79 protein-coding genes are annotated in these 91,480 nt (G+C 72.4%); 38 read left to right on the top strand and 41 right to left on the bottom strand.

The genetic code is table 11. The features are described 5' to 3' along the window. Positions 1–1,070: substrate-binding domain-containing protein (locus V1258_RS09695; protein WP_329749452.1), on the bottom strand; the 1,070-nt coding region annotated here is incomplete at its 3' end. Between the two features lie 366 nt (positions 1,071–1,436). Here V1258_RS09695 and V1258_RS09690 point away from each other — a divergent pair. From V1258_RS09690 to V1258_RS09665, 6 genes are read left to right on the top strand one after another with little or no spacing between them, the layout of a single operon-like run. After that, positions 1,437–2,759, top strand: a complete 1,323-nt coding sequence (locus tag V1258_RS09690; RefSeq protein ID WP_329749451.1) for an extracellular solute-binding protein — start codon at positions 1,437–1,439, stop codon at positions 2,757–2,759. 2 nt (positions 2,760–2,761) lie between these two features. Next, positions 2,762–3,745, top strand: a complete 984-nt coding sequence (locus V1258_RS09685) for a carbohydrate ABC transporter permease (RefSeq protein ID WP_329749450.1) — start codon at positions 2,762–2,764, stop codon at positions 3,743–3,745. Position 3,746: 1 nt separating this feature from the next. Then, the gene (locus V1258_RS09680) at positions 3,747–4,559 is read left to right on the top strand and encodes a carbohydrate ABC transporter permease (RefSeq protein WP_329749449.1); all 813 of its coding nucleotides are present in this window, start codon (positions 3,747–3,749) and stop codon (positions 4,557–4,559) included. 28 nt (positions 4,560–4,587) lie between these two features. Continuing rightward, the gene (locus V1258_RS09675; protein WP_329749448.1) at positions 4,588–5,805 is read left to right on the top strand and encodes a Gfo/Idh/MocA family protein; all 1,218 of its coding nucleotides are present in this window, start codon (positions 4,588–4,590) and stop codon (positions 5,803–5,805) included. Further along, positions 5,802–6,572, top strand: a complete 771-nt coding sequence (locus tag V1258_RS09670) for a ThuA domain-containing protein (protein ID WP_329749447.1) — start codon at positions 5,802–5,804, stop codon at positions 6,570–6,572. The genes V1258_RS09675 and V1258_RS09670 overlap by 4 nt, the downstream gene beginning before the upstream one ends. Next, the gene (locus V1258_RS09665) at positions 6,569–7,645 is read left to right on the top strand and encodes a Gfo/Idh/MocA family protein (protein ID WP_329749446.1); all 1,077 of its coding nucleotides are present in this window, start codon (positions 6,569–6,571) and stop codon (positions 7,643–7,645) included. The genes V1258_RS09670 and V1258_RS09665 overlap by 4 nt, the downstream gene beginning before the upstream one ends. Before the next feature lie 39 nt (positions 7,646–7,684). Here the strand turns inward: V1258_RS09665 and V1258_RS09660 are convergent, their stop codons facing one another. Beyond that, positions 7,685–8,410 (bottom strand): maleylpyruvate isomerase N-terminal domain-containing protein, encoded by a 726-nt coding sequence (locus V1258_RS09660; RefSeq protein ID WP_329749445.1) that lies wholly within the window; start codon positions 8,408–8,410, stop codon positions 7,685–7,687. A gap of 67 nt (positions 8,411–8,477) precedes the next feature. On the opposite strand from V1258_RS09660, the gene V1258_RS09655 reads away from it, so the two are divergent. Both V1258_RS09655 and V1258_RS09650 read left to right on the top strand, forming a co-directional pair. Continuing rightward, positions 8,478–9,548, top strand: a complete 1,071-nt coding sequence (locus V1258_RS09655; RefSeq protein ID WP_329749444.1) for a hypothetical protein — start codon at positions 8,478–8,480, stop codon at positions 9,546–9,548. Between the two features lie 271 nt (positions 9,549–9,819). Further along, positions 9,820–10,902 carry a Gfo/Idh/MocA family protein gene (locus tag V1258_RS09650; RefSeq protein WP_329749443.1) on the top strand — a complete coding sequence of 361 codons (1,083 nt, stop codon included), beginning with the start codon at positions 9,820–9,822 and terminating at the stop codon, positions 10,900–10,902. Positions 10,903–10,984: 82 nt separating this feature from the next. On the opposite strand, the gene V1258_RS09645 is transcribed toward V1258_RS09650, so the two are convergent. Both V1258_RS09645 and V1258_RS09640 read right to left on the bottom strand, forming a co-directional pair. Then, positions 10,985–12,208, bottom strand: a complete 1,224-nt coding sequence (locus V1258_RS09645) for an HNH endonuclease signature motif containing protein (protein WP_329749442.1) — start codon at positions 12,206–12,208, stop codon at positions 10,985–10,987. Positions 12,209–12,226: 18 nt separating this feature from the next. Further along, positions 12,227–12,415 carry a hypothetical protein gene (locus V1258_RS09640; protein ID WP_329749441.1) on the bottom strand — a complete coding sequence of 63 codons (189 nt, stop codon included), beginning with the start codon at positions 12,413–12,415 and terminating at the stop codon, positions 12,227–12,229. Positions 12,416–12,744: 329 nt separating this feature from the next. Between V1258_RS09640 and V1258_RS09635 the strand changes: the two genes are divergently transcribed. Continuing rightward, entirely contained in the window at positions 12,745–13,221 is a 477-nt protein-coding gene (locus V1258_RS09635) for a MarR family winged helix-turn-helix transcriptional regulator (protein WP_329749440.1), read from the top strand. Between the two features lie 52 nt (positions 13,222–13,273). Then, a complete protein-coding gene (locus tag V1258_RS09630; protein WP_329749439.1) occupies positions 13,274–14,575 on the top strand; it encodes an MFS transporter in 1,302 nt (433 codons plus the stop codon). 30 nt (positions 14,576–14,605) lie between these two features. Here V1258_RS09630 and V1258_RS09625 read toward each other — a convergent pair whose 3' ends face one another. The 4 genes from V1258_RS09625 to V1258_RS09610 form a co-directional block, all read right to left on the bottom strand. Further along, positions 14,606–15,235, bottom strand: a complete 630-nt coding sequence (locus V1258_RS09625) for a DinB family protein (protein ID WP_329749438.1) — start codon at positions 15,233–15,235, stop codon at positions 14,606–14,608. 56 nt (positions 15,236–15,291) lie between these two features. Continuing rightward, a complete protein-coding gene (locus V1258_RS09620) occupies positions 15,292–15,888 on the bottom strand; it encodes a mycothiol transferase (RefSeq protein ID WP_329749437.1) in 597 nt (198 codons plus the stop codon). 135 nt (positions 15,889–16,023) lie between these two features. Continuing rightward, complete coding sequence (locus tag V1258_RS09615) at positions 16,024–16,599, bottom strand: SRPBCC domain-containing protein (RefSeq protein WP_329749436.1); 576 nt, start codon at positions 16,597–16,599, stop codon at positions 16,024–16,026. Between the two features lie 9 nt (positions 16,600–16,608). Continuing rightward, on the bottom strand, positions 16,609–17,256 hold the full coding sequence (locus V1258_RS09610) for a hypothetical protein (RefSeq protein ID WP_329749435.1): 648 nt from the start codon (positions 17,254–17,256) through the stop codon (positions 16,609–16,611). 79 nt (positions 17,257–17,335) lie between these two features. Here V1258_RS09610 and V1258_RS09605 point away from each other — a divergent pair, with 79 nt between their 5' ends. Continuing rightward, entirely contained in the window at positions 17,336–18,310 is a 975-nt protein-coding gene (locus tag V1258_RS09605; protein WP_329749434.1) for a helix-turn-helix transcriptional regulator, read from the top strand. On the opposite strand, the gene V1258_RS09600 is transcribed toward V1258_RS09605, so the two are convergent. After that, positions 18,273–19,076 carry a sulfite exporter TauE/SafE family protein gene (locus tag V1258_RS09600; protein WP_329749433.1) on the bottom strand — a complete coding sequence of 268 codons (804 nt, stop codon included), beginning with the start codon at positions 19,074–19,076 and terminating at the stop codon, positions 18,273–18,275. The genes V1258_RS09605 and V1258_RS09600 overlap by 38 nt on opposite strands. 138 nt (positions 19,077–19,214) lie before the next feature. On the opposite strand from V1258_RS09600, the gene V1258_RS09595 reads away from it, so the two are divergent. The 6 genes from V1258_RS09595 (at position 19,215) to V1258_RS09570 (ending at position 24,105) form a co-directional block, all read left to right on the top strand. Then, positions 19,215–19,814 (top strand): hypothetical protein, encoded by a 600-nt coding sequence (locus V1258_RS09595; protein WP_329749432.1) that lies wholly within the window; start codon positions 19,215–19,217, stop codon positions 19,812–19,814. Positions 19,815–19,961: 147 nt separating this feature from the next. Further along, positions 19,962–20,417, top strand: coding sequence for a DUF3592 domain-containing protein (locus V1258_RS09590; protein ID WP_329749431.1), 456 nt, complete (start codon positions 19,962–19,964; stop codon positions 20,415–20,417). 9 nt (positions 20,418–20,426) lie between these two features. Beyond that, on the top strand, positions 20,427–20,927 hold the full coding sequence (locus tag V1258_RS09585; protein WP_329749430.1) for a DUF3592 domain-containing protein: 501 nt from the start codon (positions 20,427–20,429) through the stop codon (positions 20,925–20,927). Between the two features lie 184 nt (positions 20,928–21,111). Next, a complete protein-coding gene (locus tag V1258_RS09580) occupies positions 21,112–21,927 on the top strand; it encodes a ThuA domain-containing protein (protein WP_329749429.1) in 816 nt (271 codons plus the stop codon). Beyond that, positions 21,924–23,087, top strand: a complete 1,164-nt coding sequence (locus V1258_RS09575; RefSeq protein WP_329749428.1) for a Gfo/Idh/MocA family protein — start codon at positions 21,924–21,926, stop codon at positions 23,085–23,087. Before V1258_RS09580 ends, V1258_RS09575 begins: the two co-directional genes overlap by 4 nt. 40 nt (positions 23,088–23,127) lie before the next feature. Continuing rightward, on the top strand, positions 23,128–24,105 hold the full coding sequence (locus tag V1258_RS09570) for a LacI family DNA-binding transcriptional regulator (protein WP_329749427.1): 978 nt from the start codon (positions 23,128–23,130) through the stop codon (positions 24,103–24,105). Between the two features lie 76 nt (positions 24,106–24,181). Here V1258_RS09570 and V1258_RS09565 read toward each other — a convergent pair whose 3' ends face one another. After that, positions 24,182–26,614 (bottom strand): helix-turn-helix transcriptional regulator, encoded by a 2,433-nt coding sequence (locus V1258_RS09565; RefSeq protein WP_329749426.1) that lies wholly within the window; start codon positions 26,612–26,614, stop codon positions 24,182–24,184. 217 nt (positions 26,615–26,831) lie between these two features. Here V1258_RS09565 and V1258_RS09560 point away from each other — a divergent pair, with 217 nt between their 5' ends. Then, positions 26,832–27,482, top strand: a complete 651-nt coding sequence (locus V1258_RS09560; RefSeq protein ID WP_329749425.1) for a VOC family protein — start codon at positions 26,832–26,834, stop codon at positions 27,480–27,482. A gap of 63 nt (positions 27,483–27,545) precedes the next feature. On the opposite strand, the gene V1258_RS09555 is transcribed toward V1258_RS09560, so the two are convergent. The 5 genes from V1258_RS09555 to V1258_RS09535 all read right to left on the bottom strand — a co-directional run bounded on the left by V1258_RS09555 (position 27,546) and on the right by V1258_RS09535 (position 33,748). Next, a complete protein-coding gene (locus V1258_RS09555; RefSeq protein WP_329749424.1) occupies positions 27,546–28,205 on the bottom strand; it encodes a DAK2 domain-containing protein in 660 nt (219 codons plus the stop codon). Positions 28,206–28,216: 11 nt separating this feature from the next. Then, entirely contained in the window at positions 28,217–29,215 is a 999-nt protein-coding gene (locus tag V1258_RS09550; RefSeq protein ID WP_329749423.1) for a dihydroxyacetone kinase subunit DhaK, read from the bottom strand. 59 nt (positions 29,216–29,274) lie between these two features. Next, positions 29,275–31,500 carry a hypothetical protein gene (locus V1258_RS09545; RefSeq protein ID WP_329749422.1) on the bottom strand — a complete coding sequence of 742 codons (2,226 nt, stop codon included), beginning with the start codon at positions 31,498–31,500 and terminating at the stop codon, positions 29,275–29,277. After that, positions 31,497–33,359 (bottom strand): HSP90 family protein, encoded by a 1,863-nt coding sequence (locus V1258_RS09540; RefSeq protein ID WP_329749421.1) that lies wholly within the window; start codon positions 33,357–33,359, stop codon positions 31,497–31,499. Before V1258_RS09540 ends, V1258_RS09545 begins: the two co-directional genes overlap by 4 nt. 140 nt (positions 33,360–33,499) lie before the next feature. Further along, entirely contained in the window at positions 33,500–33,748 is a 249-nt protein-coding gene (locus V1258_RS09535; RefSeq protein WP_329749420.1) for a hypothetical protein, read from the bottom strand. A gap of 238 nt (positions 33,749–33,986) precedes the next feature. On the opposite strand from V1258_RS09535, the gene V1258_RS09530 reads away from it, so the two are divergent. Continuing rightward, positions 33,987–34,418, top strand: a complete 432-nt coding sequence (locus V1258_RS09530; protein ID WP_329749419.1) for a (deoxy)nucleoside triphosphate pyrophosphohydrolase — start codon at positions 33,987–33,989, stop codon at positions 34,416–34,418. After that, positions 34,418–37,558: a DUF3427 domain-containing protein gene (locus tag V1258_RS09525; RefSeq protein ID WP_329749418.1), complete on the top strand. Its 3,141-nt coding sequence runs from the start codon at positions 34,418–34,420 to the stop codon at positions 37,556–37,558. Before V1258_RS09530 ends, V1258_RS09525 begins: the two co-directional genes overlap by 1 nt. A gap of 9 nt (positions 37,559–37,567) precedes the next feature. Here V1258_RS09525 and V1258_RS09520 read toward each other — a convergent pair whose 3' ends face one another. Beyond that, positions 37,568–38,887, bottom strand: coding sequence for an acyltransferase family protein (locus V1258_RS09520; protein WP_329749417.1), 1,320 nt, complete (start codon positions 38,885–38,887; stop codon positions 37,568–37,570). A gap of 152 nt (positions 38,888–39,039) precedes the next feature. Here V1258_RS09520 and V1258_RS09515 point away from each other — a divergent pair, with 152 nt between their 5' ends. Continuing rightward, positions 39,040–39,711: a class I SAM-dependent methyltransferase gene (locus V1258_RS09515; RefSeq protein ID WP_329749416.1), complete on the top strand. Its 672-nt coding sequence runs from the start codon at positions 39,040–39,042 to the stop codon at positions 39,709–39,711. 13 nt (positions 39,712–39,724) lie between these two features. Here V1258_RS09515 and V1258_RS09510 read toward each other — a convergent pair whose 3' ends face one another. After that, on the bottom strand, positions 39,725–40,525 hold the full coding sequence (locus tag V1258_RS09510; protein ID WP_442878607.1) for an SDR family NAD(P)-dependent oxidoreductase: 801 nt from the start codon (positions 40,523–40,525) through the stop codon (positions 39,725–39,727). Between the two features lie 283 nt (positions 40,526–40,808). On the opposite strand from V1258_RS09510, the gene V1258_RS09505 reads away from it, so the two are divergent. Next, the gene (locus V1258_RS09505; protein WP_329749415.1) at positions 40,809–41,693 is read left to right on the top strand and encodes an aldo/keto reductase; all 885 of its coding nucleotides are present in this window, start codon (positions 40,809–40,811) and stop codon (positions 41,691–41,693) included. Positions 41,694–41,870: 177 nt separating this feature from the next. Here the strand turns inward: V1258_RS09505 and V1258_RS09500 are convergent, their stop codons facing one another. Beyond that, the gene (locus tag V1258_RS09500) at positions 41,871–42,095 is read right to left on the bottom strand and encodes a hypothetical protein (protein ID WP_329749414.1); all 225 of its coding nucleotides are present in this window, start codon (positions 42,093–42,095) and stop codon (positions 41,871–41,873) included. Between the two features lie 645 nt (positions 42,096–42,740). Between V1258_RS09500 and V1258_RS09495 the strand changes: the two genes are divergently transcribed. From V1258_RS09495 to V1258_RS09485, 3 genes are read left to right on the top strand one after another with little or no spacing between them, the layout of a single operon-like run. Beyond that, positions 42,741–43,298 (top strand): dihydrofolate reductase family protein, encoded by a 558-nt coding sequence (locus tag V1258_RS09495; RefSeq protein ID WP_329749413.1) that lies wholly within the window; start codon positions 42,741–42,743, stop codon positions 43,296–43,298. Then, positions 43,295–44,062, top strand: coding sequence for a DUF899 domain-containing protein (locus V1258_RS09490; RefSeq protein WP_329749412.1), 768 nt, complete (start codon positions 43,295–43,297; stop codon positions 44,060–44,062). The genes V1258_RS09495 and V1258_RS09490 overlap by 4 nt, the downstream gene beginning before the upstream one ends. Beyond that, complete coding sequence (locus V1258_RS09485) at positions 44,059–44,577, top strand: SRPBCC family protein (protein ID WP_329749411.1); 519 nt, start codon at positions 44,059–44,061, stop codon at positions 44,575–44,577. The genes V1258_RS09490 and V1258_RS09485 overlap by 4 nt, the downstream gene beginning before the upstream one ends. Before the next feature lie 203 nt (positions 44,578–44,780). Here the strand turns inward: V1258_RS09485 and V1258_RS09480 are convergent, their stop codons facing one another. Beyond that, entirely contained in the window at positions 44,781–46,193 is a 1,413-nt protein-coding gene (locus tag V1258_RS09480; RefSeq protein ID WP_329749410.1) for an alpha-L-fucosidase, read from the bottom strand. Between the two features lie 151 nt (positions 46,194–46,344). Between V1258_RS09480 and V1258_RS09475 the strand changes: the two genes are divergently transcribed. Both V1258_RS09475 and V1258_RS09470 read left to right on the top strand, forming a co-directional pair. Then, positions 46,345–47,916 (top strand): M81 family metallopeptidase, encoded by a 1,572-nt coding sequence (locus tag V1258_RS09475; RefSeq protein WP_329749409.1) that lies wholly within the window; start codon positions 46,345–46,347, stop codon positions 47,914–47,916. A gap of 240 nt (positions 47,917–48,156) precedes the next feature. Next, the gene (locus V1258_RS09470; protein ID WP_329749408.1) at positions 48,157–49,158 is read left to right on the top strand and encodes a hypothetical protein; all 1,002 of its coding nucleotides are present in this window, start codon (positions 48,157–48,159) and stop codon (positions 49,156–49,158) included. A 65-nt stretch (positions 49,159–49,223) separates the two neighbouring features. Here the strand turns inward: V1258_RS09470 and V1258_RS09465 are convergent, their stop codons facing one another. Then, the gene (locus tag V1258_RS09465) at positions 49,224–49,688 is read right to left on the bottom strand and encodes a VOC family protein (protein ID WP_329749407.1); all 465 of its coding nucleotides are present in this window, start codon (positions 49,686–49,688) and stop codon (positions 49,224–49,226) included. A gap of 383 nt (positions 49,689–50,071) precedes the next feature. Between V1258_RS09465 and V1258_RS09460 the strand changes: the two genes are divergently transcribed. The 3 genes from V1258_RS09460 to V1258_RS09450 are packed head-to-tail and all read left to right on the top strand — an operon-like array spanning position 50,072 to position 53,662. Further along, entirely contained in the window at positions 50,072–50,842 is a 771-nt protein-coding gene (locus V1258_RS09460; RefSeq protein ID WP_329749406.1) for an SDR family NAD(P)-dependent oxidoreductase, read from the top strand. Then, a complete protein-coding gene (locus V1258_RS09455) occupies positions 50,839–52,590 on the top strand; it encodes a hypothetical protein (RefSeq protein ID WP_329749405.1) in 1,752 nt (583 codons plus the stop codon). Before V1258_RS09460 ends, V1258_RS09455 begins: the two co-directional genes overlap by 4 nt. Before the next feature lie 40 nt (positions 52,591–52,630). Continuing rightward, positions 52,631–53,662, top strand: a complete 1,032-nt coding sequence (locus tag V1258_RS09450) for a nucleoside hydrolase (RefSeq protein ID WP_329749404.1) — start codon at positions 52,631–52,633, stop codon at positions 53,660–53,662. A 119-nt stretch (positions 53,663–53,781) separates the two neighbouring features. On the opposite strand, the gene V1258_RS09445 is transcribed toward V1258_RS09450, so the two are convergent. The 5 genes from V1258_RS09445 to iolC all read right to left on the bottom strand — a co-directional run bounded on the left by V1258_RS09445 (position 53,782) and on the right by iolC (position 58,680). After that, positions 53,782–54,630 (bottom strand): GntR family transcriptional regulator, encoded by an 849-nt coding sequence (locus V1258_RS09445; protein ID WP_329749403.1) that lies wholly within the window; start codon positions 54,628–54,630, stop codon positions 53,782–53,784. 74 nt (positions 54,631–54,704) lie between these two features. Continuing rightward, positions 54,705–55,784, bottom strand: a complete 1,080-nt coding sequence (locus V1258_RS09440) for a Gfo/Idh/MocA family protein (protein ID WP_329749402.1) — start codon at positions 55,782–55,784, stop codon at positions 54,705–54,707. Further along, on the bottom strand, positions 55,781–56,662 hold the full coding sequence (gene iolB / locus V1258_RS09435) for a 5-deoxy-glucuronate isomerase (protein WP_329749401.1): 882 nt from the start codon (positions 56,660–56,662) through the stop codon (positions 55,781–55,783). The genes V1258_RS09440 and iolB overlap by 4 nt, the downstream gene beginning before the upstream one ends. Before the next feature lie 39 nt (positions 56,663–56,701). After that, positions 56,702–57,619, bottom strand: a complete 918-nt coding sequence (locus V1258_RS09430; RefSeq protein ID WP_329749400.1) for a Cgl0159 family (beta/alpha)8-fold protein — start codon at positions 57,617–57,619, stop codon at positions 56,702–56,704. Beyond that, positions 57,616–58,680: a 5-dehydro-2-deoxygluconokinase gene (iolC, locus tag V1258_RS09425; RefSeq protein ID WP_329745818.1), complete on the bottom strand. Its 1,065-nt coding sequence runs from the start codon at positions 58,678–58,680 to the stop codon at positions 57,616–57,618. The genes V1258_RS09430 and iolC overlap by 4 nt, the downstream gene beginning before the upstream one ends. 614 nt (positions 58,681–59,294) lie before the next feature. On the opposite strand from iolC, the gene iolD reads away from it, so the two are divergent. The 3 genes from iolD to V1258_RS09410 all read left to right on the top strand — a co-directional run bounded on the left by iolD (position 59,295) and on the right by V1258_RS09410 (position 63,890). Continuing rightward, positions 59,295–61,280, top strand: coding sequence for a 3D-(3,5/4)-trihydroxycyclohexane-1,2-dione acylhydrolase (decyclizing) (gene iolD / locus V1258_RS09420; protein ID WP_329749399.1), 1,986 nt, complete (start codon positions 59,295–59,297; stop codon positions 61,278–61,280). A gap of 128 nt (positions 61,281–61,408) precedes the next feature. Further along, positions 61,409–62,905 (top strand): CoA-acylating methylmalonate-semialdehyde dehydrogenase, encoded by a 1,497-nt coding sequence (locus tag V1258_RS09415; protein WP_329749398.1) that lies wholly within the window; start codon positions 61,409–61,411, stop codon positions 62,903–62,905. Between the two features lie 34 nt (positions 62,906–62,939). Further along, positions 62,940–63,890, top strand: coding sequence for a TIM barrel protein (locus tag V1258_RS09410; protein WP_329749397.1), 951 nt, complete (start codon positions 62,940–62,942; stop codon positions 63,888–63,890). Positions 63,891–64,088: 198 nt separating this feature from the next. On the opposite strand, the gene V1258_RS09405 is transcribed toward V1258_RS09410, so the two are convergent. The 6 genes from V1258_RS09405 to V1258_RS09380 form a co-directional block, all read right to left on the bottom strand. Further along, on the bottom strand, positions 64,089–64,970 hold the full coding sequence (locus V1258_RS09405) for an NAD(P)-dependent oxidoreductase (protein ID WP_329749396.1): 882 nt from the start codon (positions 64,968–64,970) through the stop codon (positions 64,089–64,091). Continuing rightward, positions 64,970–66,376, bottom strand: coding sequence for a four-carbon acid sugar kinase family protein (locus V1258_RS09400; protein WP_329749395.1), 1,407 nt, complete (start codon positions 66,374–66,376; stop codon positions 64,970–64,972). The genes V1258_RS09405 and V1258_RS09400 overlap by 1 nt, the downstream gene beginning before the upstream one ends. A 28-nt stretch (positions 66,377–66,404) precedes the next feature. Beyond that, positions 66,405–67,805, bottom strand: a complete 1,401-nt coding sequence (locus tag V1258_RS09395; RefSeq protein WP_329749394.1) for a GntP family permease — start codon at positions 67,803–67,805, stop codon at positions 66,405–66,407. A gap of 377 nt (positions 67,806–68,182) precedes the next feature. Beyond that, positions 68,183–69,154: a 3-hydroxyacyl-CoA dehydrogenase family protein gene (locus V1258_RS09390; RefSeq protein WP_329749393.1), complete on the bottom strand. Its 972-nt coding sequence runs from the start codon at positions 69,152–69,154 to the stop codon at positions 68,183–68,185. 226 nt (positions 69,155–69,380) lie between these two features. Next, the gene (locus V1258_RS09385; protein WP_329749392.1) at positions 69,381–70,232 is read right to left on the bottom strand and encodes a fumarylacetoacetate hydrolase family protein; all 852 of its coding nucleotides are present in this window, start codon (positions 70,230–70,232) and stop codon (positions 69,381–69,383) included. Between the two features lie 146 nt (positions 70,233–70,378). Further along, positions 70,379–71,485 (bottom strand): zinc-dependent alcohol dehydrogenase, encoded by a 1,107-nt coding sequence (locus tag V1258_RS09380; protein ID WP_329749391.1) that lies wholly within the window; start codon positions 71,483–71,485, stop codon positions 70,379–70,381. A gap of 387 nt (positions 71,486–71,872) precedes the next feature. Between V1258_RS09380 and V1258_RS09375 the strand changes: the two genes are divergently transcribed. Next, the gene (locus V1258_RS09375) at positions 71,873–72,634 is read left to right on the top strand and encodes an SDR family NAD(P)-dependent oxidoreductase (RefSeq protein WP_329745832.1); all 762 of its coding nucleotides are present in this window, start codon (positions 71,873–71,875) and stop codon (positions 72,632–72,634) included. Between the two features lie 115 nt (positions 72,635–72,749). On the opposite strand, the gene V1258_RS09370 is transcribed toward V1258_RS09375, so the two are convergent. From V1258_RS09370 to V1258_RS09360, 3 genes are all read right to left on the bottom strand, one after another. Further along, positions 72,750–73,043: an alpha-hydroxy-acid oxidizing protein gene (locus V1258_RS09370; protein ID WP_329749455.1), complete on the bottom strand. Its 294-nt coding sequence runs from the start codon at positions 73,041–73,043 to the stop codon at positions 72,750–72,752. A 198-nt stretch (positions 73,044–73,241) separates the two neighbouring features. Next, positions 73,242–74,045 (bottom strand): SDR family NAD(P)-dependent oxidoreductase, encoded by an 804-nt coding sequence (locus V1258_RS09365; RefSeq protein ID WP_329749390.1) that lies wholly within the window; start codon positions 74,043–74,045, stop codon positions 73,242–73,244. A gap of 75 nt (positions 74,046–74,120) precedes the next feature. Continuing rightward, entirely contained in the window at positions 74,121–75,059 is a 939-nt protein-coding gene (locus V1258_RS09360) for a sugar phosphate isomerase/epimerase family protein (RefSeq protein WP_329749389.1), read from the bottom strand. A gap of 518 nt (positions 75,060–75,577) precedes the next feature. Here V1258_RS09360 and V1258_RS09355 point away from each other — a divergent pair. From V1258_RS09355 to V1258_RS09345, 3 genes are all read left to right on the top strand, one after another. After that, positions 75,578–76,333 (top strand): hypothetical protein, encoded by a 756-nt coding sequence (locus V1258_RS09355; protein ID WP_329749388.1) that lies wholly within the window; start codon positions 75,578–75,580, stop codon positions 76,331–76,333. Positions 76,334–76,353: 20 nt separating this feature from the next. Next, the gene (locus V1258_RS09350) at positions 76,354–77,580 is read left to right on the top strand and encodes a toxic anion resistance protein (protein ID WP_329749387.1); all 1,227 of its coding nucleotides are present in this window, start codon (positions 76,354–76,356) and stop codon (positions 77,578–77,580) included. A 159-nt stretch (positions 77,581–77,739) separates the two neighbouring features. Further along, a complete protein-coding gene (locus V1258_RS09345; protein WP_329749386.1) occupies positions 77,740–78,558 on the top strand; it encodes a FadR/GntR family transcriptional regulator in 819 nt (272 codons plus the stop codon). Positions 78,559–79,018: 460 nt separating this feature from the next. Here V1258_RS09345 and V1258_RS09340 read toward each other — a convergent pair whose 3' ends face one another. Then, positions 79,019–80,578, bottom strand: coding sequence for a carboxylesterase/lipase family protein (locus V1258_RS09340; RefSeq protein WP_329749385.1), 1,560 nt, complete (start codon positions 80,576–80,578; stop codon positions 79,019–79,021). 21 nt (positions 80,579–80,599) lie between these two features. Further along, positions 80,600–82,456 (bottom strand): glycoside hydrolase family 3 protein, encoded by a 1,857-nt coding sequence (locus V1258_RS09335; RefSeq protein WP_329749384.1) that lies wholly within the window; start codon positions 82,454–82,456, stop codon positions 80,600–80,602. Positions 82,457–82,704: 248 nt separating this feature from the next. On the opposite strand from V1258_RS09335, the gene V1258_RS09330 reads away from it, so the two are divergent. Then, positions 82,705–83,727: a LacI family DNA-binding transcriptional regulator gene (locus tag V1258_RS09330; protein ID WP_329749383.1), complete on the top strand. Its 1,023-nt coding sequence runs from the start codon at positions 82,705–82,707 to the stop codon at positions 83,725–83,727. A 34-nt stretch (positions 83,728–83,761) separates the two neighbouring features. On the opposite strand, the gene V1258_RS09325 is transcribed toward V1258_RS09330, so the two are convergent. The 5 genes from V1258_RS09325 to V1258_RS09305 are packed head-to-tail and all read right to left on the bottom strand — an operon-like array spanning position 83,762 to position 90,756. Further along, positions 83,762–85,516 carry a DUF5605 domain-containing protein gene (locus tag V1258_RS09325; RefSeq protein WP_329749382.1) on the bottom strand — a complete coding sequence of 585 codons (1,755 nt, stop codon included), beginning with the start codon at positions 85,514–85,516 and terminating at the stop codon, positions 83,762–83,764. Between the two features lie 30 nt (positions 85,517–85,546). Then, on the bottom strand, positions 85,547–86,434 hold the full coding sequence (locus V1258_RS09320; protein WP_329749381.1) for an ATP-binding cassette domain-containing protein: 888 nt from the start codon (positions 86,432–86,434) through the stop codon (positions 85,547–85,549). Next, positions 86,431–88,242, bottom strand: a complete 1,812-nt coding sequence (locus V1258_RS09315) for a dipeptide/oligopeptide/nickel ABC transporter permease/ATP-binding protein (protein ID WP_329749380.1) — start codon at positions 88,240–88,242, stop codon at positions 86,431–86,433. The genes V1258_RS09320 and V1258_RS09315 overlap by 4 nt, the downstream gene beginning before the upstream one ends. Continuing rightward, complete coding sequence (locus V1258_RS09310) at positions 88,239–89,180, bottom strand: ABC transporter permease (protein ID WP_329745860.1); 942 nt, start codon at positions 89,178–89,180, stop codon at positions 88,239–88,241. The genes V1258_RS09315 and V1258_RS09310 overlap by 4 nt, the downstream gene beginning before the upstream one ends. 34 nt (positions 89,181–89,214) lie before the next feature. Continuing rightward, a complete protein-coding gene (locus V1258_RS09305; protein ID WP_329749379.1) occupies positions 89,215–90,756 on the bottom strand; it encodes an ABC transporter substrate-binding protein in 1,542 nt (513 codons plus the stop codon). Positions 90,757–91,480: the final 724 nt, after the last annotated feature.

Raw genomic sequence — 91,480 nt, 5'->3', positions numbered from 1 at the left:
TGGCGAAGACACCAGTCTGGCCCCCTGTGGGCCAAACCGTCTGCCCCCTTTCCCCCCGCCGCTGTCGACCCCCGTTCGACGAGCCGGGTCTCGAGCTGGAACGGATGCGCGAAGGCCTGCGGATCCGCCGCCAGGGCCAGCAGGCGCTCCACCGCGACCTGCCCCAGGGAGAACAGGGGCTGACTGACCGCGCTCAGCGGGGGCGTGGTCCAGCGGGTCATCATCGTGTCGTCGAAGCCGATCACGCTGAGCTGCTCCGGCACCCGGACGCCGCGCGCCTCCGCGGCACGGAGCGCCCCGAGGGCGAGCGGATCGGCCGCTGCGAAGATCGCCGTCGGAGGATCCGTGAGGTCGAGGAGCCGCCGCGCCCCCTCCTCGCCCGCCTCGGCGGTGAAGGCCCGGGAGTCCACCAGCTCCTCGTCGACCTCCAGGCCCGCCCTCGCCATCGCACTGCGATAGCCCTCGACCCGCTGCCGCCCCGGCACCGAGCCGGGAGGACCGGCGAGGAGTCCGATCCGGGTGTGCCCGAGGCTGAGCAGATGCCGCACCGCGGCGGATCCGCCTTCCCAGTTGGTGGCCCCCACCGTCAGGAGCCCCTCCAGCTCCGGCTCCGCCAGGACGGGGTCGATGGCGATGAGGGGGAGCGAGAGGCTGCGGCTCCAGCGGAGGTGCTCGGGGCCGATGGTGGTCACCACGGCGATGACCCCCTCCGCCTGCTGCGAGGCGATCTCCGCCATCCACTCGCGGGTAAGCCCGCCGCCATTGAGGCTCGAGACGATCAGGTCGACGTCCGCCCGCCGCGCGGCATGGACGGCTCCGGCGAGGACTCCCATGACGTACCCGCTGTCCACGGACTCCAGGTGGAGTCCGATCTGGCGCCGGCGCCCGGTCTTGCGTCGACGCTGCTCGTACCCCAGTTCCTGGGCTGCTTCCGCCACGGCGGCACGGGTGGCGCTGCTGATCGCCCCGCGCCCGTTCATCACCTTCGACGCCGTCGCCAGGGACACCCCGGCTCGCTCCGCCACGGACGCCAGGGTGACGCGCCCCGTGTTCCCACCGTTCGTCGCCATCGACCCGGCTCCTCTCCGTCGCTTCTCGCGGTCAGGATACTCATCGGGAAACTTTCTTCTCGACTCTGAACCGATGCAACGGCTCGCGGCGCAGGTCGCACGCCCGGGCGGCAGGTAGCCCAGGACATGCGACACCCCGCCCGTCGAAGAGTCCTCCTGGCGGTCGAGACGGGAAGCGCGAGCGACTCCGCCCGGATCATCACGCGAACCTGCAGGTCACGACTGCAACCGTCTCGATCCGGTCTCGGATCGGGTGCCTGTTGACCCGACGAAACTTCGTTGGTAATTTGCTCTTACTTTCCCCGGCTCGGGCCTCCCTGCCCGCTGTCGACCGATCCCGTCAATGACGACACTCAGGAGCAGGTCATGCGAAACTTTCCTCTTTCCCGTCGGTCCCTGCTCGGCGCGACCGCCGGGCTCTCCGCGCTCACCCTCGGCGCCTGCGGTACCGCCGGCCCCGGCTCCGGTGGAGGCGGCGGCAACTCGGCGAGCTATTGGGCGCTGTCCGGCGAGCCCAACGAGACCATCTACGGCGACTCGGTGGAGGCCTTCAACGAGGGCGACCAGGGCACGATCGATCTGACCTTCTTCCAGAACGACGCCTACAAGCAGAAGATCCGCACCGCCATCGGGGCGGGCGAGGCCCCGACGATCATCTACGGATGGGGCGGCGGCGGTCTGCGCACCTACGTCGAGGAGTCCCAGGTCGACGATCTGACCGGCTGGCTCGACGAGAACGCGGACTACAAGAACCGCTTCGTCGAGTCCGTCTGGGCGGCCGCGACCGTCGACGACAAGATCTCGGCGGTCCCGCAGGGCGCGACCCAGCCGATCATCCTGTTCCATAACAAGACGGTGCTCGAGACCATCGGCGGCGAGGCCCCGGAGACCTGGGACGACCTGCTCGGCGTGGTCGAGAAGGCGAAGTCCGCCGGAGTCGCTCCGATCTCCCTCGCCGCGCAGTCCCGCTGGACCTCGATGATGTGGCTCGAGTACCTGCTCGACCGCATCGGGGGCCCCGAGGTCTTCGCGCGCATCGCGGCCGGCGAGTCCGACGCCTGGCTCGACGACTCGGTCATCGCGATGGGCGAGAAGGTGAAGGAGCTCGTCGACGCGAGCGCCTTCGCGGACGGCTTCGAGTCGATGGCCGCCGACTCCAACACCGACCAGGCGCTGCTGTGGACCGACCAGGCCGCGCTGATGCTCCACGGCGGGTGGACCTTCGGCAGCATGAAGGCGAGCGGCGGCGACTTCGTGCAGGCGGGCCGTCTCGGATTCGGTCCGTTCCCGACGATCGACGGCGGCGAGGGCGAGCTGACGAACCTGGTCGGGAACCCCTGCAACTACCTGTCCCTCTCCTCCGCGGCGAGCGACGAGGAGAAGGAGGTTGCGAAGGCCTTCCTGCGGGACGGCGCGATGTCCGACCAGGTCGCGACCGATCTGATCGCGTCCGGCTCCGTGCCGGTCATCGTCGGCCAGGACGAAGCTCTCGCGGCGAGCGAGGACGCCGAGTACCTGCAGTGGGTCTACTCCTCGATCCAGGAGGCCCCGGCCTTCACGCAGTCCTGGGACCAGGCGCTCCAGCCCACCGAGGCGGAGACCCTGCTCGTCAACACCGAGCAGCTGTTCCTCGGAGCCATCACCCCCGAGCAGTTCGCGGAGAACATGGCCGCCGGCAAGGGGGCCTGAGGATGACTGCGCTCTCCCCGTCGGTCGCGCCGCGCACCATGGGCGGAGCCGACGCGTCAGCGTCCGCCACCCGTCGCTCCGACACGGCGGCCACCGCCCCGCGTCCCTCCCGTGAGCGCGTGCAGATCTCGCACGTCCTGTTCGCGCTGCCCGCGCTGCTGTTCTTCGGCTTCTTCGCCCTGCTCCCCCTGGTGGGCGTCGCCGCCCTGTCCTTCACCAGCTGGAACGGCATCGGGGCCATCGAGTTCACCGGCCTGACCAGCTGGGCCGAGGCGCTCACCCGGCCCACCACCTGGCAGGGGCTCGGCCTCGTCGTGGTCATGATCGTCGCGACCTGGCTGCTGCAGACCCCGATGAGCATCCTGCTGGGAACCTTCCTCGCCGGTCAGCAGCGGTACCGCAACCTGCTCGCGATCCTGTACTTCCTGCCCCTGCTGCTGTCCTCGGCGGCCATCGCGATCACCTTCAAGTCGCTCCTCGACCCGAACTTCGGGCTCGCCAACGGTCTCGACATGCCCCTGCTGAAGCAGAACTGGCTGGGCGATCCGGTGCTGGTGTGGGTGGTCCTGCTGTTCATCATCGCCTGGCAGTTCATCCCCTTCCACACCCTGATCTACCAGGGCGCGGTACGACAGATCCCCCAGTCGATGTACGAGGCGGCGCAGATCGACGGCGCCGGCAGGCTGCGCCAGTTCTTCTCGATCACCCTGCCGCAGCTGAAGTACACGCTCATCACCAGCTCGACACTGATGGTGGTGGGCGCGCTGACCTACTTCGACATCATCTTCGTCCTCACCCAGGGCGGTCCGGGGATGGCCACCCGGATCCTCCCGCTCGACATGTACCTCACCGGCTTCCGCGGGAACGAGATGGGCGTGGCCAGCGCCCTCGCGGTGATGCTGGTCGTCATCGGCCTGGGCCTCGCGCTCGGCGTGCAGCGGCTCGGCGGCCGGGACACCTCCGCCAGCCAGATGGAAGGAGCCTGACATGCAGCGCAACTGGATCGGCGGCGCCTTCGGCTGGCTCTGGCTCGGCGTCGTCCTGCTCCCGATCTACTTCGTGATCATCACGAGCTTCAAGTCGATCTCGACCTACTTCGGCTCGAACCCGGTGCTCCCCTCGGCGCCCGTCGCGATCGAGAACTTCTTCGCCGTGCTCGAGGCGGACTTCACCCGGTACCTTCTGAACAGCGTGCTCGTCGCCGTCGGAACCGTGGTGCCGCTCGTACTGATGGCTTTCATGGCCTCGTACTCGATCGTCCGCGGCACGGGAAGGGTGTTCCGTCCGGTGCGCAGCGTGTTCCTGCTGGGACTCGCGATCCCCGTCCAGGCGACGATCGTGCCGATCTACCTGATGATCATCCGGCTGCACATGTACGACTCCCTGGTCGCCCTGATGATCCCCGCGATCGCCTTCGGCCTGCCGCTCAGCATCCTGATCATCTCCAACTCCCTGCGGGACGTCCCCAAGGAACTCTTCGAGGCGATGGACATCGACGGCTCGACCGAGTGGCAAAAGATGTGGCGCCTCGCCTTCCCGATCGTGCGGCCCGCGCTGGTGACGGTCGCCGTCTACCAGGCGCTGATGTCGTGGAACGGCTTCTTGTTCCCGCTGATCCTGACCCAGAGCCCGGACAAGCGCACCCTTCCCCTGGCACTGTGGAGCTTCCAGGGCGAGTACGCCACCAACGTCCCCGTGGTGATGGCGGCCGTCGTGCTGTCGTCGATCCCGATCATCATCCTGTACGCCTTCGGCCGCCGTTATCTGGTCAGCGGCATGACCGCCGGCTCCGGGAAGTGACCCCACCCTGAAGGAGACCCCGTCGTCCATGACTGACTCAACCCCCCAGCCCCTGAACGTCGGCCTCGTCGGCTACGGCTTCATGGGGGCCGCCCACTCCCATGCCTGGCGCACCGCGCACCGCTTCTTCGACCTGCCCCTCACGCCGGTGCTGCACACGATCGCGGGCCGCACCGAGTCCGCGGTCGCCGCGGCGGCGCAGCAGTACGGCTTCGCCCAGCACACCACCCGCTGGCAGGATCTGATCGAGGATCCCGAGATCCACGTGATCGACATCTGCACCCCGGGCGACACCCACCACGAGATCGCCCTCGCGGCACTCGCGGCGGGCAAGCACGTGCTGTGCGAGAAGCCGCTCGCGAACTCGGTCGAGGAATCCGCGGAGATGGCGGCGGCCGCGGCCGAGGCCGCGCAGCGCGGGATCCGCTCGATCTGCGGCTTCTCGTACCGCCGTACCCCCGCGCTCGCCTACGCGAGGCAGCTGGTCGAGGAGGGCTTCGTGGGCGAGATCCTGCAGGTCCGCGCCCAGTACCTGCAGGACTGGCTCGCCGACGCCGACGCCCCGATGACCTGGCGACTCGACAGGGAGAAGGCCGGCTCGGGCGCGCTCGGCGACATCGGCGCGCACGTCATCGACCTGCTCCAGTGGCTCTCCGGCGAGGACATCGTCGCCGTCTCGGGCACCCTCGAGACCGTGGTCCCCACCCGCCCCGCGGCGGGCGCGATGCAGGGCCTCGGCGGCAAGGGCGACACCTCCGGCGAGCGCCAGCAGGTCACCGTCGACGACACTGCCCTGTTCTCCGTCCGCCTGGAGAACGGCGTGCTCGGCGCCGTGGAGGCGACCCGCATGGCGCAGGGCCGCAAGAACGCGATGCGCGTGGAGATCAACGGCTCGACGGGCTCGGTCGCCTTCGACTTCGAGCGCATGAACGAGCTGGAGATCTACGACGCGACCGCACCCGCAGGCCGTCAGGGCTTCACCCGCGTGCTCGCCACCGAGCCGGAGCACCCCTACGCCGCGGCGTGGTGGCCCACCGGCCACGGCCTCGGCTACGAGCACACCTTCACCCATGAGGTCGTCGACCTCGTGCGCGCGATCGGCGAGGGCACCGACCCCTCGCCGTCGTTCGCCGAGGCGCTGCACGTGCAGCGCGTCCTCGCCGCTGTGGAGGCCAGCGACGCCGACGGTTCGCGCTGGACCCCCGTCGGCCCCCAGACCCCCACCACCCAGGAGACCTCCGCATGAGCACCACCCCAACCCGAGTCGCCCTCGTCGTCCGCGGCGGCTGGGACGGCCACCAGCCCGTCGAGGCGACGGACCTGTTCATCCCCTTCCTGGAGGAGAACGGCTTCAGCGTCCGCATCGAGGAGTCGCCGGCGATCTACGCCGACGCCGAGTACATGGCCACGGTCGACCTGATCGTCCAGTGCAACACCATGAACACCATCGAGCGGCCCCAGTTCGAGGGGCTGCGCGCCGCGATCGAGGCGGGCACCGGCATGGCCGGCTGGCACGGCGGCATCGCCGACAGCTACCGCAACGAGTCGGACTACCTGACCCTGATCGGAGGCCAGTTCGGCTGCCACCCGGGCAAGCACCAGGACGAGCGCAAGGGCGAGCAGGCGGACAACTACGTGCCCTACACCGTGAACATGCTGCCCGCCGCGGCGGATCATCCGATCACCGCCGGGATCAGCGACTTCGACCTGGTCACCGAGCAGTACTGGGTACTGGCCGACGACTACTGCGACGTCCTCGCCACCACCACGCAGAAGGTCCGGGAGTGGGATCCGTGGCACCGCGAGGTGACCTCTCCGGCGATCTGGACCCGCCACTGGGGCGAGGGCCGCATCTTCGTCTCCACCCCCGGCCACCGCGTCGAGGTGCTCGAGGACCCGAACGTGCGCACGATCATCGAGCGCGGCCTGCTGTGGGCCGCGCGCGGCAGCGAGCAGCCCTACGGCGAGCACGGCTCCCTCCGCACCGCCGGCACGCAGGAGGCGACCCGATGAAGGTGGGCATGATCGGCTGCGGGAACATCTCCGCGCAGTACCTGAAGACCTTCCCGACCCTCCCGGACGTGGAGCTGGTGGCCGTCGCGGATCTCGACATGGACCGGGCGCGCGCCGTCGCGGCCGAGCACGTGGGCGTCCGCGCGCTCACGGTCGACGAGCTGATCGCCGATGCGGAGGTGGAGACGGTCCTGAACCTCACCATCCCGGCGGCGCATGCGGAGATCGACCTGCGGGCGATCGCCGCGGGCAAGAACGTGCACGCGGAGAAGCCGTTCGCGGTCACGGCCGACGAGGGCGCCGAGGTGCTCGCCGCCGCGGCGGCCGCGGGGGTGCTCGTCGGCTCCGCCCCGGACACCGTCCTGGGCACGGGCACGCAGACGGCGCGGCGCGCGATCGACGACGGCCTGATCGGCACGCCGATCTCCGCGGTCGCCACGATGATGACCCCGGGCCACGAGCGCTGGCACCCGAACCCGGACTTCTACTACGTGCCCGGCGGCGGTCCGCTGCTGGACATGGGCCCGTACTACATCCACTCCCTCGTGACGCTGCTGGGCCCGGTCTCCGCGGTGATCGGGGCGTCCAGCCGGCTGCGCGAGGAGCGCACCATCGGCTCGGGCGCGCGGGAGGGCGAGGTCATTCCCGTCACCACCGACACCCATGTCACCGGGGTGCTCATCCATGCCTCCGGCGTGCTGTCGACGCTGGTCATGAGCTTCGACGCGGTCGCGACGCATGCGCATCCGATCGAGGTGCACGGCACCCTCGGCAGCCTCTCCGTGCCGGACCCCAACCGGTTCGACGGCGAGGTGTCGGTGAACGCGCTCGGCTCCGGCGGCTGGGAGGCCGTGCCGGAGTCGGCCGGCTACGTCGGGGCCTCGCGCGGCATCGCCCTGCAGGACATGGCGACCCGCGGCGAGCAGCTGCGGGCTTCCGGCGCGCTCGGCCAGCATGCCCTCGAGGTCATGAACGCGATGCTCGAGTCCTCCGGCTCCGGGCAGCGGGTCGAGATCTCCTCGACGCTCGAGCGCCCGGAGGTCGTCCCGCTCCGCGACCCCCGCGAGGGCTGAGCCGGAGGGTCGTCGCCCCTCTCCCTCGGTCGAGGGAGCTCAGCCGAGGGAGAGGGGCAGCATCGCCGCGCGCGGGCCGAGCCGGTCGAGGTCCGCGCGCTCGGCCGACGACGGGGCCCGCCGCCCGGTCGCGATCCGGAGAGCATCGGCGTCGGACCACTCCTCCGGCAGCGCGAGCCGGATCCGGCGCTCGAGCATCCGCCGCGCCGCGGCGAGCCCCTCGGCGGGCGGCCCCGGGACCCCGGCGCCGACGATGCCTGCGCTGTCGGCCGACGCCGCCTCCGCGACGAGGTCCAGGTGGTGCAGGGTCCACTCGAGCACGTAGGCCTGCAGGTAGTCGCGGACGGTGAGGCTCATGCCCTGGGTCGCGACCGGCAGCTCGGGATGCGCGAGGAGCGCGGCGCGACCGGCGGCGGCCCCGAGGTCCTCGAGGTGATGGTGCAGGAGCGCCGGCTCCCCGTAGGCCGTCGCGAGGCGCACGACGAGCGCATCGAGCGGATCGACGTCGGCCGCTCCCCCGTCGGACGTCGCCTCGACCGGCCAGGTCGTCGGTCGCGGGGTCCAGTAGCTGAGGGCGTCGGCCGTGGGGGCGTCGTCGGCGGGTGTGCTGAGGGTGATCAGCACGTCCTGGGCGTCGATCACGAGGTGCGCGACCAGGTCACGGATTCGCCAGCCGGCGCAGCCCGAGGGCCCCTCGAAGGCGTCGTCGGGCACCGCCGCGACGGCCTCGCGCAGCGCGGTCCAGGTGAGGGAGAAGAGGTCCACGCCCGTACCTTAGATGTCGGCGGGGATCACAAGACCGCGGCCGAGCCCGGGAAGGAGCGCCGAGGCGGTGACCCGCAGGATCTACGACGAGGACCCGTCCGCATGGCAGCCGTCCGACTACTACGCGCTGTGGCGCTACCTCGACCGCCTGGCCGAGTACGTCGGCCCCACCGATGCCCAGGGCGAGGATCCGACCCGCCGCTCGGCACGCATCCAGGCGAAGAAGACGCACGTGCGCGACGACGACCTCGCGGCGATCGACCCCTCGGGCGGGAGCGGTGCTCCGACGCTAGGACACCACCGGATTCGCCCTTACGCTCCTCCCATGTCTCACGAAAACGCAGCGCCCGACGCCGCTCTCGCAGCCTTCGACTCCTGGACCGACGCGCTGGTCGCGAAGCTCGCCGACCGTCCGGAGGTGCTCGGGCTCGTCCTCCTCGGCTCCGGCGCCGAGCGCGCCCGGATCGACCGGTGGAGCGACCACGACTTCTACCTCGTCGTCGAGGAGGAGGTCGCGGAGCGCTACCGCCAGGACCTCGAGTGGCTGCCCGACGGCCCGGCCGTCGTCCTCTCTCCGCGCGAGACCGGGCACGGCCTCAAAGCGGTCTTCGCGGACGGTCACGTCCTGGAGTTCGCCGTCGCCTCGCTCGCCGATGTCGCGACGTTCGCCGCCCACCACTGGCGCGTCGTCCACGACACCGGCGCCGTGACGGCGGTGCTCGAGGAGTGCGCCGCCCGGACGGCACGGGAGATCGCCGAGCGGCCGGCCCCCGACCTGGCCCGGGCTGCGGGTCTCTTCTGCAGCCTCCTGCTCATCGGTGTCGGCCGCGCACAGCGCGGCGAGCTCGTCGCCGCGAGCGCGCACGTGCGCATGTACGCACTCGGTGAGCTGCTCGACCTCGTGGGTGCGCTCGTGCCTGCGTCGCCCGACGCTCTGCGCGACGGCCTCGACCCGCGCCGGCGCGTCGAGGAGTCCTACCCGGGAATCGGCGCGCGCATCGGAGCGGCACTCGAGCTCCCTGTCGAGGCATGCGGGCGTGCGCTCCTCGACATCGCGGAGGCCGAGATCGCGCCGCGCATGCCGGACTGGCCGGCCGAGGGCGCGACGACGGTGCGGCGGACGCTCGGGTGGACGTGACGACGGAACGCTGGCCGCACAAAGCGGACCGCACAACGCTGACCGCGATCCCCACGGGAGTAGGAAGGCGGCAACCCGTGGCACGCTCGCCCCGGGACACCGACGGTGCGGAAGACTCGAGCCAGTCCCCGACGGTGCAGTCGACGCGTACCGTTGCGCGCACCGCAGCGCACTGCTGAGCGCGCACCGACCGGCATCCGAGGGAGACCGGCCCAGCTGAGCCGCACCGTCGCCATCACAGCACCACCGCCTCGATCGAAAGGACCCCGCGATGCCCGCCTCCGAAGGAGCCAACTACGCGCCCGCCGCGATGCCGAAGCCGGTCGTCGAGCCCGGCGAGTTCGTCTTCGCCGCAATGCACTTGGACCACGGCCACATCGGCGGGATGACCCAGGGCCTGCTCGGCGCCGGCGGCACCCTGAAGTGGGTGTACGACCCGCAGCCCGAGCGCCTGAAGACCTTCACCGAGCAGTTCCCGCAGGTCAAGGTCGCGAGCTCCGAGCAGGAGATCCTCGATGACCCCGAGGTGAAGCTCGTCGCGGCCGCCGCCGTCCCCGTGGACCGCGCGCCGCTCGGCATCCGCGTGATGGAGGCCGGCAAGGACTACTTCACCGACAAGACCCCGCTGATCTCCCTCGAGCAGCTCGCCGACGCGAGGGCCGCCGTGGAGCGCACCGGCCAGAAGTACGCCGTGTACTACTCGGAGCGGATCCATGTCGAGGCCGCCGTGCTCGCCACCCAGCTCATCCAACAGGGTGCGATCGGGAAGGTCCTCCACGTCACGGGCATGGGCCCGCACCGCATGGGCGACCCGTCGACCCGCCCTGACTGGTTCTTCGAGCGCGCCCGCTACGGCGGCATCCTCACCGACATCGGCTCGCACAACTTCGAGCAGATGCTCACCTTCACCGGCTCTGACGACGCGGACGTCCTCTCCTCCTCTATCGGCAACTTCGGGAACCCCGAGCACCCTGAGCTCGACGACTTCGGCGACGCGCACATCGCGCTGTCCTCCGGCGCGACCGGCTTCGTGCGCGTCGACTGGTTCACCCCGAAGGGCCTGCGCACCTGGGGTGACGGCCGCACCTTCGTGGCCGGCACCGAGGGCTACCTCGAGCTGCGCAAGTACCTCGACGTCACCACCGAGAACGGCCCCAACCAGGTCATCCTCGTCGACGGGAAGGGCGAGCACCGCCTCGAGGCGAACGGGAACGTGGGCTACCCCTTCTTCGGGGAGCTGATCCTCGACGTCCTGAACCGGACCGAGAACGCCATGACCCAGGCCCACGCCTTCAAGGCCGTCGAGCTCGCGCTGACGGCCCAGAAGCAGGCCCGGGAGCTGACCGGCCGCTGAGCCAGTGCGGCGCCGAGCCGCATGCCTGAAGAGCCCGTTGCACAGCCTGTGCGGCGGGCTCTTCCCATGTCCCGGACTTCGCTCAGGCCGCCGTCACGATCACCCCGTCGCACAGCGCCTGTACGCAGCCGGCGAGGCTGAACCCCTCCCCGCCTGTCGTGGCGGCGATCCGTTCAGGAGCCACGCGTGACGGGTCGAGATCCTCAGCGCCTGCGTCCGGCGTCACGGCAGCGGAGCTCTCGGTTCTGCGCTGAATGATCAGGCGCTCGAACATCGCCGGCCATCTCGCCTGGACCGGCCGACCGTCCGCGTCGAGCACCTGGAATCGCGGGCCGATGCCTGACGGCTCCGGTTCCGAACGCACCAGGCGCAAGCCGCCTTCATGCACCATCACGTGATGTCGTCTACAGAGCAGGGCGAGCTCATCGAGGTCCGTGTGGCCACCCTCCGACCAGGGCGTGAGGTGGTGGGCGTCGAGATGCTTCTGCTGGTGACAGCCGGGGAACACACAGGTCGTGTCGCGAAGCCTGAGGGCGCGGCGCTGTGCCCGGGAGGCAAGGCGCTTCGTCCGGCCCAGGTGGAGGATCTCGCCGTCCACGTCGGAGATCACCACTGCGACCCTTCCGGTGCAGGCGAGACGTTCCGCAGTCCGCGGCTCGAGCGCTCCGCCGCCGATCACCGCACAGCGCGGAGGCGTTCCCGCGGGAACGCCCTGCTGCAGCGAATCGGCACTGACCTGGACGACCACGAGGTGTCGATCCTCGCCCGATCGGTCATCCGGCTCGGTGGCGAGATAGGTCCGAGCCAGGTCATGCAGGGCATCGGCTCGGCGTTGATCGAGCGTCGCTTCATTGGTGATCTCCGCGTCTCGCGTCGCAGGGTCGAACAGGTCCTCTGCAGGTGCTGCCGACGCGGCCGTGCTGCGTGCGGGAGGCTCCGTGCCGTCCCTGTTCAGCGCCAGCTCGAGGGCAGTGATCAGCTCGGCTCCGGTCTCGGCGGGGAGCACGGCACGGACCTCGACCATGCCGTCGTCCCTCGTGCGCCACTGCGCCTCGCGCCGGGAGTCCTGGTCGAGTCGGGTGCCATCGATCGACTGGAACGCGGAGACGGTGCGAGCGAGCTGGGAAGCGGTCATCGCCCGGGCCATCTCCACCAGGACCTCCTCCTCTACCCGGTCGGCGACGCGCGTGATCTCGCGGACCTTGGAGTAGGACAGTCGCCCGGCGCGGAACTCGGTCACGGTCAGCGGCAGACCCGGCAGGGCCCTGGCGACCCTGAGGTGCTCTCGCGCCGTCCCGGCGGCCATCGAACAGGCCCAGCCGAGCTAGTGCGCTGTCGACTTCAGCCCGTAGTAGTAGCGGCGACCCTCACAGGCGTCGAACTCCGCGATCAGCAGGATGAAGTCGCAGGTGGCCTGGGCGATCAGAGCCGCCTGCTGCTGGATCCGCTGCCCGAGATCCTCGGCATCGGCACGACTGAGCCGCTGAGCCGGCGCGGCCGAGGGCGCTTGCATGGCAGGGGTTGATGCCGACGGTGCAGATGCTGTCGCCCCTTCCTCCGGCGGGGAGAGGATGACGTCGGTGCGCTGCGAAGCGGACGGGGCGGGCGGCATCAGTGCCTCCGTTCGGCAGATACGAGGACGGAGCATCAGTTCAGCCCGCTCCTCGCGGCTGCGCATCACCCCGGCTCCGACGGTGGATGAGCGCCCTCTGTGGAGGAACGATCGAATGGCCCACCCTCACCGGGGCCTGCGCGCCTGCCACTCTGCACCCCGCACCCCGCCTCGGCCCCTCACCGCTCCCCCCTTGCGATAGTTCGCATTCCTAACTACTATGGGGAGCCGTGACCAGAACCCCTGCCCCCGCTCCCCGCGAGGAGTCCGAGCCGCCGTCGGACGCTCAATCCGAGCTCCCGCAGACCCTCGCCCTCGTGTGCAGCCAGTTCGCGCGCCTCGCCGCGCGCCGCTCGGAGGTGGGCGTGGGGACGGTGTCCTGGCGGGTGGTCGCCACGATCGAGCGTCACGGGCCCCTGCGGCTGAGCGATCTCGCCGATCGCGAGCGGGTCTCGCGCCCCACCGCGACCACGGTCATCAAGCGGCTCGAGCAGGAGGGGCTGGTGCGGCGCGATACGGACCCGGAGGACTCCCGCTCCTCACTGATCAGCATCACCGCGCAGGGTGCCGAGCAGCTCGCGCAGTGGCGCGACCAGCTCGCCGTCGGCGTCGGCGGGCTGCTGGAGCCGCTGCCCGACGAGGATCTCGCCGCCCTCGATCGCGCGGCGCGGATCCTCGCAGAGCTGGTGGAGACGCACGACCGCTGACGGCGCCCATCCCGGCCCCTCCTCCCATCCCCCTGCCGAAGGACTTTCCCGCATGACCGCCACCCAGGCCCCCGCGCCCGGCGCATCCCCCACCACGACCGCGTCCGCCCCGACCCTCCGCGACGCCTTCCACCAGCCGCGCGCCGTCTGGGCGATCGCCTTCGCCGCGACCGTGTCCTTCATGGGCATCGGCCTGGTCGACCCGATCCTCCCCGCGATCAGCGTGCAGCTGGACGCCTCGCCGTCACAGGCGATGCTGCTGTTCACCAGCTATCTCTTCGTCACCGCGATCGCGATGCTCTTCACCAGCTGGCTCGCCTCCCTGCTCGGCACCAAGCGCACCCTGCTGATCGGACTGGCCTTCGTGGTGGTCTTCGCGGCGCTCGCGGCGGCCTCCGGCTCGGTGGGCGAGATCATCGGGCTGCGCGCGGGCTGGGGCCTCGGGAACGCCCTGTTCATCTCGACCGCCCTCGCCGCGATCGTGGGTGCGACCGCGGGCCCGAGCGGCGGCGCGATCATCCTCTACGAGACTGCGCTCGGGATCGGGATGGCCCTCGGGCCGCTGCTCGGAGGACTGCTCGGCTCGGTCTCCTGGCGCGCTCCCTTCGCGGGCACCGCGGTGCTGATGGGCATCGGCTTCCTCGCGATCGCCGTCCTGCTGCAGCGCGAGGCGAAGCCCGCGAATGTCTCGCCGCTCGCCGCGCTGCGCGCCCTCGGGAACCCGGCGCTGCGCACCCTGGCGCTCGCCGCGATCTTCTACAACCTCGCCTTCTTCACCCTGCTCGCGTACTCGCCGTTCCCGCTCGAGGCCGCGGCCGCCGCTCGCGGCACCCAGTTCGGCGCGATGGGCATCGGCGAGGTGTTCTTCGGCTGGGGCCTCGCGCTCGCGATCACCTCCGTGTTCGCCGCCCCGGTGCTCACCCGTCGCCTGGGCCTGATCCCGACGCTGCTGACCACGCTCGTGCTGCTCACCGTGCTGATGATCGCGCTCAGCCTGCTCCACACGTCGATGACCGGGATGATCACGCTGATCGTCATCGGCGGCCTCCTGCTCGGCGTCATGAACACCGCGCTGACCGAGACGGTCATGGAGGCGACCGATCTGCCCCGCGGCGTGGCCAGCTCCGCCTACTCGGGCGTGCGCTTCCTGGGCGGCGCGGTCGCCCCGGCCGTCGCCGGGCCGCTCGCCGCCGCGACCACGGCCGGCGCCCCCTACCTGCTGGCCGCGGCCGCCCTCGTGGTGAGCATCGCGATGTTGCTGATCGGCCGGCGCCACCTGGCCGCCATCGGCGACCAGCACCATCTCACCGCCGCCCAGGAGGCGGAGGCGATCAGCGTCGGCGACGAGGCCTGAGCCCCGACGCCGACAGGCTCAGCCGCACCCTCACCCCCGGTGCGCCCACAGGTCCCGCAGCAGCGCGATCTCGGCGAGGTGGTGGATGAGCTCGCGGTGGATGTGGGCCACGAGGGTCGCGCGGGAGTACTGGGCGTAGGGCCCCTCCGCCTCGCCGACGGCGACCTGGAGATCCTCCGCGTCCCAGCGGCGCACGCCGGTGATCCAGCGCTCGTACTCGGCGTCGAACTGGGCGAGGGCCTCCTCGGCCGTGGCGGCGTACTCCCAGGTCATGTAGTCCGCGGGTGGTCCGCCGTGATGGGAGGCGCTGCGGGCGGCGAGGACGCCGACGATCACATGGCCCAGCCGCCAGGCGATCGTGGTGAACGGTGCGGGGCTCGGCTCGGGATGCTCGAAGTCGATAGCCATCGCGCCGCCTCCGCCCTGGATCGACGTGGGCGCCTCCCGCCCCTCGGGCACGCGCGGATGGACCGTCCAGGCATGGCCGGTCCCGGTCGGGTCGTAGAAGTACTCCTCATCGGTGAGCCCCTCGAGGCGCGGCCGCAACATCGCCCGCACATGGAACTCGATCTGGTCGATGAGGACGGTGGGCAGGTCGCCGTCGAGGCCTCGCGGTCCGCGCCCGTCGGGGGTCTCGGGGGCGGTGGTCTCGGAGGTCATCAGGACTCCTTCGGTCCGGGGAGGGGTGGGGGCGGTCGACTCGCCGGCCGACGGGGTCACCAGCCTGCGGGCGGCCAGGTCTCGCCGTCGGTCAGGGCGTTCAGCTCGTAGGCGCCCTTGCCGTCGATGCTCTCGCGGATCACGTCGGCCTGCCCGGCGTGCCGGGCGACCTCCTCGATCGTGTGCAGCGCGAGCCAGCGCACGTTCCAGTCCTCGGCGCCGGTGTACCAGGGCGCGTCGGGCGTCGGCACGGGGGCGTCGAGGTCGGCGGCGCGCAAGGCCGCCTCGAGGCGCGTCCCGGCCAGCTCGAGCGCGTCGCTCAGCGAGGCGGCGCTCGCCCCGTCGGGCACGCTCAGCGAGGGATCGCTGAGATCCTCTGCCACCTCACCGGACCCGTGGATCACCGCCTCGTCGCCGACCGCGGCCGAGGCCGCACGGGCCGTGGCCCGCTCGATCTCGTGGGCGTTGCCGTCGACCACCGCGATCACGTGGTTCGCGATCGCGCCGACGCTCAGTTCCGAGGCGCTCGGGGTCGCGCGCAGCTGCTGCGGATCCAGCGCGTGCAGGGTGGTGATGATCTGCTGGACCTGCCGGGAACCGAAGGCGGCGAGGCCATCGGCCTCGGTTGACACGTTGCGGGTGAGGAACGGCATGGCGGGATCCTTCCGAGGATCTGTCGCGAGGAGTCGCGCTGACAGCACCCAGGTTCCCCTGCCGGGCGGACAGATTGTGTCCGCGATGGAGGGCGTGCGTCCTGTCCGCTGCGTCCCGCCCCGCTCAGTCCCCGCTCAGTCCCCGCTTCGCTCCCCCGCCGCCAGCTCGGCGTACGCCGGCGCGAGGCTCATGTACTGCGCGTCCCAGACGTCCATCCCGGGCACGTCGTCGCCGGTGACCGCGCCGGTGAGGCGGTCCAAGTACCACTCCCAGCCGGGGCCGATGTTCTCGACCATCTCGCGGGGGACGCCGTGGTGGCGCAGGGCCACGCGCGTGCCGCCGCCCGCCGAGCGCGCCGCAGCGTTCGGCCCGGCCCCGTCGGCCGCGTCGGCCCCGTCGGCCGCGTCGACCCCGTCGGCCAGTTCGAGCGACAGCCGCCAGGTCCCCTCGCCGGCGGCGGAGCTGACCGTGAGCAGCTCCTGCGGGGTGCAGGCGTGGATCGTGTACTCGGAGGCGACGTCGTCGCCCGGCTCGGCGGTCATGGCCACCTGGACCGTCCCGCTCGCGGGATCGCCGGTGTAGGTCCCGAACCAGGCGGCGAGGCGCTCGGACTCGGTGAGATGGCGCCAGACCTCGGCGCGGGCTGCGGGGACGTGACGGACCAGGACCAGGTCCGTGCCGTCGGCGGTGAGGGCTCCGGTGATCTCCATGCCCGCAGGCTACGCGGCGCGGGAGCGGATCGCCGAGAGCACGACGCCCGCGACGACGCCGAGGACGATCAGCACGACCTGGACGATCACCCCGATCCCGTGCGGCAGCAGCAGCGCGATCAGCAGCACCAGCGCTCCGACGGCGCCGCCCACGGCGAGACCGCCCACGAACGACTCGACCCGGGAGGCCACGGCGACCAGCAGCCCCACGATCACCACCACGGCCACGGCCTCGGCGACGACGCCGACGATCAGCACCAGCGCCGAGCTGGAGATCCCGCCCAGCGCCGGCAGCACCTGGAGCGGCTCGCCGAGCCCGACGAGCAGGCAGCCGATCAATCCGAGCACCCGCGGGAGCGTCGGCTGCGGGACCCGCAGCAGCGAGAGGACCGCCGCGGTGAGCAGGAGCAGCAGGCCCGGGACCTGCGCGAGGCGGGCCAGGAGCGAGGCCAGGGCGAGCTCACCGGCGAGGAGCAACACGATCGCGCCGAGCACGCCGAGCAGCAGTCCGCCACCGAGGGCGAGTCCCGCGGCGTTCCAGCGCTCCTGCGGGCCGGCCGTCGCCCCGGCGGCGAGCGGCACCGAGACGGGGAGCGCGGTCAGCACGGCGATCAGGGTCACGGCGAGGAGGTCGAGGGGCACGACGTCGAAGGACATGCCCACATGGTGCGCCATCGCGCATCGCCGTGGGGCTGGGCGGACGGAATCTGTCCGCCCGGGGGCGCACACTGGCGGCATGGGCGATGTGACCACGAGGGCGCTGCGGCTGCTCGCGCTGCTGCAGTCCCGCAGCGTCTGGACGGGCCCGGAGCTGGCGGACCGCCTGGACGTGACTGTGCGGACGGTCCGCCGCGACGTGGACCGGCTGCGGCAGATGGGCTACCCGGTGCTGACCTCCGCGGGGCACGGCGGCGGTTACCAGCTGGGCGCCGGCCGCGAGCTGCCGCCGCTGCTGCTCGGGGCGCACGAGGCGCTCGCGGTCGCGGTGGGGCTCCGGCTCACGGCCGTCTCGGGGATCAGCGGACTGGACGAGGAGGCCCTGCGCGCCCTCGCGGCGCTGGACCGGATCCTGCCCCCGGAGGTCCGCGCCGAGGTGCAGGCGGTGTCGGACGCGATGGGCGTGATCACGAACGCGGCACCGGCCGCCAGCTCGGAGGTGCTGGTGACGCTCGCGTCGGCCGTGCGGGATCGGGTGCGGGTGAGGGTGGACTACGAGCGGGCTGACGGCGAGCGCTTCGAGCGCCGCCTGGAGCCGTATCGGGTGCTGTCGATGGAGGGCCGCTGGTACCTCTACGCCTTCGACCTGGAGCGGGAGGACTGGCGCACCTTCCGCCTGGACCGGATGCACGAGGTCTCCGCGAGCACCTTCTCCTTCACGCCGCGGGACGCCGGCGACATCGAGCAGAACGTGCGGGAGTCGATCGCGGTGCGCGGCTACGAGCGGTCGGTGACCGTGCGGATCCTCGCCCCGTACGAGCGGATCGCCCCGCAGGTCTCGGCTCGCTCGGTCACGCTCGAGCCCGACGGTCCGGACGCCTGCATCCTGCGCGCCGGCGACGACGACCTGCGCTGGACCGCGCTGCATCTCGCCCTGCTCGGGGAGGAGCTCGAGGTGATCGAGCCGCCGGAGCTGCTGGAGATCATCGGGGGGCTCGGCCGCTGGGCGGACGGGGTCACAGCACGAGCAGAGCGAGCGCCGAGACGACCGTGAGCACGAGGACGGCCTTCTCGAAGATCCCCTGCGGGATGCGCCGCGCGATCCGGGCACCGACGAAGGCGCCGAGCAGGACCAGCGGCACCAGCATCAGGTCCATGGCGAGCGTGTCGCGGGTGATCAGGCCGAGCCCGGCGGAGAACGGCAGCTTGATCACGTTGACCACGGCGAAGAACCACGCGGAGGTGCCGAGGAAGGTCAGCACCGGCATGCGCATGGCGTAGAAGTACATCGACATGACGGGCCCGCCCGCATTGGCGACCATGGTGGTGAAGCCGCCGAGCACGCCGTAGCCGGCGCGGGCGAGCGCCGGGGCAGCGGGCTCCGCCCGCACAGACCCAGTATCGGCCGACGCGGCGCGCAGCTCCTTCCGGCGGGCCGTCCGACGGCGCCAGACGGTCACGGCGATGAGGGCCAGCAGGATCACGCCGATGGTGGTGCGGACGGTCTCCCCGCCGACGGTCGCGAAGAAGATGGTCCCCAGCACCACGCCGATCAGGACGCTGGGGATGAGCCGTACGAGGGTGCGCACGTCGGGCTCGCGCCGGTAGACCCAGAGCGCGGTCGCGTCCCCCACCATGAGCAGCAGCAGGAGGGCGGCGGTGGACTCCTTCGCCGGCAGGGCCAGCGCGAACAGTCCCACCGCGATGGTGCCGCCGCCGGGCATGGCCGTCTTGGACAGGCCCACCACGAGCGCCCCGGCGCACACCAGCGCCCAGGTGGCGGGGCCGAGCGCGGGGATCAGGGCGGCGAGATCTGGCACGAGCGCCGACGCTACCAGCGCCCGCTCCGGCCCCGACGTGCGGTCCGGGAGTGCGGGAGGTCATGGGGCGCGGGAGATCCGGGGCCGAAGGGTGCTCCAGGGGTGGCGGGCGTCGGCCGCCCTCCCTATCCTCGGTGCATGGGGATCACGGGGGTGCGCCGCGGCGGAACGCTGCTCGTCATGCTGGCCTGGCTGCTGCTGGTCTCGCTGGTCGCGGCGCCCGCGGCCCACGCCTGCAGCTGCATGAGCTACGACCTCGACGAGGCGATCGAGGCGGCGGACCTCATCGCGGACGTCACCGTCGAGCACGAGATCGCCGACATCGCGGGGGACGTCACGTACTACGCGGTGGTCGACACGGTGTGGAAGGGCGAGGAGACGCGCACGATCCGGCTCCGCACGTCCTCGGCGATCACGGCCTGCGGCCTGGGCCGCATCGAGCCGGGGACCCCGCTGCTGCTGTGGGGGTCCGGCGGCGACGGCTCCTACTCCACGACCTGGTGCGCCCTGCCGCGGGACGCCCCGGAGGATCTCCGCGGCGCGCTCACCGACCGCCTCGGCGAACCCGCCGATCTCACCGATCAGCCGGTGCCGCTCGAGGCGGACCGGCTGCCGCGACCGGGCCTCGGGGTGCTGCTGGCGGCGGGGATCCTCGGCATGGTCGCCGCGGGGGTGGGCCTGGTGCAGGTCGCCGCGGTGCTGCTGGGTCTGCACCTGAACCGTCGCGGCCGTCGCTGAACCGATGCCGGGTCTCGCCTCCGGCGCCCGGCCACACCCGCCGGCTCCGTCCGGCCGTGACCCCGTGAGCAGGTAAGGTCGGTGCTCGTCGACCGGTGCCGAGGGGGCGCCGACGCAGTCGACCAGCACGAGACGAGGGGTTGCGCTGTGGAAGCGTTCAGTCTGATGAAGATCCTGGGCGGGCTCATGATGCTCGCGGCCGCCTCGCGCTTCGGCATCCCGGCGTTCCGCAACCTGAGGACCTCGCAGCGGCTCGCCGAGAGCGGCACCCAGGTCGAGGGGCGCGTGGTCTCCGTGTTCCGGAAGGTCACCCGGAACTCGGACTCGGTCGGCAGCAGCAGGACGGTCACGCTCATCGAGACCATCGAGTTCACCACCGCCGACGGGCGGACCGTGCGCGGGAACCCGGTGCTCTCGGACGTCGGCCGCACCAACCGCTCCGGAGCCTCCGTGGTCGTCTACTTCGATCCCGCACAGCCGGAGAGCTTCATCGCACCGCTCGACGAGCTGAAGGTCTCGCCGCTGCGCCCGGTGGTCCTCCTGCTCGTCTGCGCGATCTTCGTGATCTGGGGGCTCAGCTGGGTCCTCGGCTCGCTGGGCTGAGGAGGGCTCATGTCCGCAGTTCAGTTCCTCCCGCTGATGTTCCTGGTCATCCCCGGCGTGATGCTGCTGGGCGCTCTGTGGAGGCTCCTCACCGCCGTGGTCGAGCTGCTGCGGGGTCGACGTCTCGCCGCCACCGGCCAGAAGGCCCAGGGGCGCGTAATCTCCTCGCAGTCCCATTACAGCGGCCGCGGCGACAGCTCCAGCGTCACCTACATGATCGAGACGATCGAGTTCACCTCGGATCGTGGCCGGACCGTGCGCGCGAACCCCTGGGTCGCCGAGCATCACACCATCGACCGCAGCGGGATGACCGTCGACGTCCTCTACAACCGGGACCGCCCCGAGCGGTTCATCGCGCCGCAGAACGGCCGCGCCCTCTCCCCCGTCCGTCCGCTCAAGGGGATCGGGATCTCGCTGGCGGTCGTGGCAGTCAGCGTGTTCTTCCTCAGCCGCGTGTGGCCGATGGTCTCGAGCTTCGGCACCTTCGACCGCTTTACGGACTGGTTCTGAGGCGCGGGGCACGCCACCCCCGCACCCTCTGCGCCGCCACACTTACCCCGCGCGCTTCCCCCGCACCCCCCTTGCGCCGCTCCGCGCGGACATGGAAACATCATCCTCGATGTCGCGTCGATTCGAATCGACGCACCCTCCATCGGCCGACCGCCGCCATCTGTTCCTCGAGGAAGAGGCCCCTGTGACCACAGTCCACCCGTCCCCCGCTACCAACCCCCTGCGGGTCACCGTCTGGGGCGAGAACCGCCACGAGCAGCGCGACGAGCGCGTGCGCGGCCACTACCCCGAGGGCATGCACTCCGCGATCCGCGACGGGATCGTCGAGAACCTCGGCGACTCCGTCACCACCCGCTTCGCCCTGCTGGACGATCCCGAGCACGGGCTCAGCGAGGAGGTGCTCGCCCAGACCGACGTGCTCACCTGGTGGGGGCACATGGCGCACGGCGAGGTGTCCGACGAGGTCGTGGACCGCGTCCAGCGCCACGTCCTCTCCGGCATGGGCCTGGTGGTGCTGCACTCCGGGCACTGGAGCAAGATCTTCGTGAAGCTCATGGGCACCACCTGCACCCTGCGCTGGCGCAACGAGTCCGATCGCGAGCTGGTGTGGACCGTGGACCCCACCCACCCGATCGCCGAGGGCGTGCCGCATCCGATCGTCATCCCCGAGCAGGAGATGTACGGCGAGCACTTCGACATCCCCACCCCGGACGAGCTGATCTTCGTCTCGTCCTTCAGCGGCGGCGAGGTGTTCCGCTCGGGCTGCACCTTCCGTCGCGGCAAGGGGAAGATCTTCTACTTCTCCCCCGGTGACCAGGACTATCCCGTCTACCACCACCGCGACGTGCGCCGCGTGATCGCCAACGGCGTCTCCTGGGCCCGGCCCGCGAGCCCCGAGCGGGAGGTCCCGTTCCTGGACCGCTATCCCACCGACTGGTTCCTCTCCGGCGAGGGCGGCCAGGGCGTGGGCGATGCTGAGGCCGCGGGGAAGACCTCATGACCGAGGCGCTCTCTTCCTCCAGCCTCGCCCGCCCCACCGACCCTTCGGACTCTCGCGTCCCCGTCGTCGTGGTCGGCGCGGGCGGCATGGGCCGTGCCTGGATCCGCACGGTGCTCGACTCCGACGCGGCCCGGCTCGTCGGCGTCGCCGACGTCGTGCCCGGTGCGGCCGAACGCGCCGTGCAGGACATGATCGAGGACCCGTCGGCGCGCGAGCGGATCGCCGTCGGCACCGACGGGACCGAGATCGCCCTCGCGACCGTCGCGGAGGCGGTCATCGACGTGACCGTGCCAGAGGCGCACCACACGGTGACCGCCGCGGCCCTCCAGGCCGGCCTGCACGTGCTCGGCGAGAAGCCGTGCGCGGCGACCCTCGCCGAGGCGGTGTCGCTCGCCGGGCACGCCGAAGCGAGCGGGAAGCTGTTCATGGTCTCGCAGTCCCGCCGGTACAACCCGCACCTGCACGAGGCGCGGCGCCTGGCCGATGCCCTCGGCGGGGCGGGCATCGTCGCGACCCGCTTCTTCAAGGCGCCGCACTTCGGCGGGTTCCGCGACGAGATGCGCCACCCGCTGATCGTGGACATGGCCATCCACGCCTTCGACGCGGCGCGGGTGCTGATCGAGGGCAGCCCCGTCGCGGTCCGCGCGATCTCCCACAACCCCTCGTGGAGCTGGTACGCGGGAGATGCGGCGGCGACCGTGCACGTCACCTACGACTCGGGCGCGGTGCACGCCTTCACCGGCTCCTGGTGCTCGCCCGGCCAGGAGACCAGCTGGAACGGCGACTGGCGAATCAGCTGCGCGGGCGGCACCGTGACCTGGGACGGCGAGACCGTCCCGCGCTCCGTCGCCGCGGAGGGCGAGACCGTCGAGGGCGCGGCGCCGTCGGCCGCGGAGCGCTGGGAGCTCGCGGGCTCGCTCGCCGACTTCTGCGCCGCGCTGCGCGGCGGGCCGGTGCCCGCCGGGGAGGTGCACGGGAACGTGTGGACGCAGGCGATCGTCGAGGCGGCGGTCCGCTCGGCCGACGAGGACCGCACGGTCCAGCTCGCCGAGGTGCTCGACAAGGCGCTCGCGCAGGCCCGCGAGATGCCCGGCCCGGAGGCCGTCAGCACGGCGCTCTCGCGATGGGAGGATGGCGCGAGCGGCCTGCGGGCCGGGTGAGCGGACGAGCCGGGGCCTCCTCGGAGAGCGGGGAGCAGCGGTGGTGAAGCGGGCGGCGCCGACGAGCCAGGACGTGGCGCGGCTGGCCGGTGTCTCGCAGTCCACCGTGAGCTACGCCCTCACCGGGGCACGGCCCATCTCCGAGGAGACGCGGCGGCGCATCGAGGCAGCGATCGAGGAGCTCGGCTACCACCCGAACTCGGGGGCGCGCACGCTGCGCTCGCGCCGCTCCGGGGTGATCGGGCTGATGGTCCCGGCCACCGCGCCCCGCCCCGCCGGCCCGATGCCGTTCCTGGTCGCGATCTCGCAGGAGGCCCGCCGCTTCGACCTGGACGTGCTGGTGGTGACGGCCGACGAGGGCGCCGCCGGGGTGCGGCGGGTCGCCGGCACCGGTCTGTGCGACGGGCTGATCCTGATGGAGATCTCGCGGCAGGACGAGCGGCTGGACGCGGTGGCGGCCTCGGGGCTTCCCTGCGTGTCCCTCGGCAAGCCGGACGAGATGCCGGGGGCGTCCGTGGTGGACCTGGACTTCGAGCTGCTCGGGGCGAAGGTCGTCGAGGGCGCGCTCGCGGCGGGCTGCGCGCGGCTGCTGCTGTTCGGGCAGCTGGACGAGAGGAGCCGCCGCAACGACGTCTCCCGCTTCCTGCGGGGTCTGCGGGCCGCGGCGCCCACCGAGCTCGAGGTGGTGATCGCCCCGGGCACGCCGGAGGAGGTGGTCGCCCTTGATGCGTCGTTCGACGGGGCCCGGGGGCGGACCGCTCTGTTCGGGCTGTCGCAGGAGCAGGAGCTGCTGTTCGCGCTGGCCCTCGCGGGGCGGCTCGGCCGTGAGGACCGCGTGGTGATCTCCTTCGCCGACCAGCCCCTGGACGGGGTGGGCGGCCCGGTCGCCACGCTGCCCCGGCTCACTCCGCGCCAGGCCGACGTGAGCGCGCTCGCGGTGCGGGAGCTGGTCCGGCTGCTGCGCGAGCCGGGGGCGGAGCCGCGCACGACGTTGCTCCCGCCCGCCTGGGCCGGGTAGCGGCGCTGCCCCGCCGGGCGGGTCGGCAGGGCTGTCCCGCCGGGCGGGTCGTGTGGTCGCGGCTGCGGCGTCGGGCTCAGAGCCGCCAGTGATCGGCGGCGGCGAGCGCCTCGTCCCGGTTGGAGGCGCCGAGCTTCCGCATCAGGGTGAGCCGGTGGGACTTCACGGTGTTCACCGAGACGAACATCGCCTCGGCCATCTCGGGATTGGTCGCGCCACGGCGCAGCAGCTCGAGCACCTCCCGTTCGCGATCCGATAGCTCGAAGGGGCGGCGCGCGAAGTGCCCCGCGTAGCGCATCGCCCGTTCGAGGCGCAGGGAATCACCCCCGGGCACCTCCTGGGAGATGCGCACCAGCTCGGAGACCTCCGCGGCGGTCGCATGGCTGAGCACGTACAGGCCCAGGTCACGGCGTGGAATGAGGGCGGTGGCCTTCGCGAGGGCGACGCGCACGCTGGGGATCCGGCCCTCGCGCAGCGCGTAGAGGCTCTCCATGAGCAGCACGGTGAACTCGGTGCGCGGGTAGAACGGCCGCCCGGGCACCGGGCTGGCGGGCAGGAAGCCGGGGCTCGGCAGGGGCCGGCCCAGCTGGCGGGCGAGGAAGTCGGTGATCCGCTGCATCTGGCTGTGCCCGGATTGCGCGAAGTCCTGGGGGACGGAGAGGGTGGCGCGCTCGTAGGCGCTGGCGTAGGTCGCGAGCTTCGCCGGGGCCTGCCGGTAGACGGCGATGTGGGCGCGCATGAGCTGCAGCAGCGGCAGCCCCTCGGGATCGGGGAGGCGCTCGGTGGCGGCCTGAAGGTATGCGTCGGCCGCCTCGAACTCGCCCGCGTCCATCGCCTCCCACATGAAGCACATGGCGGCGGCCAGCACGTCCACGTCGCGGTGCAGGCGCTGGGACCCGGCGAGCAGGGGCTCGGGGTCCAGGCCGTCCTCGAGTCCGCGGGCGCGATGGTCGTGGAGGATCACGCGCAGCGCCGACTCCGTGCGAACCCCGCGCGGATCGAGCCGGGCCGGATCGGTCTCGATCACCTGGACGGCGAAGCGCGCGATCTCCGCGGCGGGGATGGCGTTGCCGCTGCGGAAGGCGGTGTCGACCACGAGCAGCAGCACGCAGACATCTCGGGGACGGGCCGCCTCGGCGGCCTCCGTGCCGGAGAGGTCCGCGATCAGGGCCCGCAGCCGGGTGAACACCTCGATCATCCCTTCGCGCTCGCCCGCGTAGAGGGCGAGGGCGAAGGCATGGGCGAGGTGCCCCATCCGGTCCCAGGGGGCGTCGGACCCGGTGGTCTCGAGGTGGATGCGCAGGGCGCGCAGCGCAGCGCGCAGGGAGACCGGGGACTCCGCGCGGTGCGGGCTGAGCCGCAGCCGGGCGAGCAGCAGAGACGGATGCTCCTCGAGGGAGAGCGGGCTGATCCGCTGCAGCGGCGCCCACAGCGAGGACAGTGCATCCGGCAGCACGTCCCAGATCTGCTCCGCCAGCAGCTCCTCGGCCTCAGCGAGCTCCCCGCGGGAGACCAGGGCGGTGACCAGCAGCTCGTGGTCGCCGGTGCGGCGGGCGGCCTCGACCAGGCGATGGTCGAGCTCGAGGGTCGGGGTGGAGCGGGTGAGCGCCGAGTGCAGCAGCATCTGACGGATCGACCGGTCCCAGCGGAAGACCCGCATGCGCAGGCCGTCGTGCCACACCCGGGTCCCCAGACCGAGCGCGACCATCCGGTCGAGGTAGCGGGCGGCGGTGGCGGGGTCGCCGAGCGCCTCCGCCTCGCGCGTGGTGATCCGCGGGGTCTGCAGCACGAGGCCGAGGAAGGCGGCGAAGGGAGCCGGCCCCCAGTTCCCGGCGCCGACCATGAGGTAGGCGCCGAGGGCCCGGTCCCGGGTGAGCAGGCCTGCGTCGGCGTCGACGGGCAGAGCGTCGAGGCTGGTGAGGATCATGCCGGGGTGGCCGTGGGTGGCCCGCCGGAGGGCGGTGGCGGCCTGCTCGGACAGTTCGACACCGCGCTCGGCGACGAGGGCGCGGGTCTCCTCGAGGGTGAGCTGGGCATCGCTCTCCCCGAGCATCGTGAAGTAGTGGCCCAGCTCCTCGGCCCGGCGGACGAGCGGGGACATGTCCACACCGACGACGAGCAGCCGGACACCGGCCGGGAGGAGCGTGAGCGCGGCGTCGAAGATCTCGACGGGCAGGTGATCGGCCTCGAGGATGCCGATCGAGACGGGCCGGCCGAGATCGCGCAGGATCCGGAAGGTGCTGTCGCGGAGACGCTCCTCGTCCAGGGAGAGTTCCCCGCCGCTCTCCCCGAACTTGTGCCGCAGTGCGGTCAGCAGCAGCTGCAACCGCTCGGGCCGATGCCGCGGAATGTGGCGGGCGTCGAAGAGCAGCCGGATCTCGCCCGACTCCGGAACCGCCTGGCTCTCCCACTGGTGGAGCACGGTGGACCGACCGCTGCCGGGCACCGCCTCGAAGAACAGCAGCGAGGAGGCGGCGTCGAGCGCATCGAGCAGTCGACGATGGAGCACGCGCACCCTCCCCTCGTTCCCCCGCGGATCAGCCGACGCGGGGTTCGCCTGTGGGCCCGAGGTCCAGCTCGGGTCCGCACAGGTCTCAGCCCCTGAAGTGATATTGCATCACGGGGCACTGACACGTAACAGGCCGCGCCTCGCGGCTGTGGACGGGTGGGCGTGGGGAGGAACGGTCCGGCGCGACGGTGCGACGGCGAGGGCTATCGTCGGGGGCATGAACGTTCCCCCGCTGCTGGACCACATCGTCATCGCCGGCCCGTCCCTCGAGGAGCTCGTCGGCTGGTTCCGCGATCTCACCGGCGTGACCGCCGCGCCGGGTGGGAGCCACCCTGTCGGCACCGCGAACGCGCTGGTCGCGCTCACCGTCGGCGGCGAGCGCCGGCCCCACTACCTCGAGCTGGTCGGCCCGGATCCGGAGCGGGAGGGCGAGGCGCTGCCGAAGCTGTTCAACATCCACCGGCTGCGGAAGCCGACGCTGATCACCTACGCCGCGCATCCCGGCGGCCTCGACGGCGTCGTCGCGGCGGCACGGGCCGGCGGCGTGGAGCTCGGCGACCCGCAGCCTCTCTCGCGCACCACCCCGTCCGGCGACACCCTGGAATGGCGCCTGACCCAGGCCCCGCCGCCGGTGAACTACGGCCTGCCCTTCCTCATCGACTGGGGCACCGCGGACCAGCCCGGGCTCGGCGATCTCCCCACGATCGAGCTGGTCTCCTTCGCCCGGATCGAGGTCAACCCCGAGCCGCTGCGCGAGGCCACCGCCGCGCTCGGCCTCGGCGACGCCCTCGCCGAGATCCGCGAGGGCCAGGGCAGCCGCTTCGAGCTGGTGCTGCGCACGGAGGACGGGCGCGAGATCACGATCTGAGGGCCAGCGCGGCGGGGTGATGCGGAGGGTCGGCGGCGCGGACCGAACCGGAGGGTCGAGCCCTCAGCCGATCCAGTCCGTGTCGACCTCACCCCCGTCGGCCGCCGCCCGCAGCGCCCCGATCACCAGCGCCATGGCGCAGGCGCCGGGGTCCATCACGCCCTGCGCGCTGTCGCCGACGTAGCTGGCGCGTCCGCGACGCGCGGTGAGCTCGGCGGTGCCGCGGGCCGCCTCGACCGCGGCCCGTTCAGCGGCGGCGAGGGCCGGCCCTGCCTCGGACTCTCCAGCCTCTTGGAGCGCCGTGACGGCCGGGGCGAGGGCGTCGACCATGGTGCGGTCCCCCACCTCGGCCTCGCCGTACTTCTGGATCACGGCCTGGCCGGCGGCGAGCGCGGCGGTGAGCGCCGCGAGGTCGGGGACCGCCCCGTCGTCGGCGGCCTTCGCGAGATCGCGGAAGAACATGCCGAGCAGCGGGCCGGACGTGCCGCCGACGCCCAGCCAGGCGCGGGACACGGCGGTGACCCAACCGCGGTAGTCGGCGGGCTCCGCGCCCTCGAGCTCGCGGCCGAGGTTCTTCATGGCGGTGCGGACGTTGTCGCCGAAGTCGCCGTCTCCGGCGCGACGGTCGAGGTCGCCGAGCGCGGGCGCGGCGATCTCGAGCGCCCCTTGGAGGGTCGTGACGAACGTGCGGCCGAGGGCATCGGGCAGGGCGTGAACAGTCATCGGTGTGCTCCTCACCAGGTCAGGGCAGGGGTGGTCACGGGCGCGTCCCACAGGCGGGTCAGCTCCTCGTCCAACGGCAGCAGCGTCAGGGACACGCCGTGCATGTCGAGGCTCGTCACGTAGGAGCCGACGAGGCTGCGGCCCACCGCCATCCCCGCATCGCGGAGGCGGTGGTGGAGTCGGCGGGCGACGAGGTTCAGCTCGAGCGGGTAGGTGCCGCCGAGCCCGTTGACGATCGCGAGCACCTCGGTGCCGCGCTCCAGGTGGAGCTCCTCGAGCAGCGGGTCGAGCAGCAAGTCGGTGAGGCCGTCGGCGGTGGTGAAGGGGACGCGGCGGGCGGCGCGCTCGCCGTGGATCCCGACGCCCAGCTCGACCTCGTCGGCCTCGAGCGTGAACTGCGGCTCGTCGTCGCCGGGGTGGGTGCCGGCGGCGAGCGCCAGGCTCATGGTGCGCGCGGAGGCGGCGACCCTCCGCCCCACCTCGGCGACCGCGGCGAGGTCCTGACCCTCCTCGGCGGCGGCCCCGCAGATCTTCTCGACGATGACGGTGGCTGCGGTGCCGCGGCGGCCCGGCCCGCCGCCGTCGGCGGACTCGGTCGCGAGATCGTCGTCGACCAGCACGATCTCGGTCTCCACCTGGTCGTCGCCGCTGATCTCGCCGGCGATGCGGAAGTTCAGCACGTCGCCGGTGTAGTTCTTGACGATCTGGACGACGCCCCGTCCGGAGTCCGCCGCCTTCGTGGCCTCGAGGACCTGCAGCGCGGTGGGGCTCGCGAACACGGCGCCGGCGACCGCGACGTCGAGCATCCCGGGGCCGACGAAGCCTGCGTGCAGCGGCTCGTGACCGGAGCCGCCCCCGGAGACGAGGCCGACCTTCCCCTGTGCGGGCTCGGCCCGGCGCACGAAGCGGTGCTCGACGTCGAAGGCGAGGCGTCCCGGATGGCTGAGGACGAACCCCTCGAGCGCCTCCGGGACGAGCTGGTCGGGGTCGTTGACGATGCTGCGGCGCATGGTGGTCCTTCCGGCGGGCGGATGCTCGGTTCCGACCCTAGCACGCGGCGCGCGGTCCCTCACCCCTCCGGGAAGAACCGCTTCCGCAGCAGCGCGGACTGCACCGTGCTGCCGTTGCGGCGATCGAGGGCCGCGGCGATCCGGAGGGCGTCCTCGCGCAGCCGCGGGCCGCGCTCGTCCGCCGGTGCGTGGTCGAGCAGGAGGCGCGCCGCGCCGGCGAAGGTGTCGAGGTGGGTCGGGTCCCCCGGGGTCGCGTCGGCGAGGGCGACCTCGAGCACCCAGCCCCGCGCCCGCGGATCGTGGGAGGCGACCTCGAGCAGGACCGACCGCGGCAGGTCCCCGAACTCCTCGAGGTCCCGGTCGACCGTCTCGAGCTGCGCGATGACCGCGGCGACGTACTCCTCCGCGGACCTCCCCGCGCGGAGTGCGGACCAGGTCAGCCAGGCGTGCGCCGGCCGCTGCTGCGCGGGGTCGTGCGAGCGGTTCAGCACGCCGCCCGCGATCTCCGGGATCGCGCCGGGATCCACCGGGGCGAGGATCCGCGCCAGGTCGAGGTGCACGTCGAAGGGGTCCACGTCGCTCGTCTCGGCGGCCAGTCGGGAGCGGACCTCCTCGAGCCGCGGGCCGATCTCCGTACTCCGTCCGAGGTGGGCCGCGCGGGCGAGCTCGGCCACGGCGAGCGGCGTGGTGGGCATCCCGGTCACGGCGCGCAACTCCGTCTCCGCGGAGATGATCTCCGCGATGCGCTCGAGCGTGATCGAGGGCAGATCCAGGGCGGTGAGGACGACCGGGACGAAGAGCCCCGCGGCGGCCTTCTCGAGGGCCGGCTCGATGCCGTCCGGCGCGGCCCTCTGGGCGCTCTGCACCCGCGGGTAGCGCAGCACCATCGCCTCGTGGTCGCCGGCCTGATAGGCGTGGAAGGCGTGCATGAGGTGGGCGGTGAACTCCGCCATCGGCAACCTCAGCTCGCGGGCACGGGTGATCGTGGCGGCGACGAGCGCCTCGGCCTCCTCCGCGGACTCGGCCTCCAGGATCGACATCGACAGCTCGTGCAGCTCGACGTAGCGGTCCGTGAGCGAGATGGGAACGGCATCGAGCGTCACGGGCGCGGTGCGCCGCGGGATCCACCCCGCGCGCAGGATCCGCTCGGCCCGGTCCTGCGGGTCGGCGTCGGCCCCGGGACCGTCGCCGTCGGCGATCGCAGCGGGCGGCAGGCCGGCGAACCAGAAGCGTTGCAGCTCGCGGGTGTGGACGTCGGTCCCGCCTCGGGCGTCGTGCGCCGCGGCGGCCTCCGTGGCCAGCGCGCGCAGCAGCGCCGCCTCCTCGCCGTCCGGCTCCTCGAGGGAACGGCTGCGGGCGAGAGCGGCCTGGAGCTGCCAGTCGACGTGGTCGAGCCGGCTGTTCTCGAGGCCGAAGTCGGCGGCGAGTCGGGCCTCCTCCGGCCGATGCTCCACCACCAGGAGCAGGTCCTCGATCTCCGTGGAGCGGATGAGGCGCTCGATGCCGAACTGGTCGAGCAGCTCGTCGCCGATCCGGGCGGCGACGTCCCACCTCCCCGCCCGCGCGGACAGCGAGCCGAACGTGGTCCGCAGCAGCACGAGCTGGGTGTGGTCGTCCCGGTCCACGTCGATCGGTCCGGGCGGGACGCCCATCGCCGTGAACCGGCGGGCGAGCGTCGCCGCGGCCAGCCCGGGATCGACGCCCTCGAGGATCATCATCTCGAAGGTGACGGTGTTGGCGTCGAAGGGGGGCCACTCGGGGCTGCCGATGCCCTGCCACTGGTCCAGCAGAGTCATGGCGCGCTCCGGCTCCCCGAACCCGGCGGCGAGGAGGGCCCGCGCGAGGGTCACGTTCGAGAGGTCGAAGCCGTGCGCGATCGTCGGCCTCTCCACGAGGTCGACGACGCGCTCGAGCTGGGCGCGCGGGACGGACGGGTCCTCCCCCACGGTGACCACCAGGCTGGCGACCGAGCCGAGGAACCGCTTCAGGTTCTCGGGGTGGATGTGGTCGCCGTAGCGGCCGACGATCTGCATCAGTCGCGCATAGGCGTCGAGGGCCTCCGCCGGTTTGCCGCCCGTGCTGTAGATCGAGTACTGGCCGAAGCGTCCGCTGGCCGCGAGGTGGGGCACGCCCTCCGCCTCGCAGGCCGCGATCTGCTCCTCCCAGGCGCGGACCGTGCCGAGGTCATCGGGCATGTCCCAGAGCTCGCTGCTGCGGTCGATGAGCGCGCGCACGCGCTGGGCCTGCTCGCCGGTGAGTCCTGCGACCTGGTCGTACCGGATCATGCTCGTCCCCGTTCGTCGGTGGTGTCGTTCTCGGTGCAGCGATCCTCGGTGATGCGGTCCTCGGTGGTGCGGTCCTCGGGGCGCGCCGCCGCCAGGAGCAGCGTCTCCAGGGCGACGGCCAGCCCCGCCTGTTCCTCCGCGTGCAGGCGGATGCCGGCCTGGAGCAGGCTCAGCAGGTGCAGGGCGCGGATCGCCCCGTCCCGGGCCGACGGGGCGAGCCGGCCGCCGAGGGCGCGGACCGCTTCGCCGCGGAGGTTCAGCACGAGCGCCGGGCGGGGGTCGACGGGGGGTGCGGGGCCGACGGGGGCTCCGCCGCCGAGCAGGTCGGCCCACGGGTCGTCGTCGGCCTCCTCGAACACGAAACCGGCAGCGCGGCCCGGCACATGGAGGACGAGCTGGGTCGCCGGGCGGAAGGCCCGCACGTCGACGGCGACGCCGAGCGGGTCGAGCACGGCCCGTGCTGCGTCGCCGATCCGCTCGGCGAGGCCCGCGTCCTCGTCGCGCGGCTCGGGCAGGTCCTCCAGCAGCCGCGTCAGCTCGAACGCGCGCGCGGTCAGCCGGGTCTGCGACTCCCCGTACGCCCGCAGCATCGCCGCGCCGTGCGTGTAGGCGCCGTTGACGAGCAGCCCGCCCTGCGCCTGCACCAGCGGCGCATAGGTGGAGAACTCGCGGTCGTCGGTGGTGAAGGTGATGCGTGAGGGCATCTCCACCAGGCGCAGCAGACCGGCGCTGGTCTCCCAGGTGAGGTGGCGGGCGACGAACTCGAGCATCTCCTCGTGCGCGACGGCCAGGGCGATGAGGCTCTGCCCGTGCACGTCGACGAACCGTGTGAAGACCGCGGGGTCCCCGGCGGCGAGCTGCTCGATGCCCGCGCGGATCTGCCGGCCGATCTCCTCGCGCGCGGTGGTGAGGGAGCCGGACTCGTGGAGCGACTCGCGGGAGGCGGTGAGGCCGAGCGATCCCGCCTCGAGAGCGACGCGGGCGAAGGCCACCCATTCGGGCACCAGCTGGGTGTTGTCGGAGGCGACGGACATGCCGTGCGAGAACACCCGGTCCCCGGCGCGTCCCCGGCCGGGCGTCGCCTGAGGGGTCACGAAGGCGACGCCGCGGACGCCGAGCATCGGCACGTGCAGCGGGATGCTCGCGAGCGGGGTGAAGCCGAAGGCGTCCATGCACCAGCCGGCGGCGGCGGGCTCGGGCAGGTCCCAGGGGGCGGTGTTCCCGCTGACGACGGTCGGTGGGGCGGGGTCGCCGGCGACGGCCACAGTGATCGGGACGGTGAGGAGGCTCGCGTACTCGCGGGCGAGCCGGGTGACGCGGTCGGCGCCGACCCATTCGACCTCGTCAGGGCGCACGTGCACGCGCACCTCGGTGCCCGGTTCGGCAAGCTGCTCCGGCGCGGCCGTGACCGTGAAGGTGCCGTCGCCGCGACCCACCCAGCGCATGGTCCGCGCCTCGGGGTCGCGGGCGCTGCGGGAGGTCACCTCGATCTGGTCCGCGACGAGGAAGCAGGACAGCAGGCCGATCCCGAACTGGCCGAGGAACTCGCGCCGCGCCGCCGCGAGCTCCTCCCGCTTGCTGGACGCGCCGATGGTGGACAGCAGGCTGCGGGCCTCCGCCTCGGTGAGTCCGATGCCGTGATCGCGCACCGTGAGCGCCCCCGCGGCAGGGTCGACGACCAGCTCGATCGGCGGCAACGGAGCTCCGTGCTCATCGCTCCCACCGCGCGCGACAACCGCGTCCCGCGCGTTCTGGATCAGCTCCCGCACGTAAACGCGCGGGCTCGAGTAGAGGTTGTGCGACAGGATCTCGACGATCCCCCGCAGGTCGACCTGGAAGTTCTCCGTGGCGGGCGGCATGGGGGAAGGGTACGGGGGGTGTGGGGGCGATAGGCCGATGTCGTCGGGACGACGAGCGTCCCACGCGGACGCGTTGACCTCGGCGAGGGGGCTCACCGAGATCTAGGGGGTCCGCGGGGCGCTGGGCGTTCGCCGCGGCGTCAGCGCTCCGCGTGGCGCCCGCAGACCTGCGCGGCCGTCATGACTCCGCCGGCGGTCAGCCACGACAAGATCGCGACCGCCGAGACGGCCGAGCCGATCGACAAGACCGAAGCGAACGATCCGATCGAACCGATCGACAGCACCGAGCCGACGCTCCCGATCGAGAGCACCGAGTTCTCCGAGCAGATCGAGAGGACCGAGCCCTCGGAGCGGTAGGAGAGGACGGACGGCTGCGGGGTGCGGGGCATGTCGGGCCTCCGAGTGAGCGCGGGGTGGTGGTGCCACTCTCGCCGGTGATGGGGTGGGTAGCAAGGGGTCGTAGGTAACGCTCGCCCGATGTCAACGCTGGCCCTCCCTGCCCACAGCCCGAGGGTGAGCCCTTCTGCTTCCGCCCGTCGTCAGGAACTTGGTCTCGTGAGTGCTCAGCGCACTCGTCGGCAGCCGTCCGTAGGATCAACACTGTCGGTGAACTGCTAAGGAGCAACCGTGGGGGAAAGTCCAGTCATCCGCGTCGTTGGGGCCATCGTGGAACGTGACGGCGCCGTTTTCGCCGCCCGGCGCAACGCCGACCGGAGCGCTGGTGGCCTGTGGGAGTTCCCGGGCGGCAAGGTGGAGCCGGGCGAGTCTCCCGAGGCCGCTCTGCGACGCGAGCTGAGGGAAGAGCTCGGAGTCGACGTCACCGTCGGCCCTTTCGTCGACCGGAGCCTGAGCAATGTCGGCACCGCACGTATCGAGCTCTCCTGCTACGCCGCACAGTTCGAGGGCGACGACCCTTCCGCCAGCAGCGATCACGACGCGATGCAGTGGGTCCCCCTCGCTGAGTTGTCGTCACTGCAATGGGCGCCGGGAGATGTTCCGTTGCTCGCGGACTTGCCCGAGCGGCTGATTTCTCTTCGACACAACTCCGAGGCGGAGTGATGGAGGCAAAGCAGGCCCTCGATCCAGGGCTCTACGAACTGCTCCTCACCACCGGCCTGACCGACGCCGTAAGGTCGACGGAGGCGCGCGGATTCCTCACGCCGACCGATGACGTGGACGATGCTGATGTCGCGCACATCCTTACTCAGCACGTCGCACGGACCGTGGAGCAGGCGCTGAGAATCGCTCCACGTGAAGAGCGCATCGCGCTCGCAAACCGGGTGCTCTCTGCACTCCCCGCCGCAGTGCCGGATCCCTCTGTGTCTCCGGGTCCCCGGCTCCTCACGTCGGTGACGGCCCCCGAGGCACCTCTGATGCCGCGTCCCTCGACGCCTCTCAGCGACGTCGCCCTCTTCACCAATTCCCGGATGGACCCCCAACTCGGGTCGGAGCTGCGCCTCGAAATGGCGAGCGCTGATCGCATCGATTTGCTGTGTGCATTCGTGCAATGGAGCGGGATTCGGGTGCTCGAGTCAGCGCTGCGCGAGGCCTCAGAACGTGGTGTGCCCATTCGTGTGCTCACGACGACGTATATCGGCGCCACCGACCGAAAGGCGTTGGATTACTTCGTGCGCTCGCTGAACGCCGAGGTGCGGGTCAACTACGACGCCCAATCCACGCACCTCCACGCGAAGGCGTGGATGTTCCATCGGGCCAGTGGCTACACGACCGCCTACGTCGGCAGCTCCAACATGAGCCGCGCTGCTCTGGTTGATGGGCTCGAGTGGAACGTTCGCCTGTCCCATCTCGCGACTCCAAGCCTGGTCGACAAGTTCGAGTCCACCTTCGAGACGTACTGGGATGACGCGGCCTTCGCTCCGTACGACCCAGACACCGACGCCGAGTACCTCGACGCGCTTCTCGCGAAGAACAATGGCCGCGCCCCCTCGGCAGCCCTGTCGATCAGCCATCTGGATGTGCGGCCGTACCCGCATCAGATCGAGATGCTCGATGACCTCTCGGCGGAACGGGAAGTCCACCACCGCCATCGCAACTTGCTGGTCGCGGCAACGGGGACCGGCAAGACCGTGGTGGCGGCGCTGGACTACAAGCGCCTGCGGGCGTCGGAGGACGACCAGCCGACGATCCTCTTTCTCGCGCACCGCCAGGAGATTCTGGAACAGTCCCTGAGGACCTACCGCGATGTCCTCAAAGACGGAGCCTTCGGGGAGCTCTTCGTCGGCAGCAACAAGCCTCTCCGCCGCCGCCACGTCTTCGCGTCGATCCAGTCGCTGCAGCAGCCAGGTGAGCTGGAGCGGTGGGCTCGTGACCACTTCGACGTCATCGTCATCGACGAGTTCCATCATGCCGAGGCAGCGACCTACCGGAAGGTCCTCGACTACTTCACGCCGCGCGAACTGCTGGGCCTGACGGCGACTCCTGAGCGGGCCGACGGGGTCGATGTGGCGCAGGCGTTCTTCGACGGCCGTGTGGCGAGCGAGTTGCGGCTCTGGGACGCCCTGAGCGCCGATCTCCTCGTCCCGTTCCATTACTTCGGAATCGCCGACGGCGTAGATCTTCGTGGTGTCCGCTTCGCTCGCGGCTCATACAACATCGACCAGTTGAACTCGGCGTTCACCGGCAACGATGCGCGGGCGAGCAAGGTACTGAATGCTGTGCGAGACAAGGTCACCGATCCCCTTCGGATGAGGGCCTTGGGGTTCTGCGTCAGCGTCGACCACGCTCACTACATGGCCGACGTTTTCACCCGTGCCGGTCTCCCCTCGCGTGCTCTGACCGGTGCTTCCGGATCGGACGAGCGCCGGGAGGGATTGGCGAAGCTTCGCAGTGGCGAGATCGTGTGCCTCTTTGCCGTCGACCTCTTCAACGAGGGCCTCGACATTCCCCTGATCGATACCGTCCTCATGCTGCGTCCGACGCAGTCAGCCACGATCTTCCTGCAGCAGCTCGGCCGGGGCCTGCGGCGAGCGGAGAACAAGGCTGTGCTCACCGTCCTCGACTTCGTCGGCCTGCAAAACGAGAACTTCCGGTTCGACCTGAAGTACCGAGCCCTCACTGGGCTCTCGCGCAACAAGCTCGAGCGCAGCATCCGTGACGGCTTCCCCTTCCTCCCTCCCGGGACGCAGATCGTCTTCGACCGCGTCGCACAAGACATCGTTCTGTCGAACGTTAAGAAACAGCTCAAACTGTCGACCCGGGATCTGGTCGCCGATGTGCGCCAGCACAAGCCCGAGAACGTGGCCCCCAACGAATACGCGCTCGGGTCGTACCTGACGTCCGGCGAGCGATCGCTCGCCGATGTGTACGCGCCCGGCACCCGTAGCCTCGCTGGAGAGAAGAGATCGGCGTCGTGGTCCGCACTCGTCGACTGGGCGTTCCCAGCCTCCATCCACGAGGGATTCTCGGACGAGGCGGACGCCCTCCTGCGCCGAGTCGGCACCCTCACGCATGTGGACGATCCCGAGCGGATTCGCGCCTACCGTCGCTTGCTGACCACACCGACGCTTCCACCCGACGTCGAGACAGACCTCTACGCGGCCATGCTGGCCTTCTCCTTCTGGCCAGCGGGCGAGCAGGGCGTCCGAGCGGGGCTGGAAACCATCCGCTCATCCCCCCAGGTGGTCGCAGAGATGCTGAATCTCCTGGCGTACCAGGAGCAAGCGTCGCGCGTTCTGCCTGAGTCGCTCCGCGGATCCGCAGCTCGCTCGCCGCTGCGCTCTCATGCGCGGTATTCCCGAGAGGAACTGCTCGCGGGTTTCGGCCTCGGCACTCTCGATAGGGGAACTCCGGGGTCAATCCGTGAGGGGGTGAAGTGGCTTCCCGCGCTAGGCGTTGACGCCCTCCTGGTGACGCTCAAGAAGTCGGAAGCCGACTACTCCCCCACGACGATGTACCGGGACTTCGCCATCAACCAGGAGCTATTCCACTGGGAGTCGCAGAGCACGACCAGCGCGGACAGCCCCACCGGTCAGCGATACATCAACCACTCGTCGCGCGGCTCGAGCGTCGTCCTCTTCGTGCGGCGTGCGAAGACCGGCGACATCGGGACTGAGCCCTACACCTGCCTCGGCACGGCTCAGTTCCAGCACGCGACGGGGACGCGACCGATGCAGATCGTATGGAAGTTGGACCGAACGATGCCGGTCGATCTGTTCATGGAGGCCCGGGCGGTGGCGTGAGCAACTTGGTCAGGTCGGAACGATGACGCCCCGGCGACGCCCGACCGCGACTACCCCGAACCCCCACAACCCCACCACCGGCAGCAGCGGCCACCACCAGGTCACGCCGCCCTCCCCCGCGACGCCCACGTTCGCCATGACCGCGAGCCCCGCGATGACGCACACCGCGGCGGCGAGCGGCTTCCAGAGGGGCGGGGCCGGGCGGTCGTCGGCCCGCGGGGTCTCGAAGGGGCCCATGACGAGCACCACCAGCCCCGTCAGCGCGAGCAGCGCCAGCACCCACAGCGGCCGCGTCGCCCACCACAGGCCGCTGAGCGGCTCGGGCAGAAGCGCCCGGGCGTCGAGCGCGAGCAGCAGGTGGGCGAGACCCACCATGACGGTGAGGTGCCACAGGAACCAGGTCATGATCCGCTGGTTGACGAGCACGGTGACGAACCAGAGCCGGGGCCGGCGCAGCAGCGCCTCGAGCGGCTTTTCCAGCGACAGCACCAGACCCGCCTGGAGCATGCCGAGGAACGCCATCGTCACCCGCGTGGGGCTCGAGTTGGAGATCTCGTCTCCTCCGGCGGTGATCATCGAGACCGGGTACGGGCCCACCAGCACGAGCAGCAGCAGCCCCACCAGACCGATCCCGGCCAGCAGCAGACGCCTGCCGCTGCCGGCGAGCCGACCGTCGAGCCAGGCGTACCCGACCTGGTGGAACGCCGCCCAGACGAGCAGGTAGTTCGGGTAGCCGAGCAGTGGCTGGTCGGCCGCGATGCTCACGGCGTCGACGACGCCGGCGAGCGCGATGCCGCCCACGATCGACCACCAGCCGAAGCGCTCCCACAGCTTGAGGCACGGCGGGCCCACGAGGATCACCATCAGGTACGCGGCGAGGAACCAGGTGGGGATCAGCGCCATCTGCGAGGCGAGCTGCACGGTGGTCGCCTGCGCCCCCGCGGCGACGGCGACCACCCCGATCACCAGCCACGCGAGCAGCAGCGGGATCAGCGGGATCCCGAGACGGCGCAGGCGAGTGCGCAGCCATTCCGCATACCCGATGTCCTTGCGCCGGGCGGAGCGCCAGGAGAGCCCGTTGGAGTAGCCGCCGACGAGGAAGAAGATCGGCATCACCTGGAACAGCCAGGTCAGCGGGTGGGTCCAGGTCGCGCCGTCGAGCACGCCGTGCGGCAGCATTCCGCCGTCGGCGTCGACCGCGATGATCGTCCAGTGCCCGAGCACCACGACGGTGATCGCGGCGGCGCGCAGGAAGTCGACCACCCGGTTGCGGCTCGCGGGCGTCGCGGCGTCGATCTGCTCGGCGCGGCTGGGTCGCGTGCTCGTCATCAGGTCCCCTCCCCCGCTCCCGGCGGCGACGGCGCCGCTGGAAGTGGCGACAATCTACCCCGATTCGCGCACGCCGCACGGCAGCCCCCTCCGCACTGCCGTTCCCGGCAACACCGTTTCCGCGCAGCGCCACCGTCTGCCACCCTCACCCCATGACCCGCCAGCACCAGCACGCCCACGCGCCGGGACACCCCGCCGCTCCCGGCACCCCTCCCCTCTCCCCCACCGCTCACTGGGAACAGCGCTATGCCGAGTCCGACCGCGTCTGGTCCGGGAAGGTCAACGCCACCACCGCCTCCGTCGTCGCCGCGTTCACCCCGGGCGAGGCGATCGATCTCGGCTGCGGCGAGGGCGGGGACGTGCTGTGGCTCGCCGAGCACGGCTGGACCGCGCAGGGCCTCGACATCTCCCCCACCGCCGTCGGCCGCGCCCGCGCCGAGGCGGAGGCGCGAAGGCTCGCCACCGCGACCTTCGCCGCGACCGACCTCGAGGCCTGGGAGCCGGAGCCGTCGTCGGCCGACCTCGTCACCGCCTCGTTCTTCCAGTCCGACGTCGCGCTCGAGCGCACCGCGATCCTGCGCCGCGCGGCCACCGTGCTGCGGCCCGGCGGGCACCTGGTGCTCGTCTCCCACGCCGCGCCGCCGTCCTGGGCGAGCGACCATCCGGCACGGATGATCGGTTCCCGCGAGGAGGTCGAGCAGCTCGCCCTGCCCGCGGCAGAGTGGGAGGTCGTGACCTGCGAGGACCGGCCCCGCCCGGCCGTCGGGCCGGACGGCGCCCCCGGCGAGCACCTCGACGCGGTGGTGGTGCTGCGGCGGCGCTGAGCCCGGCCCCGCCTCAGGGCAGGATCGCGTCGGTGTACCCGCCGTCCACGCGCAGGGCGCCACCGGTCGTGGCCGAGGCCAGCGGGGAGGCGAGGTAGAGGACCATGTTGGCGATCTCCTCGGGGCGGATCAGGCGCTGGATCAGGGACTGCGGGCGGTGGAGCCGCATGAACTCCGCCTCCGCCTCCTCCCACGGCAGCTGCGCATCCACCAGCTGGTACACGAAGTCCTGCACGCCCTCGGTGTAGGTGGGGCCGGCGATCACGGAGTTCACGGTGACCCCGGTTCCGGCGGCCTCCTTGGCGAAGCCGCGGGAGACGGCCAGCAGGGCGGTCTTCGAGGTGCCGTAGTGGATCATCTCGGCGGGAGTGACGATCGCCGAGTCGCTCGCGATGTTCAGCACCCGCCCCCAGCCGCGCTCGACCATGCGCGGCAGCAGCGCCCGGATCAGACGCACGGACGCCATCACGTTGACGTCCCAGAACCGCTGCCACTCCGCGTCGGTGATCTCCAGTGCCGGCCGGGCTCCGAAGACGCCCAGGTTGTTGACCAGCACGTCCACCTCCCCGGCGGCGTCGAGCGCGGCGGCCAGGCCCTCGTCGGTCGTGACATCGCCCGGTGCGGCGACGAGGCGGGAGGCGTCGAGGCCGTCGGCGGTGAGGGTCGCGATCGCCTCCTCGACGCGGGCGGCAGTGCGGCCGTTCACCGCCACGCGCGCCCCGGCCTCGGCGAGCCGGCGGGCGATGGCCAGCCCGATGCCCTGCGTAGAGCCGGAGACGAACGCGGTGCGGTCGGTGAGATCGAGGTCGATCATGAGGGGTCCTCCCTGGGCGGTGCGCGCCGCTCGGAGCACGGCGCGCGATGGTCGCGTGGTGGGCAGAACGCCGCACCCCCTCGCGGGCTTCCCCCGGCGTCGGGACCTGTGCCGCTCCTCGCAGCCCGCCCCGTCCACATCGCACGCCGCAAGCGCTCCCCCGCCCCGCCGCCCAGGGGTAGGGGTGCCCCATCAGTGCCTCCCGCATCGCGGCGCCCGGTGGTGCCATGGAGCCGTCGGCCGACCTCCCCCGTCGACCGCGCCCGACCCCGGAAGGACCCCCATGCTCGATCTGACCCTGAACAACGGCGTGACCATGCCCGCCCTCGGACTCGGCGTCTTCCAGAGTCCGCCCGCGGAGACCGCCGCCGCGGTCGAGATCGCGCTGCGCGCCGGCTACCGGCACATCGACACTGCGGCCGCGTACGGCAACGAGCGCGAGGTCCGCGAGGGGATCCGCCGCTCCGGCGTGCCGCGCGAGGAGATCTTCGTGGAGACCAAGGTGTGGGTCTCCGACTACGGGCACGCGGAGACCCTCCACGCGCTCGACAAGGCGCGCGGGAAGCTCGGCGTCGACACCCTGGACCTCGTGCTCCTGCACCAGCCGATCCCCACCCGTTTCGACCGCACCCTCGCCGCCTACCGCGCGCTGGAGTCGGCCCTCGGCGGGGACACCGTGCGCGCGATCGGCGTCTCCAACTTCATGCCGCACCACCTCGAGGAGCTGCTCGCGGCGACCGAGATCGTCCCCGCGGTGAACCAGGTCGAGCTGCACCCCTACTTCGCCCAGCCCGAGGTGCAGGCCGCGAACGCCCGCCACGGCATCCTCACGCAGGCCTGGTCGCCGATCGGCGGGATCACCTTCTACCCCGGCTGGGGCGACGAGCGCCGCTCCGTGATGGAGGATCCGACGCTCCTCGAGATCGCCGCGGCGCACCAGAAGTCTCCCGCCCAGGTGATGCTGCGCTGGGGCCTCCAGCACGGCCGCTCCGTGATCCCGAAGTCCGTGACCCCCCAGCGCATCGTCGAGAACCTGCAGGTCTTCGACCTCCAGCTGAGCGCCGAAGAAATGGCGCGGATCGACGCCCTCGACACCGGCGTGCGCGGCGGCCCGGACCCGGATCAGCCGTCCGACGCCTACTTCGACGTCGTCATCGACGAGGCCTGAGCCGGGGTTACCCGCGGCTAACGGCACCTGAGGGAGCATGCTCGGCGGGACATGCTCCCTCAGGCGCCGTGCTGCCGGGTCGGGGGCTGGGCCGCGCCGCCGGGGCAATGGTGCCGTGCCGCCCGGTCACGGGGGCAGCCGCGCCGTGCCGCCGCGGCCGGCACCGGAGGCCGCCCCCTAGAGGCTCGCGAGGGTGACCAGCACGAAGGTGAGGATCAGCGAGATCGTCACGCCGGTGGTCGCGCGACGACCCGTCGGCCGCATCCCCGGTTCGGCCGGCGCCATGACCGTCGGCAGCGAGGCAGTCACCGTCGGCAGCGCGGCGGTCACGGCGGGCAGCGCAGAGGTCTCCGCGGTCGCGGTCGTCTCGTGGCCGACGGGGGCGTCGGGGCGCGTGTCCATGGGGGTCCTCCTCCGGGTGTGATGGGAGCGGGGCGGGAGGGAACGGTCGGCCGCCAGGGCCGATCCGGCCCTCTCCGGCGGTGCTCGGCACCACCGTATTGGCGCAGGCAGGCCCCGAGAAGGGGTCTCGAGCGCCGGTCACCGGAATCACACGAGACCGCCACCGCGCGTCCACGTCGGGTCCGCGTGTCGGGCCCGGGCGGGACGGCATCGGCCGCGTGGAGGCGCCGGCGGCACCGAGGTGCCGGCGCCGTCTCCCCGAGGGCCGGAACGACGGAGGACGGGCCGCGCGCCCCCGCGCCCGACCCGTCCTCTCGCCTGGCACCGGGTGCGGACACCCCCGTCCGCCGTCTCCGGCTGAGGACCGGCACGGGATCCCGTCGCCGCGATCCCTGCCGACCCGGACGGCCCCCACCGTCCCGGTCGACTCCCGCAGCGGGTCGATCCCGTGCCCTGTCCTCGCGTTCCCCGTGGGGCCCGCACCCAGTACCTGGAATCTACGGACACCTGCTCAGAAGCGCGATGGGGTGGACTACCTGGGGAGAAGTCCCCATGTCCCCGCCGCCGCCCTTGACCCGTCCCGGGCGCGGACCTACGGTGCAGGGCACGAGGCACGGGCACGACACCGCTCCACCGGAGGAGATCATGCGTGCCCTGACCCTGACCCAGAACATCACCGTCGACGGCTCGATCGAGATGCTGGACGACTGGTTCGACCCGGCCGCCGATGACCCCGACCAGCGGGAGATCACCCGACGCGACTCGGCGGCGTGCGACGCGATCCTGCTCGGCCGGCAGACCTTCGAGGACTTCCGCGGCTACTGGCCGCTGCAGACCGAGGACACGACCGGCATCACCGAGGAGCTGAACACGATCGAGAAGATCGTCGTCTCCACCACCCTCACCGATCCGCAGTGGCAGAACACCACGATCATCCCCGCGGACCCCGTCGGCGCCGTGGCGGACCTCAAGCGCGGCGACGGCGGCGAGATCTCGCTGACCGGCAGCATCACCCTGTGCCACACCCTGATCGCGGCCGGGCTCGTGGACGAGTTCCGGCTGTGGACGTTCCCGTACGTGCAGGGCCGCGGCCGACGGCTCGTGCCGGACGGCCACCGCGCACCGCTCACCCTGCTCGAGCACCGGGCCTTCGGCTCGGGCGTCGTCTACACCCGCTGGTCACCCCGGAAGGACCGATCATGACCGCACCCGCCCTCCCACCCGTCACCGATCTCGCGACCTGGCAACAGGAGCTCGCCGCCCTCCGCGCGCGGGAGAAGGCCGCCACCCGCGAGCTCGACGCGATCGCCGCCCAGCGTCGACGCCTCCCCATGGTGGAGTTGCCCGAGTACACGCTCGAGAGCGCCGACGGGCCCGTACGCCTGGTCGACCTGTTCGACGGTGCCGCGCAGCTGATCACCTACCACCACATGTGGTCGCCGGGCGCCGAGTGGCAGTGCGGCGGTTGCACCGGCTACACCTCGCAGTTCACCCGCACCGACTTCCTGCGCCCCTACGACGCGCGCTTCGTGATCGTCACCCAGGGGCCGATCGACGAGGCCCTCGCGTACCGCGAGAAGGTCGGCAACCGCATGGACTGGTACTCGACCGCCGGCAGCGACTTCGGGGCCGACATGGGCGCCGGTCCCGGTGAGGGCTTCGCGGTGAACGTCTTCCTCCGCGACGGCGAGCGGGTGTACCGCACCTGGCACACCGACGGCCGCGGCACCGAGCAGCTCGGGCACACCTTCTCCCTCGTGGACGTGCTGCCCTACGGCCGCCAGGAGGCGTGGCAGGACTCCCCCGAGGGCTGGCCGCAGTCGGACACCTACGAGAAGTGGCTCGACTCCCCCGACGTCGCGGCGCTGTACGGGCCGGGTGGAGCCGCGCACGACTCGGCGGCGCAGGGAGCGGGCTGCTGCGCAGGCCAGGACCCGACCACCCCCGACACCAAGGAGCAGGCATGAGCACCGAGACCCCGAGCGACGACGGAGGGCGCGCCGCACCGGACGAGGGACGCTACGTCGTCTCCCGCACGATCCCCGCCACCCCGCAGGAGGTGTTCGCGCTGCTCACGAACCCCGCCCGGCATCACGAGACCGAGCCGACGGACTGGGTGCGCGGCTCCCTCGAGGAGGACCCGGCGCCGCTGACCGAGGTGGGTCAGGTGTTCGGCATCGAGATGTTCCACGTCAACGCCCATGGGCGCTACGACATGCACAACCGCGTCATCGCCCTCGAGCGGGACCGCACCGTCGCCTGGGAGCCGGGCCAGTACGGCCCGGACGGCGAGCTGGGCACCGGCGGCTGGACCTGGCGCTACGACCTCGCGCCCGACGGCGACGGCACCCGCGTCACCCTGACCTACGACTGGAGCGCGGTCCCGGCCGCGCTGGTCGAGTCCTTCGGCCTGCCGCCCTTCCCGCCGAGCTTCCTCGAGCGGTCCCTCGAGGCGGTGGAGCGGGCGGTCGTCGGGGGGTGAGGGGCGGGACCGGGGAACCGGCTGCCGCCCCGGTCACGCGCCGGTCCCGATCCCGCGTCGGGGGCTGTCCACGAAAGGGACGTCAGCGGCACGAGACCTGCATATAGCAGGGCATGTGCCGCTCACGTCCCTTTGATGGACAGCAGCCCCGCCGCTGGGCCGACGGAGTGCCGGACGGCCGCCCCGCAGAAGGACCCTCCGGATCAGACTGCCCCGCGGCGCATCGGGAACGACAGCACACCGACCGTCCCCGCCCCCGGCTCGACCACTGCGGCTCCCTGACCGTCGGCCCCGTCGGCCGCCCCAGGCCCGACCCCCGCCCCGAACACGACCCGCTCGCCCGACCCACCAGGCACCTCCGCGACCTCTCGCACAGCGGCGCTGACCTGCGGGTCCAGCACCACTTCACCCGCGGCGGGATCCAGCAGGAACACGTGCAGCAGCTCGCCTCCGTCGGCCCCGGGACCACGCGTGAAGCGCACCCCCGCGGGCGGGACGCGCACCGCCTCGTGGAACCAGGGGCGGGTGCCGAAGATCGCCGCGCCATGTTTGCCGAGCCACGCCCCCAGCTGCTCGAGCGCCGCGGACTGCAGCGGCGGGACCGACCCGTCGGCGCGCGGACCCACGTTGATCAGCAGGTTCCCGTTCTGGGAGACCACGTCGACGAGGAGGCGGATCAGCGCCGGGCCGTCGAGGGCGTGCTCGGCGGACTCGTCGGCGTTGACCCCGAACGAGAGGCCGAGCCCGCGGGTCGCCTCGAACACCGCGTCCTGGACGGCGTCGATCTCCTGGTACTCGCGGGTGAGCACGCCGTGGACGGGCGCGCCCCAGCGGTCGTTGACCAGGCCGTCCGGCACCGCGGCGAGGTGCTCGGTGAACAGCTGGACGAGCGAGTCGGGGCCGGGGTGCTTGCCGGCGTCGGGCCAGTCGATGTCGTTCCACAGCAGATCCGGCGCGAAGCGGTCGATGAGCTCGCGCAGCTGCGCGGCGGCGTAGGCCGCGAAGGCGGGGTCGTTGCGGCGCAGCGCGAAGAGGTCGTCGTTCGAGGTCAGCGGCGGGAAGTCGCTCACGTGCCAGTCCAGCGCGCCGGAGTAGTAGAGGCCGAGGCGCAGACCGGCCCCGCGGGTCGCGCTCGCGAGTTCGGCGATCAGGTCGCGGCCCGGTCCGCGGCGCGCGGCGGTGAAGGGGGTGGTGGCGCTGTCCCAGAGGCAGAAGCCGTCGTGGTGCTTCGTGGTGGGGACGAGGTAGCGGGCGCCGGCGCGGGCGGCGAGGTCGACGATCCGGGCGGCCGCGTCGGGCGCAGGATGCCAGTCGTCGGCGAAGTCCTCGTAGGAGCGGCCGACGCCGTAGAGCCGCTCGTGCCGCTCCCGGGTGGGGCTGCCGGGGATGCGGACGGTGTTCGCGTACCACTCGGCGTACTGGTGGCGGGCGTAGGCGGTCTCGACGGTGACGTCGCTGCGGTCGAGCACGTCGGCCCAGGCGGGGACCGAGTAGAGGCCCCAGTGGACGAACACGCCGAGCTTCGCGTCGCGGTACCACTCGGGCACGCGCAGCTCCGGGTAGGCGGAGGCGGGGGCGGCGTCCGCGGGGCCGTGGCGGTCATCGAAGCTGATCATCGGGGCGTCCTCCTCGAAGCGGGGGTCTCGCAGGCGGGCTGGTCGGGCGGCCGACGGGCGGGGTGAGGCAAGGCTCGCGCGGTGGCGGGCACCGAGCTCAGATGCGAGGATGAGCCCACGTTATCAACCGCTTAAGTCCCGGGGGTCCCCAGTGCCTGCGACACCGTCGTCCACCACGCAGCCGCCGCGCGATGCCCGCCCGCCGCGCCTCGGCATCGCCGGGATCGCCATCGAGTCCTCGACCTTCACGCCCTACCGCTCGAGCGCGGCGGACTTCGAGGTGCGCCGCGGCACCCACGAGATCCTCGACCGCTACCCCTTCGCCGTGCCCGAGGCGGAGTACGTCGGCGTCCTCCACGCCCGCGCCCTGCCCGGCGGGCAGCTCGACGCCGCGACCTACGCCGGCTGGAAGCAGGAGATCGTCGACGGCCTCGCCGACGCCCACGCCGAGGCGCCGCTGGACGGGTTCTTCTTCGACATCCACGGGGCGATGAGCGTCGTCGGCCTCGAGGATGCCGAGGGGGATCTGATCACCGCGATCCGCACGGCGATCGGCCCGGACGCCGTGGTCGGCACCGCGATGGACCTCCACGGCAACGTCTCCGAGACCCTGTTCGAGGCCTGCGACCTGCTGACCTGCTACCGGCACGCCCCGCACATCGACGCCTGGGAGACCCGCGAGCGCGGACTGCGGGACCTCGCGTCGGCCGCCGCCAGCGTGCGCGACGGAGGCGCCCGGCCTCACAAGGCGCTGGTGCACGTGCCGATCCTGCTGCCCGGAGAGAAGACCTCCACCCGCATCGAGCCGGCGCGCTCGCTCTACGCGCGGATCCCCGCGCTGACCTTGCGCGACGACGTCACCGACGTGTCCTGCTGGATCGGCTTCGCCTGGGCGGACCAGCCGCGTTGCCAGGCCGCGATCGTCGCGCACGGCGACTCGGCAGAGGCGGTCGGGCAGGCCGCGCTCGAGCTCGCGACAGCGCTGTGGGAAGTGCGGCACGACTTCGAGTTCGTCGCCCCCACGGGCAGCTTCGAGGAGTGCCTGGACCGGGCGATCGCCTCGCCCGACCGCCCGTTCTGGATCTCCGACTCGGGCGACAATCCCGGCGCCGGTGGCGCCGACGACACCACCTTCTGCCTCGCCCGCCTCGCCGCGCGGCCCGAGATCCGTGCCGGCGAGGTGAGCGCACTGATGGTCTCGCTCATGGATCCGACGACGGCCGACGCCGCCTGGGAAGCGGGCGTCGGCGGGCGGGTGGAGGTTCTGGTGGGAGGCCGGATCGACGCGCGGGAGCCCGGGCCGGTGCCGCTGCGGGTCGAGGTCGCGGCGCTCGACGAGTCGGGGCCGACGGGCCGCGCCGCCGCGCTCCGGGTGCTCGAGGATGAGACGGGAGCGGGCGCGCCCGACGCTCTGGAGGACGCGGCGCGGACCGGGCTGACCGTGGTAGTCACCGGGCGGCGATCGCAGTGGGCGACGCACGACATGTTCGCTCGGCTGGGGCTGTCGATGACGGGCTTCGACGTGGTCACCGTGAAGATGGGCTACCTCGAGCCGGACCAATACGAGTCCGCCGCCGACTGGCTGCTGGCCCTCACCCCGGGCGGCGTGGACCAGGACCTGCTGCGCCTCGGCCACGAAAGGATCGCCCGGCCGATGATCCCCTTCGACGCGGAGATCCCCGCGCCGACACCGGCCGACGTTTGGCGCGGCGGCGGGGTCTGAGGGGGCAGAGCGGCGGGGTCTGAGGCGAAGCTGCGAGGCCTGGAGGCGGGGCGCTGCTGAAACTCCGCGCCAGGCGTGACCTGAAGCCCTGTGAGCCGGTGAGGTCACGCCAGGCGCAGTTTTTCAGCAGTCGGCGGGGCGGCGGGCGCCGACTCACAGCGGGAGCACAGCGCGACCTCGGCGCGCGTCGAGGCGCGGCCCGCATGCTCGACCCCTCCCCTCCCCGATGGAAGGACCCGTATGAGCACGTTCCGCCGCCTGATCGGCACCGCCCAGAAGGCCCTCGACTCCTCCAGCTCCTCCTCGTCCCGCAGTGGCCGCGGGAGCGACTGGCGCGACCTCGTCCGCAGCGCCGCCGACTCCCTGACCGGCGACACCTCCTCGTCCCGCGACAGCTCCTCGTCCCGCGACCCCCACCGGACGACGTCGGCCTGGGACGACACCTCTCACCGCACCCCGTCGGCCTGGGACGACACCCCGTACCGCACCTCGCAGACCTCGGATACCTCGCGCACCTCGGGCGTCGGCATACCGACGACCTCGATGCCCTCGCTCTCCGACGAGCGCCCCGGCCACGACGCGGGTCCCGCCCGCGACACGGCGGACCTCTCCACGGAGGACCGTCGGGCGATCGCCCGCTACGACTATCTCGTCCGCACCGCCGAGCCGGACCAGCTCGAGCGGGTCCACCGCGAGGCGTTCGAGCGGCTCACCCCGGCCCAGCGCGCCCAGCTCGGGGCGACGATGCGCGAGGAGCTGCCCGAGGGCGAGCGGCCCCGCAGCGAGGCGCCGCAGGATCTGGCGCGCTCCGCGACTCGGCTCGCGGCCTTCGACCCGCGCCGGCTCACCGAGATGCTCGGCCGGTCCGGCGGCGGACGCTCCGGCGGAAGTCGGGGCCGCGGCCTGGGCGCTGCGGCCCTGGGTGCCGGCGGTGTGGGCGCGGTCGCCCTCGGCGCGGGCGGGCTGCTCGCGGCCGTCGCGGGCGGTGCGGTGCTCAGCTCCGTCGGCGGCTCCCTGCTCTCGGCGGCGATCGGCGACGGGATCGACGTCGACGCCCTCGCCCCGGACCTCGGGGACCAGCTCGCCGGCTTCACCGAGGGCTTCGAGGGCGTGGAGGGGCTCGAGGGGGTCGACGGCATCGCCGACGGCCTCGGCGGCGGCGTCACCGACCTCGGCGACCAGCTCTCCGGCCTGGGCGATCAGATCTCGGACTTCGGTCTCGGGGACCTCTTCGGCCGCTGAGGCACCGGGGCCCGGGGCCGGGGGCCCGGGGCGCAGAGTAGGACCGCGCGCCCCGGACCCGCGGCTCACTTGGCCTCGGGATCCGGCTGGTGGATGCCGAAGACGTTGTTCTCGGTGTCGTGGAAGTAGCCCTGCCACGCCATGCCCGGCAGCGCGTACTTGGGCAGCGCGACCGCGCCGCCGGCGGCGGTGATCTTCTCGGCGACCGCGTCGTAGTCGGCGACGCCCATGGTGATCACGGCGCCCATGACGGGTCCGCCCACCTCGGCGTTCTCGCCACCGGGGCGGCCGAGGATCGCGCCGTCGATGCCGGGACCGGCGCCGGTGGTGACGCCGAAGTAGGGCATGCCCGCGAACTCGGACCAGTCCTCGGTGGTCCAGCCGAAGACGCTGGTGTAGAACTCGATCGCCCGCTGCGGGTCGGCGGCCTGGATCTCGAAGTGGACGGGTCGGCCGGTGGCCCAGTTCTGGTCCGGGGCGTCGGCGGCGGAGTCGGCGGTCTCGGACGGGGTCGCGGCGTTCTCGCTCATGGCGGTTCCTCTCGAGGCGGCCCCACGCCGGTGCGGGGACTCGCGCTCAGCGTAGGACCGACGTCGGACGCTCGGGAGGGGTCCGTCGGATGATCCGGAGATCGTTGCCGCGGCGCCACGACGAGGTCATGTGCGTCTGTGTTCCATCGGTGGCACACAGCTGCACATGACCTGACCGCCGAGTGTGCCCGGGCCACTGCCGCCGCCCGCACTCGCGCCCAGGCTCCGGTGCCAGACCCAGCGCCCGACCCCCGGCCCCGGCGCCGAGCACCCCGCGCCCTCAACGCCCTGGCAGACTCGTCCGCGCCTCGACCACCCGCTTGCCATCCGGTCAACCGGTTGGGCACACTGCTCCCACCACCTCGTGAATGGATGACCCAACGATGTCTCGTCTCGCGTCCCGTACCGCCCTCGTCACCGGCGCCGCCTCCGGCATCGGCCTGGCCGTCGCCACCCGCTTCGCCCGCGAGGGCGCCCGCGTCGTGATCGCCGACCGCGATGCCGACGCCGCCCGGACCGCCGTCGACCGACTCTCCGCCGAGCTCGGCGAGGGCACCGCCTACGCCCTGACCATGGACATATCCTCCGAGCCCGCGGTCGAGGCCGGGTACGCCGAGCTCGCCGAGGCCGGCTGGACGCCGGACGTCGTGGTCGCCAACGCCGGCGTGCAGCTCTTCGGGCAGGACGCGAAGATCGCCGATCTCGACCTCGCCGTCTGGCAGCGCACCGTCGACGTGAACCTCACCGGCACGATGCTCACGGTCAAGCACGCGGTCCGCGCGATGCTCGCCAGCGGCGGCGGCTCGATCATCCTCACCGGCTCGCCGACGGGCCTGACCGGCGAGGGCAACGACTTCACCTCCTACTCGACCACCAAGGCCGGCATCCACGGCCTCACCCGCACGGTCGCCGCCGCCTACGCGAAGGACGGCATCCGCGTCAACGCCGTCATCCCCGGCTACACCGAGACACCGCTGGTCACGAGCATCTCCGACGACCCGGAGGAGCGCGCGGCGATCGTCGGACGGATCCCGCTGGGCCGCCCCGGCACACCCGCGGACGTCGAGGGAGTCATGGTCTTCCTCGCGAGCGACGACGCCGCCTTCGCGACCGGTGCTCTGTTCCGCGTCGACGGCGGCATGACCTCGCTGTGACCGCCGACGTGCCGACCGCCGACGTGCCGGCCGCCGACGCTCACGGATCGGGACCCGTCGCTCAGCCCTGGGCCTCCGACCGCTGGTCGCTCGAGGTGCGCGGCGACGAGCTGGCCGACGTCCGCTGCGACGGCCGCGTGGCGCTGCGGGCGATCCGCGCGGTCGCCCGCGACGAGGACTGGGCGACGGCGTGGCCGCGGGAGGTCCGCGTCGACGCGCACGCCGACACGCTCACCCTGTCTCTGGAGATCGCCGACCTCGGCCTCGAGCTGGCGGGCACGCTGCGCGTCACGGCCGAAGGGGACCGCCTGCGCGTGGACCTCGACCTCGAGGCGCGCGCCGACTCGTCGACCAACCGCACCGGGCTCGTCGTGCTGCATCCGCCGCAGCTCGCCGGCACGCCCCTGCAGGTCACGCACCCGGACGGCGGCGACTCCGAGACCCTGTTCCCCGTGCAGGTCAGCCCGCATCAGCCGGCGCGGGACATCGCCGGCCTCGCCTGGGCGGCTGACGGCCTGCCGCTGCGCCTCGAGCTCGCGGGCGACGTGTTCGAGATGGAGGACCAGCGCAACTGGACCGACGCGTCCTTCAAGACCTACTCGCGGCCGCTCGAGGAGCCGTTCCCGTACACGCTGCCCGCCGGCGAGCGCGTGCGTCAGTCGCTCGTGCTCACCGCGGGAGCGCGGGTGGGCGGTGCGGCCGACGCGAACACCTCCGCCGGCGGGGACGCCAGGGCCGGCGTCCCCGAGGAGCTGACCTGGCACCGCGGCGGCACCGTGCCGTTGATCGGCACCGGTCACCTCGACCTCGAGCTCGCCGACCCGACCTGGCCCGCCCGTCTCGACGCGGCGCTCGCCGAGGCACTCGCCGGCACTCGATCCGGCCTCGCGCTCTGGGTCGTCTACCCCTCTCCGGCGGACCCATCGGCTCTCGCGGAGCTGGGTCGCCGCCTCACCGCCGCGGCCGCCGCCGGCGCGGAGCTGCGTTTCGTCGGGATCGCCGACGTCGCCCGGCACGTGACCACCCCGGAGCTCGCGACCGCCCTGCGCGCCGTGCTGCCGGAGGCGATCCCCGTCGTCGGCGGCGCCCGCTCGCACTACACCGAACTGAACCGCGAGTGGGAGACGGTCCTCGCCGCCGGCCCGTCCGCCCTGGCCTTCGCGACCACGCCGCTGTTCCACACCCTCGAGACCGAGCAGCTGATCGAGGCGGTCGCGATGCAGCGCCTCCTCGCCGGGCAGCTCACCGCCCGCGCGCCGGGGCTGCCGGTGCACGTCGGCCCCATCACGCTGCGGGCCCGCTTCGCCAACGTCGCGACCAGGCCCCAGCCGGTCCCCGCTCCGGCCCCGCCGTTGGACCCTCGTGCCGGGAGCCCGCTGCACGCGGCATGGACCGTCGCGAGCGCCGCGGCGCTGTCGGTCGCGGGTGTCACGTCGTTGACCTTCGGCGATGCCGACGCCTTCCGCGCGGGAGGGACAGCCGACGCAGGCGCGGCAGCCAGCGCGAGAGGGGCCTCCCCCGCTGGTCAGACGAGCCCCGCGCACGATGCCGCCTCCCCCGTGCCGGCCCTCGCCGGACTCGCCGGCCGTCCGCTCTCGACGGGGCGCTCGGCCGACTCCCTCCTCTGGGCGATCGGCGACGGCGAGACGCTCCTGCTCGCGAACCTCTCGCCCCGTCCGCGCCGCGTGCTGCTGCCCGGCCGCGACGCGCCGGTCTCCCTCGACCCCATCTCCTGGTCAGCGCTCTGACAAGCCCCGACACCCCTCTCGACGAAGGACACCGCCGACGATGACGCGTCTGCCCACCACGCCCGCCCCCGCCCCGAAGCGCTGGACGCCGGGCACCGCCCCCTGGCAGTCGGTCCCGTCGGCCCGCCCGACGGCCGCCCGCGTGATCATCGACAACGACTTCGCCGGCGACCCCGACGACCTCTACCAGCTGGTCCACCACCTGCTCTCCCCGTCAGTCGACATCCGCGCCGTGATCGGATCCCGGCTGCGCGAGGGCGACGGCTTCTACCCGCACCCGGACTCCGCGACGCAGGCCGCGGCGATCGCCCGGGACGTGCTGGACCGAGTGGGCCTCGACGCGCCCGGGCTGGTCATCGAGGGGTCGAACACCCCGCTCGCCTCGCGGACCGCGCCGCAGCCCTCCCCCGCCCTCGACGTGATCATCGCCGAGGCGCTGCGCGAGGACACCGACCAGCCTCTGTTCTACGTCGCCGGCGGCGGGCTCACCGACATCGCCTCCGCCCTGATCGCTGAGCCGCGCATCGCCGAGCGGATTATTCTGGTGTGGATCGGGGGGAACGAGCATGCGGGCCTCGCGACCCCGCCGCCTGGCGCCATGCCGATCGAGTACAACCTGCTCATCGACGTCCTCGCCGGTCAGGTCGTCTTCACCGACACCGAGGTCGAGATCTGGCAGGTGCCGCGCGACGCCTACCGCCAGTGCCTCGTCTCCGAGGCGGAGCTGCGCGGACGCGTCGCGGCGACCGGCCCCGTCGGCCGCTACCTGTACGACGAGACCATCACCGTCACCGAGTTGGTCACCGGTCACGGCGGCCACCACCCGGAGACCTACGCGCTAGGCGACTCGCCGCTCGTGCTGCTCACCGCGCTGCGCTCCTTCTTCGAGGCGGACTCGTCCTCGAGTCGGCACGTCGTGATGCCGACGCCGGCGCTCGGGGCCGACGGCGGCTACACCGCCCAACCCGACGCCCGCCCGATGCGGGTCTACACCCACCTCGACACGCGCCTGATGTTCGAGGACCTGTTCACGAAGCTGCGCGAACTCGACGCCTGGCAGACCGCGCCGTGAGCTGACACCACCTGCCCCGCCCGGCCCCGGCCGGCCCCAGCCAGCTCGCGCCGCGGATCACGGCGCCTGAGGGAGCAAGTTCGGCAGATCATGCTTCCTCAGGTGCCGCTACCCACCGGTCACGAGTCGACGAGGGTGACTTCGAAGCTGTACCGCGACGCCCGGTACACGTGGAAGCCGAACTCGATCACGCTGCCGTCGTTCGCGAAGGACTTGCGCTCCATGGTCAGCAGAGCGGCGCCGACCTGCTCCTCGAGCAGCTCGGCGTGCTCCTCGTCGGCGACGGTCGCGCCGATCCGCTCATGGGCGAGCACGGTCGTGATCCCGCGCTCGCGGAGGCAGGCGTACAGACCGGAGGCGGCGAGCGCCTCGCGGGAGGGGGCGATCCGCTCGGGGATCGAGTTGCGCATGACGGCGAGCGGCTCCCCGTCGGCGTAGCGGACCCGGATCAGGTCCAGCACCTGCTCTCCCGGGGAGAGCTGCAGACGGTCCAGCGCCTCCCGGGACGGCCGACCGATGCGGTACTCGATGATCTCCGTGCGCGGGGACTTCCCGGCGGTGCGCAGGTCGTCGTACAGCGAGGTCAGCGCGACCTGCCGGTTCACCGGGGCCTGCACCACCTGGGTGCCCACGCCGCGCTTGCGCACCAGCATGCCCTTGTCCACCAGCTCCTGGATGCCCTGGCGCACGGTGGGTCGGGACAGCTTCAGCCGCTTGGACAGGGCCAGTTCGTTCTCGAGGCGGCTGCCCGGGGGCAGGATCCCGGAGCGGATCGCGTCCTCGATGCCCCCGGCGAGCTGCAGGTACAGCGGGGTGCTCGCGTCGCGCTCGATCGTGAGGTCGAGGGTGATCGTGCTGTTCTCCGACGCGCCCGGCTCGGTGGCGACCGCCTCGGGCGTACCGGGCTCGGCGGCGTCCGCCTCGGGAGCGCCGCCCTCCGCTGCGCTGCTCGCGGTCTCGCTGTCCACGTCGTCCTCCTCGAGTTCCGTGCTGTGCCGCAGGATACGGGGCGGCTCCTCGCGGGCCACCCCGTCCGGCCGGATCAGGCGGGCCGGTCCCGCAAGGTCACCGCGACCGCGCCGTCGGCGGCGAGGGACTGCTCGGCGGCCTCGCACACGGCGGCCGCGACGTAGCCGTCCCAGGCGGTCGCCGAGCGCGGCGCGATGTTGCTCCCGTCGGCCACCGCGGCGACCCAGGCCTGCACCTCCGCGTCGTACGCGGCGAGGAAGCGGGGCCGGAAGTCGAGCGGCACGGCGCCGCCCCAGCGGGAGCCCGCCTGCTGGGTGGTGACCATCCCGGCCTCCTGGCCCACGGTCGCCGCGCCCTTCGAGCCGACGAGCTCGGTGCGCACCTCGTAGCCGGCATCGGTGCTGACCCACAGCTCGTCCGTGACGACGGTGCCGGAGGCCGTGCGGAAGAGGAACAGCAGCGGGTCGTGCAGACCCTCGGGCGCCTTCTCGGTGGAGCGCGGCATGACGGTCTGCACCGAGACCACCGGCTCGTCGAGGAAGAAGGAGATCGCGTCGATCTCGTGCACGGCCGAGTCGTAGACCATGTGGGTGTCGGTGAATCCGGGCAGCACGGAGGCGTTGCGGTGCTTGCAGTTCAGCAGCAGCGGGGTGCCCAGCTCGCCCGCCTCGAGGGCGTCCTTGAGCTGGCCGTAGCCCGCGTCGAAGCGGCGCATGAAGCCGAGGGAGACGAGCGCCCGACCGGCCTCGTGCTCGGCGCGGACCACGTCGTAGGCGTCGGACGGGTTCATCGCGAGCGGCTTCTCGCAGAGCACCGGCTTGCCGGCCTCGAGGCAGGCCAGGACCTGCTCGCGGTGGAACTGCCCGGGGCTGGCGATGAGCACGGCATCGACATCCGCCGCGGCGATCACCTCCTGCCAGGTGTCGACCACGCGGGAGCCGGGGGCGGTGGCGGAAACCTTCTCGGCGGTCGCGCGCCGGTAGTCGCTGAGCACGCTCACGCGCGCCCCCTTGATGCGGCGCGAGAGGCGCTCCACGTGGTCGGCGCCCATGCGGCCGACGCCGATCACGCCGACCCGCACGTCCTGCGGGGCAGCGGAGAGGTCCGCCGGACCGGTCTGCGCGGCGGTGTGGGTGCTGGGGTCGGTGGTCATCGGGTCTCTCCGTCGAGTCGGGGGTCGATCCCGGCGTCGGCCCAGGTGCCGCGCACCCAGGTCTGCTCGGGATGGTCGGTGATGTTCCAGGCCCGCTCCGCCTCGGGGCCGGCCATGACGTTGAGGTAGTACATGTCGTGACCGGGGGCGGCGGCGCAGGGGCCGTGCCAGCCGTGCGGGACCAGCACGGTGTCGCCGCTGCGCACTTCGACGAGCACGTCGATCGGCTTGTCGGGGCCGCTCGCGGTGGTCTGGTGATAGCCGAATCCGCGACCGGCGGGACCGTCCTGGATCTCGTAGTAGTAGATCTCCTCGAGCTCGCTCTCGGTCTCGGTGGTCTCGTCGTGCTTGTGCGCGGGGTAGCTGGACCAGTTCCCACCAGGGGTGATGACCTCGCAGGCGATGAGCGAGTCCATGCCGTCGAACGCACCGACGGCGCCGAAGTTGCGGACCTTCCGGGTCATGCTGCCGCCGCCGCGGATCTCGACCGGCACGTCCTCGGCGCGGATCAAGGTGACCGGATGCGCGCCGGTCGCGACGGCGGTCGCGAGCGCGAAGCGGCCCCCGCCCTCCGACGAGATCGTCAGCTGGGAGCCGACGGGCACGTAGAGCACGTCGGTCGCGGCGGCGAAGACGTCGGGCCGGCCGCGCAGGTGGTGGTTCTCCCCGCCGACGGAGACCTGGCACGCCCCGTTCAGCGGCACGACCATCGCCTCGACGCCGTTCGCGGTGACGGCCTCGCTGCCGCCCGGGGCGAGCGCCAGGACGCGCAGCCCGGTGTGGACCCAGCCCTCGCGCGCGCCGGGATCGATGATCGTCTCGTAGCTGCCGCGGCCGGTGGATCCGGCCGGCAGGTGGAGCTGCTCGGTGGTGCTCATGGATGCTCTCCTGGTCGAGGGGTGCGGGTCTCCGGGCTGTCAGCCCGCGCTCGCGGCGCGGACCATGTCGACCGACGCGGTCACCGCGGCGGTCACGTCGCCCCCCGCCGGGTACAGCAGGGTGCGGCCGACGACGAGCCCGCGCACGTTCGGGCGGGCGAGAGCCCTCCCCCACGAGGCGCGCAGGGTCGCCGGATCGTCGTCCACCGGGTCACCGCCGAGGATCAGCGTGGGCAGCGTGGTCGCGTCCATGACCCGCTCCATGTCCTCGACCGCGGGCAGCTTCAGCCAGGTGTAGGCGCTGGTCGCGCCGAGGCCCTGGGCGATGTGGATCGAGGCGATGACCGCCTCCGGGGAGAGGTCGTTGATGATCTTGGTGCCCGGCCCGCCGGGGCGGGACGACAGGAACGGCTCGACCATGGCGATCAGCTCGTGGCGGGCGAGGTCGGTGACCGCCTGCGCGCTCGCCTCGAGGATGAAGGAGGTGCGGTCGTCGTCGAGGTCGATGCGGGTGAGCATCTTCCCGCCGTCGAAACCGGCCCGCTTGATCGCGGTGGCGTCGTAGGCGGTGAAGCGGTCCTCGATCTCCCAGGAGCTGCCCTGGAGGCCACCGCGGTTCATCGAGGCGAACACGACCTTGTCCTCGAGCGCCCCCATGACCAGCAGGTCCTCGAGGATGTCGGCGGTGCCGAGCACCCCGTCGACGCCCGGGACCGCGAGCGCCTCGCGCAGCCGGTCCAGCAGCTCGGTGCGGGAGGCCATGGCGTCGGGGCGGGGGCCGACGGCAAGGGCACCGCGCGCGGGATGGTCCGCCGCGATGATCATCATGGTGCCGTCGGTGTCGGCGACGGTGCGGCGGGAACGGGCGGCGGCGAGACGGGCGAACCGGCCCGGATCCTCGAGGCGCACGCGCGTGACCTCGTCGTAGGTCGAGACGAAGGCGTCGGGGCCGCTCATCGGGCCTCCGCTCCCGCTCGCTGCGCGGCGCCGCCCTCGCGCGCCGTGCCACGGTCGCGCAGGGCGCCCAGCATCTCCTCCACGGTCTGGCCGTGGTTGGGGTCGCCGCCCGCGAGGAGCAGGTCGATCTCCTCGGTGGTGGGCATGGCGGTGGAGCATTCGAGGCGGCTGGTGACGATGGCACCGGCCGCATTGCAACGGGTCAACGTCTCCTCGAGGGACTGGCCGGTGAGCAGGCCGTGGCAGAGCGAGCCGCCGAAGCTGTCGCCGGCGCCGAGGCCGTTGATCACCTGGATCAGGTTGGGGGCGACGACCACGCGCTCGTCGGCCGTCTTGCCGAGCACCCCCTTCGGGCCCTGCTTGACGATCGCGATCTGCACGCCGGCCGCGAGCAGGGCGTCGGCCGCACGCTCGGGCTCGGTCTCGCCGACGGCGACCTCGCACTCCTCCCGATTGCCGACGGCGACCGTCGCGTAGCGCAGCGCCGCGCGGTACTGCTCGCGGGCCTCCTCGACCGAGGACCAGAACATGGGCCGATAGTCGAGGTCGAAGACGGTGTGACCGCCCGTCGGGCCGCCATCCGTCCCGCGGGCTTCGAGGGCGGCGTGGTGGGCGGAGCGGCTGGGCTCCTCGGAGAGGCCCGTGCCGGAGAACCAGAACAGCGGCACCTCCCGGATCGCGGGAAGGTCCAGGTGCTCGGGCGCGACCTGCAGATCCGGGGCGCTGGGCTGACGGTAGAAGTACAGCGGGAAGTCGTCCGGCGGGAAGATCTCGCACAGGGTGATCGGGGTGTTCAGCTCGGTGTTCTTCACCGCGTAGCGGCCCGAGACGCCCAGTCGCTCCATCTCCTGCACGACGTAGCGGCCAAAGGGATCATCGCCCACGCCGGTGATCACCGCGGGGCGGTGCCCGAGCCGTGCCGCGGCGACGGCGACGTTGGTGGGGCTGCCGCCGAGGAACTTCCCGAAGCTGGTGACGTCCTCGAGCCCCTTCTCGATCTCCAAGGGGTAGATGTCCACGCCGCTGCGGCCGAACGTGATGATGTCGAGATCAGTTGCCATGGCTCTCCATGCCTCCCTGCGTCAGAACCTGGTGCGGATCTCGTGGGCTGCTCTGCCCCACGATCCTCCCGGTGCCCCATGATCACACGCGGGAACCTCTATGTCTATACAAAGAGCGCGATGTGTTGGACGGTGTCGAGTGCACCTCCGCCGACCCGCCTCAGACAGGAGCAGGGGCCGGAAGTGCGGCGACCACGGCCCGCCCGACCAGGTCCTGCGGTCTCGCGAGGGATTCCGACGAATCCCGCCATGGGCCCCGACAATCCCCGCGAAGGATGCCTACGAGACCGAGGCCGGATTGTCCTGTCGTAGTGATCGAGCAATGCCGACCAGACGGGAAGCTAGAACAGGATCCCCGGACCGGGACTGCCCCGGCAGCCCGACTGCAACCGCGTTAGCGCCTCTGACCTGCGGCGATGCTGCGGCGAGCGCGTGATCGTCTTGTCATGACAAAGTGTTGACATGCTCGGCCTGGCGGGCCATGCTTATCGGACGAGCTCACCGTCGAGAGGACCCCGTGCGGTCTCCGGCAGTGGCACCGACACGCCCGCCGGCGCGCACGGCGGGTCCGACTCCCGCCCCACAGCACGGCGGGCCTGCACCACGGAGGCAGCATGAGCGAGACCCCTTCGGCCCCCGCCGGGACATCGTCGGCCCCCGCCGCGTCATCGGCCCCCGCCGCCTCATCGGCCCCCGCCGGAACGATCCGGCTCACCGTCGCCCAGGCCCTGGTGCGCTTCCTCGCCGCCCAGCACAGCGAGCGCGACGGCGTGCGGCAGCGTCTGATCCCCGGCACCTTCGGGATCTTCGGCCACGGCAACGTCGCGGGCCTCGGCCAGGCGCTGCTGCAGAACGCCGTCGACCCCGCCCCCGCGGAGGCCGGCCTCCCCGCGGAAGCGGGGATGCCGTACTTCCAGGCGCGGAATGAGCAGAACATGGTGCACACGGCCGTCGCTTACGCGCGCACGAGGAACCGTCTGCAGGCCATGGCGTGCACCGCCTCGATCGGCCCGGGCTCGACCAACATGGTCACCGGCGCGGCTCTCGCCACGATCGACCGGATCCCGGTGCTGATCCTCCCCTCCGACGTCTTCGCGAACCGCGCCGTGGACCCGGTGCTGCAGCAACTCGAGGACGAGCGCGCCCTGGACGTCTCCGTCAACGACGCCTTCCGCCCCGTCTCCCGCTTCTTCGACCGGATCTGGCGCCCCGAGCAGCTGATCCCCTCGCTGCTCGCCGCCATGCGGGTGCTCACCGACCCCGCCGAGACCGGCGCCGTGACGATCTGCCTCCCGCAGGACGTGCAGGCCGAGGCCCATGACTGGCCCGTCGAGCTGTTCCGCGAGCGGACCTGGCACGTCGGCCGCCCCGTACCGGAGCCCGCGGCACTGGACCGTGCGCTCGAGGTGATCCGCGGCGCGCAGCGCCCCGTCGTCCTCGCCGGCGGCGGCGCGATCTACTCCGAGGCCTCCGCCGCCCTCGAGGCCTTCGCCGACGCGACCGGCATCCCCGTGCTCGACACCCAGGCCGGGAAGGGCGCGCTCAGCGCCGACCACCCGCTGTGCCTCGGCGGCGTCGGCGCGACCGGCAACGACGCGGCGAACACCCTCGCCGCCGAGGCCGACGTGGTCATCGGCGTCGGGACCCGCTACACCGACTTCACCACCGCCTCCCACACCGCGTTCCGGAACCCCGACGTCCGCTTCGTGAACCTCAACGTCAAGGCCTTCGACGCCGCGAAGCACGCCGCGACCATGCTGGTAGCCGACGCCCGCGAGGGTCTGACCGCGCTGCAAGCCGGGCTCCAGGGCTGGCAGGCCCCGGCCGCGCACGGCGAGCGCGCCCGCGAACTGCGCGCGCAGTGGGAGGAGCTGATCGCCCCCTGCTTCGCCCCGCACGACCAGGAGCTCCCGGCCCAGACCGAGATCTTCGGCGCGCTGAACCAGCTGATGGCCGACGACGACATCCTCATCAACGCCGCCGGCTCCATGCCCGGCGACCTGCAGGCGCTGTGGAAGGCCCGCTCCCCACGGCAGTACCACCTCGAGTACGGCTACTCGTGCATGGGCTACGAGCTGCCGGCCTCGCTCGGCGCGAAGATGGCCGCGCCCGACGCGGAGGTCGTCGCGATCATCGGCGACGGCACCTTCCAGATGGCGCCGCAGGAGATCGCCACCATCGTCGCCGAGCGGATCAAGGTCATCCTGGTGATCCTGCAGAACCACGGCTGGTCCTCGATCGGCTCCCTCTCCGAGTCCCACGGCAGCCAGCGTTTCGGGACCCGGTACCGGATGCGTAGCCAGGAGAGCGGCCTGCTCGACGGGGACACGCTCCCCTTCGACATCCCCGCCAACATCCGCTCCTACGGCCTCGAGGTGCAGGAGGTCTCGAGCACCGCGGACTTCCGCGAGGCCTACCGTCGGGCGTCGGCGTCGACCGAGGCCACCGCGATCGTGGTGAACACGAACCTGTACGGTCCGAACCCGCCCGGGATCGGCTGGTGGGACGTGCCGGTCAGCGCCGTCTCCCGGCTCGAGTCCACGCAGGCGGCCCGCGCCCGGTACGAGGCGGAGATCGCCCCGCAGCGCCACTACCTCTGACCCCGTCGGCCCCGGCACCGCCCCGCGCCGCACCGTCGGCCGTCCCACGCGGCCCCCGTCGGCCGAACGCCCCGCAGACCACACAGACCCCGCAGACCCGCAGACCCGCAGACCCCGAAGGGAACCCCATGGGATACGAGATCACCCACTGGATCGACGGCCAGGAGGTCGCCGGCTCCGGCGCCACGCAGCCGATCATGGACCCCGCGACCGGTGCCCAGGTCGGGACGCTGCACCTGGGCGATGCGGGGACCGTCGACCGCGCCGTGCAGGTCGCCGCCGCCGCGCAGAAGGAGTGGGCGAAGGTCTCGCTCGCCCGGCGCACCCAGATCCTCTACCGCATGCGGCAGCTGATGATCGAGCACACCGACGAGATCGCCGCCGTCATCACCCGCGAGCACGGCAAGACCCTCGCCGACGCGGCGGGCGAGATCGCCCGCGGCCTGGAGACCCTCGAGTTCGCCACGTCCATCACCCAGGACCTCAAGGGCGGCTTCTCGCAGAACATCTCCACCGGCGTCGACGGGCACACCCTCCGCCAGCCGCTCGGGGTCGTCGCCGGCATCACCCCGTTCAACTTCCCGGTGATGGTGCCCTTCTGGATGCACCCGATCGCGATCGCGACCGGCAACGCCTTCGTCCTCAAGCCCTCCGAGCGCGACCCCTCCGCCTCGAACCTCGTCGCCCGCCTCTACCAGGAGGCCGGTCTGCCCGACGGCGTGTTCCAGGTGGTCCACGGCGGCAAGGAGGTCGTGGACGCGCTCTGCACGCACGATGGGGTCGCGGCGGTCTCCTTCGTCGGCTCCACCCCGATCGCGAAGCACGTCCACAGCGTCGCCTCCGCGTCCGGGAAGCGGGTGCAGGCCCTCGGCGGCGCGAACAACCACGCCGTGGTGATGCCCGACGCGAACATCGAGTTCGCCGCCGCGCAGATCGCCTCGGGCGCCTTCGGCTCCGCCGGCGAGCGCTGCATGGCCGTGCCGGTCGCCGTGACCGTCGGCGACGTGCACGAGGAGTTCCTCGCCGCGATCCGGGCCGAGGCCGAGAAGCTGATCGTCGGCCCCGGCAACGACCCGGCGACCGACATGCCGCCGGTCATCACCCCCGACGCGAAGGCGCGCGTGATCCGGATGACCGACGAGGCCGAGGCCGCGGGCGGCACGATCGTGGTCGACGGCCGCGGCCTCGTGGTCGAGGGCCATGAGAACGGCAACTTCGTGGGGCCGACGGTGATCACGGGCCTGGCCGCGGACCATCCCACCTACACCGACGAGGTCTTCGGCCCGCTGCTCGTGGTGATGCACGTGAACAACTTCGACGAGGCGGTGGAACTGGTGAACTCCTCGCCCTTCGGCAACGGCACCGCGATCTTCACCGACTCCGGCCACTACGCGCGCCGCTACCAGGACGAGATCCAGGTGGGCATGATCGGCATCAACGTCCCGATCCCGACCCCGGTGGGCTACTACTCCTTCGGCGGCTGGAAGGACTCGCTGTTCGGCGAGCACCACGCGCACGGACCCGAGGGCGTCTCCTTCTACACCCGGCAGAAGGCCGTCACCACGCGCTGGCCCGCGCAGAACGAGTCCGTCGAGAGCTCGATGAGCTTCCCGACCCACGACTGACCCGGCCCCGCACCCACCCGTCGAAGGAGACCCCATGACCCCCGGCACCGCGCCCGTCCCCGACCGCTCCCGCAACCCCGAGGCGCCGTTCGACAAGCTCACCACCGGGGTGTGCCCGGATCAGTGGGGCGTGTGGTTCCCCGAGGACGAGCAGCAGATCCCGTGGCGCACCGCGCTCGCGGAGATGGCGGAGGCCGGTTTCTCCGTCATGGAGACCGGGCCGTGGGGCTACTTCCCGCAGGACGCGAAGGAGCTGCAGTCCGTCATGGACGAGCACGGTTTCCGCGTCGTGGCCGGGACCGGCTGGGGCATCCTGCACAAGGAGGAGGCCTGGGCGGAGACGGAGCGGACCTTCCGGGCGATCGCCGAGACGCACGCCGCCGTCGGCGCCGAGTACATCGTGCACCTGCCCCCGATGTACCGCGACGAGAAGACCTGGGAGTTCACCGACGACCGGGAGCTGACCGGTGCGGCGTGGCGGCGCTACGTCGAGAACGCGAACGAGCTGGGCCGCATCATGAAGCAGGACTACGGGCTGACGATGGTGCTGCACCCCCACGGCGACTCCCACATCGAGACGCCCGAGGAGATCGCGCGTGTCTTCGCCGCGACCGACCCGGAGCTGGTCAGCTTCTGCCTGGACACCGGCCACATCGTCTACGGCGGCGGCGACCCGATCTCCATGATCGATGAGTACCCCGAGCGGATCGGTTACGTGCACATCAAGGCCTTCGACCCGGACATCACCCGCGAGGCCCACGAGAAGGACTGGCCCTTCGGCGAGGCCGTCGCCAAGGGCGCCTCGGTGAAGCCGCCGGCCGGACTGCCGGACATGCGGGACCTGGTCGCGAAGCTGGCCACGCTCGACAAGGAGCTGTACGTGATCTGCGAGCAGGACCTCTACCCCTGCGACCCGTCCCTGCCGCTGCCGAACGCGATCGCCACCCGCGAGTTCCTGGCCGAGTGCGGCCTGGGCGTGAGGTGACGGCCGACGGGCGCACAGCCGACGGGCGGGAGGACCGCCGGCCGCCACGCCCGCCGGACGGAGTCGCAACATCGGCCTCGGAGTCGTCGGCCTCGGCTGGACGGGGCGCCGGTGCCCACCGGTCACCGGGAGGTCGGCGCGAGCAGGGCAGGATCACGGCTCAGCCGGGTCGGGCCGCGGCCGGGTGCTCCGCCGCTCTCACCCCTCGCGCAGGACCTCGCGGACGATCGAGTCGTCGCGGCGATCGTGCCCGAGCTCGCTGCCGCGCCGGTACAGCGCCTGGGCGGCCGTGGCCAGCGGCACCTGCTGCCCCACCTCCGCGGCGGCCTCGGTGACGAGACCCATGTCCTTGACGAAGATGGTCAGCGCGGAGCGGACGTCGTCGTAGGCCTCCTCGACCATGCGCCCACCGCGGTCCGCGAACATGAACGAGTGGGCCGCCCCCGTGTTCAGCACCTCGTGGACCTGGCGCACGTCGAGCCCCATCCGGTCCGCGAGGGCGATCGCCTCCCCCGCGGCGGCGATGTGCACGCCGCACAGCAGCTGGTTGACGATCTTGAACCGCTGCCCGTCGCCGGGACGGGGGCCGACGACGGGGGCGTTCGCGGCGAGCGCGTCGAGGACGGGGCGCACGGCGGCGACGTCGGCCTCGGCGCCGCCGACCATCACCAGCAGGTCGCCGGTCGCGGCCCGTACCGCTCCGCCGGAGACCGGGGCGTCGACGATTCGGGAGGTCACGCCCGCGAGCCGCGCGACGGCCCCCTCGACGGCGGCGGGGCCGACGGTGGACATGATCAGCAGCACCGTCTCCGCCGTGAGCTCGCCGGCGATGCCGTCCTCGTCGCCGTGGAGCACCGCCTCGAGCTGCTCGGGGGTCGCGACCATGACGGCCACGACGTCCGCGCCGCGCGCGGCCTCCCGGGCGGTGGCGGCGATCGTGGCGACGTCGGCGAGGGCCTCGCGCGCGGCCGGGAACAGGTCGAAGGCCGTCACGGGGAGTCCGGCGCCCGCGAGCGCACGGGCCATGGGGGCGCCGATCGCGCCGAGGCCGATCCAGGCGACGGAGGGGGCGGTGGTCATCAGGAGCTCCTCGGGGTGGGGGCGGTATCAGGGCGAGGGCGGCGGACCGCGGCGGTCAGCACGTCGACCACGTCGGCGAGGGCCTGCTCCCCGCCGACGTTCCCGGGGAAGACGACGTACGGCATGCCGAGCACCTCGTCCGGCGCATCCTCGGCGGCGAACAGCGAGACCTGGCCGGGCCAGAACTGGCCCTCGACCCGTGCGCGGCTGATCCCGAGGCCGGAGGCGGCGACCTCGTGGGAGGTGATGCCGCCCTTGGCGACCACCCAGGCGGGACGCATGGTCCGCACCTGCCGCACCACCTCGACCACGGCGTCGGACACGCTGCGGGCGATGGCGAGCGACGCGGCGGGGTCGTCGGTGCGCACCAGATCGCGGCTGGTGTAGACGACGCAGTCGTCGTGGACGAGGCTCGCGCGCAGGCGCTCCGCGACCTCCGCCAGGTGCTGCTCCCGGCGCGCATCGAGCACGGAGGGCACGTCGATCTCGACCTCGACGAGCCCGCCGCGCTCCTGCACCGCGCGCAGCTGCGTCGTCGTGAGGCCGACGTGGGAGCCCACCACGACCAGGCCGTGCTCCAGCCGGCCGGCGCCGACGGGGATCGCGTCGGCGTCGAGCACCCGCGCCCCGCGCTGACCGGCGAGCGGCCGCACGAAGGACGGCGCGCAGCGGCTGACGAGGGTCGCCCCGGCGGCCTCGCGGCGGCCGACCGCCGCGGCGACGACCTCCATGTCCGCGTACTCGGTCGCGTTGACGACCACCCAGCGGCCGTCGCGGGCCCCGGCGAGGATCTCCTCGACGCGGTCGACGCCGCCGACGCGGATGTCCTCGAGGGAGATGCTCAGCACCTCCGCCGCGGGCAGCACGCCGCCCGAGCGCTCCTCGAGGAAGTCCCGCAGGTCGGAGCGGGTGTAGCCGAAAGTGGCGTCGCGAGCGAAGTCGGTGTCCTCGACGCGGAGGACCTGGTCGCCGACGCGTGCGAAGTGCACGTCATCCTCGGTGAAGCGGCCGGCCTCGAGCATCGCGGGGACGAACAGGATCGCGTCGACCGCGCGACCGCGGGCGGCGAGCTCGGCGGCGATCGCGCGCGGCTCGGCGAGCACGTGCCCGCGCAGGGTCGAGTCGGAGCGGGAGACGATGTGCAGACCCCCGTCGGCCGCCGCCTCCGGGCCCAGCGCATCCAGCACCCCGCCGACCACGCGGCGGGTCAGGGCCACGGCCTCCGCCTCGTCGAGGGCGCGGGAGTTGGTGAGCACGAAGCAGGTCGCCCCGGGGGCGGTGAGCACATGGGCGGCGCGGTCGGTGTCGAGGTCGAGGACCACGTCCACCCCCGCCACGCACTGCGAGCCGGTGGGGTCGTCGTCGAGGACGAGGAGGCGGCGAGCGGCCGGAGCGGGGGTGGACATGCGGGGACTCCTTCGAGCGGGGTCGGGGTCAGGCGGCGATCGCGTACACCACGCTCGACAGCCCGAAGCCGAGCAACGAGATGGTGGTGCCCACGAGCGACCAGGTCTTGAACGTGGTCACGGTGTCGAAGCCGCAGAAGCGGCCGATCAGCCAGAACCCGGAGTCGTTCACGTGCGACCAGCCGATCGAACCGCAGCCGATCGCGATGACCGCGGCGGCGATCGCGACGGAGCCGAGGTCCGCGCCGAGGAAGGCGGGAGCCATGATCGAGGCGGCGGTGGTCGCGGCGACCGTCGCGGAACCCTGCGCGATGCGCATGACGGTAGCCACGAGGTAGGCGGCGACGATCAGCGGCAGGCCCATCGCGTCGAGCCCCTTGGCGATCTCGCCGCCGATGCCGGTCTCGGTGAGGATGCGGCCGAAGGCACCGCCCGCGCCGGTGATCAGGATGATCGAGCAGACGGGCGCGAGGGCGTCGTCGACCAGGTCCTCGAGCAGGCCGCCGAGCTTCTCGCCGCGGCGACGGCGCGGGAGGACGTACAGCAGCAGCATCGCGAGCAGGGCGGAGAGGGACAGGGCGACGGGGGTCGCGCCGAGGAGCCGGGAGAGCTGGAAGAGGACGTCGTCGGAGCCGACGGTGCCCTGCTTCTCGAGGGTCGAGAAGGCGGTGTTGAAGAAGATCAGCGCGAGCGGCAGTAGCAGCACGATCAGGATCGAGACGAAGCCGGGACGCTCGTCCTGCGGCACGTCGCGGGGCTCACCGAGGAGGGCGGGAACGGGGGTGTCCGGATAGCGACGGGCGATGACGCGGGCGACCCAGTAGCCGCCGAGGTACCAGGTGGGCAGGCCGATGAGCAGGCCGATGATGACCACCAGGCCGACGTCCACGCCCATCACGGTCGCGGCCGCGGTGGGGCCGGGGTGCGGGGGCAGCAGGCCGTGCATCATCTGGAAGGACGCGATCGACGGCAGCACGTACAGCATGAAGGAGCCGCCGAGTCGCCGGGCGACCGTGTAGATCACCGGAAGCATCACGATGAAGCCGGCGTCGAGGAAGATCGGGAAGGCGTAGAGCAGCGAGGCGACCGCGAGGGCCAGCGGGGCACGATGCTCGCCGAAGGTGTCGAGCATCTTGTCGGCCAGCACCTGGGCGCCGCCGGTGATCTCGATCAGCCGGCCCAGGACGGCGCCGAATCCGACGAGCAGCGCCACCGTGCCGACGGTGGTGCTGAACCCGGCGACGACCACGTCGATCACGTCACCGACGCCGATCCCGGCGGCGAGGCCCGTGCCGACCGCGATGATCAGCAGCGAGAAGAAGGCGTGGAGCCTCACCTTGATGATGAGGACGAGCAACAGGATGATCGCGCCGAGCGCGATGAGGAGGAGCTGCAGGACACTGCGGTCCGCGAGCACGAGGTCTTCCATGGATGTCTCCGTTGACGGGGGTGGGGGGATGGGGGCCGGGGAACGGGGGTCGGGGCCGTGGGAAGGGGCGGGGCCGCCCGGGGCCGCGATCCACAGGTCGAGTGCTGCATCCGGACCGCTTTGGCCAGCCGATGACGGTCCAAACGCAGCACTCGGTGCGAGATCCGGCCGACGACGGTCCAAACGCAGCACTCGGTGCGGGAGCCGGCCACCAGCGGGTCGGGACAGCCGACGGGAGTCGCCGAGTGTTGCATCTGGACCGCTATGGCTGGCCGATGACGGTCCAGACGCAGCACTCAGCGCACGCGGGCGGTGGCACTCGGCGCACGCGGGCGGTGACACTCGGCGCACGCCTGCCCCGCTCGCGGGGGACGGCGTCAGTCGGCGCGCGGGGTGGCCTTCGGGGCGGGGCCCAGCTCGGCGAGCAGCTGCGCCATCTTCGCGTAGGCCCGGTTGCGGTAGGCGATGAGCTCGGCGGCGGTCGCCTCGTCGTAGTCGCCGAGCAGGCCCTTGCCATTCTTGACGCCCTTGCGGTCGGCGGCGACGGCACCGGAGATCAGCTCCGGGGTGGCGAGCCGCTCGCCGAAGGCCTCCTCGAAGGTCACGAAGCAGTTCGCGTAGACGTCGAGCCCAGCCTGATCGGCGATGGCGAAAGGACCGAAGAAGCCGAGGCGGAAGCCGAAGGTGGTGCGGACGATGGTGTCGACGTCCTCGGCGGTGGCGACGCCCTCCTCGACCACCGCGGTGGCCTCCTTGAGCAGGGCGTACTGGAGACGGTTGAGCACCATGCCGGGGGTGTCGGCGACCTGGGCGCCCTGGTTCCCGGACTTCTCGAGGAGCTCCTTGACGGCCTCGACGACCTCGGGGGTGGTGGCCTCGCCGGCCACCAGCTCGACGCCGGGGATGAACGGCGCCGGGTTGGAGAAGTGCACGGTGAGGAAGCGCTCGGGGTTCTTCACGGCGCTGACCAGCTCCTTCACCGGGATGGTGGAGGTGTTGGTGCCGATGATCGCGTCCGGCCGGGCGTGCTCGGAGATGCGGCCGAGGACCTCGCGCTTGACGTCGACCCGCTCGAAGACGGCCTCCTCGATGAAGTCGACGTCGGCGACGGCCTCCTCGATGGTCTTGCCCGCGGAGATGTTCTTCTCCACGAGGTCGGCGCTGCCGGGTGCGTACAGGCCCTGCTCCTCGAAGTCGCGGGCCTCGCGGCGCAGGCGCTCGAGCGACGCGTTCGCGGTCTCGACGCTGACGTCGGCGACGGTGACCTGGAAACCGGCGATGGCCAGGACTTGGGCGATGCCGCCACCCATGTAGCCGGCGCCGACGATGGTCACGGTGGAGATGGACATGCGAGGACTCCTTCGTCGTGGGGCGCCGCCGCAGATCGGGGCGCACGCCGCAGACAGTAGCAAATCCTATTGGATCTCGGCTACAGGCGATCTCGCCGCGGGAAAAGGTCCGTGGACCGCCGCCGCCGACGGGTCCGCCGCCGGCCGCCCGCCGGACCGCCCTCGCACGCCGCCGGCCCCGGGACCGCTCGGGTCCCGGGGCCGGCGCGCTGTCCGCGCGGGGAGCTCAGGCGTGGGCCACGAACTCCTGGCGCTGGGCGCCGAGGCCGTCGATGCCGATCTCCACGACGTCACCCGCGGCGAGGTAGGGGAAGCGGCCGGAGAGGGCCACACCCTGCGGGGTGCCGGTGTTGATGAGGTCGCCGGGCTCGAGCACCATGTACTGGCTCAGGTGGTGCACGATCTGCGCCACAGTGAAGACCATGTCGGCGGTCGACGAGTCCTGGCGGGCCTCGCCGTTGACGCTCGACCAGAGGCGCAGCGCCTGCGGGTCGACCGCGTCGGCCGGGACGAGCGCGGGGCCGACGGGGTTGAAGCCCTTGGCGTTCTTGCCCTTGGACCACTGGCCGCCGGACTGCGCGATCTGGAAGTCTCGCTCGGAGACGTCGTGGCTGGTCACGTAGCCTGCGATGACGTCGAGCGCGGCCTGCTCGTCGGCCAGATAGGAGGCCTGCTTGCCGATCACCACGCCCAGCTCGACCTCCCAGTCGACCTTCACGGCGCCCGGCGGGATCTCGACCGCGTCGTACGGGCCGACCACGGTGTTGGGGTGCTTGAAGAAGATGATCGGGACGCTCGGTGGCTGGTCGCCGGACTCGGCGGCGTGCGCGGCGTAGTTCTGGCCGATGCAGATGACGGCCTGGGGGCGGGCGATGGGGGCGCCGACGCGCTCGGACTCCGCCCCCTCCCACACGGGCAGCTCGCCGGCGGCGAGCTTCTCGCGCACCGCGGCGATGCCGTCGGTGGCGAGGAAGTCCCCGTCGAGGTCGGCGGTGAGGGAGTCGAGGCGGTAGGTGACCCCGTCGGCGACGAGGGCGGGCTTCTCCTGGCCGATCGGGCCGAGGCGACGCAGTTCCATGATTCTCCTTCGAAGGGGTGGATGCTCACGACCCACTGTGCCAGCTCCAGACATCGGAGGGGTAGGGGTCCCAGAGGTCGGTCAGCCGGCGCCGCCGCCGGTGACGGTGAAGGCGCGGACATGGGCGATGGTGCGGTGGCTCGCGCTCATGCGGGGGTTCCGTCCTTCTGGGACTCGACCGACGCGACCGGCTGGTCCGACTGCTCGGGCCCGGACTGCTCGGGCAGGTCGAAGCGGACGAGGATCTTGCCGGCCGGGCCCTCCCCCGCGGCGAGCGCGGCGAAGGACGCGTGTGCCTCCTCGGGACCGACGATGCGGCTGACCAGCGGCTCCACCTGGTCGGCGTGCGCGCCGATCCAGGCGGCGGCGTCAGCGAAGTCCTGCGCCGAGTAGGTGAAGGAGCCGATCAGGGTGCGCTCCTCGGTGCTGATCGCGAAGGCGGACACTTCGAGGCGCGGGGAGCCCATGCCGACGAGCACGATGCGGCTGCCGAGGGCGGTCGCGGCGAACGCGTCGGCGAGGGTCGGGGTGAGGCCGACGGCGTCGATCGCGAGGTCCGCCGGCCCGCCGAGCAGGTCGGCGACGCGCTCGGCGAGGTCCCCGGCGGAGGGATCGAGGACCTCGACGCCGAGCGAGGCCACCAGCTCCCGACGCGCCGGGTCGCGCTCGGAGAGCACGATCCGGCGCACGCCCGCCCGGTGCAGGGCGAGCACGACGCTCTGCCCGATGGGGCCGCCGCCGATCACCAGCACGCGGTCGTCGGCCGACGGCGTGCCGCGCCCGACGGCGTGGACGGCGACGGCGAGCGGCTCGATGAGCGCGCCGAGGTGCAGCGGCAGGTCCGGATCGAGCAGCAGCACGTTGCCAGCGGGCACGACGACGTAGTCAGCGAAGGACGCCTGGATCGCGGGCACCACGCCGATCACGGCCTTGCCAGGGGCGTGCTGCTCGCGGCCGCGGTAGGCCGCGACCTGCGCGGCGGGGACCACGACGGGGTTGAAGGTGGCGGGGGCGCCGAGGGGGAAGGCCGCCTCGTCGACCCCCTCGCCGAGCGCCGCGACGGTGCCGGAGGACTCGTGCCCCATGACCTGCCCGGGCACCCGTCGGCCGTTCTCCCCGGAGAAGCCGTGCACGTCGGACCCGCAGATGCCGGTCGCGCAGAGCCGCAGCAGCACCTCCCCCGGACCGGGCTCGGGCCGTTCGCGCTCTACGACGTCGAGCCGGTGGTAGTCGGTCAGGACGAGTGCTCTCATGGGTGCCTCCGGGGCGGTCGGGCGAGGGACGGGCGGAGATGCGTCAGACGGGCCGGTGCGTCGGGGACGCGCTCCGGGCCAGGTGCCGGGACCATCGGGGGCGGGGTGCGGCCCAGCGCTGCGTTGCGGGGCCGACGGGTGCTCCTGGTCGATCGACTCCGACGCTACTGCTCGGCGGGCCGGTTCCGAGGGCGCGAACGATCCGTTCTCCCGAAATCCTATATCCCATCTTGATAAGGTCGCCCTCGTGATCCGCCGCCCGCGGCGGACCCCGGCCCCTCTCCCACCCCTCGCCGCACGCGCCGCGTCGTGGGCACCTGGCCCCCGTAGACGTCGGAGGTGTGAAGATGGGACAGTCCCGCCACCGCTCGATGAGGAGAACCCCGCATGGCATCCCCGACCGATCTCGAGTTCGCCGGCCTCACGGCCATCGTCACCGGAGGCGGCGCCGGTATCGGTGCCGCCACGATCCGCGCCCTCCAGGCCCGCGGCGCCCGCACCGCGGCCCTCGACCTCGACCCCTCCGGCGCGCCCGAGGGCGCCCTGCAGATCCAGGTCGACGTCACCGACCGCGCCGCCGTGACCGCGGCCGTGGACCGTGCCGCCGCGGAGCTCGGCGGGATAGACATCGTCATCAACAATGCCGGCATCGGCGCCCAGGGCCAGGTCGATGCGAACGACGACGCCGAGTGGGCCCGCGTGCTCGACGTCAACGTCGTCTCCGTGGCCCGCGTGACCCAGGCCGCGCTGCCCCATCTGCGCAAGTCCGAGGCCGCCGCCGTGGTCAACACGGCCTCGATCGCCTCGATGCTGGGGCTGCCCGAGCGGGTGCTCTACTCCGCCTCCAAGGGCGCCGTGCAGGCGATGACCCTGGCCATGGCCGCGGACTGGGTGCGCGAGGGGATCCGCGTCAACGCCGTCGTGCCTGGCACCGCGAACACCCCGTGGATCGGCCGGCTGCTCGACCGGGCCGACGACCCCGAGGCCGAGCGCGCCGCGCTCAGCGCCCGTCAGCCCCATGGCCGCCTGGTCGAGCCCGAGGAGGTCGCCGAGGCCCACTGCTACCTCGCCTCCCCGCGCAACCGCTCGACCACCGGCGTGCTGCTGCCGATCGACGGCGGCATGACCAACTTGCGCACCCGCAGCTGACCCCGCGACGGACGGGTCCCGTCGGAGTCACCTCCGACGGAGCGAGACCAACACCGGCCGATCCGCCGGGGTCCCGCCCGCTTGCTTTCTGCCCGCATTCTGCGCGGTCACGCAGTCACGCGGCCACGCGTCCGTCGGCCGCTCCCCCGTCGGCCGCCGCGCCGGCGCCCACGCTCTCGCCGGCGCCCACGCCCGCACCCGCACCCGGCCCGTCGGGCTCCGGCTCACGGTGCCGACCCACCCCGTGCCAGGCCTCGGGGTATTCGACGAAGCTGCGGTCCAGCGCCGCGATGCTCGTCGCGCCGAGCTGGCCCATGGCGAGCTCGAGCTCCTCGTCGAGGATGTCGAGCACGCGCAGCACGCCCTTCTCGCCCGCCGCCGCGTTGCCGTAGCCCCAGGCCCGACCGATCGCGAACTCGAGAGCGGAGGACAGGGGTGAATCGGCCAGGGGAGATCTCCTTCGATGTCCGGGCGGGGCGCGGGTGGTGGGGCGGGGCAGGGCGGTGGGTCCGACGAGGGCCGGGCGCGGGGGCCCGACGGGCGGGCCGGCCGCTGGATCGCCGACGACAGGGCCCCGGGGCGCCCGGCGCCGGGACCCCGGGGGTCGTCAGTGCATGTGCTTGCCGCCGTCGACGTTGATCGAGGTGCCGTTCACGAACGACGAGTCCTCGGAGACGAGGAACGCGATCAGCCCCGCGACCTCCTCGGGCTGGCCCACGCGCTGCAGCGGGATGTTCGAGGACATGCCGGCCTTGCGCTCATCGGTCAGGGTGCCGCCCATGATGTCGGTGTCGATCGGGCCGGGCAGGATCACGTTCGCGGTGATGCCGAACTCGCCCAGCTCGCGGGCGAAGCCGCGCGTCAGGCCCTGCACGGCGGCCTTCGCGGCGGCGTAGCCGGTCTTGGAGAAGGTGCCGCCGCCGTCGAGGGCGGTGATCGACGCGGTGTTCACGATGCGGCCGCCCACGCCGCCATCGATCATGCGCCGCGCCGCGGCCTGGGTCATGAGCAGGGTGCCCTTGGCGTTGACGTCCATGACGCGGTCCCAGATCTCGCCCGTGAGCTCGAAGAAGGAATGCGGGCTGGGGATGCCGGCGAGGTTCACCAGCGCCACGACCTGCGGCAGCTCGGCATCGATGCGGGCGAAGGCCGCGTCCACGGAGGCCTGGTCGGAGATGTCGACGCCGACGCCGATCAGGCGCACGGAGGACTCGGCGCCGAGCTCGGCGGTGACCTCGGCGGCGAACGCCTCGACGGCGGTGCCGTCGATGTCGGCCGCGGCGACGGACCAGCCCTCGGCGAGGAGCTTGCGGACGACGCGGCGGCCGATGCCGCGCGGGGCGCCAGCGCCGGTGACGACGGCGGTGCGGGCCTCGGGGAAGGGCTGGATGCGGGTGATCTCGAGGGTCATGGGTGTTCTCCTTCGAACGGGGTGGAGCGGTGCTGTGGGTGCTGCGGCCGCAGCGGATCCGGCGGGCCGCGCGGATCAGGCGAGGGCGGAGGCCAGCACCTGACGGATGTACTGCACGTTCTCGGCGATGACGCCGAGGGAGTCGGAGCCGTAGTGCTCGCAGCAGAACGGGCCCGAGTAGCCGAGCTCGAGGGCGCGGCGGATCACGGTGCGGTAGTTGATGTAGCCGTACTTGAGCGGCATGGGTGCGCTCGAGTAGGCGCCGGTCGCGGGGTCGAGGTCGCGGGTGTAGTTCTTGATGTGCCAGAAGTTCGAGTGGGGCAGCACCTTCTCGAAGATGTCCTGCCAGGGCTCGACGAGGCGGTGCAGGCGCACGAGGTTGCCGACGTCGGGGTTCAGGCCGACGGACTCGTGGGCCACGTCGGTCACGAAGGAGACCGCGTCGTCAGCGGTGCCGACGTAGGTGTCTTCGTACATCTCGAGGCTGATCTGGATGCCCTGGGCCGCCGCGGCGTCGCCGAGGGTCCGGATGCGCTCGATCGCGAGGTCGCGCAGCGCCGGGTCGTCGACGTGGCCGTCGGCGAGCCAGAACCAGATGGCTTCGTTCTGCGCGGGGGTGGTGGCCTGCATGAAGCCGGTGTTCACGACGGTCACCCCGAAGCTCGGGGCGAGCTCGACGAAGCGCAGGGCGTCGGCGAGGTTCTGCTCGCCGTGCTGGACGTCGACCACCGAGTTGCGGGTCATGGAGATCGAGGAGAGCGAGAGTCCCTCGCCGTCGAGCACGCGGCGGAACTCCTCGACGCGCTCGTCGGAGAGCTTCGCGAGGGGCAGCCAGGCGTCGGTCGGGTCGATCTGGTCGACACCGAGCTCCTTGACCTGTCGCAGCTGCGAGGCCCACACGGAGGAGGACGCCTCGAGGGTGGGGGTGCCGTCGGGCGTGACGCTCCCGAAGGACAGCATGTTGGCGCCGATCGGCCAGGTCTCGGCGGTGTACGGGGTCTGGGCGGAAGACATCGTCGTCCTTTCGTGGAGGCTTCCCGTGGATCCTATAGGAAATGACGGCGGGAGGGAAGGTGGGCGCGAAGCGGGTGGCAGGGCAGGAGCGAAGGTGTATGGGAAGGCAGGTGGGACAGCGGATGGGACGGCGGAGCGGTCTTCGCCGTCCCGCAGGTCCCGCCCCGTCTGCCAGCACGGCCCCAGACGCCCGCGATAGCCTTCCCTCACGCCGACCACCGTTTGACCGACCACCTCAGCCCAGCACTCCGAGAGATCCGCGGGGACCTGTGACGACCAGTCCGGACGACCCGGCTCGCACGCCGGCCCAGGGGAACGGTTCGTTCCCCGACCCGTTCGCGCCCGGAACCCCCGCGCCGTCCGGAGGCGCTGCAGCGTCCGGACGCGCTGCGGCGGCGGGCGCCCCGTCGGCCTCCGGAGCCCCGTCGGCGTCCCGTGGCCCCGGGACCCCGAGCGCCCCCGGCGACCAGGACCTCCCGTGGAAGGCGACCGCCGAGCGGCGCGACCTGTGGGGTCCGGTGCAGAAGCCGCTCGAGGGCGCCGTGCACCCGCCCCGCTCGACCGCCGTGGACCGACCCCGTCGGCCGGGCGGCGCCCTCGCGGCGGGCGTGCCCCTGGCGGCGGGCGGCGTCGGCGCCGTCGGAGCCCTCGCGCTGGGACTCGTGGCCTCGCTCGCCCTGCCCCTCGCGCTGGTCGCGGCGCTCGGCGCCGGGGTCCTGCTCGCCGGCGGCAGCCACTTGCTGCTGCGCGCCCTGCGGCCCGCGCCGACCCTGCTCGTGGAGGCGCAGACCGGCGTCGGCGAGGGCACCCGCGAGGTGCTCGAGCGGATCCTGCGCGCGACCGCGGAGACCCGCGCGACCACCGCCGCGCTGCGTGGCCGCGCCCCCGACCCGGCGGCACGGCCGGCCCTCGACCACGTGGACGCCCTGCTGGGACGCCTCGAGGCCCTCACCGGCGCCGAGTCCGTGCAGTCGAGCAGGCCCTCCGACGGCTCCGTGACACTGCTCGAGGGCATGGCCACCCGGTACCTGCCCGAGCTGGTGGAGGCGATCGAGGACACGATCGGCTTCCTCGCCTCCTTCCAGGGGGCCGCCCGCGAGGACGCCCTGGCGAACCTCACCAGCATCGACCACCAGCTGACCGTGCTCGGCGAGAGCCTCGAGGGGGTCGAGCGGGACGTCGTCGCCGGCGTCTCCCGCGACCTCGAGGTGCACGCCGAGTTCCTGCGCCGTCGCTTCGCCGACGAGCACCTGACCCCGATCATCGACATCTGATCCGAGCCCGAGGAGAACCGATGGACAAGCTGCAGCCCCCGACCCCCGCCCCCGCGATCCAGGCCGCCGAACCCGTCGCGGAGATCAGCGAGGAGAAGGCCGTCTCCCTGCTCTCCGACCTGCCCCCGGAGCAGTCGAAGGAGCTCGAGGTCAAGGCGAGCACCTGGCTCGACACCGTCACCGCGCTGAACCCGCATTCCCAGGAGTTCACCGCGCAGGTCACCGCGATCGGCGCGGTCGCCAAGAAGACCTTCGACCGCACCGGCGCGACCTCCTCGCGCTTCATGGACCAGTCGCTGCGGGACGCGAAGGGATCCGGCACCTCGGAGAAGGTCTCCAAGAGCCTCGCCGACCTCCGCACGCGCATGGAGGACCTGGCCCCCAAGCCGGACACCTTCGCGACGAAGGCGCTCGGCTTCCTGCCGGGTCGCGGCGCAGCCAAGCGCTACTTCCGCGGCTTCGAGTCCAACCAGAAGCAGCTCGACGAGGTGCTGCAGGCGCTCGGCCGCGGCCAGGAGATGCTGCTGCGCGACAACGCCGAGCTGGCCGTCGAGCGGCGCTCCCTGTGGGAAGACCTCGGCAACCTGCAGAAGGCCTCCCAGCTGCTGCAGCAGCTCGACGGCCAGGTCGTCGCCCGCGCCGAGCAGGCGAAGGCCGAGGGGCGGCCGGAGGTCGGCGCGGCCCTCGAGCGGGACGTGCTCTTCGCGGTCCGCCAGCGCCGCCAGGACGTCGCCACGCAGATCGCGGTGACCGTGCAGGCGTACCTGTCGATGGGCCTCATCGAGGACAACAACACCAAGCTCGCCCAGGGCGTCGAACGAGCCCGCACCACCACGGTGACGGCGCTGCGCACCGCGGTGATCACGGCGCAGGCCCTCGAGAACCAGAAGATCGTGCTCGACCAGATCGACGCGGTCAACAAGACCACGAACGATCTCATCGACCGCACCTCGGAGATGCTCGCGCAGAACACCGTGCGCATCCAGGAGCAGGCCGCGACCTCCGGCGTCTCCCCCGAGACTCTGCAGCGCGCCTTCGACAACCTGTTCACCACCATGGACGGGATCGACGCCTTCCGGGCCCAGGCCAACCAGAACTTCCTCACCACGGTCACCGCCCTCGAGCAGCAGGTGCAGCGGGCCCAGCCGTACATGAACCGGATGCAGGCCGAGGGCATCGAGGCGGGCTCCGGCACGGGAGCGCCCTCGCTGCAGTCGGCCGCGGACATCCTCGCCGTCGAGGACTGAAAGCCGCGGGCGGGACCGGCAGAGTGGGGCCGGCCCGCCTGCGGGGCGGGGCCGCCTGCGGGGCCGGCCCGGCGTGCGCCGAGCACCGCCGACGAGCCCGCTCCGGCGACACGGTGGGCGACCGGCGGCAGACGGTCGACCGGTTGATAGGTTCCTCCCATGCCCGTCTTCTCCGACGACTCCTCGGCTGCGATCGCCTCCTCGCTGCAGGCCGTCCCGGCGGGGACCCCCGTCTCGCAGGTCGCCCACCGTCTGCTCGAGCTGTTCACCGGCGGTGAGCTCGAGGTGGGCACGCGCCTGCCCCCGGAGCGGCAGCTCGCCGCGTCGCTGGGCGTCGGCCGCTCCGCGGTGCGGGAGGCGCTGGCCGCCCTCGAGATCCTGGGCATCGTCGACGTGCGCCCGGGCTCCGGCACGTACCTGCGCGGCGCGGCGAGCGACCTGCTGCCGCAGACCCTGCGCTGGGGCCTGATGATCGGCGAGAAGAACACCGCCCAGCTCATCGAGCTGCGCGCGGGCCTGGAGAGCTACACGGCACGGCTCGCCGCGGGCCGGGTCGACGCCGCCCAGCTGGAGACTTTGCGCGGGTCGGTGGCGGCGATGCGCGACGCGGTGGCGGCGGCCGACGGGGACGAGGCGGCCGACGGGGAGGCGGCTCTCCCCGACCCGGTCCTCACGGCGTTCGTCGCCGCCGACGCCGAGTTCCACGCGGTCCTCGCCCGCGCCGCCGAGAACCCGATGCTCACGGACCTGCTCGACGTCACCCGCACCCTGCTGCGGGTCTACAACGACCGCGCCGTGCACCACCCCGGGGACATGCACCTGGCCGGCGAGGAGCACGCCGCGATCCTCGCCGCCCTCGAGGAGGCCGACGGAGACCGCGCCGCCTCCGCGATGGTCGCCCACATGGAGACGGCGCGCTCGCGCCTGCTGCGCGCGGCCGGCGGCGACGACCCGTCGGCCGACGCGACCCCCGCCTGAGACGTCAGCCGGGGGCGGCGGACCGGACGTCGACCTGCCTTCGGCCCCTGCCGCCAGCCCTCACCCCCCGGCCCTGCCTTCAGCCCCTGCCGCAAGCTCCTGCCGCAAGCCCCTGCACCGAGTGCTGCATCCGGACCGTCACCACGCCCTCGTAGCGGTCCACATGCAGCACTCGGGCAGATGCCCCCGAGGAAACGACCCCCGCCCCGGCCCTCCCCCGCACCGAGTGCTGCATCCGGACCGCCACCACGCCCCCATAGCGGTCCATATGCAGCACTCGGGCGGATGCCCCGAGGAAACGACCCCCGCCCCGGTTTTCAGCCCGGGCGGCGGCCATAGGTCGGCCCCGCCCTCAGCCCCTGCACCGAGTGCTGCATCTGGACCGTCACCACGCCCTCATAGCGGTCCACATGCAGCACTCGGGCAGATGCCCCCGAGGAAACGGCCCCCGCCCGACACCTCAGCCGAAGACCGCGAACCAGTTGACGCCCTCGAGCCGGACGGCCTGCGCCGCGCGGATCAGCTCCCCGTCGACGTCGGCGGCAAGCGTCGGCTCCGGGGCGAGAACCAGCACCGGCTTCTCCTCCCCGTAGACGGGCCACAGCGGGGTGCGCTCCGAGAGCGGGCTGCCGGTGCGGGCGAAAGCGGTCCACGCGGAGCGCAGGGTCGCGGACAGCTCCGCCGCCTCGGGCGCCGCCGCGTGGAGGCCGACGGCTGCGTCGAGGTTCCCGAAGGTCAGCGACACGTCCATCTCGTGCGGGGACATCAGCGCCCCGTCCCCCGCCGGAGTGCGCCAGGCGATCCGGTAGCGGTGCACCGGCGAGGTGCCCTGCGCGGTGTGGCGGGCGGCCAGCTCCTCGGCGGGGCCAGTGAACAGCAGCGCGGAGAACAGGGCGACGGAGAGCTCGTAGCCGTCGGCCGACGGGTGGGCGGCGCGCGCTGCCGCGACCAGGGCATCGGCCGCCTCCTCCCCCGCGACCGCGGCAATCCTCGCGCGGATCTCCGCATCGGTGCGGGGGCGGAGCGCGGCGGCGGCGCCGCCGAGGAACAGGGCGCACTCGGTGTCGAGGTCGCCGATGATCAGCGGGACGTCGGCCGTGACGGAGCCGGGCTCGTGCGGCGGGGCGGGGATGATGCGCCCGTCGACCACCGGCGCCGCCGCAGCCAGCCCGCGCCGCGCCATCAGGTCCTGGGCCGCGATCATCAGGTCCTCGAGCGGCAGGGCGGCGAGCGCGGCGGCATCCCCGTCGGCGATCCCTGAGGCGGCGTACAGCTCGGAGCCGACCTCGCGGGCGAGGGCGGCGGAGCGGACGGCGGTGGTCGCCCCGGACTGCAGGATTGCCCGGTGGAAGAGGCCGTGGGCGGAGGGCATCGCGAGCAGGGTCGAGATCTTCATGGCGCCGCCGGACTGGCCGAAGAGGGTCACGTTTCCCGGATCGCCGCCGAAGGCCGCGATGTTCCGCCGCACCCAGCGCAGCACGGCGACCACGTCGAGCATCCCCACGTTGCCGGAGGTGGCGTAGGGAGACTCGGGATCATCCGTGACCTGGAGGAAGCCGAGCGGACCGAGGCGATGGTTGAAGCTCACCACGACCACACCGTGCTCTCGGGCGAGCCGGGCTCCATCGGTGGAGGGGGCGGAGCCGGAGTTCGTCGCGAAGCCGCCGCTGTGCACCCAGATCATCACGGGGGCGCCGTCGGCATCCGCGCCCGGCCGAGGCGTCCACACGTTCAGCACCAGGCAGTCCTCGGACTCCGGGAGGTTGTCCGTCAGCCCGATCATGCGGTTGATCGGGTTCGTGGACCGGTCGACGGGGTTACGAGGATCGTGCTGCGGCGCCATCGGGCCGTACTGGAAGGCGTTCGCGACATCGGCCCACGGCTCCGGCTCCTCGGGAGGGAGGAAGCGGCGCGAGCCGGTGTCCTTCCCGTAGCGGAGGCCGAGGAAGGTGTGGACGCCGTCGAGAATCTGGCCGCGGACCGGCCCGAGATGCGTGGTGACGATGCTCTGCGTGTACATGGTGCTCTCCGATCGGGTGGGTCAGTCGCGGGCGCCGAGGCCGTGGCGGACGGGGAACAGCGGGTCGGCCGTGCCGCCGGGCACGTCAGCGAGCCCTGCCCGCACCGCGTCCATCGAGGCGGGGATCTCGAAGGGCAGTGTGCCGCGCGGCGGGACCGCTCCGGTGAGGGCGTCGATGAGGGCCGCGGAGCCCGAGCCGTACGTCGCGACCAGCGTCGTCGCGACCTCGGCGACGGGGGCGAGGATCGCCGGGCGCAGCAGGGTCGCGTCGATTATCAGCGGGGCGTGGGCGGCGAGGATCCGCAGCCGGGAGACGAGACCGGGCCGGTACTCGAGGCTGCCCTGGTGGAAGAAGGGCTCGAGGAAGAGGTCCGCGCGCGGCTCGAAGGGCTCCTCGAGGCGCACGATCACCAGGTCGGCGTCCTCGGGCCGGTCCACCACCTCGCCCAGGCGGGCGGCCTCCTCGGCGTCGAGGCCGACGACGAACACCCGTCGGTCGGTGCCCTCGAGCGGCAGAAGGCCTTGCGGATCGGCGAGCACCGTGGTGGAGGCGGCCTGCGCCGCCCGGCCCGCGGCGACGAAGTCCGCGGCGCCGGCGACCTGCTCGGCCGCGTCCTCGTCGACGAAGGGGTCCTCGAACAGCCCCAGCCGGAACTTCACCTCGAGCAGCCGCCGCACCGAGGCGTCCAGCCGCTCCTCGGCGACGCGCCCTGCCCGGACCAGCTCCACGATGACCTCGGGGCACTGCTCCCCGCCGAACTGGTCCACCCCGGCCTCGAGCGCCTTCTGCGCGCGGGAGGGGAGGTCGAGGTGCTCGACGCCCCAGGCACGGGCCGGCAGCGGCAGGCCCATCGCGACGGTGTCGGTCAGCAGGCCCCAGTCGGTGCAGATGACGCCCTCGTAGCCGAGCTCCTCGCGGAGGATCCCGGTGAGCACCTGGCGGTTGAAGCCGAAGCCGACCTCCTCGATCGCCTCGCCGTTCCGGACCAGGCCGACCGGCATCCCGTAGTACGGCATGAGCGCGGAGACCCCGCGGGCGATCGCGGCGCGGAAGGGCTCGAGGTGGAGCTCGAACTGCCCGCCCGGGTACACCTGCTCGCGACCATAGGGGAAATGGGGGTCCTCGCCGTCGAGCTGCGGACCCCCGCCCGGGAAGTGCTTGGCCATGCAGGCCACCGATTCGGGCCCCAGCTCGGGACCGATCTGGAAGCCGTCGAGGTAGGCCTCCGCCATCCGCGAGACCCGCTCGGCGTCCGGGCCGAAGGTGTGGAACTGGCGGCCCCAGCGCGGCTCGGTCGCGAGGTCGATCTGCGGGTGGAGGGCGGCGTGGAGGCCGACGGCGCGGTACTCGCGGCGGGCCACGTCCGCGAAGCGGCGCACCTCCTCGGGGTCGTCGAGGGCCGACAGTCCCAGCGGCTCCGGCCACGCGGACATGGCGCCCGCGGAGAAGGCGGCGCCGTCGTTCTCGGCGAAGGAGTGCCGCGGGTCGGTGGAGATCGTGACCGGGATCGAGAAGCGACCCTCCGCCGCGAGGGCCTGGACGGCGTTCGCCCAGCGGGCCGCGAGCCGCGCGGTCGGCGGGAGGGCATGGACGTTCACATGCACGATGCCCTGCTCCAGCACCATCTCGCGGATGCCGCGCTCGGCGATGCGGCCACCGCCCTCGGCGAGGGTGCCGTCGGGCGAGGTCTCCACGATCGCGTGGAAGAGCAGCCCGGCCTTCTCCTCGAGGGTGAGGCGGCCGGCGAGGTCCGCGGCGCGCTCGGCCGCGCCGAGCCGGGGGTCCTCGAAGGGCGCCATCACGCCGTCGTGGTCGAGGTCGCGGAAGATCGTGCCGTCGGCGGCGACGGCGGTGGCGGGGACGGGGCGAGCGGTCATGGTCGGTGACTCCTGGGTCTCGGGGCGGGAGGATGCGGCGGGTGGGGTGATCAGTGGGTCGGTCGTCGTCGGGCGCGGCGGGCGGGTCGACGGGGCGGCCGACGGGGGCGGTCACCCCGGCGCGCGAGGACGCCCCGGGGCGGGCGCCCCGGTCGACGGCCCGTGGACGCTAGGATCGGGTGTCCGTCGGCCGCCGGGGCTCGACGACCGGGCCGCAGCGAGCCCGTCCAGCGGAGGAGCCCAGCGGGATGAGGAGCAAGCGCGCGACCAGCGCCGACGTGGCGAAGCGGGCCGGGGTCTCCCGGGCGACCGTCAGCTACGTGCTCAACAACCGGGCCGACCAGTCGATCCCCGAGTCCACCCGCCGCCGCGTGCAGCAGGCGGCGCGCGCTCTCTCCTACGTGCCCAACGCGAGCGCCCGGGCCCTGCGCGGCAAGCTCCCGCCGGTGATCCTGCAGGTGAGCACCGCGATGCCGTTCGGCCGCAATCTCGGCGAGCTCACCGACGCGCTGACCCGCTACGCGGCGGAGAGCGGCTACTCGGTCGTGACGTTCCAGTCCGGGGACGCGGCCGCGCTCGAGGCGACGATCGCGCATCTGCAGCCGCAGCTGATCGAGACCTCGATGCCGCTCTCCCGCGAGGTCGCGGCGATCCTCGAGCGCAGCGGGATCCCGCACGTCGACGGCTGGGCGCGGCTGCGGGACGCCGACGGGCTGACGATCGTGTGCCGGCTGCAGGTCGAGCGGCTCCTCGCAGCGGGCTGCCGGCGCATCGCCTATCTCGGCGCCGCCGAAGACGACCTCGCCGTGTTCGCCCGCGATCGGCAGGAGGCGGTGCGGGAGCTGGCCCTCGCCGCGGGCCTGCCCGAGCCGCCCGTCTCGGCGCATCCGATGATGGTCACCACCGAGCAGCTCGAGCCGCTGCGCGCCGTGCTGCGCGAGTGGCGCTCGGGCGACGAACCGGTCGACGGGGTCGCCTGCTACAACGACTTCTGGGCCGGGGCGCTGCTGCGCGCCGCGCGGGCGGAGGGCATCGACGTCCCCGGCCAGCTCTCGGTGATCGGGATCGACGACGAGCCGATGGCCGCCTACCTCGATCCGCCGCTGACCACGGTCTCCCTCGACATCGCGAGCTACTCCCGCGGCATCTTCGACGCCGCGCAGGCGATCATCGAGGCGGGCCCGGGCGAGGACCCCGCGGTCCCCCTCCCGGGCCCGGCTCATGCCGTCCTCGTCGAGCGGGAGACGGCGGCGCCTGTCCGCATGGACTGAGAGCGCACCGACTGAGCGCCCACTGCCTGACCGCTCACGGCACCGCGATGAAGCGCAGCGCCATGAACTGGCGCGCGGGCAGCGGGATCGTGGCGCTGCCCTCGACGGTCTCCGGCAGGCGCTCGATCGTCATGCCCCAGGTGTCGAGGACGTCGACCGTGTAGCGGCGCCCCTCCGGAAGCCGCACGGTGCGGAAGCGCGGCCGGTTGAAGCCGAAGTAGAGCAGGAGGTGCTCGCCGGCGACGCCCGCCCACGGGGTGTCCCACTCCGAGGGCAGCGGCTCGAGGACCCCGCCGGGCGCCTCGGCGAGGATCCGGGCGAGGAAGGCGATGCGGTCGGGGCTGGTGCCGTGCAGGTCGCCCCCCTTGGACCACCAGATCTCATGGTCTTCGCGGAAATAGGTCTCGCCGTGGCCGACGTAGCCGCCGCGCACCGCCCCCTCCCAGAAGCGCCGGGTCATCTCCTCTCCGGTGATGTTGCCCCAGCCCTGGTCGAGGTCGCCCTCGTAGGCGCACTCGTCGACGACCACCGGCTTGCCCCACTGCTCGCGCCACTCGGTGACGTTCTCCGCGGTGCGGTAGACGTCGATCCGCTGGGTGCTGGAGTGGGTGATCCAGGGCCGCGAGTAGTCGTAGAAGCGCAGGCAGTTGTGGATCGAGAGCAGATGGCGGGAGGGATCCTCCGCGACCACGATCGCGGCCAGCCGCTCCCAGTCCTCCTCCGCCTTGGTCCACATCAGGTCGAACTCGTTGGCCATCGACCACCACACGTTGGGCAGCGCGGCCAGGCGCCGCACGAGGTAGCGCACGTAGCGGTCGTCGGCGGCGCGGCCCAGCTCGGCGAAGCCCCAGCGGTCGTAGGGATGGAACAGGATGAGATCCGCCTGGATGCCCAGCGCGTCCAGGTCGCGGATCCGGGACTCCAGGTGCCGGAAGTACTCGAGGTCGAAGCGGGTCAGGTCGAAGCCCTCGCCGTCCTCCGCGCGGGGGAAGGGGAAGCGCTCGGGGTCCTCGGTGTTGTAGAGGTACGCCTTCGGGAAGACGCACATCCGGATCTTGGTGAAGGGGCTCGACGCCAGGGCGGCGAGGGTCCGCTCCTGGACCTCCTGCCCCTGGTGCGTCCACGCGTAGGCCGTCGTGCCGAGCGGCACATGCCGCGTCCCGTCGGCGTGCGCGAAGTGGAAGCGGTCCGCGACCCGCACCGCGCCCGGCCCGGCCGGCTCGGCCGAGACCTCGAGGGAGCCCTTGATCCCGTCGAGGGAGCGGGCAGTCGAGGAGGTGACGAGGCGCCAGGTGCCGGGCTCCTCGGGGAGGAAGCGCAGCAGGTAGCGTCCGTCGCCGTCGTAGAAGCCGCCCACCCGCAGGCTGGAGGTGGGGCCCTCAACCCGCGCCTCCAGCTCGACGTCCACGAAGGGGTTCCCGTGGGACGGGCCGCGCAGCGCGATCTCGACCGGGCCGTGCACGCGGGCGTCCGTCGGGACCGTGAGCTCCGCGCTCCCCCGGGGGACCTCCTCGCCCTCGTAGTCGGGATCCGGTGCGATCGCCGGCGCCTCCGCGCGCGGCGGGGTCGTGTCCTCGATCGCCGCGAGGCTCGCCCAGAAGGCGGCCGAGCGCTCCGGGTCGTCGCGCAACGCGGTCTCGTGGTCGGCGAGCATACGCAGCGACATGTTGCGCAGCTGGCCGAGCATCGGCGAGTTCACGAGGCCCGGCAGGGCGTTCGAGAGCACCGAGCGGGCGGCCGGGTTCTCGAGCACGTCACCGAGGCGGGAGTCAGGGGTGTAGCCGGTCATGGCGTCCTTCCGGGACGGCGGATGGTCGGGTCAGAGGACGCCGAGACCGGCGCCCGCCTGGGCGTCCTGCTCGGCCTGGATCGCGAGCAGGCGCCGGCGCTCGGCGCGCCGCTGCTCCTGCCGGTCCGGATCGGGGACCGGAGCGGCCATGAACAGGCGCTGCGTGTAGGGATGCTCGGGATCGCCGGTCACCGCGGCGGTCTCGCCCTGCTCGACGATCTCGCCGTGGTACAGCACCGCCACGCGATGGCTCACGTGACGCACCACGGCGAGGTCGTGGGTGATGAACAGGTAGGCGACGCCGGTCGCCTCCTGGATCTCGATGAACAGCTCGAGCACCTTGGCCTGGGTCGAGAGGTCCAGGGCGGAGACCGCCTCGTCGGCGACGATCAGCCGGGGGCTGAGCGCGAGCGCTCGCGCGATCGCGATGCGCTGCCGCTGCCCGCCCGAGAACTCGCGGGGCAGGCGGGCGGCGGCGTCTGCCGGCAGGTGCACCCGCTCGAGCAGGCCGCCCACGCGGGAGGCGGCGTCTCCGGCCGCGACCCCGTTGGCCGTGAGCGGCTCGGTGAGGATGTCGCCGATGGTCATCGAGGGGTTCAGCGAGGAGTAGGGGTCCTGGAAGACCACCTGGATGTCCTTCGCGAGGGCGCGCCGGCCGCGACGGTCGAGACGGGAGATGTCCTGCCCGTCGAAGCGGATCGAGCCGCCGCTGACCGGGGCGAGGCCCAGCACGGCCCGGCCCAGGGTGGTCTTGCCGGAGCCGGACTCGCCGACCAGGCCCACCGTCTCGCCGGGGCGCACGTCGAGCGAGACCGTGCGGAGGGCGTGGAAGGGGCTGCGGCCGCGGCCGCCCGGATAGATCACGTCGAGGTCCGTGACCTCCAGCAGCGGGGCGGCCTGGCGGTTCTCGGCGGTCATCGCGCGGTCCTCTCGGTCAGGGGCGGGCGCACCGTGTCCTCGTCGAGCATGGCATCGAGCAGGGAGCGGGTGTAGGGATGCTGAGGGTCGCGGAAGATGGTGCGGACCGGCCCGGCCTCGACGAGCAGGCCGTTCTGCATCACCGAGACCCGGTCGCAGAGGTCGGCGACGACGCCGAAGTTGTGCGTGACCAGCAGCACCGCCATCTCCATCTGCTCCTGCAGGTCGCGGATCAGGTCGAGCACCTCGGCCTGGATGGTCACGTCGAGCGCGGTCGTCGGCTCGTCGGCGATGAGCAGGTCGGGTCCCATCGAGATGGCGCCCGCGATGAGCACGCGCTGCACCATGCCGCCGGAGACCTGGTGCGGGTAGGCGTCGGAGGTGCGCTGCGGATCGGGGATGCCGACGGTCCCGAGCAGCTCGAGGGCCTTCGCCCGGGCGTCGGTCTTCGAGAGGCCGACGACCTTGACGAGCGGCTCGACGAGCTGGCTGCCGATCGTGAACATCGGGTCGAGGTTGCTCATCGGCTCCTGCGGGATGTACGCGATCTTCGTGCCGCGCACCGTGCTCTGCCGCGAGGCGTCGGCCGTCGCGATCTCCTGGCCGTCGTAGCGGATCGACCCGCCGATCAGCCGGCCGCCCGCGGGCAGCAGCCCGAGCACGGAGAAGGAGGTCTGGGTCTTGCCCGAGCCGGACTCGCCGATCAGGCCGTGGACCTCGCCGCGCCGCACGGTCAGGTCGATCCCGCGCACCACCTCCTTGACGGAGCCGTCGGGCAGGTCGTAGCCGATGCGGAGATCCTCGATCTCCAGCAGCGCGGAGCCGCTGCGGGCCGCGGCCCGCTCGTCGTCCTCGCGCCGGATCGTCGCGGGATGCTGCTCTCGGACGGCCGACGCCGCGGACCGCCGACGGGTGGTGCGGGCGGCGGAGCGCTCCAGCTCGTCGCGCAGCGCGTTGCCGAACAGGGTCAGCGCCACGGTGGTCACGCCGATCGCGAGGGCCGGCCAGGCCATCGTGACGGGGTTTCGGTACATGACGTCGAAGCCGTTCTTGAGCATCGAGCCCCAGGTGGGGGTGCCGGGGTCGCCGATGCCGAGGAACTCGAGGCCGGACTGGATGGCGATCGCGATGCCGAGCACCATCGCGGACTGGATGATGATCGGGGCGCGGACCACGCCGAGGATGTGACGGGAGATGATCCGGGCGTCGGTCAGGCCGGCGACTCGGGCCGCGTCCACGTACAGCTCCTCGCGGACCGCGCTCACCGAGGCGTAGACCAGGCGGAAGAAGCCCGGGGACATCAGCACGCCGAAGATGACCATCGACCACCACACCGAGGGGCCGACCACGGCCCGCGCGGCGAGCAGCACGATCATCCCGGGCAGCGCCATGGTCAGCGCGGTGACCCAGCTGAAGACGCTGTCCAGCCAGCCCTTGTAGTAGCCCGCCAGCAGACCCGCGGTCACGCCGATCACGAGCGCGACGATCGCCGCGACGAGTGCCGCGCCGAGGGAGATCTGGGTGGCGACCAGGAGGCGCGAGAGGATGTCGTGCCCCGAGCCGTCGGTCCCCAGCAGGTGCTCCGCGCTGGGCTCGGCGAGGATCGCTCGGGCGTCGGCCTGGTTCGCGTCGTGCGGGGCGAGGACCCCGCCGAGCAGCGCGAGCAGCGCGACGACCACGAGCACCGCGAAGGAGACGAGGCCGACGGGGTTCTTCAGCACGCGGCGGAGGAGGCCGCTGGGCCGGACCGTGGCGGCGGAGGCCGGGGCGGCGGAGACCGGGGCCCCCGCGACGGGTGCGGTGCTCATGCGAGCCTCACCTTCGGGTTGAGCAGTCCCTGCACGATGTCGATCAGCAGGTTGACCACGATGACGATCACGGCGGTGACCAGGACCAGGCCCATCACGAGGGGGATGTCGCCCTGGTTGGTCGCGCCGACGGAGAGCTGCCCGAGACCGGGCATCTGGAAGACCTGCTCGACGACGACCGCGCCGCCGAGCATGCCCACGAACTGGACGTTCAGCACCGCGAGGGCGGGGCCGACGGAGTTGCGCAGCGCGTGCTTCAGCAAGACGCTGCGCCCGTCGAGGCCCCGCGAGCGGAGGGTCCGCACGAAGTCCTTCTGCAGGGCGTCGAGCATCGAGCCGCGGACCTGCTGGGTGACCGCGGCACTGCCGCCGATGGACAGCGCCACGATCGGCAGGGTCACCGAGCGCAGCCACTCGACCGGGTCGTCGCCGAGCCGGGTGTATCCCGTCGCCTTGAACCAGCCCAGCTGGATCGCGAGCACCAGCACGAGGCCGACGGCGATGAGGAAGCCGGGGACGGCCATGGCCAGCACCGAGACGAACTGGATGATGCGGTCCACCCAGCCGCCGGCCCGCGCGGCCCACACGCCGAGCAGCACGGCGACGACGCCGGAGATCACGGTCGCCGCGATCACCAGGGTGAGGGTCACGGCGAGGCGCGTGGTGAGCGCCTCCGTGACCAGCTGCCCGGAGAACCAGGATCGGCCCAGGTCGCCGGTGATCGCCCGGCCCAGCCAGCCGCCGTACTGGACGACCAGGGGCTGGTCGAGCCCGAGCTCGGCCGCCCGCTGGTCGACCTGCTCCTGGGTGGCGTTCTGGCCCAGGATGCGCCGCGCGATGTTGCCGCCGCCCATGTAGAGCAGCAGGTAGGCGATCGTGGTGATCGCGAAGGTGAGAATGAGGCCGGAGATCAGGCGCCGGCCGATGAAACGGAGCATGGATGCACCCCTCGGGAGGTCTCCCGCCGGCCGCTCAGGCCGGGGTCACGTCGTAGATGTTGGGCAGGGTGTTGCTCGGCAGCATCGCCGTGACGGTGGTGCCGTCGTTGGTCGCGACGCTTCCCTGGGCGCGGTAGAACGGCACGAACCAGGCCTGCTCGACGATGTAGGTGTTCAGCGCCTTCATGGTCGCGCCGCGGGTGGTCTCGTCCCCGGTGAGGTACTCCTCGAGCAGGGCGTCGACCTCCGGGTCCTGGTAGCCGAAGGGGTTGAAGGTCGCCGTCGGCGAGATCATGAAGTTCGCGAGCTGCCAGTCGGGGTTCTGCTCGAGGGCCATGAAGGTCATGCCGAACTTCGGGGCGAGCATGTCGGCGATGAAGTTGTTGCCGGGCTGCACGTAGTTGGCGGTGATGCCGATGTCGCTGAGGTACTGGGCTATGAGGTTCGCAGCGGTCTGGAAGGACGCGGCGGTGGGCATCTCGACCGCGAAGCCGTCCGCGTAGCCGGCCTCGGCCAGGAGGGCCTTGGCCTTCTCGACGTCGTAGGGGTAGCGCTCGTCGAGCGCCTCGTCGTACGCCTCGGAGCCGGTCGGGAAGACCTGGCCGGTGACGGTGCCGAAGCCGAGGGCGACGGCCTCGAGCAGCGCCTCGCGATCCATGGCGTGCGCGATCGCCTGGCGCACCCGGACGTCGCCGAGGGCCTCGACCATCGTGCCGGCGCGGTCCAGGAGCAGCAGGCCCTGGAAGTCGAGCTCGTTGGAGTGGAGCACGGCGCCGGAGGACTCGGCCTGCGCGAAGGTCTCGGCGTTCGCGAGCTTGGCGTAGTCCAGCTCCTTGGCCTGGAGCGCGTTGACCATCGCGGTGGTGTCTTCGATGAAGCGCATCTCGAGGCGGTCGTAGTGCTGGACGTCGGGGTTCCAGTAGCCCTCGCGCTTGGTGAAGACGTAGATGTTGTTGGTGATCGTCGCCGAGGTGTCGAGGACGTACGGGCCGCTGCCGGCGGGGTTGGTGGCGAGGTCCTCGTTCTCGGCCGCGGCGGGGTTCAGCACGAGGCCGGCGGTGCGGGTGAGGTAGTTCAGCAGGGCCGGATCGGGTTGGGTGAGGGTGATGACGACGGTGTGGTCGTCGGCCGCGGTGACGGTGTCGACGCTGGCGAGGTAGTTCGCGTCGGGGCCGGAGCCGTCCTTGAAGCGGGTCATGCTGGTCACGACGGCGTCCGCGGTGAGCGGGGAGTCGTCGGCGAAGGTGACGTCGTCACGGAGCGTGAGGGTCAGCTCGGTCTCCGACTCGTCGTAGCTCCACTCGGTGGCGAGATAGGGCTCGATCTCGCCGGAGCTCGCGGCGAGCAGGAGGGTGTCGTAGGGGGCCTGGTAGTAGGGGAGGCGGTTGCCCCACTCGGCGCCGACCGGATCGAAGGTGGTCGGGGCGACCATGAGGCCCATGCGGAGGGTGGTCGACCCGGAGCCGCCGGAGCCGCCGCTCCCGCCGCTCGAGCCGCCGCAGGCGACGACGCCGAGGCTCATGGCCCCGATGGCGACGGTGGTACCGGTCAGCTTCAGCATGTCTCGACGGAGCATCGGAGAGTCCTTTCACGGAGGCGCGCCTCGTTGCGGCGCTCGTGCTGGGGGCGGGGACGGCTGGTCATCGCCGTCGCGCCCGAGAGGGTGAGTTGTCGGTGGTGATGCAGGTGTGACTCGTGTAAGTGACCGACAGCACGGATGATGACACGCATTCCTGTCACGTGTAAGTAATGGGTCCGCATCGTGGTCGATCTCGGGTCGGGGATCGGGGACGGATGCCCTCGTCGGCATCACATCGCTCCTCCTCCCGTGCGGGCGACGACCGGAGACGGCGCCTTGTGGGCGGGCCTCGCGAGCGTCGTCCACGGTTCCCGCCTCAGCAGTGACGGCGGGGTGGTGGTGTCGGCCTCCGCCACGGAACCGGGGCTCCGAGGCGGATGGCGGGACACTAACCAGCAACCGGTTGACCTGTCAACGTCGCGAGGTCGGCGCGTCGGGGTAGCGGTCGGAATGCGACCTCGGGGCGGCGGTCGGGATGCGTCCTCGGGGCGGCGGTCGGGATGCGTCGTCGGGCGGGGTGGCCGCCCCCGCGTCGACTGCTGCATCCGGACCGCCACCAGTCCACCCACACGCACCGACTGCTGCATCTGAGCCGCCACCGGTCCCCTCCCCCGCGCCGAGTGTTGCGTTTGGACCGCCACTGGGGCGCTATAGCGGTCCAGATGCAGCACTCGCCGTCGCGGGCGCGGAGCTCGGCCTACCGGGAGCGCGGGACTCGGCC

Origin of the sequence: Brachybacterium sp. J153, assembly GCF_036311905.1 — a bacterium.
Taxonomy (GTDB): domain Bacteria; phylum Actinomycetota; class Actinomycetes; order Actinomycetales; family Dermabacteraceae; genus Brachybacterium.
Note: the sequence above shows the minus strand (reverse complement) of the source record. Positions and strands in the feature narration are given on the sequence as shown.

What these genes read in the sequence shown, in the direction of transcription:
- V1258_RS09690 (WP_329749451.1), top strand. Translation starts at nt 1,437, where the DNA reads ATGCGAAACTTTCCTCTTTCCCGTCGGTCCCTGCTCGGCGCGACCGCC.
- V1258_RS09685 (WP_329749450.1), top strand. Translation starts at nt 2,762, where the DNA reads ATGACTGCGCTCTCCCCGTCGGTCGCGCCGCGCACCATGGGCGGAGCC.
- V1258_RS09680 (WP_329749449.1), top strand. Translation starts at nt 3,747, where the DNA reads ATGCAGCGCAACTGGATCGGCGGCGCCTTCGGCTGGCTCTGGCTCGGC.
- V1258_RS09675 (WP_329749448.1), top strand. Translation starts at nt 4,588, where the DNA reads ATGACTGACTCAACCCCCCAGCCCCTGAACGTCGGCCTCGTCGGCTAC.
- V1258_RS09670 (WP_329749447.1), top strand. Translation starts at nt 5,802, where the DNA reads ATGAGCACCACCCCAACCCGAGTCGCCCTCGTCGTCCGCGGCGGCTGG.
- V1258_RS09665 (WP_329749446.1), top strand. Translation starts at nt 6,569, where the DNA reads ATGAAGGTGGGCATGATCGGCTGCGGGAACATCTCCGCGCAGTACCTG.
- V1258_RS09650 (WP_329749443.1), top strand. Translation starts at nt 9,820, where the DNA reads ATGCCCGCCTCCGAAGGAGCCAACTACGCGCCCGCCGCGATGCCGAAG.
- V1258_RS09645 (WP_329749442.1), bottom strand. Translation starts at nt 12,208, where the DNA reads ATGGCCGCCGGGACGGCGCGAGAGCACCTCAGGGTCGCCAGGGCCCTG.
- V1258_RS09640 (WP_329749441.1), bottom strand. Translation starts at nt 12,415, where the DNA reads ATGCAAGCGCCCTCGGCCGCGCCGGCTCAGCGGCTCAGTCGTGCCGAT.
- V1258_RS09630 (WP_329749439.1), top strand. Translation starts at nt 13,274, where the DNA reads ATGACCGCCACCCAGGCCCCCGCGCCCGGCGCATCCCCCACCACGACC.
- V1258_RS09625 (WP_329749438.1), bottom strand. Translation starts at nt 15,235, where the DNA reads ATGACCTCCGAGACCACCGCCCCCGAGACCCCCGACGGGCGCGGACCG.
- V1258_RS09620 (WP_329749437.1), bottom strand. Translation starts at nt 15,888, where the DNA reads ATGCCGTTCCTCACCCGCAACGTGTCAACCGAGGCCGATGGCCTCGCC.
- V1258_RS09615 (WP_329749436.1), bottom strand. Translation starts at nt 16,599, where the DNA reads ATGGAGATCACCGGAGCCCTCACCGCCGACGGCACGGACCTGGTCCTG.
- V1258_RS09610 (WP_329749435.1), bottom strand. Translation starts at nt 17,256, where the DNA reads ATGTCCTTCGACGTCGTGCCCCTCGACCTCCTCGCCGTGACCCTGATC.
- V1258_RS09605 (WP_329749434.1), top strand. Translation starts at nt 17,336, where the DNA reads ATGGGCGATGTGACCACGAGGGCGCTGCGGCTGCTCGCGCTGCTGCAG.
- V1258_RS09595 (WP_329749432.1), top strand. Translation starts at nt 19,215, where the DNA reads ATGGGGATCACGGGGGTGCGCCGCGGCGGAACGCTGCTCGTCATGCTG.
- V1258_RS09585 (WP_329749430.1), top strand. Translation starts at nt 20,427, where the DNA reads ATGTCCGCAGTTCAGTTCCTCCCGCTGATGTTCCTGGTCATCCCCGGC.
- V1258_RS09575 (WP_329749428.1), top strand. Translation starts at nt 21,924, where the DNA reads ATGACCGAGGCGCTCTCTTCCTCCAGCCTCGCCCGCCCCACCGACCCT.
- V1258_RS09560 (WP_329749425.1), top strand. Translation starts at nt 26,832, where the DNA reads ATGAACGTTCCCCCGCTGCTGGACCACATCGTCATCGCCGGCCCGTCC.
- V1258_RS09555 (WP_329749424.1), bottom strand. Translation starts at nt 28,205, where the DNA reads ATGACTGTTCACGCCCTGCCCGATGCCCTCGGCCGCACGTTCGTCACG.
- V1258_RS09550 (WP_329749423.1), bottom strand. Translation starts at nt 29,215, where the DNA reads ATGCGCCGCAGCATCGTCAACGACCCCGACCAGCTCGTCCCGGAGGCG.
- V1258_RS09545 (WP_329749422.1), bottom strand. Translation starts at nt 31,500, where the DNA reads ATGATCCGGTACGACCAGGTCGCAGGACTCACCGGCGAGCAGGCCCAG.
- V1258_RS09540 (WP_329749421.1), bottom strand. Translation starts at nt 33,359, where the DNA reads ATGCCGCCCGCCACGGAGAACTTCCAGGTCGACCTGCGGGGGATCGTC.
- V1258_RS09535 (WP_329749420.1), bottom strand. Translation starts at nt 33,748, where the DNA reads ATGCCCCGCACCCCGCAGCCGTCCGTCCTCTCCTACCGCTCCGAGGGC.
- V1258_RS09525 (WP_329749418.1), top strand. Translation starts at nt 34,418, where the DNA reads ATGGAGGCAAAGCAGGCCCTCGATCCAGGGCTCTACGAACTGCTCCTC.
- V1258_RS09520 (WP_329749417.1), bottom strand. Translation starts at nt 38,887, where the DNA reads ATGACGAGCACGCGACCCAGCCGCGCCGAGCAGATCGACGCCGCGACG.
- V1258_RS09515 (WP_329749416.1), top strand. Translation starts at nt 39,040, where the DNA reads ATGACCCGCCAGCACCAGCACGCCCACGCGCCGGGACACCCCGCCGCT.
- V1258_RS09510 (WP_442878607.1), bottom strand. Translation starts at nt 40,525, where the DNA reads ATGATCGACCTCGATCTCACCGACCGCACCGCGTTCGTCTCCGGCTCT.
- V1258_RS09505 (WP_329749415.1), top strand. Translation starts at nt 40,809, where the DNA reads ATGCTCGATCTGACCCTGAACAACGGCGTGACCATGCCCGCCCTCGGA.
- V1258_RS09500 (WP_329749414.1), bottom strand. Translation starts at nt 42,095, where the DNA reads ATGGACACGCGCCCCGACGCCCCCGTCGGCCACGAGACGACCGCGACC.
- V1258_RS09495 (WP_329749413.1), top strand. Translation starts at nt 42,741, where the DNA reads ATGCGTGCCCTGACCCTGACCCAGAACATCACCGTCGACGGCTCGATC.
- V1258_RS09490 (WP_329749412.1), top strand. Translation starts at nt 43,295, where the DNA reads ATGACCGCACCCGCCCTCCCACCCGTCACCGATCTCGCGACCTGGCAA.
- V1258_RS09485 (WP_329749411.1), top strand. Translation starts at nt 44,059, where the DNA reads ATGAGCACCGAGACCCCGAGCGACGACGGAGGGCGCGCCGCACCGGAC.
- V1258_RS09480 (WP_329749410.1), bottom strand. Translation starts at nt 46,193, where the DNA reads ATGATCAGCTTCGATGACCGCCACGGCCCCGCGGACGCCGCCCCCGCC.
- V1258_RS09470 (WP_329749408.1), top strand. Translation starts at nt 48,157, where the DNA reads ATGAGCACGTTCCGCCGCCTGATCGGCACCGCCCAGAAGGCCCTCGAC.
- V1258_RS09465 (WP_329749407.1), bottom strand. Translation starts at nt 49,688, where the DNA reads ATGAGCGAGAACGCCGCGACCCCGTCCGAGACCGCCGACTCCGCCGCC.
- V1258_RS09460 (WP_329749406.1), top strand. Translation starts at nt 50,072, where the DNA reads ATGTCTCGTCTCGCGTCCCGTACCGCCCTCGTCACCGGCGCCGCCTCC.
- V1258_RS09450 (WP_329749404.1), top strand. Translation starts at nt 52,631, where the DNA reads ATGACGCGTCTGCCCACCACGCCCGCCCCCGCCCCGAAGCGCTGGACG.
- V1258_RS09440 (WP_329749402.1), bottom strand. Translation starts at nt 55,784, where the DNA reads ATGACCACCGACCCCAGCACCCACACCGCCGCGCAGACCGGTCCGGCG.
- iolB (WP_329749401.1), bottom strand. Translation starts at nt 56,662, where the DNA reads ATGAGCACCACCGAGCAGCTCCACCTGCCGGCCGGATCCACCGGCCGC.
- V1258_RS09430 (WP_329749400.1), bottom strand. Translation starts at nt 57,619, where the DNA reads ATGAGCGGCCCCGACGCCTTCGTCTCGACCTACGACGAGGTCACGCGC.
- iolC (WP_329745818.1), bottom strand. Translation starts at nt 58,680, where the DNA reads ATGGCAACTGATCTCGACATCATCACGTTCGGCCGCAGCGGCGTGGAC.
- iolD (WP_329749399.1), top strand. Translation starts at nt 59,295, where the DNA reads ATGAGCGAGACCCCTTCGGCCCCCGCCGGGACATCGTCGGCCCCCGCC.
- V1258_RS09415 (WP_329749398.1), top strand. Translation starts at nt 61,409, where the DNA reads ATGGGATACGAGATCACCCACTGGATCGACGGCCAGGAGGTCGCCGGC.
- V1258_RS09410 (WP_329749397.1), top strand. Translation starts at nt 62,940, where the DNA reads ATGACCCCCGGCACCGCGCCCGTCCCCGACCGCTCCCGCAACCCCGAG.
- V1258_RS09405 (WP_329749396.1), bottom strand. Translation starts at nt 64,970, where the DNA reads ATGACCACCGCCCCCTCCGTCGCCTGGATCGGCCTCGGCGCGATCGGC.
- V1258_RS09400 (WP_329749395.1), bottom strand. Translation starts at nt 66,376, where the DNA reads ATGTCCACCCCCGCTCCGGCCGCTCGCCGCCTCCTCGTCCTCGACGAC.
- V1258_RS09395 (WP_329749394.1), bottom strand. Translation starts at nt 67,805, where the DNA reads ATGGAAGACCTCGTGCTCGCGGACCGCAGTGTCCTGCAGCTCCTCCTC.
- V1258_RS09390 (WP_329749393.1), bottom strand. Translation starts at nt 69,154, where the DNA reads ATGTCCATCTCCACCGTGACCATCGTCGGCGCCGGCTACATGGGTGGC.
- V1258_RS09385 (WP_329749392.1), bottom strand. Translation starts at nt 70,232, where the DNA reads ATGGAACTGCGTCGCCTCGGCCCGATCGGCCAGGAGAAGCCCGCCCTC.
- V1258_RS09380 (WP_329749391.1), bottom strand. Translation starts at nt 71,485, where the DNA reads ATGAGAGCACTCGTCCTGACCGACTACCACCGGCTCGACGTCGTAGAG.
- V1258_RS09375 (WP_329745832.1), top strand. Translation starts at nt 71,873, where the DNA reads ATGGCATCCCCGACCGATCTCGAGTTCGCCGGCCTCACGGCCATCGTC.
- V1258_RS09365 (WP_329749390.1), bottom strand. Translation starts at nt 74,045, where the DNA reads ATGACCCTCGAGATCACCCGCATCCAGCCCTTCCCCGAGGCCCGCACC.
- V1258_RS09360 (WP_329749389.1), bottom strand. Translation starts at nt 75,059, where the DNA reads ATGTCTTCCGCCCAGACCCCGTACACCGCCGAGACCTGGCCGATCGGC.
- V1258_RS09350 (WP_329749387.1), top strand. Translation starts at nt 76,354, where the DNA reads ATGGACAAGCTGCAGCCCCCGACCCCCGCCCCCGCGATCCAGGCCGCC.
- V1258_RS09345 (WP_329749386.1), top strand. Translation starts at nt 77,740, where the DNA reads ATGCCCGTCTTCTCCGACGACTCCTCGGCTGCGATCGCCTCCTCGCTG.
- V1258_RS09340 (WP_329749385.1), bottom strand. Translation starts at nt 80,578, where the DNA reads ATGTACACGCAGAGCATCGTCACCACGCATCTCGGGCCGGTCCGCGGC.
- V1258_RS09335 (WP_329749384.1), bottom strand. Translation starts at nt 82,456, where the DNA reads ATGACCGCTCGCCCCGTCCCCGCCACCGCCGTCGCCGCCGACGGCACG.
- V1258_RS09330 (WP_329749383.1), top strand. Translation starts at nt 82,705, where the DNA reads ATGAGGAGCAAGCGCGCGACCAGCGCCGACGTGGCGAAGCGGGCCGGG.
- V1258_RS09325 (WP_329749382.1), bottom strand. Translation starts at nt 85,516, where the DNA reads ATGACCGGCTACACCCCTGACTCCCGCCTCGGTGACGTGCTCGAGAAC.
- V1258_RS09320 (WP_329749381.1), bottom strand. Translation starts at nt 86,434, where the DNA reads ATGACCGCCGAGAACCGCCAGGCCGCCCCGCTGCTGGAGGTCACGGAC.
- V1258_RS09315 (WP_329749380.1), bottom strand. Translation starts at nt 88,242, where the DNA reads ATGAGCACCGCACCCGTCGCGGGGGCCCCGGTCTCCGCCGCCCCGGCC.
- V1258_RS09310 (WP_329745860.1), bottom strand. Translation starts at nt 89,180, where the DNA reads ATGCTCCGTTTCATCGGCCGGCGCCTGATCTCCGGCCTCATTCTCACC.
- V1258_RS09305 (WP_329749379.1), bottom strand. Translation starts at nt 90,756, where the DNA reads ATGCTCCGTCGAGACATGCTGAAGCTGACCGGTACCACCGTCGCCATC.